Source organism: Phormidium tenue FACHB-1050, assembly GCF_014696925.1.
In the GTDB taxonomy this organism is placed as follows: domain Bacteria; phylum Cyanobacteriota; class Cyanobacteriia; order Pseudanabaenales; family Pseudanabaenaceae; genus Pseudanabaena.
Window position 1 is genome coordinate 1 of the sequence record NZ_JACJQY010000006.1, and the last position, 115,343, is coordinate 115,343.

General features: G+C 41.9%; 100 protein-coding genes, 2 pseudogenes and 1 riboswitch (1 of these 103 running past the window's edge). Of the genes and pseudogenes, 34 read left to right on the plus strand and 68 right to left on the minus strand.

The features are described 5' to 3' along the window. Window positions 1-582: 582 nt before the first annotated feature. The 3 genes from H6G05_RS05550 to H6G05_RS05560 are packed head-to-tail and all read left to right on the plus strand — an operon-like array spanning window position 583 to window position 2,595. Complete coding sequence (locus H6G05_RS05550) at window positions 583-1,176, plus strand: hypothetical protein (protein WP_190577044.1); 594 nt, start codon at window positions 583-585, stop codon at window positions 1,174-1,176. Between the two features lie 11 nt (window positions 1,177-1,187). Next, on the plus strand, window positions 1,188-1,907 hold the full coding sequence (locus tag H6G05_RS05555) for a P-loop NTPase family protein (protein WP_190577046.1): 720 nt from the start codon (window positions 1,188-1,190) through the stop codon (window positions 1,905-1,907). A gap of 1 nt (window position 1,908) precedes the next feature. Further along, on the plus strand, window positions 1,909-2,595 hold the full coding sequence (locus H6G05_RS05560; RefSeq protein WP_190577048.1) for a DUF6753 family protein: 687 nt from the start codon (window positions 1,909-1,911) through the stop codon (window positions 2,593-2,595). Window positions 2,596-2,932: 337 nt separating this feature from the next. Here H6G05_RS05560 and H6G05_RS05565 read toward each other — a convergent pair whose 3' ends face one another. Beyond that, a complete protein-coding gene (locus H6G05_RS05565; RefSeq protein ID WP_190577050.1) occupies window positions 2,933-4,069 on the minus strand; it encodes a helix-turn-helix domain-containing protein in 1,137 nt (378 codons plus the stop codon). A 215-nt stretch (window positions 4,070-4,284) separates the two neighbouring features. Between H6G05_RS05565 and H6G05_RS05570 the strand changes: the two genes are divergently transcribed. From H6G05_RS05570 to H6G05_RS05580, 3 genes are all read left to right on the plus strand, one after another. After that, on the plus strand, window positions 4,285-5,529 hold the full coding sequence (locus H6G05_RS05570) for a LysM peptidoglycan-binding domain-containing M23 family metallopeptidase (RefSeq protein ID WP_190577052.1): 1,245 nt from the start codon (window positions 4,285-4,287) through the stop codon (window positions 5,527-5,529). Window positions 5,530-5,577: 48 nt separating this feature from the next. Beyond that, window positions 5,578-8,718 (plus strand): plasmid replication protein, CyRepA1 family, encoded by a 3,141-nt coding sequence (locus H6G05_RS05575; RefSeq protein ID WP_190577054.1) that lies wholly within the window; start codon window positions 5,578-5,580, stop codon window positions 8,716-8,718. Window positions 8,719-8,839: 121 nt separating this feature from the next. Continuing rightward, window positions 8,840-9,496 carry a hypothetical protein gene (locus H6G05_RS05580; protein WP_190577056.1) on the plus strand — a complete coding sequence of 219 codons (657 nt, stop codon included), beginning with the start codon at window positions 8,840-8,842 and terminating at the stop codon, window positions 9,494-9,496. Between the two features lie 72 nt (window positions 9,497-9,568). On the opposite strand, the gene H6G05_RS05585 is transcribed toward H6G05_RS05580, so the two are convergent. The 10 genes from H6G05_RS05585 to H6G05_RS05630 all read right to left on the minus strand — a co-directional run bounded on the left by H6G05_RS05585 (window position 9,569) and on the right by H6G05_RS05630 (window position 15,112). Then, a complete protein-coding gene (locus H6G05_RS05585; RefSeq protein WP_190577058.1) occupies window positions 9,569-10,408 on the minus strand; it encodes a ThiF family adenylyltransferase in 840 nt (279 codons plus the stop codon). Continuing rightward, window positions 10,408-11,154, minus strand: a complete 747-nt coding sequence (locus H6G05_RS05590) for a Mov34/MPN/PAD-1 family protein (RefSeq protein WP_190577060.1) — start codon at window positions 11,152-11,154, stop codon at window positions 10,408-10,410. The genes H6G05_RS05585 and H6G05_RS05590 overlap by 1 nt, the downstream gene beginning before the upstream one ends. Next, entirely contained in the window at window positions 11,106-11,813 is a 708-nt protein-coding gene (locus H6G05_RS05595; RefSeq protein ID WP_190577062.1) for a hypothetical protein, read from the minus strand. The genes H6G05_RS05590 and H6G05_RS05595 overlap by 49 nt, the downstream gene beginning before the upstream one ends. 10 nt (window positions 11,814-11,823) lie before the next feature. Then, window positions 11,824-12,576 carry a hypothetical protein gene (locus H6G05_RS05600; RefSeq protein WP_190577064.1) on the minus strand — a complete coding sequence of 251 codons (753 nt, stop codon included), beginning with the start codon at window positions 12,574-12,576 and terminating at the stop codon, window positions 11,824-11,826. A 1-nt stretch (window position 12,577) separates the two neighbouring features. Continuing rightward, window positions 12,578-12,829, minus strand: a complete 252-nt coding sequence (locus H6G05_RS05605; protein ID WP_094535766.1) for a hypothetical protein — start codon at window positions 12,827-12,829, stop codon at window positions 12,578-12,580. Beyond that, a complete protein-coding gene (locus H6G05_RS05610; RefSeq protein WP_094535767.1) occupies window positions 12,826-13,038 on the minus strand; it encodes a hypothetical protein in 213 nt (70 codons plus the stop codon). Before H6G05_RS05610 ends, H6G05_RS05605 begins: the two co-directional genes overlap by 4 nt. Next, complete coding sequence (locus tag H6G05_RS05615; RefSeq protein WP_190577066.1) at window positions 13,035-13,355, minus strand: hypothetical protein; 321 nt, start codon at window positions 13,353-13,355, stop codon at window positions 13,035-13,037. The genes H6G05_RS05610 and H6G05_RS05615 overlap by 4 nt, the downstream gene beginning before the upstream one ends. A 129-nt stretch (window positions 13,356-13,484) precedes the next feature. Next, on the minus strand, window positions 13,485-13,922 hold the full coding sequence (locus H6G05_RS05620) for a hypothetical protein (protein ID WP_190577068.1): 438 nt from the start codon (window positions 13,920-13,922) through the stop codon (window positions 13,485-13,487). A gap of 110 nt (window positions 13,923-14,032) precedes the next feature. Beyond that, a complete protein-coding gene (locus H6G05_RS05625; protein ID WP_190577070.1) occupies window positions 14,033-14,500 on the minus strand; it encodes a single-stranded DNA-binding protein in 468 nt (155 codons plus the stop codon). A gap of 255 nt (window positions 14,501-14,755) precedes the next feature. Beyond that, on the minus strand, window positions 14,756-15,112 hold the full coding sequence (locus tag H6G05_RS05630) for a hypothetical protein (protein WP_190577073.1): 357 nt from the start codon (window positions 15,110-15,112) through the stop codon (window positions 14,756-14,758). 159 nt (window positions 15,113-15,271) lie between these two features. On the opposite strand from H6G05_RS05630, the gene H6G05_RS05635 reads away from it, so the two are divergent. Next, the gene (locus H6G05_RS05635) at window positions 15,272-18,208 is read left to right on the plus strand and encodes an NACHT domain-containing protein (RefSeq protein WP_190577075.1); all 2,937 of its coding nucleotides are present in this window, start codon (window positions 15,272-15,274) and stop codon (window positions 18,206-18,208) included. A 313-nt stretch (window positions 18,209-18,521) separates the two neighbouring features. Here H6G05_RS05635 and H6G05_RS05640 read toward each other — a convergent pair whose 3' ends face one another. The 8 genes from H6G05_RS05640 to H6G05_RS05675 all read right to left on the minus strand — a co-directional run bounded on the left by H6G05_RS05640 (window position 18,522) and on the right by H6G05_RS05675 (window position 25,122). Beyond that, entirely contained in the window at window positions 18,522-19,694 is a 1,173-nt protein-coding gene (locus H6G05_RS05640) for an AAA family ATPase (RefSeq protein WP_190577077.1), read from the minus strand. A 126-nt stretch (window positions 19,695-19,820) separates the two neighbouring features. Next, window positions 19,821-21,278, minus strand: coding sequence for a vWA domain-containing protein (locus H6G05_RS05645; RefSeq protein WP_190577079.1), 1,458 nt, complete (start codon window positions 21,276-21,278; stop codon window positions 19,821-19,823). A gap of 63 nt (window positions 21,279-21,341) precedes the next feature. Beyond that, a complete protein-coding gene (locus tag H6G05_RS05650; RefSeq protein ID WP_190577081.1) occupies window positions 21,342-22,559 on the minus strand; it encodes an AAA family ATPase in 1,218 nt (405 codons plus the stop codon). Window positions 22,560-22,627: 68 nt separating this feature from the next. Beyond that, window positions 22,628-23,665, minus strand: coding sequence for a DUF6744 family protein (locus H6G05_RS05655; RefSeq protein WP_190577083.1), 1,038 nt, complete (start codon window positions 23,663-23,665; stop codon window positions 22,628-22,630). 127 nt (window positions 23,666-23,792) lie between these two features. Beyond that, window positions 23,793-24,053 carry a hypothetical protein gene (locus tag H6G05_RS05660; protein WP_190577085.1) on the minus strand — a complete coding sequence of 87 codons (261 nt, stop codon included), beginning with the start codon at window positions 24,051-24,053 and terminating at the stop codon, window positions 23,793-23,795. Then, the gene (locus tag H6G05_RS05665) at window positions 24,037-24,351 is read right to left on the minus strand and encodes a hypothetical protein (RefSeq protein WP_190577087.1); all 315 of its coding nucleotides are present in this window, start codon (window positions 24,349-24,351) and stop codon (window positions 24,037-24,039) included. Before H6G05_RS05665 ends, H6G05_RS05660 begins: the two co-directional genes overlap by 17 nt. Window positions 24,352-24,410: 59 nt before the next feature. After that, window positions 24,411-24,578, minus strand: a complete 168-nt coding sequence (locus H6G05_RS05670; RefSeq protein ID WP_190577088.1) for a hypothetical protein — start codon at window positions 24,576-24,578, stop codon at window positions 24,411-24,413. A 73-nt stretch (window positions 24,579-24,651) separates the two neighbouring features. Continuing rightward, window positions 24,652-25,122: a hypothetical protein gene (locus H6G05_RS05675; protein ID WP_190577090.1), complete on the minus strand. Its 471-nt coding sequence runs from the start codon at window positions 25,120-25,122 to the stop codon at window positions 24,652-24,654. 299 nt (window positions 25,123-25,421) lie between these two features. Between H6G05_RS05675 and H6G05_RS05680 the strand changes: the two genes are divergently transcribed. Then, complete coding sequence (locus H6G05_RS05680; protein WP_190577092.1) at window positions 25,422-29,204, plus strand: hypothetical protein; 3,783 nt, start codon at window positions 25,422-25,424, stop codon at window positions 29,202-29,204. A gap of 154 nt (window positions 29,205-29,358) precedes the next feature. Here the strand turns inward: H6G05_RS05680 and H6G05_RS05685 are convergent, their stop codons facing one another. Then, window positions 29,359-33,618, minus strand: a complete 4,260-nt coding sequence (locus tag H6G05_RS05685; protein WP_190577094.1) for a DEAD/DEAH box helicase family protein — start codon at window positions 33,616-33,618, stop codon at window positions 29,359-29,361. 89 nt (window positions 33,619-33,707) lie between these two features. Next, window positions 33,708-34,691: an Eco57I restriction-modification methylase domain-containing protein gene (locus tag H6G05_RS05690; RefSeq protein ID WP_242025277.1), complete on the minus strand. Its 984-nt coding sequence runs from the start codon at window positions 34,689-34,691 to the stop codon at window positions 33,708-33,710. Between the two features lie 132 nt (window positions 34,692-34,823). Between H6G05_RS05690 and H6G05_RS05695 the strand changes: the two genes are divergently transcribed. Further along, window positions 34,824-35,720: a class I SAM-dependent methyltransferase gene (locus H6G05_RS05695; RefSeq protein ID WP_190577096.1), complete on the plus strand. Its 897-nt coding sequence runs from the start codon at window positions 34,824-34,826 to the stop codon at window positions 35,718-35,720. A gap of 101 nt (window positions 35,721-35,821) precedes the next feature. Here H6G05_RS05695 and H6G05_RS05700 read toward each other — a convergent pair whose 3' ends face one another. The 6 genes from H6G05_RS05700 to H6G05_RS05725 all read right to left on the minus strand — a co-directional run bounded on the left by H6G05_RS05700 (window position 35,822) and on the right by H6G05_RS05725 (window position 44,620). Further along, window positions 35,822-38,185 carry a hypothetical protein gene (locus tag H6G05_RS05700; protein WP_190577098.1) on the minus strand — a complete coding sequence of 788 codons (2,364 nt, stop codon included), beginning with the start codon at window positions 38,183-38,185 and terminating at the stop codon, window positions 35,822-35,824. A gap of 81 nt (window positions 38,186-38,266) precedes the next feature. Continuing rightward, window positions 38,267-38,707 (minus strand): hypothetical protein, encoded by a 441-nt coding sequence (locus tag H6G05_RS05705; protein ID WP_190577100.1) that lies wholly within the window; start codon window positions 38,705-38,707, stop codon window positions 38,267-38,269. 130 nt (window positions 38,708-38,837) lie between these two features. Further along, window positions 38,838-39,254: a Rho termination factor N-terminal domain-containing protein gene (locus H6G05_RS05710; RefSeq protein ID WP_190577102.1), complete on the minus strand. Its 417-nt coding sequence runs from the start codon at window positions 39,252-39,254 to the stop codon at window positions 38,838-38,840. A 106-nt stretch (window positions 39,255-39,360) separates the two neighbouring features. After that, entirely contained in the window at window positions 39,361-39,813 is a 453-nt protein-coding gene (locus H6G05_RS05715) for a hypothetical protein (protein ID WP_190577104.1), read from the minus strand. Window positions 39,814-39,908: 95 nt separating this feature from the next. Further along, window positions 39,909-44,390, minus strand: a complete 4,482-nt coding sequence (locus H6G05_RS25260; RefSeq protein WP_242025279.1) for a hypothetical protein — start codon at window positions 44,388-44,390, stop codon at window positions 39,909-39,911. Window positions 44,391-44,404: 14 nt separating this feature from the next. Beyond that, entirely contained in the window at window positions 44,405-44,620 is a 216-nt protein-coding gene (locus tag H6G05_RS05725; protein WP_190577106.1) for a hypothetical protein, read from the minus strand. Window positions 44,621-44,848: 228 nt separating this feature from the next. On the opposite strand from H6G05_RS05725, the gene H6G05_RS05730 reads away from it, so the two are divergent. Both H6G05_RS05730 and H6G05_RS05735 read left to right on the plus strand, forming a co-directional pair. Next, a complete protein-coding gene (locus tag H6G05_RS05730) occupies window positions 44,849-45,607 on the plus strand; it encodes an HAD family hydrolase (protein WP_190577108.1) in 759 nt (252 codons plus the stop codon). A gap of 791 nt (window positions 45,608-46,398) precedes the next feature. Next, the gene (locus tag H6G05_RS05735) at window positions 46,399-48,162 is read left to right on the plus strand and encodes a hypothetical protein (protein ID WP_190577110.1); all 1,764 of its coding nucleotides are present in this window, start codon (window positions 46,399-46,401) and stop codon (window positions 48,160-48,162) included. A 966-nt stretch (window positions 48,163-49,128) separates the two neighbouring features. Here H6G05_RS05735 and H6G05_RS05740 read toward each other — a convergent pair. The 13 genes and pseudogenes from H6G05_RS05740 to H6G05_RS05800 all read right to left on the minus strand — a co-directional run bounded on the left by H6G05_RS05740 (window position 49,129) and on the right by H6G05_RS05800 (window position 67,115). After that, on the minus strand, window positions 49,129-49,413 hold the full coding sequence (locus H6G05_RS05740) for a ParA family protein (protein ID WP_190577112.1): 285 nt from the start codon (window positions 49,411-49,413) through the stop codon (window positions 49,129-49,131). 737 nt (window positions 49,414-50,150) lie between these two features. Then, window positions 50,151-50,969: pseudogene (locus H6G05_RS05745) on the minus strand (IS982 family transposase); the annotation flags it as partial. 502 nt (window positions 50,970-51,471) lie between these two features. Then, on the minus strand, window positions 51,472-51,849 hold the full coding sequence (locus H6G05_RS05750; protein ID WP_190577116.1) for a hypothetical protein: 378 nt from the start codon (window positions 51,847-51,849) through the stop codon (window positions 51,472-51,474). Further along, window positions 51,840-52,601, minus strand: coding sequence for a ParA family protein (locus H6G05_RS05755; protein WP_199310352.1), 762 nt, complete (start codon window positions 52,599-52,601; stop codon window positions 51,840-51,842). The genes H6G05_RS05750 and H6G05_RS05755 overlap by 10 nt, the downstream gene beginning before the upstream one ends. Before the next feature lie 139 nt (window positions 52,602-52,740). Beyond that, window positions 52,741-53,907, minus strand: coding sequence for a cysteine desulfurase family protein (locus H6G05_RS05760; protein WP_190577118.1), 1,167 nt, complete (start codon window positions 53,905-53,907; stop codon window positions 52,741-52,743). A gap of 363 nt (window positions 53,908-54,270) precedes the next feature. Beyond that, a complete protein-coding gene (locus H6G05_RS05765; RefSeq protein WP_126390966.1) occupies window positions 54,271-55,152 on the minus strand; it encodes a serine/threonine protein kinase in 882 nt (293 codons plus the stop codon). Then, window positions 55,145-56,515: a DUF262 domain-containing protein gene (locus H6G05_RS05770; protein ID WP_190577120.1), complete on the minus strand. Its 1,371-nt coding sequence runs from the start codon at window positions 56,513-56,515 to the stop codon at window positions 55,145-55,147. The genes H6G05_RS05765 and H6G05_RS05770 overlap by 8 nt, the downstream gene beginning before the upstream one ends. A gap of 70 nt (window positions 56,516-56,585) precedes the next feature. Next, a complete protein-coding gene (locus H6G05_RS05775) occupies window positions 56,586-61,946 on the minus strand; it encodes an FtsK/SpoIIIE domain-containing protein (RefSeq protein ID WP_190577122.1) in 5,361 nt (1,786 codons plus the stop codon). Next, window positions 61,946-63,499 (minus strand): hypothetical protein, encoded by a 1,554-nt coding sequence (locus H6G05_RS05780; protein ID WP_126390976.1) that lies wholly within the window; start codon window positions 63,497-63,499, stop codon window positions 61,946-61,948. Before H6G05_RS05780 ends, H6G05_RS05775 begins: the two co-directional genes overlap by 1 nt. After that, window positions 63,499-65,331 (minus strand): hypothetical protein, encoded by a 1,833-nt coding sequence (locus H6G05_RS05785; protein ID WP_055073595.1) that lies wholly within the window; start codon window positions 65,329-65,331, stop codon window positions 63,499-63,501. Before H6G05_RS05785 ends, H6G05_RS05780 begins: the two co-directional genes overlap by 1 nt. A 62-nt stretch (window positions 65,332-65,393) precedes the next feature. Beyond that, window positions 65,394-65,999 (minus strand): Uma2 family endonuclease, encoded by a 606-nt coding sequence (locus H6G05_RS05790; protein ID WP_055073594.1) that lies wholly within the window; start codon window positions 65,997-65,999, stop codon window positions 65,394-65,396. A gap of 25 nt (window positions 66,000-66,024) precedes the next feature. Next, window positions 66,025-66,813 carry a phosphoadenosine phosphosulfate reductase family protein gene (locus H6G05_RS05795; RefSeq protein WP_055073593.1) on the minus strand — a complete coding sequence of 263 codons (789 nt, stop codon included), beginning with the start codon at window positions 66,811-66,813 and terminating at the stop codon, window positions 66,025-66,027. A gap of 2 nt (window positions 66,814-66,815) precedes the next feature. Further along, complete coding sequence (locus H6G05_RS05800) at window positions 66,816-67,115, minus strand: hypothetical protein (protein WP_190577124.1); 300 nt, start codon at window positions 67,113-67,115, stop codon at window positions 66,816-66,818. Window positions 67,116-67,250: 135 nt separating this feature from the next. Between H6G05_RS05800 and H6G05_RS05805 the strand changes: the two genes are divergently transcribed. Both H6G05_RS05805 and H6G05_RS05810 read left to right on the plus strand, forming a co-directional pair. Further along, on the plus strand, window positions 67,251-67,496 hold the full coding sequence (locus H6G05_RS05805) for a ribbon-helix-helix domain-containing protein (protein ID WP_055073591.1): 246 nt from the start codon (window positions 67,251-67,253) through the stop codon (window positions 67,494-67,496). Then, on the plus strand, window positions 67,475-67,846 hold the full coding sequence (locus H6G05_RS05810) for a type II toxin-antitoxin system PemK/MazF family toxin (protein ID WP_126390984.1): 372 nt from the start codon (window positions 67,475-67,477) through the stop codon (window positions 67,844-67,846). Before H6G05_RS05805 ends, H6G05_RS05810 begins: the two co-directional genes overlap by 22 nt. Here the strand turns inward: H6G05_RS05810 and H6G05_RS05815 are convergent. The 3 genes from H6G05_RS05815 to H6G05_RS05825 are packed head-to-tail and all read right to left on the minus strand — an operon-like array spanning window position 67,841 to window position 72,858. Next, window positions 67,841-71,359, minus strand: a complete 3,519-nt coding sequence (locus H6G05_RS05815; RefSeq protein ID WP_190577126.1) for a hypothetical protein — start codon at window positions 71,357-71,359, stop codon at window positions 67,841-67,843. The two genes, H6G05_RS05810 and H6G05_RS05815, sit on opposite strands and share 6 nt — an antisense overlap. Further along, window positions 71,360-72,271: a DUF4007 family protein gene (locus H6G05_RS05820; RefSeq protein ID WP_190577128.1), complete on the minus strand. Its 912-nt coding sequence runs from the start codon at window positions 72,269-72,271 to the stop codon at window positions 71,360-71,362. A gap of 2 nt (window positions 72,272-72,273) precedes the next feature. Next, window positions 72,274-72,858 carry a hypothetical protein gene (locus H6G05_RS05825; RefSeq protein WP_190577130.1) on the minus strand — a complete coding sequence of 195 codons (585 nt, stop codon included), beginning with the start codon at window positions 72,856-72,858 and terminating at the stop codon, window positions 72,274-72,276. 29 nt (window positions 72,859-72,887) lie between these two features. Here H6G05_RS05825 and H6G05_RS05830 point away from each other — a divergent pair, with 29 nt between their 5' ends. After that, window positions 72,888-74,981 (plus strand): DNA phosphorothioation-associated putative methyltransferase, encoded by a 2,094-nt coding sequence (locus H6G05_RS05830; protein WP_190577132.1) that lies wholly within the window; start codon window positions 72,888-72,890, stop codon window positions 74,979-74,981. On the opposite strand, the gene H6G05_RS05835 is transcribed toward H6G05_RS05830, so the two are convergent. Genes H6G05_RS05835 through H6G05_RS05845 form a run of 3 tightly spaced genes read right to left on the minus strand, consistent with a single transcriptional unit; the run spans window position 74,974 to window position 76,449 of the window. Beyond that, window positions 74,974-75,636, minus strand: a complete 663-nt coding sequence (locus H6G05_RS05835; protein WP_190577134.1) for a hypothetical protein — start codon at window positions 75,634-75,636, stop codon at window positions 74,974-74,976. The genes H6G05_RS05830 and H6G05_RS05835 overlap by 8 nt on opposite strands. A gap of 14 nt (window positions 75,637-75,650) precedes the next feature. Continuing rightward, window positions 75,651-76,220 (minus strand): hypothetical protein, encoded by a 570-nt coding sequence (locus H6G05_RS05840; RefSeq protein ID WP_242025282.1) that lies wholly within the window; start codon window positions 76,218-76,220, stop codon window positions 75,651-75,653. Further along, on the minus strand, window positions 76,135-76,449 hold the full coding sequence (locus H6G05_RS05845) for a hypothetical protein (RefSeq protein ID WP_190577136.1): 315 nt from the start codon (window positions 76,447-76,449) through the stop codon (window positions 76,135-76,137). Before H6G05_RS05845 ends, H6G05_RS05840 begins: the two co-directional genes overlap by 86 nt. 438 nt (window positions 76,450-76,887) lie before the next feature. Here H6G05_RS05845 and H6G05_RS05850 point away from each other — a divergent pair. Next, window positions 76,888-77,137, plus strand: a pseudogene (locus H6G05_RS05850) (IS1 family transposase); the annotation flags it as partial. Between the two features lie 115 nt (window positions 77,138-77,252). Here H6G05_RS05850 and H6G05_RS05855 read toward each other — a convergent pair. Further along, window positions 77,253-77,870 (minus strand): LysE family translocator, encoded by a 618-nt coding sequence (locus H6G05_RS05855; protein ID WP_190577138.1) that lies wholly within the window; start codon window positions 77,868-77,870, stop codon window positions 77,253-77,255. Window positions 77,871-77,891: 21 nt separating this feature from the next. After that, window positions 77,892-78,185 (minus strand): DUF1993 family protein, encoded by a 294-nt coding sequence (locus tag H6G05_RS05860; protein WP_322096330.1) that lies wholly within the window; start codon window positions 78,183-78,185, stop codon window positions 77,892-77,894. A 205-nt stretch (window positions 78,186-78,390) separates the two neighbouring features. Here H6G05_RS05860 and H6G05_RS05865 point away from each other — a divergent pair, with 205 nt between their 5' ends. Together H6G05_RS05865 and H6G05_RS05870 are read left to right on the plus strand one after the other, a co-directional pair. Continuing rightward, entirely contained in the window at window positions 78,391-79,746 is a 1,356-nt protein-coding gene (locus H6G05_RS05865; RefSeq protein ID WP_190577140.1) for an ArsB/NhaD family transporter, read from the plus strand. 132 nt (window positions 79,747-79,878) lie between these two features. Then, entirely contained in the window at window positions 79,879-80,313 is a 435-nt protein-coding gene (locus H6G05_RS05870) for a hypothetical protein (RefSeq protein WP_190577142.1), read from the plus strand. A 257-nt stretch (window positions 80,314-80,570) separates the two neighbouring features. On the opposite strand, the gene H6G05_RS05875 is transcribed toward H6G05_RS05870, so the two are convergent. The 5 genes from H6G05_RS05875 to H6G05_RS05895 all read right to left on the minus strand — a co-directional run bounded on the left by H6G05_RS05875 (window position 80,571) and on the right by H6G05_RS05895 (window position 85,177). Then, the gene (locus H6G05_RS05875; protein ID WP_190577144.1) at window positions 80,571-80,945 is read right to left on the minus strand and encodes a YidH family protein; all 375 of its coding nucleotides are present in this window, start codon (window positions 80,943-80,945) and stop codon (window positions 80,571-80,573) included. Between the two features lie 2 nt (window positions 80,946-80,947). Continuing rightward, window positions 80,948-81,130, minus strand: coding sequence for a hypothetical protein (locus H6G05_RS05880; protein WP_190577146.1), 183 nt, complete (start codon window positions 81,128-81,130; stop codon window positions 80,948-80,950). An 807-nt stretch (window positions 81,131-81,937) separates the two neighbouring features. Beyond that, a complete protein-coding gene (locus H6G05_RS05885) occupies window positions 81,938-82,858 on the minus strand; it encodes an FTR1 family iron permease (protein WP_190577148.1) in 921 nt (306 codons plus the stop codon). Window positions 82,859-82,921: 63 nt separating this feature from the next. Further along, a complete protein-coding gene (locus H6G05_RS05890; protein WP_199310354.1) occupies window positions 82,922-84,004 on the minus strand; it encodes a helix-hairpin-helix domain-containing protein in 1,083 nt (360 codons plus the stop codon). A 177-nt stretch (window positions 84,005-84,181) separates the two neighbouring features. Continuing rightward, a complete protein-coding gene (locus H6G05_RS05895) occupies window positions 84,182-85,177 on the minus strand; it encodes a multicopper oxidase domain-containing protein (protein WP_190577150.1) in 996 nt (331 codons plus the stop codon). A 148-nt stretch (window positions 85,178-85,325) separates the two neighbouring features. On the opposite strand from H6G05_RS05895, the gene H6G05_RS25795 reads away from it, so the two are divergent. From H6G05_RS25795 to H6G05_RS05920, 4 genes are all read left to right on the plus strand, one after another. Continuing rightward, complete coding sequence (locus H6G05_RS25795; RefSeq protein WP_190577152.1) at window positions 85,326-85,682, plus strand: hypothetical protein; 357 nt, start codon at window positions 85,326-85,328, stop codon at window positions 85,680-85,682. Between the two features lie 216 nt (window positions 85,683-85,898). Further along, the gene (locus tag H6G05_RS05910) at window positions 85,899-86,219 is read left to right on the plus strand and encodes a tyrosine-type recombinase/integrase (protein WP_190577156.1); all 321 of its coding nucleotides are present in this window, start codon (window positions 85,899-85,901) and stop codon (window positions 86,217-86,219) included. A gap of 90 nt (window positions 86,220-86,309) precedes the next feature. Then, entirely contained in the window at window positions 86,310-86,993 is a 684-nt protein-coding gene (locus H6G05_RS05915; RefSeq protein ID WP_190577158.1) for a response regulator transcription factor, read from the plus strand. Window positions 86,994-87,046: 53 nt separating this feature from the next. Then, a complete protein-coding gene (locus H6G05_RS05920) occupies window positions 87,047-88,237 on the plus strand; it encodes a HAMP domain-containing sensor histidine kinase (RefSeq protein WP_242025286.1) in 1,191 nt (396 codons plus the stop codon). Here H6G05_RS05920 and H6G05_RS05925 read toward each other — a convergent pair. The 3 genes from H6G05_RS05925 to H6G05_RS05935 all read right to left on the minus strand — a co-directional run bounded on the left by H6G05_RS05925 (window position 88,184) and on the right by H6G05_RS05935 (window position 90,851). Beyond that, complete coding sequence (locus tag H6G05_RS05925) at window positions 88,184-88,957, minus strand: COG4705 family protein (RefSeq protein WP_242025287.1); 774 nt, start codon at window positions 88,955-88,957, stop codon at window positions 88,184-88,186. The genes H6G05_RS05920 and H6G05_RS05925 overlap by 54 nt on opposite strands. 92 nt (window positions 88,958-89,049) lie before the next feature. After that, the gene (locus tag H6G05_RS05930) at window positions 89,050-90,228 is read right to left on the minus strand and encodes an MFS transporter (RefSeq protein WP_190577161.1); all 1,179 of its coding nucleotides are present in this window, start codon (window positions 90,226-90,228) and stop codon (window positions 89,050-89,052) included. Window positions 90,229-90,359: 131 nt separating this feature from the next. Then, a complete protein-coding gene (locus H6G05_RS05935; RefSeq protein WP_190577162.1) occupies window positions 90,360-90,851 on the minus strand; it encodes a PepSY domain-containing protein in 492 nt (163 codons plus the stop codon). Between the two features lie 254 nt (window positions 90,852-91,105). Between H6G05_RS05935 and H6G05_RS05940 the strand changes: the two genes are divergently transcribed. The 11 genes from H6G05_RS05940 to H6G05_RS05990 all read left to right on the plus strand — a co-directional run bounded on the left by H6G05_RS05940 (window position 91,106) and on the right by H6G05_RS05990 (window position 99,928). Then, a complete protein-coding gene (locus H6G05_RS05940; protein WP_190577163.1) occupies window positions 91,106-91,864 on the plus strand; it encodes a COG4705 family protein in 759 nt (252 codons plus the stop codon). Between the two features lie 75 nt (window positions 91,865-91,939). Continuing rightward, on the plus strand, window positions 91,940-92,821 hold the full coding sequence (locus H6G05_RS05945) for an undecaprenyl-diphosphate phosphatase (protein WP_190577164.1): 882 nt from the start codon (window positions 91,940-91,942) through the stop codon (window positions 92,819-92,821). 143 nt (window positions 92,822-92,964) lie between these two features. Next, window positions 92,965-93,156 (plus strand): hypothetical protein, encoded by a 192-nt coding sequence (locus tag H6G05_RS05950; RefSeq protein WP_190577165.1) that lies wholly within the window; start codon window positions 92,965-92,967, stop codon window positions 93,154-93,156. A gap of 122 nt (window positions 93,157-93,278) precedes the next feature. Then, the gene (locus H6G05_RS05955) at window positions 93,279-93,968 is read left to right on the plus strand and encodes a phosphatase PAP2 family protein (protein WP_190577166.1); all 690 of its coding nucleotides are present in this window, start codon (window positions 93,279-93,281) and stop codon (window positions 93,966-93,968) included. Between the two features lie 251 nt (window positions 93,969-94,219). Continuing rightward, on the plus strand, window positions 94,220-94,828 hold the full coding sequence (locus tag H6G05_RS05960; RefSeq protein WP_190577167.1) for a TIGR02466 family protein: 609 nt from the start codon (window positions 94,220-94,222) through the stop codon (window positions 94,826-94,828). A gap of 59 nt (window positions 94,829-94,887) precedes the next feature. Continuing rightward, window positions 94,888-95,577 (plus strand): two-component system response regulator RppA, encoded by a 690-nt coding sequence (rppA, locus tag H6G05_RS05965; protein WP_190577169.1) that lies wholly within the window; start codon window positions 94,888-94,890, stop codon window positions 95,575-95,577. Then, the gene (rppB, locus tag H6G05_RS05970) at window positions 95,574-96,920 is read left to right on the plus strand and encodes a two-component system sensor histidine kinase RppB (protein WP_190577171.1); all 1,347 of its coding nucleotides are present in this window, start codon (window positions 95,574-95,576) and stop codon (window positions 96,918-96,920) included. The genes rppA (H6G05_RS05965) and rppB (H6G05_RS05970) overlap by 4 nt, the downstream gene beginning before the upstream one ends. 75 nt (window positions 96,921-96,995) lie before the next feature. Continuing rightward, window positions 96,996-97,478, plus strand: a complete 483-nt coding sequence (locus H6G05_RS05975) for a hypothetical protein (protein ID WP_190577173.1) — start codon at window positions 96,996-96,998, stop codon at window positions 97,476-97,478. A 13-nt stretch (window positions 97,479-97,491) separates the two neighbouring features. Continuing rightward, entirely contained in the window at window positions 97,492-97,665 is a 174-nt protein-coding gene (locus H6G05_RS05980; protein WP_190577175.1) for a hypothetical protein, read from the plus strand. 43 nt (window positions 97,666-97,708) lie between these two features. Next, window positions 97,709-98,191 carry a hypothetical protein gene (locus H6G05_RS05985; RefSeq protein ID WP_190577177.1) on the plus strand — a complete coding sequence of 161 codons (483 nt, stop codon included), beginning with the start codon at window positions 97,709-97,711 and terminating at the stop codon, window positions 98,189-98,191. 171 nt (window positions 98,192-98,362) lie between these two features. Beyond that, window positions 98,363-99,928, plus strand: coding sequence for an efflux RND transporter periplasmic adaptor subunit (locus H6G05_RS05990; RefSeq protein ID WP_190577179.1), 1,566 nt, complete (start codon window positions 98,363-98,365; stop codon window positions 99,926-99,928). 120 nt (window positions 99,929-100,048) lie between these two features. On the opposite strand, the gene H6G05_RS05995 is transcribed toward H6G05_RS05990, so the two are convergent. From H6G05_RS05995 to H6G05_RS06025, 7 genes are all read right to left on the minus strand, one after another. Beyond that, window positions 100,049-101,359 carry an Nramp family divalent metal transporter gene (locus H6G05_RS05995; RefSeq protein WP_190577181.1) on the minus strand — a complete coding sequence of 437 codons (1,311 nt, stop codon included), beginning with the start codon at window positions 101,357-101,359 and terminating at the stop codon, window positions 100,049-100,051. Window positions 101,360-101,446: 87 nt separating this feature from the next. Next, on the minus strand, window positions 101,447-101,776 hold the full coding sequence (locus H6G05_RS06000) for a YnfA family protein (RefSeq protein WP_190577183.1): 330 nt from the start codon (window positions 101,774-101,776) through the stop codon (window positions 101,447-101,449). A gap of 61 nt (window positions 101,777-101,837) precedes the next feature. Next, window positions 101,838-102,467 carry a class I SAM-dependent methyltransferase gene (locus tag H6G05_RS06005; protein ID WP_190577185.1) on the minus strand — a complete coding sequence of 210 codons (630 nt, stop codon included), beginning with the start codon at window positions 102,465-102,467 and terminating at the stop codon, window positions 101,838-101,840. An 11-nt stretch (window positions 102,468-102,478) separates the two neighbouring features. Continuing rightward, window positions 102,479-103,873 (minus strand): MFS transporter, encoded by a 1,395-nt coding sequence (locus tag H6G05_RS06010; protein WP_190577187.1) that lies wholly within the window; start codon window positions 103,871-103,873, stop codon window positions 102,479-102,481. A 38-nt stretch (window positions 103,874-103,911) separates the two neighbouring features. After that, complete coding sequence (locus tag H6G05_RS06015) at window positions 103,912-104,652, minus strand: glycoside hydrolase family 24 protein (protein WP_190577189.1); 741 nt, start codon at window positions 104,650-104,652, stop codon at window positions 103,912-103,914. Between the two features lie 111 nt (window positions 104,653-104,763). Beyond that, window positions 104,764-107,922 carry an efflux RND transporter permease subunit gene (locus H6G05_RS06020; protein WP_190577191.1) on the minus strand — a complete coding sequence of 1,053 codons (3,159 nt, stop codon included), beginning with the start codon at window positions 107,920-107,922 and terminating at the stop codon, window positions 104,764-104,766. Window positions 107,923-107,927: 5 nt separating this feature from the next. Next, window positions 107,928-108,620, minus strand: a complete 693-nt coding sequence (locus H6G05_RS06025) for an efflux RND transporter periplasmic adaptor subunit (protein ID WP_190577193.1) — start codon at window positions 108,618-108,620, stop codon at window positions 107,928-107,930. Window positions 108,621-108,746: 126 nt separating this feature from the next. Between H6G05_RS06025 and rppA (H6G05_RS06030) the strand changes: the two genes are divergently transcribed. Continuing rightward, window positions 108,747-109,442, plus strand: coding sequence for a two-component system response regulator RppA (gene rppA, locus H6G05_RS06030; RefSeq protein ID WP_190577194.1), 696 nt, complete (start codon window positions 108,747-108,749; stop codon window positions 109,440-109,442). Continuing rightward, a complete protein-coding gene (gene rppB / locus H6G05_RS06035) occupies window positions 109,439-110,878 on the plus strand; it encodes a two-component system sensor histidine kinase RppB (RefSeq protein WP_190577196.1) in 1,440 nt (479 codons plus the stop codon). The genes rppA (H6G05_RS06030) and rppB (H6G05_RS06035) overlap by 4 nt, the downstream gene beginning before the upstream one ends. Here rppB (H6G05_RS06035) and H6G05_RS06040 read toward each other — a convergent pair. From H6G05_RS06040 to lgt, 5 genes are all read right to left on the minus strand, one after another. Then, window positions 110,805-111,980, minus strand: coding sequence for a ZIP family metal transporter (locus H6G05_RS06040; RefSeq protein WP_190577198.1), 1,176 nt, complete (start codon window positions 111,978-111,980; stop codon window positions 110,805-110,807). The genes rppB (H6G05_RS06035) and H6G05_RS06040 overlap by 74 nt on opposite strands. Beyond that, window positions 111,977-113,074, minus strand: coding sequence for a multicopper oxidase domain-containing protein (locus H6G05_RS06045; RefSeq protein ID WP_190577200.1), 1,098 nt, complete (start codon window positions 113,072-113,074; stop codon window positions 111,977-111,979). Before H6G05_RS06045 ends, H6G05_RS06040 begins: the two co-directional genes overlap by 4 nt. 227 nt (window positions 113,075-113,301) lie before the next feature. After that, window positions 113,302-114,486 carry a hypothetical protein gene (locus H6G05_RS06050; RefSeq protein ID WP_190577202.1) on the minus strand — a complete coding sequence of 395 codons (1,185 nt, stop codon included), beginning with the start codon at window positions 114,484-114,486 and terminating at the stop codon, window positions 113,302-113,304. A gap of 34 nt (window positions 114,487-114,520) precedes the next feature. After that, a complete protein-coding gene (locus H6G05_RS06055; RefSeq protein WP_190577204.1) occupies window positions 114,521-114,709 on the minus strand; it encodes a CbtB domain-containing protein in 189 nt (62 codons plus the stop codon). Between the two features lie 25 nt (window positions 114,710-114,734). Continuing rightward, window positions 114,735-114,880, minus strand: a riboswitch (cobalamin riboswitch). A 143-nt stretch (window positions 114,881-115,023) separates the two neighbouring features. Next, window positions 115,024-115,343: the end of a prolipoprotein diacylglyceryl transferase gene (lgt, locus tag H6G05_RS06060; protein WP_190577205.1), read on the minus strand. It continues 535 nt past the right edge of the window; 320 of the gene's 855 nt are visible here — the last part of the coding sequence; its start codon lies off the right edge, out of view; its stop codon occupies window positions 115,024-115,026.

Below are 115,343 nucleotides of genomic sequence, written 5' to 3' on the forward strand. Positions count from 1 at the left end.
TTCCAAAGGGGGTACTCCCCTTTGGCAAGCGTAATGTTGCCGTCGAACAAAAATCAAGCGATAGCGCGATTTCTTGTCCGACGAGCAACATAGCTTGCGAGCTGTTTTAGACATACCTCAAAGCACGGAAAATCGTTGCAGATCCGCATCGATCCGCACGATTTTGGGACAACATTGGGACGATTTTGGAACAATAAAAGGTACGGTTATGGGAAACAAATTACACATGATTGTCACTCAACTGGTATAGATTTGCAACTCAAAATATAATACTTAAGACATATAAATCACTTTCTAAGTATAAAAAGTATCCAAGATAAGAATTGACTTGATACTATTTTGGTAAGCGGAATTCTTAGATTTCAGACATTGATAGGAATCACGCGGTTGTTAACAAATTGTAAAAATCTCATCAAGCAAAGCAAACTAATATTCTTTCGCAATGGTTATGATTGAAAAAAGCAATAAACTGGGAGGTGATCGAACCAGTATAAAAATTAATCTGGGTCAAAGATTTCTATGTTAGGGAAGTTTTTGGCAACAGTTTAGGGAAATAAGTCCACCCAAACAGCATTTAAATCAATGATTGAAGTTCCCTCCCGCTCATCGTTAGCGGACTTAGATACGGATAAATTGGTAGCTTTATCAGAGCGATGGGTCAATGAACCCCAGAAGAAAACCAACCCCAAAACCAAACTCGATATCATCCGAACCTTGGAAAGTGGGATTAGATCTTTAATCGCTTTGGGATATACCTTTGAAGAAGTCAGCAACAAACTGACAAACGAACTACACATTGCTATCTCTGGTGAGACAGTACGAAAGTATTTACAGAAGATCGATGTGGAAAATAAAAAGGCGGCAGCAAAAGCCAAACGTGATGCGACTAAAGCCGCAAAAGCCTTGGGTGCTCCTGCGCTGTCAATTTTGCCGTCAGAACCCGCAAAGTTTTCGGATGATTATCCTAGTTCACCGCCTATTAATCAGAATGTTATCGGCTTGACCAAAGACATTCAACCTACAACTACCAGAATAAATTCAGACTTAAAACAGACTAATCAGGCTGAGTCTAGCAAGCCCAAAAGTATCGTCCCCAAGTCTGTCCCTGTAGACGATGACGACGATGATGACTACTTAGCACAACAGAAAATCTTGAAACACTACAATCGTTACTAGGAGGTAACCTTATGGCAATTATTAACCTGATCGATGGTGAAAAAGGTGGGGTGGGCAAAAGTTGGGTTGCTCGTACCATGCTCCAATACCTTAAGGATCGTGCCATCCCGTTAGCTGGCATTGAAGCGGATCGTAGCAATCCCACTGTCCTCAACATTTACAAGGACAGCAAGGCGGCTTTTTTCTCCGAAAATGAAAAAATGGCAGATGTCCCTGATTCTATTTTTGACTATGCGCTCAAGAAAACTGTCGTGGTCAATTTACCCGCTCAAGCTCATCGCGCGGTATCGCAATGGATTAACACCAAAGGTTTACTAGACTTGGGCAAAGAGCATGGCGTGTCTTTCATCAAGTGGTTCGTCAGTGATGGTGAAAGTGACTCAATCGAGCTATTCATTGAGTCTCTGGAACATTACCAAGGCTACATCACCCATGTGTTTATCAAAAACTGGGGTCGCTGTGATGAATGGGGCTATTTCCATGAGCATGAAGCAATCCAGAAGGCGATCGCCGAATATGGTGTAGCCGTGATTGATTTTCCAAAATTGGGAGATGGTAGGCGCATTGAAATCAATGCTAAACGCCTAACTTTTGATGAGGCTTCTAACTACTCCGAATTTGGCATCATTGGCAGGAATCAAATCAAAACCTTCCTCAGAGATGCTTACAAAGCCTTTGAGTCCACCAATCTCTTGCCTCAAAACGTCCAGAAAAAAGAAGCAAAATCCTAGTATGAATAGCGATCCTCAACCCAAAACCTATCTAGATATTGCCATCCATGACTACGATCCGACTGTCAAAGCCAAAATTTACGAGATTGTGGCTAAGTCTGGCATTCCCCAGAACGATCCTTACATTGCGATTTTTCTGTCCAATGCTCAAGTGGCGGCTACGGTTGCTACTGCGCCCAACCTGCTCCAAAGTGCCTTAGCCAAAGGCTTTGATGTTGGTATCCAAAAGTTTCGCGACTTTCTAGCAACTCTGCGTGAGACTGCGGTTAAGGAGCAGGAGGTGGCAATTAGTCAGGCGATCGCGAATATCATCAAAAACAAACAGCATCAGGAATCCCAAGGTTATTGGCGGGCGATTAGCTTACCCTTCATTGGTTTCTGTGCGGGGATGTTGATGATTGGCTTAGCTGCGGGTCTGATTTCGGGATTGGCGATCGCCAAGGTTGTATCTCCTCAACCTAGTCTCAATCCCCAGACTACAAAGGATTTGGACTGGTTAGCTAGTGATGATGGCAAACTTGCCAAGAATCTCGTGGAATGGAATCGGGACATTTTGAAGACCTGTCTGCAAGACCAGCAAAACCTTAAGGATGCTTTGATTATTCTCAATGGTAAGTACGTTACTAAAGGTTTGTGCGCTCTCTGGGTTTTGCCTGAAAGCCAGAGAGTATATGAAGATCGGCGTTGATTTTGTTGCGCCGATCATTAATCGAAAAAACACTATATCCAATGAATTGGTTATAGTGTTTTTTTACCAACTAAAGAGCCTCTCTAAAAATAGCTTTATTCTCAATAATGCAAGGTTGAAACCCTTGATTTATCGTTACTATTGTCAATAATATAGAGATACCCTAAATGTTAGTGACCTCTCTGGGTATGGTGCTGAAACCCAGAGGGTATATGAAGATCAGCGTTGATTTTGGTTACGCATATCATTAATCGAAAAAAACACTATATTCAATAATCTGATTAATATGTTTTTGTAAACAAGTAACATTTACAGCAAAAGCTATTCATAATGCAGATTACTTAACCTTTGTATTTGAAATTAGCAGATCTAATGCTTTTCCAGTTGCTTCCATATTTTCGGCTGGGATGATGGCTTGCTGCTTATTTTTTTTGGGTTTCGGCTGCCTTGGTTTCATCTGGTTGCGATCGCTGTTCTCAATCCTGCCTCGCTTCCTGATTTCATATCCATGTCTAATTAACACGGCTCTAACCGTGGAATCGCTCAGTCCAAAGACTGCGCCCACTTCGTCTAGGCTCATTGGTTTGCTATATAGCTCCCAATATTTCTGGGCGATCGCTTGTTCTTCTTTGAAAGCGGCGGCTTTTGCTCTGCGTGCTACTTCGGAAATGTCGATTCCTGCTTGGACAATGACCCGTTCTATGGTTTTACCTGACAGGTCAAATAGCTTACCCACTTCCTCAAAGTCTAACCCGCCTTCATTTATCAGTTGCCAATATTCTTTGGCACGGTTGTAGTTCTTAAGGCGCTTGAGCTTTTGGTTATCTTCACGTCTCTGCCTGATTCGCATCAAGATCTGACGACGCTCTTTTTGTTTGGGTGTTAGTTTTGGTGTGGGTAAGCCTGCGATGCCTCCCAGCTTGTGTTTTAGCTTAAAGGTGGGACGATTTTTGGAGTCTACGCTTTGCCTAATTGGGTAGCCATTGCGCTTTAGTTCTCGCAGGATAATTGGATGGGATACTCCAAATAGTTCTGCGGTTTCTCTTAGGGTTAAGTGGTGATCGTTATAGGCTTTGTGATACTGGGCGGCGCGATTGGCTGAGGTGACTAAATCGATCCCTCGGCGGATGGGAATGCCATGCTTTTCTAGGACTTGGTTGAGGGTCTTAGCTGAGATATTGAGCTTCTGGACTACGGCTGTCCTTGTCACTCCTGTTTGGTATAGGGCGATCGCCTGTTCTTCTTTTGACATCCTTGTATGGCTCATGCGCGCATGTTTGGGTCTAAATTCACTAAACCCTGACGCGACCATCGCGTTATATACCGTCGAAACCGATACCTGATAGTGTTTTGCTATGTCTCGAATTGGGTAGTTTGATTCTTTGTACAGCCTAATATACTCAGATACATCGGGCATAACTCTAGGAGTCTTCACCTTTGGACTTTTCTTCTTGTCTGCTTTTTGCTTTTTCATTGACTAGCCCTCAATATTCAAGTGCGTTTTGTGATGTTTGACGATATCTATATGTCGAAAATATATATAAAAGGGTAGAATTTGGTAAAAGTATTCCCAAAAATAATTTTTTCTACTATGCTTTACTAAATTAATTTTGTCAGAAATAACAATAGATGCAAATTTAGACAGGATCTATCGGCGCTATTATGATCTCACATTTTATAAAAACATTTGTGCAAAACACAACATTTTTAGACTGTGTTTTTAGATCTGTAGGAATTACTGGAATTCTTACTGGATATGGTTTTGGTGCATTATCTCCTGTAAAAGCTGAGACAATTTCCAATCTGTTAGCAACATCGGATATTAGTCTGAAAGTCTCTCCAAATGTTGGTGCTAAATTACACCAAGTCCAAACAGGAGATACTCTGTATAGCCTAACTCAGATGTATCAGGTTGATGCGGCGGCGATCGCTACTTCTAATGGTCTCAGTGCTGGGACTGCGTTGACGATAGGCACTCAACTTGTCATTCCTCCTGTTGATAGCATTATCTACAAAGTCCATCCTAACGACACTCTCAGTCAGGTGGCAAGCTTATATCAAGTACCACAGGATGAGATCGCCAAGGCTTCAGGGCTGCTGACTCCAGATGATCTCAGCATTGAGCAACCTCTGGTCATCCCTGGAGATGTCAAAAGTCTACTCACGCACCGAGAAGAAAAAACCATACAGGATCTCACTCTCAAGCGAGATCTCCTCCGTCAAAGGCTTCAACAGATTGATAGCTCTCTTCCTGCTCTAAACAGCGCAAATACTGTGCCACCAATCCTGACTGCTAAAAGTTGGTCATCGAGATTTCATTTTCAAGCAGATAATATCCCTGCCGAGCTAGCGATACTCCCTCAATCAGAGGCTCGTATGACTACAGTAGAACTGTTTCAATTGACTAGAGATGTGGAAAACCTTGATAGTTGGCTCAATCGTCATAAACAGGTAGCTGCCTCGAGCAAGTTTCAGGAAGCACCAGTCAATCCACCAGCTAGAGCTTCTTTAAGCATACCTACTCCTCCTGACAATTCATCTTCTCCTGATAATTCACCGATGATGATTTGGCCCACTGAAGGAACGATTTCTTCTGGTTTCGGCTGGCGTTGGGGTAGAGTCCATAAAGGTATTGATATTGCCGCGCCTGTTGGTACTCCTGTCTGGGCAGTTGCCTCTGGTGTGGTTGAGTTTGCGGGTTGGGATGATAGTGGCTATGGCAATATGATCGATATCCGTCATCACGACGGTTTCCTTACTCGTTATGCTCATCTCAGCGATATCTATGCTCAACAAGGATCTGTAGTCAATCAGTCCCAAGTGATTGGTGCTGTCGGTACTACAGGTAACAGTACGGGTCCTCATCTACATTTTGAAATTATCCCCCTATCGGGTGTTGCGGTCGATCCGATTTCTTATCTCGCAAAACGTTAAACTGAGCATTTTTTAACAAAACTATAGTTATTTTACTTAATATTAAAGATGAAATCAACAACTTTAGATCTACATTCTTTCTCTGATTTAGTTTACCGTGAATGGATTGATGGCAGTGCGATCTCGCCCGAACTTTTTACTGCTAATGTAGAAATTATAGCAGATGAAATTATTGAAAGTGGTGGTGAAGTCAACTACCCCATTCATGAGGCTCTGAATTGGAATCCTGCTAAGTGGCGTACTGTCTGGCAATCTGGGAAACAACAACGTCCCGAGCTATTTGGAGCGCTCATTCATTCTTGGAATCCCATTCTCGGCAAGTCTGAAGTATTCCAAGTCAAGCTTAGCAATCCTCTGATCGATCAGAAAAAGGGTAAACCCCGTAAGTATGAGAATCCTGCTAAACGCGGTCAGGTCGGTGGGTTTGCTTTAGTTCCTAATTCAATTTGGCAAAAGGTCGCCGATCGCTATGGTCTGGAGGTTGATTTCTCGGCTTTACCTGATTCTGTTAATTTTTGGTCTTGGGTAGCTGCCCATCCTGAAATTCCTATTTTCATCTGTGAGGGTATGAAAAAGGCTTGCTGCTTATTATCTCAGGGTTATGTGGCGATCGCTTTAAGTGGGATTACGATGGGGCGGATACAGGGGGCAGATGGCAAGTTGGCTCTGCAACCCTATCTAGCTAAGTTTGCTATTCCTAAGCGTCAGGTCTGTTTCTGCTTTGATGCTGAAACTAAGGAAAAAACTAAGCATGATGTTTTTCTTGCTACGGTCAAGACGGGCAAGCTATTTGCAGATGCTGATTGTCTCGTTAAGGTACTTGAGCTGCCTTTGCTAGAAGGTACTGATAAAACTGGGGTTGATGATTTCATTGTTGAGCGCGGTATTGATGCTTTTCATCAGGTTTACTTAGCTGCTATCTCCCTCAATACCTACACTTGGGAACATCAACAAGATTGCCAACTTACATTCAAGCCGTTTAAGAGTTTATCTATGAACGTGATGTTTCAATTGGATCGATATGAAATCCCCGATTACATTCCTAAAACTGGGATTGTGGCGCTGCAATCGGCTAAAGGGACTGGCAAGACTAAGGCAATTGCAGCGATCGTTGCGGGCACAGATAAGTTGGCTTTGCTCGGTCATCGTGTCAGTTTGGTTCGCAATCTATGTAAGGTAATGAATGCAGATTTCAAAGGCGATCTCGATATGGCTGATGGACAGTTTATTACGGATTCTGCTTATTCTGCTCGTGTTGGAGCCTGCGTCGATAGCTTACTTGCTTTCGATCCCCGTCAATTTGTTGATTGCGATCTCGTCATTGATGAGGTAGAGCAAGTACTCAGACATTTGATTTCAGGTTCAACCTGTAATAAGGATGGCAAACGCTCGGCTCTGCTTGCTCGTTTACATATTTTGGTAAAAGTCGCCAGACGGGTAATTGTTGCCGATGCCGATCTCTCCGATATTAGCTTGAACTATCTCCAAGCTTTGCGTGGTGATGGTTCTGATGTCTTTTTGATTAAGAATGAGTACCAAACTGAAGGCTATCCTGCAAGGTTCATTGTTGCAAATAACGATGTGCCGATTATTCAGGAGTTGCTGGCGGATGTCACTAAGGGTCATCGTGTTTTTGTGGCTACAGATAGCAAGTCTAGTAGTAAGGCGATCGCTAAGCTGGTTGAGAAAATTAGGGCGATTCGTCCCAAGATAAGAGTTTTGCTTTTCAATTCTGATACCAGTGGCGGTCGCCATGAAACGGATTTTATGAGCAATATTAATAAGCGGGTGTTCAACTACGATGTGATTATTGCCACGCCTTCGATGAGTACGGGTGTTTCCATTGAGGTCAAGCGCTTTCATAAGGTCTATGGGTTGTTCTATGGTACGGTCACAGATGCGGATGCGAGTCAAGCTTTGTCGCGGGTTAGGGATAATGTTCCCCGCACTGTTTGGTGTGCCGAACGTGGGATTAATTTCTGCAAAATAGACCGTTCTTCTTCTCCGATTCATCTCAAAAATACGCTCAGGAATCGCTGGGATCGCGAGGTTAGTCTTATTCGTGCGGGCTTAGGGGATTCGTTACTACCTATCGTGGATCATGCTTCTCTAGACAATCCTCACATTGACCTTTGGGCAAGTGTTGAGGCGAGAACCAATGCGGCGATGTGGGCTTTGCGAGACTATTTGCTCGAACGCCTTGTGTTTGAGGGCAATCAGGTTACGGTCGTGATGATCGGTAATGATGATTCTGGCAAGTCGATCAAGGAGGCTCTAGCTCAGACGAGGCAAGAGCGTTACCAAGCTGTCTCTAGGGCAAAAATCCTATCTCCCTCTGAACAAAAAAAGTTAATCTCAAATGAGTCTCAGTCGTATCAAGATTTATTGGATCTAGAAAAAACTGCGATCGCCAAGTTTTATTGTCTCGATCAAGTTTCTCCTGAATTGGTGGAATACGATCGCGATGGGCAACGCCGATCGGAGATTCTTAAATTGGAAGCTTTGTTTCAATCGGATCTTGTCATTGAATCCGATGTTCGTGCGTTTACTCGTCAAGCGAAGTTTGGCATGGGTATTTTCCTGCCAGATCAGCCTTGTCATGAATTGGGGCGCTATATCAGATCGGGTTTAGGTTTGAAGGAGTTACTCAATCCTGATGTTCAATACACTGATGCAGATCTGGAGGATTTAGGTAGTCTTTGTCGGCAGTTTGCTACGGATATCAAAAGGTACTTGGGCTTCAATGTCCCCCAAGATGCTACCAATATTTGGATTTTTCGGATTCTCTGCAATCAGCTTGGTGTCAAAATCTGTTCTAAGCGCATTCATGGCGATCAGGGAATGATTAATGTTTGTTGGCTTGATGCTGATGCTTGGCATCAGTTGCAGGCGATTCTCGAAAGACGCTCGGCATCTCGGCAACAGGTGGCGGTTACTCAACCCGTTTCTTGCGATCGCCCCCCCCTTATAACAAATGATTGTGAGGGGGCGATCGCAAGAAACGGCAAGTTTGCGATTTGGACTAGGCTGATTGCTACAGTCACTTATCTACGCCATTTACTCACATCGGATATTTCCCCTTATCACCCTCTGTACAAGCTCAAAAAACAGCTATCAGTCTTGTTTTTCAACTTCCAAGTCATATTCAATTCAAAATTATTCTTGACTTGCTCTCAGGTCATCCCGTAATTTCAGAATTATCGAGTAACCCAGATGTTTTCACGGAAAGCTATCATATAAAAATCAGTCATTTTAGGGAGATATATCATCTCTAAGGTTTGAGGTGGGGCAATCCTTGTTTAGAAATTTTATGACGGAGTCCTATATGGGTACATTGACCGATATTTTCGTTGCTCAAAAAGAGCAACGATTTGATTTTCTGCGTGAAAACTTTCCGCGAATTTTTTATAAGTATTATCACGATCGGTTTGCCATTAAGCAAAGGCAACTCAAACCTTTTACTACTTTTCTTGACTCTCATCTTTCTAAACCTATCGATATCAATGTCACGGCTCGGTTTCTCAAGCAACATCGTGCTGATGCTCAAGCTTTCGTCGCTACGGCTATTAACGAAGTCGTTAAGTTTAACAATGTTCAACTTCTAGGTGGGGTTGCACCTCATTCAGCTAATCTTGTACGGGATTTATTCGCTGATGAGGATTCTTTAATCGTTAGTATCAGTCAGGATATTGTGATCGAAATTATTGATTTTCTCTGTTTAGATCCTCACTATCCCATCCTTTGTGATATTTGCTTCCCCTGCACTAGTCAAGTGATTGTGGCGGCTCGTAAAAAACGAATTCCTGTATCAGTAAGAGTTATCAGACCTCCTCTAAGTTTCAAATCCAACCGCCATCGTATCATTGCTTGCGAGAACTGGGATGTAATTGTGCAATATGCTAGTGCTGATGTTGTTCTGAAGCTATGCAGTATTCCTTGGTTAGATGAAATTCCTTGTTTCGACTAGATTGGCTCGATCAGGAAAGAGATAAGCAGTCCGCGCTGCTCTTTTTTATCGGATTAGCTCGGACTGCTTGTTTTATTGTTGAGGCTTAGCTTTCATGTATTGTTTTGGCTTGCCAATCAATGCTGCTACTTCCTCAGGGGTGTTGAATCTAGACCATGCATTGCCATGTTTGCAATTTACATAGGTAGCAAAACGGGTCAGGGTTCCGCTTAGTAAGCGTAGGAGCATGTCCAATGCTTCATCGGCTATGCGGTGATTGATCGACATCGACTGAGCATTGGCGATCGCTGATTCTTCACAGGATAGTACTTGCTGCATTGACTCTTGCTTCACCAGTAAATCTGGATGTTGTAGGACTGGTGATGGCAGAGCCGTACAAAATGTGGGGACATGAAAGGCTCCTTTCATACTTTCCACTGTATCTTTAGAGCCGAGGAGTACTTGCCCAGATTCGTAGTGATTGCCACAGTCTAACCAGAATGTTGTTTTTCCATTTTCTAAAACTTTGGCTATTTCTGCTCTGGCTTCGGGATTGTCCACGGCTCCAATACAAATTGTCAGGTGTTTCCATCGCGATGTTGCCATGTCTGCTCTAAAGGATGAGGTAATAGCACTAATTTCGATGCCCCATTGCAGTCCATATCTGGCGGCGAGAACAGATGCTTTGGGTAAGCTGAGGTCACTGGGAATAAAGTTTTGGCGCGGAATATTGGTTGCTTCTACTAGATCTGGATCGATGAAAGTAACTGATACCTTTTTCCCGACCTGTTTTTGTAAATAGGCGATGCGTGGCAAGTTCACGGCTAACCATCCGCCTGTGCCGCCACAGCCGATGAGAATTAGGTCTAGTTCTTCATAGGCTGGTAGCAGAATTGGAACGGCTTCGGTAAAGGGTAATGATAGGTTTGACATTACCAATCCTCCACTAAGCAATCTGTTAGTTGTGCTGGTAACTCTAAGATTCCTGTGGTTGGGGTTTCGTAGAAATGTCCGTACATCCCTACTCGCATCCTAATCTGTGGGTTGGAGAAGATTTCGCCTAGTACTCCATAGATCCGAAATCCTGTCTCATCTCGATTATCTGTGTCTGAGAAATAGGCTCTCATGCCATGATGGGAATGGATTTCGATGATGGCTTTGCTGTAACTGCTGTTCGCACTATTGTCCAAGGGCTTGCAGGATGTGGCTGTTTGTTCTTGATCTGGAATTGCGAGCTGCCAATTTCCATTTTCAAAATATAGGTGAAATACGATCTCTACGGGGTGATTGTTGGCATCGCAAGCAATGCGTGAGGCTTCGAGCATTTGCTCTACCAGAAATAGGGGAACTGCTGGATAGGTCATCTGCACGGATGCGGATATTGCTCTTAGTCCTTTAGCTTTGTAATAAGATACTGGCGCGATCGCTTCTAATCCTTGTCTCTTGGCTCTCACAAATGTGCCGTTGCTGCCATAGACATACTCATACATTGAGGTTGCGGCGATTTCGGGTAGGCTTTGACTGGTGGCGATGATGTGCTGAATTAATGGGGGATTGTTGTAGGCGATCGTTGTCGGTGGTGATGCGGGATTTATTGTGGCTACGTGCTTTTGGACATGTTCTAGTAATTTCATCGGTTGATTACCATATTGATTGCTACCTGCACAGAACTGCCACATTGGACGAGATCGTTGATGGGGTAGTGGTTGCTGTTCTGCAATTGGATCAGTTTTTCGCGGATGTCTTCTGGATGGGTAGTGGATTTGCCGTTCATGAGATGATTGTTGAACGGTGCTGTCACGAACATCTCCCATGCTTTCGCTAGTCGCTCGATCCCTTCTGTATAGTTGCTTAAGTTATTCTCAGTTCCCATACAGATCCTGCCATCTCCATAGATGTTTGGTAATGGCACATGGTAAATGGGTGCTTCGGCGGCAAAGGTTTTTCGCTTGGTTGCCCAGATATAGCAAGTGTCACCACATAGCATAAACACTATTCCCATCATGGGAATGGTTAGGGAGATTGGCTCTCCACTGCTATCTATGTTGGTGAAAGTGAATGTCGATTTTGCGGGTGGTATAAACTGTACATACCATTGTCCTTGACGGCAGATTCCCATGCGTTTTACTCCGTTGGGTATCCAGCCTGTGTCGATGCGTTCGTGCTGAAAGGCGGCTCTTACTGTGTCGGGGGATAGAAACTTATAGGTTTCTCGCTCTCCCTGTCGATATTGAAAGCAGTAATGTCCTCCTTTCAAAAACAGGAGTTTTGCCTCTGCTTCGATTAATGGATAACCATCGGGCTTTAGGGCATCTTGGAGTAGATCTAGGGTTAGCATTTATTCTTCCTCATGCCACAAGATAGTGGTTGTGTATTTCTGGATTCGTCTCTTTGCATCTGTTCCAAAGCCTGACCACCTTGATACAATTTGCCGAGTCTTTATCTAACCATTCGATAAATTCTCGATACTTTTGCATAATTGTTTGCGCTTCTGTATAAGCTTCTCTCAGCGTATCTATTACTTCTACTGTCCAATGAGCATCTACAATGTCATTTTCATAGGAGATGTCCAGCCATAGATTGCCTGTGGACTGGGTTAGCATATCTATGGCTGTAGGTAACAGGGCGATCATTCCTCTTACCTTTTGGGCTTCCTGACTTAATTTGGGGTAATTGATATAACTCGCGACAGGGGGCAAGTCCTGTTCCAGTTCTCCCTCAATGTCATTCCATGTATCACCATCTAATCCATGAATTAGGCTCATCAAGAATTTCTCGGTTGCACCTAATTCTTCAAAGTTATCGTAATACCATGAAGTGCCAAGTGGCTCTACGGGTATATAGGAGATACGTTCTGATTCTGCTAGCAATAATGGCAATGGGAAGAATTGCTCACCTAATAAGGTCAGAAATTCCAACTCTTTCTCACTATAGGTTTCAAGGCTAGTAACTTTAACACTAGCCTTGGATTGCTGATATTCATCAGGGTAGTAATACTGATACAGTTGCAGCATTGTCGCCCTTTGCTGGATTGCTTCGAGGTACTCCACGGCTTTATCGGCGGTGCGTGCTGCTAGCCACTCGAATTTAGTTTTGTCCATCTCAGAATCCTCGGATTGTCATCGGTGCGGCGATTGGGCTAGCTCTTTTCAGGTTGTCTAATGTCCTCTGGATAGACAGACTTTGTGTTTGCGATTGGGTGGTTACTTCGCTAAAGTCTTCTATCCCGATTGCGCTTAGCTCAATTAATTGAGACCCTTGCTGTTGGTACTGTTCAATCTCCCAAAGTATTTCTAGCAAGGGGTTGATTTCTTCGGGTACTTTCATCAAACTGGCGATCGCTGTCTCGCTCATACTGTGCCTTTTGTGCCTGCGAGTTTGCAGACATCCACGAGGACATCGCCGTTGGCTTGCACGGTTCTTTCAATTTTCGAGTTCTTGATTCCTTCAAAATATAGGCTGAGAGTTGCCCTAATTTGTTCATCACTACTCCCGATTTCAGGTGGTACGGGAATTGTCTGTCCTTCAATCTTGATGTTATAGTTCATTGCTGTTTCGCTCATAGTAAGGTCATCTGTTCTGGTTTTGAGGATACTAAAGATCTCTTGGTGATGGCGATCGGTTCTGGCTTTTCTTCTTCAACTGTTGCGATCGGCTCTTGACTTGCTAACTCGCTGGCAGCATAGGCTTGAACGATCTCTGCTAGTGGTAATGGAATTGGTATTAGTTCAGTTAGTCTTATAGTCCGAATCAATGGCATTCCCTGCTCTCGGCAAATGGAGATGATCACCATTCTCTCGGTTGTCGAGTCTGCTTCTGGCAATATTTCAATGCACAGCTTTAGTCTGTCTTTATCTAGATCGGTTACTGGATTGGGCATGGCTTTTTTGCTAATGGAATTATGGCTATCTTCGTTAGCACTGGCGCTAGCCGCTTTTAATAAGCATTAATTGAATTAAACTAACAGCAAAATCCTCATAGTTGAGGATTTTGCTGTTAGTTTACTCGATCAGGCGGCAAGTTTTCTGTACCTTGGCTTCGCGTTAGACTTGATGCCAACTGGAATTGGGATGCGGGCTGGGAATACTCGTAGATGTTCTTGTGCAAATACTCGAAACTTGGCGGTGTGATATCTACCGCTATTGCTTACAGTCAGGTACACTCGCTCGTCTAGAATTGCTTCAATTGTTGCTTCGGGCAATTCTGGGCGGGGATATAGTGGGAAGATATCCGCATGTTCTTGCAAGAATAATTCCACCATCTCAGCAAAGTGTTGTTTAGTCTGTTCCTTGTCAAAACTAGTAATCAATTTTGTCCCAAGCCATTGGACAAATACTTTCTGCTCAATGCTGATCGAATATTTCTTGGCTTGAGCTACCCATTCATTTCCTTGATTGGTGGTTCGATTTGATAGCAAGCATTGATAGCCTTTGTGAGTGTAAATCATTGTTACTTTCTCTTTTTCTTAGCTGGGCAAGAGCCTTGAGCGATAGCGACTAAAAAAAGCAGAGAGCAATATTGATAGATATCTATCAATATTGCTCTCTGCTTTTTCAACTAGAAGTCATCATCGTAAATGGGCGATTCTTCATACTCTTCGTCTTCGGCAGACTTTCTCACAACATCAATGAAGTTCAGAGATTGGGCATGAATTACTGTCCGCGCATGATGCTTCTTGTCTTTCTTGGACTTGTATTCTTCAGGCTGCGTCAGAACTCCCGTAACTTCGACAAAGCGTCCAGATTCTGCTCGCTCTTCGGCATATTCCGCAGTTCCATTCCAGCAAACTACTTTTACCCAAAGCGGTTCTTGGTCGATCCAATTACCATCTTTGTCGCGGCGAGGCTTAGGTTGTACGGCGAGGCTGAAGTCTAGTACATCTTTGCCGCTGGTTTTGGTTTGACGCAATTCAGATACATTACCGACATAACCAGAGAGGACTACGAGATTAGTTGAATTACACATGAGTTTTTCCTTCCATTTAGGAATCAGGTCATGGACTTCTACGCGATAGCGTATCTTCAAAAAATCTTGGTACTCAACAGGTAAAGATAGGCTGGACTAGCCATTTTTCTATCTTGAAAGCAATTTATCGAACAGTACATAGTAGTTTCTACCGAATTCAATCACCTTTTCGAGGTTCATTAAATGGGTAGGACTGCGGACTATTTGTGAAAGCTGTTCATTCTGTTATAGACGCAGGAGATGGTATTAGTCAGGTAATGGAGGATGAGGCAAAAATCTGAGTTAATCACATTTTAACAAAGCATTGACGAATACTTAGATTCTTACGCGGCGCTTGGTGGTAAAGTTCCAATATGTAGTAAGAATTTGATAGCTATTTAGGGTTTGAAAGCAGATGACTTGTAAGCCTCTAAGCGAATTGGTAAACTTAGCATAGGGGCTATGTTTGAGTAGGCGATCGCTAAGTGTATAAACCGTTGCACCATGATGATCAAAGCGCTTTTGACCATAGGCGATCGCTATTTGCATCATTTCGTTACTAATGGCGCGTTGCTGTTGTCGGCGTTGGAGGTGATTAAGGTCTTTTGCTTTGCAGATGGGGATGAAGTTAACTTTTGATGTTAGGCGATCATCATTGGCGGCGATTTGTTGGATTTGTTTGTGGGTGTTCATTGTTGTAATGAGGTGATTTGAACACTTGCAGATTAGCTAGAATATTTGGTTCATACCAGTGCAAAAAAGGTCAGTAGTTAGTGACCTTTTCTGACCTTTTAAAATCTTGTTGGGTTGCGTAAGCTTGGGCTTGTAACTGGTATGGTAATTAACAAGCTAATGACTAACACAAATCAGGCTATGGGCATCAAAGTATCTTCTGAGATTGTTCAACAGGTTATGCTACGGATGGCTGAATTGGAATGTCCCAACGATCCATATAAAACTGGATGGACATATGAGGATCTGGCTGGTGTTTCCAATCTAGGAGTTAAGACTGTTCAAAGGTTTTTAGGTGGTAAGCCAGTCAATCGCAATACGCTGATTAAACTTATGAAAGCTGTGGGTCTAAAGCCTGAAAATGAGATTGACAATCCTTCAACTGAGACAGAGAGTGATTTTATAGATTGGCTGTCGATTTGTGGGGATGTGTTGGATAAACAACGAGATGCTAAGGAATTGAGAAGACAGGCGACAGGACTGGGGGCAGAAAATAATGTTTATATGCCGCTTGATCTTATTGAAACTGTAGAAAAGAAGGATGATCAATCTGTTGAGGGCGATGACAAACAGGCTAATGGAAAAACAGAAAATATAATTTATCCTCATGCTCAGTTTTTGGAAGATCTTCTTAATTGGCAGCGTGAGAACAAACATATTGCGATCGCTGGGGAAGCAGGTGCTGGGAAAACAACTTTTTTGGTGACAATTGCTGAAAAATTAAAAGATAGCCAACATTTACCAATTTTTATTGGTTTGGCAGATTTACAGGGGCGATCGCTCAAAACTTACATCAATGATGTTTGGTTGCCCCACGCGCTGAATGAGCGAGAAGCCACTGAAGAACAAAAAGAGTCTCTATTTCAACAATTCCAAGCTGGAAAGATTTGGTTACTATTAGATGCTTTAGACGAAATGCAAGCCAAGTCATCGGCAGAGGCTTTAGATAGAATTAATCGAGAGATCAAGGAAGTTATCGGACAATCGCGAGTAGTGATGACTTGTCGATTGAATGTTTGGGAAGCTCATATCAATAGGTTGCCAAATTTCGACACGTTCAAAATGGGAGATCTATCGTCTGAGCAGGTGGACTCATTTATTAATCAATGGTTTAGCTTTGCTGAATGTCCAGAAAGTGCATCCATCTTACAGGAAAAGCTAAATGAACCTAATCGCGATCGCATTAGGTATATGGTCACGCATCCTTTACGGTTGGCTTTGTTATGTCAGGCTTTTTATCGCAATCCTAATAGAGATCTACCAGAGACTAAGGCAGGACTGTATGAGCTATTCGTTCGTTATTTTTATGAATGGAAGCCTAATAGTGTTGATGTGGATCTCAGAACTCAAGATTCTTTACGAGAAGATTTACATCAGGCTTTAGGTAAATTGTCGATCGCGGCTATTGATAGTGATGCAGGTTTTCGCCTATCGCGCAGTTTTGCAGTTAAGGCAATGGGCAGTAGCGATCTATTCAATCTTGCTTGTAATGTGGGCTGGCTAAGTTTGATTGATCGCCATGCTCTAATTGATCGCCATGCTCTAGATGAAGAAGTTTATTCTTTCTTTCATGCCACTTTTCAAGAATATTTTGCAGCTTTAGCGATCAACAAACACAGCTTTTTTCTCGAAAACAAACCTAATAATGTGATTTCTGGCTGTTATCAAATTTTTGAATCAAAATGGTTAGAGATTGCATTGTTTTGGATTGGAATAGATTCTAAAGAGAGTAAAGAGAAGGACAAGTTAATTGATGAATTGGCTGAATTTGAAGAAAACAATTACTGTTTTGTTCAGTTTGGAAAATATTTTTATGGCTATCAGTCTATAGCTTTAGCAGCAAGATTAATGGCAGAGTACATAGATTGTTCTGAGGAGAATATAAATAATGTCATGTGGCAATTGTGTCAGTATGCATTTGGATGCTTTGACAGTGAAACTCAAAATTGGATAAGATTCTTATACCCTATTCAAGAATATGCGAAACGAGCTTTAATATACTCCAATCATACAAGAGTCAAAGATGAGTTAGATTACATCAAGAAGCTATTATTAAAAGCTGTAGAAATAGAAGATTATGATGATATTCAATCGTTTCTTGAATATAATTTATCCTGTTGTGGCATAGTTCCATCTACTGGATGTATAAAATTTTCACTCGATAGTATCGATGAAGATGAAATAGTTGAAATTTTGGGATATGTAATTAATGAAATTGAGCAACTACTTGGTCAAATTGATTGCGTGGATGTTTACACAAGATATATATCTAACCCAACTGAGTCTAATCATCAAATAGATAAAGTTATCGAATCACTAATTAAAATTGATTTTGCGAATCCTAAAGAAATTATCATACTTATTGATTCAATTAGAGATGATGAGATTAGAGATAGCAGCCCATTTTATCAATGGTTTCACATCAATCCTTATTTGATAAATTACTGTATACCGAAAACAACTAAACCATCATTAGTTGAAGCAATAGTTGGCGAAGTTTCTAAATGGATTTGGAATCAAACCGAAGATAGATCTACTGAAGCTGATTGTCTTGCGTATCATTTTCTATGGCGATGCTCAGAATTGATGAATTATAAAGATTTTTACGAGTCATGGCATCGTGAAGCATTTACGGAGATATTTGATTTAAGTTATTTAGAAAATCAGTTTATAGACCGTGATGCAGTTCAAAAAGAGATTGATCGCACTACCAAACACCCTGAAATACGCTGTGTAGTCGTCGATGTCAGAGATATCGAACAAGAAAGCGATCTTAATATCATCGCCGAAGAAATCGCCATCAAAATCTTTGACTCGTTAGGGCGCGAGATTCCAGAAATTAACCGAGTCTCCAACCTAAAGCGCGAACTAATTAACCTCAGGCGCGTTCTTGGTGTCGAGAAATTTGCGATCGCCCTTTATGGCAAAAGTGCTAATGAGGCGATCAATCAACTCTGCCAAAGCCTAACAGAGTCAATCCCAATACGCCCATTCACAGGAGGACAAACCACCCAAGAACTCATCGCTAAAATCAATGCTTGGCTATCTGAAATGTAAGACAGGCGAAATAAACTGAATACATCAACAATTGCCCTACTTATTTAAGACAGAAGAACAATAAATAGACGATTTTGCATTAATCGTTAAATATCTCAGTGTTGTAAATCGCTTGATTTGCAGTATCTGATAATGGTTAGCTAAAATCCCCTGTACAGTGAGAGTGAGGATAAATAGCTAAGGATAAATAAAACTTTGTCTAGTCTATTTTTACAATGCCTAAACTCTTTCCTTTATAGCAATAAGCAACAAAACCAATGATTGTAAGGTAATCATCGGTTTTGTTGCTTATTGGGAGCTAAACTGGTTCTTGCTAGAATTCCAGTTGGTTAGCGATGTCTTTAGCGATCTCGGCGTATTGTCCTGGATGCCGCGATGTCGATATATCAATTAGGTTTTGGGCTAGTTCGGCGGGGTATCCTTTAAGACCTAGCCATTCTCGCATCAGTGCTTCGCACACTGCTTTGATTTGCTCAGCGGTCATATTTTCACTGTTGAATTTGGGTTTCAATCCGCTTTCATCGGCTCCATATAGGTCAATGCTGGTTTCAATCACTTTGCTGATATGTTGCTGGGTGATTGCCAATAATGCTTTGAAGGCGGCTTTGGCTGGGTTGTCGGGTTTGCTGTGATGGGTTTGGGTATTGGTAGTTGGCTTGGTTTCAATGACTGTAGCGATATGACCGTTGGTACTAGCCATCTGGGGGATATGACCGTTGCTGCTGACGACTGCGGCTAGTTCGGACTGTTTTTGTGGCTCCTGTACGACAGGATTTACAGGTACATTGATGATCGGGATAAAGGCATTTCTGTTAACTGGGGTTTCATCACTCAGCCATGTTTGAATCATTTCGGCAAATTTCTTGCCTGGTTTTGGGAAAATACCGTTACTAATTTCGGGACATCTACTCTTGGAGATTGTCAGGGTATTCTGGTCATCTAGTAAGCCACAGATGTCCATTTCAAATTCGCTGCCTTCCTTTTGGATAGGTGCTGTACCAATCTTGCGGACACCAGTAATTTTCTGCTTACCGCCAACTTCAGTCGTGCTGTAGTCGTACTCAATCTTTGACCGCATCGTGACAATGATGTGGCAACTCGAACTGATGATTTTGTCCCATAGTTGGCGTTCGATCGGGCGGATTCTTGCCCAGTTCCTCACGTCACTGCCCACTGCGTCTAGTTCGGCGTACCATGCGTGGGATAGGGAGTCGATGATTAGGTAATCAAATCCTGATTCTTCGGCGCTTTCAATGGCGTTGTAATATTGGCTGGGTCCAAATTTGGTTAGTTCAAGAACTTTAAAGTTGAACAGGTTGGCATATTTACGGCTTGAACCATATTCGGTGTCGATCAGTCCAATTTTCTTGCCCAATATTGATGCTAGTTGTAGGGCGGTGTAGGTTTTGCCGCAGCCTGGGGGACCGTACAGTGCCATGCGGAGTTTGATGTTTTCTTTGGTTGCTTGCTGAAATGAGTAGGTCATAGATATTTCTCCTTTTGAGTAAGTGGGTTTGGTAAATACTTGGAATTTTTCCTTGCGAGCCTCGCTAGAGGAAAAGCCAGAAAAGGCGGCGCGATGCGCCGCCTTTTCTGGCTACAAATGTTTTTTTTAGATGCTGTATAGACAGTCGGACACTTCACTGTCGTCTGTGAGATCTTCTATTTCCACATAGCGATCGCATAGTTTGCTGATCGTACTTTCATTGTTGTGGAGGTTTCCACTGGTAATCAAGATGCCGTAGCAACTAAATTCATACTTTTTCCTGTCTGCTTGCCATTGCTCCATAAAATTAGATGATGGAATGTCTAGTCCGTCGGTGATTAATACCACGTCTGCTTTTTTGGTTTGTTCGTGTTGTTGGATCGATGCTAATGCTCCCGTGAGGGCGGCTGTAAAACAAGTACTGCCGCCGTTGTAGAACTTTTCGATGCAGTCAATCACGCTATTGGTATCGGGGATTTCTCCCGAGAAGTCGTCGATCCGCTCCACTATGTCTGTAAAGTGTAAGATGCGACAATGGCGCTTTTGACTGACGGCGATACTCAATAGGGCGAGGGTGATCGCTTTGCTCCAGATTTCTGCTTGCCCTGCCATTGACCCACTTGAATCTAGACAAATGATGATTGGTCCTCTGGCTAGTGGTTCGCGGCTGATTAGTTCTCGTTGTAATAGCGATCGCTCGATATAGCCTTGGGCGAATATGGGAAATAGTGCGGGTTGGGTAAGCTTTACTAGTTCGCAGGGCAGTAGGCGCGTTAGGTCGTTGCCTGTGGTTACACCGATGATTTCGGTGCGTCCTTCTTTGACTTTGCTACGTTGCATTTTGGCGGCGATCGCGATTTTCTTGCCTGCGAGTTCAGCGATCGCTTGCAGTTTTGGCGATGCTTGAAGGCGCTGGGCGAGATGGATTTTATCGGCGATTTTGAGTTGGGTTTCTTGGCTGTAATCGCTACCTCCGCTAAAGGCTTCTATGCTTTCGGCGATCGCTTGCATTTCTGCTTCGGCTTTGGCTATGCCAATTAGCAGTGCGGTTTCGATTTCGGCATTGCTAATGGAATCAGCATAAGCTTCACTTGCTAGTCGCGCTTCTAGTCCTTTTTGTTTTAACTGTTGAATTTTTAGCATCAGCCCAGCATTGGGTGTTTGTCCTTGCAATGCTTCAAAAATACCCCGAAGCTGATTTCTGATTACTTCTGGGTCTTCTAGTGGTTCGGTTGGTTCGGGCAGCATTTCGACAATCGCGATACATAGGGCGGTTGTGCCAATACCTGCAAGAAATTCATCTCCATTCAGGCGGTTGCTAAATTGCTGAAATACTTCTAGTTCGCTCATCTGTTGATGGATGGCGATCCAGATTTTGTTTTCAGGTTTGATGGCGCTGTCTTCGAGTCGATTGGGTTGGCGATCGTACAGGCGATGATAGGTTTCGCTGACAAAGGTTTCAAAGTTGTAGACTTTGCTTTCGCCTTCTTCGATGACTTCACTTAGTCTTGATGATTTCTCTTTAAAGTCATTGACACATAACTCTGTCCATTTCGGGATCACATACACTAAGGGTTCTTGCATTTTGATTCTCTATTAAGTTGAGAAAGATGAGAGAGCAGGTAATCTGCTCTCTGTTGGTTGTTTCTATGCGCCGTACATGATTTCGCTGACTTTCGCTAGTAATGGTTTCTTCTTGGCTTCGATTTCGGCGATCGCTTGTTGTGCTTTCTTTGCCCTGTTTGGGTGCTGAGCAATCAAGTTTTGCAGTCTGTCGATCATGTTTCGCATATCGGACAATACTCCAGAGCCTTCAGTTGCCCAATCGTCTTGCTGTTTCTTGGTGCCATAAACTGGACAGTTGCCCAAGTCTGATAGCTTTTCGGTGATGGCGGCGAGGATTTCTTGGGCTTGGATATTCACGGGGTTGCCAACTTTGGCGACGATTTTTCTGATCAACGCTTGTTCTCTAGGATGATTCCAGATCACATGGTTAAGAATTTCAAAGCTGTCTTCGCTGACTTCGGGTTCTTCTTGTAAATAAGCATAGGCTTTGAGGATGGTGACAATCTGCACGTATTTTCTGGTACTGACGATGAAGTTCTCTTTCTTCAGTTCCCGTTGCAAATCGATTAGAGAGTCGATCACTGGGGCATGAAATGGTACGTTTTTCACAGCAGTTTGGATTTGCTCTAGTTCGGCTAGGTTCAACATGGTGGTGATCTGCGGTGCGGCAATGTTGCCTGTCTTGCGGAGTAGCAATGTTCTCAGGTCTTCATCGCCTAGATAATCGACCATGTATCGCAAGCTCAGCCGATCCCAGAATGCTCCATCTTCTTCTCCATCTAGGAGTTCGTTGGAGCAGCCAATCATGGTGATTAATGGTGACTGGAGTTTGGTTTTACCGTTTAGGAATTCCCGTTCGTTCATCAGTCCTAATGCGGAGTTGCGGACAATGCTATTGGCTTTGCCAATTTCGTCCATTAGGGCTAGGTGGGCTTCGGGTAACATGGCTTCAGTGTCGCGCACGAATTTGCCTTTTTGCAGTTCGGCGAGGTCAGGTGCTCCCAATACTTCTTCAGCAACAGTAGTTTTGGTCATCAGGTAATGAAAGAAGGTGGTTCCTGTGATTGCATCAGAGACTGCTTTCGCGAGTTCGGTTTTGCCTGTTCCTGGTTTGCCTCCTAAGAAAACATGCATTTTTGATAGCAGTCCTACCAAGATCAGGTCGATCGCTTCGCTGCGGTCTAGGTATACAGTTTTCAATTGCTCTCGCAGTTGCTGCAATTTCTCCGATGGAGAGTTATTAGTTACGGTCAATGCTGTGATATGTCCATTTGTCTGGGCGATTTCGGTTGTCATCATTGTTGAGTTCCTCTTAATCTTTGATATTGAATGGGGAGTAGCGCGTTGGCTACTCCCACGATCCTTCGCTAGAAGCCGAGGTCAAATAGGTTGTCTGGGCTTTCTTCTGTTGTTTCTGCTAGGTTGATTTCTTCTAGTTCAGAAATAATTTCTTCTGCTTGGTTGGGCTGCTCTTCTGAACTTTCAACTGCTGTGGTCGCGATTTCGTCCAGTACGTTCAGGCAACGTTGGCGCAGTTGGGCAAGTTTATCGGTCAGTGCATCGGAGCGAAATTGCAATAGCTCGGATAGCATTTTGGTTTTGTCTTCTACTTCCCGATATACTTTGAGTTGATTTTTCAGGGTGCTGCCTTTTGTCTCTGATACTTTTTGAGGATCTAGCAGTTCGTCTAGGTAACTGGACATCGATTGCACTTCTTTTTCTAAGGATTGCCTCGCGATGATGTCCATGTCGCCTATGCCTGCGATCGGCATCCAGCGGATGTTGTTTTCTTTGTGAATCAGGGGTAGTAGTTCGCGGAAGGCGGTTAGTTCTAATCGATAACTACGAGCAACAAAGTATGTTCCGCCTCGTTCTCGAAATGGCACTCCTGCTTTTTTGACAAACTCCGTTAGCATGGCACGGATTTCTTTGCTGGTGATTTCTTGGCTCCATCTGTACCATTTGTCGAAGGTAGTTCTGGCGATGTCAATCAGCGATTCATTTTCTTGGCTCCAATCTTCTCGATTCCAATTGGTGGTTTCGTTGCTTTTATCGAAGCTATAAGATGCGAGTTGGTAATAGCGCAGCTTTTTGTCTTTCTCGTTCTTGTTCTCTAGGACAAATCCATAGACTAGTACGCCGTTATTAGAGATTTGACGGATTAATAGATTGTGGTTGCTCAGCTGGGTCTGGGCTTTTGTTCTCGCATTTTTGAATGCACTTAGTTTGTTGGGGCTTTCGGGGAGGTAGCTGAAGTCGAGGTTAACTTGCTCGGCGGCTCGTTTCAACGTGGCTTCGCTTAGTCTGGTCTCGGCATTGATTGACCATGCGATTAGGTCGCCTAAGTATTCGGCTCCTTTGTCGATCAATGCTTGCTGGGTCGCGATCATCGCTGCTGTGTTCATGGCGTTTATCCTCTAATTTAGATTCTGATGAGCGATCGCCTTTTGCAGTTTGCTAGGCGATTGTTTGGTAGTAGTGAATTCGGTAGCGGTTGTTTTGGGGCTTGGGATGACTCTATTTGACCTTTGTTTACTTGATTCCCGTCCCTAGTTTTCTGGTTGGTTCGGTACTCACATGGGCTGCTTCTAGCAGTTTCTTGATCTCTTGTGTATAGGGAGAATCTTTAAACAGGTTTTCGTTGAGATCTACCGTTCCGTCACTGCGAATTGTCAATGATGGGTCAAATTTGGCGTGAGTTGGTCGATCGTGATGGCATTTGAATTCTGCTCGAATATCTCCTACAAATAGGTAAGAGCCTTCTTTGCTCCGAGAGCTAATAATCTTTTTCAATTCCCAATGATATTTGCTGCAAATCTTCAGCATGGTTTTGATTTGATGGATGTTGCCTTTGATGTTTTTCATTCAAGCTTTGCTCCTTGATAATTGGCTTCACATTTTTTGCTATTTCACAATCGCGTAATAGTATCTGCAAATGATTTTTAGCTATTTGTAGGTCGATAGAGGTCTTCTTCTTTCCGATATTCTTGTCGAGTTTGGATTGTAGAGAAGCGATTAGCTTTTTTGTTTTTTGGATTTCTGATTCAATCTTTGCGAGATTAAAAGATTCACCAAATTGATTTGTTGTCATATTTTTGAACCTCACAAATAGCAAATAGCTTTTGGCTAATCGCTAACAGCTATTTGCTTCTAAGCACTGATACTCTTCTGCTTCTTTCGCCAATATTTGCGCTGGCGACGGGTTTGGATATGGACGATTTTTGGATGCTTTTCTTCTACGTGATGCTGTTCTGGATGGATAGCGATCGCTAGTAGCAATATTCCGCACAGGATGCTTTTGTATCTTTTTGCAGTCATATTTGACTCCATAACAAATTAGCCTCCCGATCTACATCGGGAGGCTTTTGAAGGTTGAATATTGGAGTTGGGGTTAGTTGGGTTTGTCTACGGCAAACTCGGCTTGTAGTCTAGCTTTATTAGCTTCATAGGCTTGTTTCGCAGTCAAGAATGGATGAGCGATTACATAGGAACTAAATCCGCCATCGGTGCGGATAAAGCAGACTACTACCTGATTGTCTGGCTTATATTCCCTAATCTGTCTCTTCTCATCCTTTTGAAATGGGTTTGGCTGTCCTGATTCGGTGGCGATGCGATCTGCTGTAGCTTGGCTCAGGTAGCAACCATAGCTTTCGGAGTTCAGCCATTTTTGATAGGGACTGAGACCGATTTGCGATTCTTTCGATTTACTGACATCGATGACGATCGCTCCTCTGCCTTCGTTCTCATAGCCGTGCCATGCTACTGCTAGCAGTAGCTCTAGATTCACGCGAATAAATTCTACATGGCTCTGCCTTGATTCACTTCCAGTTGGTAAATCCGACAGATTGTATTTCAAGCTCATTGGTTCAATCCTTTTCCTCAAATTAATTTTCAATAAAACTCCTGCTAAGGAATTTTGACAAGCTTTACAAGCTATAGGGCTTAAATTCAGGCTGAAAGAAAGACAAAATAAAACAGAAAAGATTGTTTGTCTAACACAATTAAAGTTTAGAGTAAAACTCAATTTTCGGTGAAGTTGCATCAAAAGGTCTTAAGGCAAAGATCCGCATAAGTTTTCTTCTTAAACCATGTCTCTAAAAGAACTACAGGTATTGATGTGGACAAGGTATAATATTAAAAATATTATTCAATATATATTTTATGTGGACTGTTAATGCGCGAGATATTATTTCATTAAGAACGCCTGGAGGTGATCGTTTCACCGAGTTTGTTGATGCTTTAATTAGAACTGAAGCATTTACGGGGGGGATATCTCAAACATTAATATCAACTAACTTACGGACAAATATTGGCGATCAAGGAGTGGATACCGAAGTTAAGCAAGCCATGTCATCTACATTTATAGACTCTCCGTCAACTCCAACTTGTTGGCAATATAAAGCTATGGGATATGCCGATGTAAGTGACACTGACTTGCGTAACGAGATCCGAAAAATCAGCACTAAGCGTAAAGATATTGCCTATGTCCATCAACTACTTCAGGCAGGCTACCGCTACTATTTCTGTATCTGTGATGATATGCCAGCAACGAAAAGGAAGGATTGGCAAGATATCCTTCAGGAAGAAATTAGCCTGATTAATAATTCTGCCCCTTTACCAGTTGTGCTTACAGCATCACATTTAGCAGTGTGGGCTAATAGTTTTCCAGCCATTATTATTAAATTTTTTAGACCTAATCTAGGTAATTTCTTGCATCTTAAATCTTGGGGGCAGAGTATCACAAGTGTAACTTCTAGATATTCAGAAGTACTGGCATGGAATCCTATAAAGCGGAGAATATTGGAACATGTATTTTTTGACAAGCGGTGTAGAAGCGTTAATATTTCAATTCAAGGTGAAGCAGGTGTTGGCAAAACTAGATTTGTCTATGAAGCATTGCTAGACATTTCAGTGTTAGGGAACCTAGTTGTTTACACAACGGATATTTCAGCAAAAGAAATTGCACGTAATTTAGTAAATAGTGATTCTCTTAGGGCTATCTTAGTAGCTGATGAGTGTTTGCCAAAAACAAGAATGGAACTAATTGATATTCTTCGAGGATACACTGATAGAGTTAGGATGATTTCCATTGACAATTCAGGAGAACGTCCTTCAACTGGGGCAGAAGAGCCTTGGCTGCAAAGAATTCCCGAAGATATTGTCGAAGAAATTCTTGAGCGAAATTTCCCTTCTGTTTTGCCCGATAGACTTCGTGCATATGTAGAGTTATCGAAAGGTTTTGTTCGATTAGCTGCTGATTTATGCAATCGAGACAATGAAATCGCTACTGGAAGAGGTTTTCAGCCTATATTGCCAAACATAAAAGACTATCTTAAAGAGCGATTAAATGATGAAGAGAGCCGTATTATAAATGCAATCTCTCTATTGCGTAAAGTGGGCTTTCGTGAAGATGTAAAGCAGGAATTAGATTGTCTATGCCAGATTGTTGGTATCGAAAGAATCAAGGTGACTGGAGTAGCCAATAGACTCAAAGATACACCAGGTTTCATTAGCTTCGCTGGACGATATCTTTATATAACTCCAGAAATTATTGCCAAAGCAGCTTTTGAAAATGCTTGGCGTTACTGGATTGAACCCGATCCATCTAGTTTTCTAGAAAAAATACCCGATCAAATATTAGAGTCTTTTCTTCAAAGAGTTTCTATGAGCGCTTCTGAGGAGGTTAGAAGAGTCGTTGGCGAATTTTTTCGGGGTTGGGCTTCAAAACTTAAACCGTCTGACTTAAGTGATATTGATACAGTCAATCGGTTTGTTATTTTGTCAGAGGCAAATCCAGAAAAGTATTTGCTAAAATTAGCTGATTTGATGTCTACTGCCTCAGTGGAAGATTTGCTACAAATTCAAGGCAGCTATTCTGGAACAAGGCGTTCTCTCGTTTGGTTAGCAGAGAAAATGTCAAGATTTGATGAGTTTTTTAATTTGTCAGAGACAATTCTTTGGAATCTAGCATTAGCTGAAACTGAACATAACTTAGCTAATAACTCTAGTAACGTTTGGAAAAATCTTTTCTGTATTTTTTTCTCAGGTACACCAATCTCTTTTGCAAAAAGACTAGAGGTTTTGCGTAAAAAACTTTTCGAGACTAAAGGTGATTTAGCTCTAGAACTTATTCATGATGCTATAAATAAATCCTTCTCGATGGAAGGACATCGCATCGTAGGGAACTTATTAATAGCTGGCCGCATCCCTCCTGAAGAGTGGCAGCCTGCAACAGAAGACGAAATTAGAGCATGTACGAAACTAACTTTAGATCTGTTGATTGAGAGTTCTAAGAGTGATGATATCCGCTTGCGTAATGGAGCTATGAACATAGCGATTGCTAATATTCGCACTATAATTTTAAATGGTCACATAGAGAGGGCTAAGGAGGTTTTTTCAGCAGGTCAAATCCCTCAAGACTTTCTAGTACTACTCAAGAGTCAACTTGAAGATCTTCTACATTATACGTTTGACTATGGTGCTAGCAAGATAGTCCATATTGATTTTGCGAGAAAAGAAGAAGTAAATCAATCTGATAATATTAATTTGGATACTAGTTCTACTCTTCCACAAGAAATTCAGAAATGGCTTTCCTTGATTGTCCCGCAAGATTTACATGGTCAGATCATTGATATTATAGGGAAGACTTCTTGGCATCACTCCTTTCAAAATAATCAAGAGGTTTGGCGTGAGAGAGTCTTAGATATTGCAAAAAAACTTTGCGAAGATACTGAACTTCTTAAACCTGAGATTAATTGGCTTTGCTCACCTCAAGCTCGTGGCGCTTGGGATCTAGGTATTGCTATGGGTGAATATGACACACAAGCAAACTGCCTTAATATTCTTTTGGATGAGCTAGAAAAAGTAGGTAAAGCAAGCAGTTTGGTTAGTCAGTATATTGTTAGTCTGATGATAAATCATCCTGAATATATATCAACTATAAATAATAAGATTGACGCTCTTGAGGTTCTTCATCCTAAACTAGCCTATGATTTATTTACTGCGGGCGGCGAACTTACGCATTCTCTTGATAGAGCCTTGAGACTTGTAGATCAAGGCAAATTATCATCTGAGTTACTTGGGGTGTTTGCTCGTGGCACATGGCAAAACCCTCTAAAGATCGAACAGTTTCAGGAAGTGCTTCAGAGACTGGAAAAAGCACTGGATGCTAATAACAGAGTTATTGCCAAAATTGCTATGGATTTTGTAGATACTCGATTATCTAACTTTAATAATGTGTCTCAGCAAAATGTGTTGGAAGATCAAGAAATCCAAAATACAATTTGGAATATTCTCGATAGTGTTACTAAAAATGCTCTTGCAGAAACTTACACATGGAAAAAAATCTTACTCTACATGAGTCGTATTGATACTGATAGAGTAATTAAGATTGCATGTCTTGCTTTAGTTGTAGAAAAATTGACTTTAAAAGATGAGGCTCAATCAGTCCTAATTGAGATATCAAACTCTTTCCCTGAACTAGTAGTGATGAGAGTTGGTGAAACAATCCTTGACGAAAACTATAGATGGAATTTTGCGGTTGAGAAATATCGCTATCTAATTCGTTCTTTACCTCTTGAAGCTATGAAGAATTGGCTTCGTTCTGTAGGAGTGCCTGGGGCAAGACAAATTGCAAGACAACTTGAGCTTCCTTACATTGATCAAAATGGAGAGTTAGTTTTGCCAGAACTTACCGAGTTTGTTTTGTCAGAATTTGATAATGATGAAGAGACATTTCAAAAATTTTGTATTGGAGGGCATAATATGCAAGTATATGTAGGAGATATGGTCGATCACAATCACAGGGAAATTGAAATTGCTCGTGAATTTCTTACACATCCACTTCGCAGAGTAAGAGAGTGGGCAGAATATGAGATCTCATCTCGTGAACAAAGCGCTGCTTATTGGCAGAATATCGAAGAAGAGAGGATGATTACTCAATAGATATTTCGGAAAGATCAAACATGATAAGCGTCTCAAAGTCTTTAGTGATAAATACTTTAGATATCTAACACTTTAGAGTTTAAATATTTGCCAATCATTTTAGTTTTTTTTACTAAAGTAGCTCCCCAAAACATCTATTAAGCATTTAACAGTTTTAGAACAACCAAAGTTGTTCTATCTGTTCGTTTACATTCTTATGCGGAATCACAAGTTGTTTACCTCCTCCTTCTAGAATTGTGAATTCAGACAATGGTCTGAATTCACAATTCGATTCTGGAACCGCCAAAAACTGATCGCCATTCACAGGCAGATCGAAATCGCCCAAAAGCTGCGCGAGTTCTTCAAGCCAGTTATCAGCGTCACCTGATACCCAATCCTCAAAATGTCTCTGCCTCAATACTTCCACGATCGCTGCTGATGGTGGCTCTAGTGGAGCGGCACTGGAGTCTCTTTCCCAGAAGATTTCTCTAGATTCTTCCAACTCTTCTCCTTCTGCACAGTTGTCAGCTATGCTATCGTCTACAGGAGATTCATGGGCGATCGCATCAAACATCTCCTTCAGGAATCCTAACCGATTTGATTTCTGCTCGTATTCCTGAGCTTGCTCAAAGGTTTGACTGACTCGATTCTGGAGAATTGGCAGTTCTTGTCTGTCTCTTTCCAGATTTTCTTGGGCTGTGGTTAGCTTGGCGGCGATCGCATTTCTCACCACATGCAACAGTGAACTAAAGGGTTGCTGGCACTCTGCATTAAATTCATAGCCAGAACTAACGCTCATGCCAATATACCCATTAACCTCTGAGCCAAATCTGCTCAGAAATACGTTCAGCCCTGCAAATTGTCCGATTTGGATTTGGGACAATCGGTAGCTTTCTTTGAGCCTTTGCACTTGTTCGGTAATGTGATGATCGATTAGCACGGCTTTGTCTAGCATCACGCCGCGATCGCTGATGAATTGTTTCAGGTTTGCTTGGGCGACTATGGCTAGGTCTGATTGAATGCGCTGAATGCTGGTGGGATGGTTGGTATTTACCATGTCAGTGAGGTACTGAATCTTGGATTTGTCCCTAAATTGCATATCGTTATAGGCTTGCAATTGCATTCCTAGTCCTTGCAATTCGGCTTCGAGGGTGGCGCGTTCCATGATTAATGGATCTCCCGAAGCGATCGCTTTCATTTGGGCAGCATTAAGAACAGTCTCATCAATGTCTTCGATGGTGCGATGAGTGCGATCGCCCGACATCACCTGCGAAATCATCCGTTGCTTGTTCTCAATCGCTTGCCATAGAAACGAGTCAAATCCTGCTTGGTTATTTCTACCTTCAGTGACATAACGGAAGATGAAGACATCGCTCCATTCGTTACCCTGACGCACTCCTCTGCCTTCGCGTTGCTCGAGATCCGATGGTCGCCACGGACAATCGATATGGTGCAAGGCAATCAGTTTGCTTTGCATGTTCACACCTGTTCCCAATTTTGATGTCGAGCCAAAGACAATCCTAATTTTGCCTTCGTTGATGGCTTCAAACAGTTTGGCTTTCCTAGTATCCGTGTCGTAATCATGGATAAAGGCAATCTGGTCAGCGGGTATGCCCAGCATCACTAAGGTGTCGCGGATATAGCAATAGCTATTCCACCTGTCTTTTTTGGGTGCATTGCGATCGCAAAAGATTGCTTGAGTGCCTTTGGCGATCGCGGTGATTGTCCAAATTTGCCACACATTCCAAGCACAGGCTAAGAGTTTGTTGTTAATCCATTCGCTTGCTTGAGGCGATACCAATTTGGTATGCATACAAGCTTTGGCTCCATCGCCTGTAATTTTTAACATGTTGTCAATTTCAGGTTTGACTTTACGTTTTGCGACAGCCTCAGCGCGATCGCAGAGTTTGTCCATATAGACGATTTGCTCTGGTGATGGTTTGCAGGACATCACATGGTAATGGGGTTTCGGGGTCTTGACTTCGGCAAGGGCTGCGGTCTGGATATCGGTGACTTGACACCACATCGCCATCAGTTCGGGCATGTTAACGAATTCGCGGAGGCGGGTTTTCGATTTCAGTTTGCCTGTGGGACTGATTTCTAAGGCGGTGCTGGTTTCACAGAATCTTGAGCAGAAGCTGTCGAAGTGAGTTAGTCCTTGCTGTTGCAGCAGGTCTAGTTGCAGATAGCGCATCCACACGTCCATTTCCGCCATGGTGTTGCTCAATGGTGTGCCTGTGGCAAAGATGACTCTTTTACCATTGGTGAGTAGGTATCGCACTTTCATGAAGGAGTCATGGGCGCGTTGGCTATAACCTGTGGGAATACCTGCAACATTGTGCTGGGTGGTCAGAATTTGCAGTCGTTTGATTTGCTGTACTTCATCTAGGAAAAGCGCATCAATACCCAGTTGCTCGAAGTAAATCACGCGGTCTTTGCGATCGCTAGTTTCGATTTCTTGGATTCGCAAGGAGATTTTCTTTCGCATGGCTTCTAAGTTGCGGAAGACTTGTTTGGATTCTTCTTTGTTGGTGGCTTCACAGATGGAGATAATTGCGGACATTTGCTCTTCGAGAAACATCAGTTCGGTTGATTCGCTAATTTGCAGGTTGAAGAATTGTTCATAGGTGAGAATGATTGCATCGTAGTTATGGGTGGCAATTTGGCTCAGTAGGACACGACGGCGATCTTTGGCAAAGTCTTGAGCATTCGGCACGAGAATTTTGGCTTCGGGATACAGTCGTCGAAATTCTTTGCTATATCCTGGCAGGATTGATTTCATGGTTACATGCATGACTTTGTGAGCCATGCCTTTGCGTTTTAGTTCCATGCCTGCGGCGATCATCGTGGCGGTTTTGCCATATCCCACCCGATGGGCGGCAAATGATGCTCTTTGTCGTTCGACTCGACGCACAAAGTTGCGCTGGTGGCTCCGCATCTCGAAGTCGGGAGCCATATTTGGGAATGTTAGGTGCGAGCCGTCATACACGGTATCGCGGTAGAGGTTGTGGTATTGGTTGTAGTACAGACAGAGTTGCTCAGCGCGATCGCCATCACTCCAAATCCATGCTTTGAAAGCGGTTTGGATTTTGTCTTGCATTGTCCGCGAAGCGGTGGTGGCTTCCACATTCAGAATGCTGATGACATTGCCATGCTTGTCTTGGATATGGTCATAGATCTTGGGGTCTTTTTGGTTGAGCGCGTGTTCTATCAATTCAAGGGCAGTGTGGTTAGGGGTTCCCCATTCGGTTTTGTTTTGGGGTGAGGTTGTCAGTTTGCTGTCGCCTTTGATTACCCAAATGTTGACTGGGTCGGGATGGAATTTGACGGTGCTGGTTCCTGCATGGCTAAGCAGTTGTTCGCTGAATTCTTTGATGACATCTTCGGGGAGCCATGTCGTTCCGAGTTTGACGCGGATCGTGTTGTGCAATAGTAGGTTTAGCTCGTTGGTGGTCATGCCATTGACGTTGATGCCGAGTTTGACGGCGCAGCGTACTTTGATGTCTACGTCTGGGGTTTCGGGTAAACAAGGCACTGGTTGGTTGCTGCTGATCGTTTGATAGTACTTGTCGATGTTCAGCCAGTTGGGGACTCCGCTTTCTTGCCATGCGATGATTTTGTTGAATCGGTTGACGACGTTGCCACTGATGAATTCTTCTCTGGTTATCCATTCGGCATTAGTGGTTTCATTCACTGTTGTGGGTGGGATTGTGCCGTTGTAGAAGATGTCGCCTTCTAATTCAGTGATGACATGGCTAATGCTTTTGTCGATCAGATTGGCGATCCAGTCCAGGTCGATATAGCTTTTGGCATCTAGGCATTGGGCTAGAGCATCTTTGGCGTTATCGGCACGATATCTTGGGGTTGCTCTGACTGTCCTTTGATGGAAGATGGGGGCTTTGGCGGGGCTTTTGCCTTTGCCTCGGTCAATCTCTAATGCTCTCAATCGATAGTAGTTGGGGTCTTCTTGGAAGATGCTGAGGTTCTCTTTGCTGGTGAAATGTCCGAATCTAATTGCGAACTCATCATATTTTTGATTGAGAATTTGGCGCAGTTTGGCTAGTTCTTTTTCGTCTTCGTACTGCTGCATTCTCAGCACTAGGTCGAGGATCTTGGCGACAGACATAGCGGCACGAATGCGTTGTTGTTGTTTTGCGACTAGTTCTAGCTGATAGTCGGTGCGACGATAGATTTGTCCTTCATGTTCGCAGAATGCATTGGGTAGAACTTTTTGTAACTGTGGTGGAATCTGGATTATTTTGGTTTCAGTTACTGCTGGTTCATAGAATTTAGCGATCGCTTTCCCAATCTTGCTTATCTCTGCTCTCAAGTCAAAGTTTGCTGGGGCAGTTACGCCTAAATGCTCTCCGCCGTATAGTTTTGAGACAGTTAGTTCGCCGAGAATATTGCGGAATTTGAATGGGGTTATAGACATGGGTTTGTTCTCAATTAAAAAAGCGAGTCAATCCTTAATAGGATTGACTCGCTCGGTAGTTTTGGTGTGGTTACTCTCTAGCTCAGCCGCTAGGCTGACTCTACAAACCATTGGTTAATCATGATTGGCTCTTGATTAACTGTGTGTTTGCCTGATGGTGCTGTCTTTACCCAATCAGGATATTTATAATTTCTTTGATTCGTGGCTCTCTGTTCTGTTTCTGTGAGTTTGCGGAAAATAAGGATATCGGCAACTACTTCGGTGTTGGCAAATCTCTTAAAAGCGATGTCTGGCAATCTAATGGCAGTCACTAGCTCTAATTTACTCGCTAGATATTTCCGAAAACTGGTATTGGCTGCATCAAGGGTGAAACAACTGGTAATCATGGCTATCAACCCATTTTCCCTCACTAAATCTGTACATTTGGCTAGAAAGTAATTATGGATGCTTAGGTTCAGGTGGGCGTAGCGCGGATCGTAGAGTTTGTAATTGCCAAAGGGAACATTGCCGATCGCTAGGTCAAAACTGTTGTCACTTAGGCTCACTGTCTCAAATCCCTGTGCGTAAATCAGGGCTTCTGGATATAGCAATCTCGCGATTTGGGCAAAGATTGGGTCTATTTCTATGCTGACCCATTGCGATCGCTCTCGCATCAACGTGGGCTGACATCCCATAAATGCTAGGGTGTTGCACGCTGGTTCGATGATCGCTCCTCCTGTAAAGCCGATATCGCTGAGAATATCCCACATGGCGCGGATTACTTCAAAGCTGGTTTGGTAGGCGGTTGCCGTTGCGGATTTGGCGGCTTGGATTTCGGCTTGGGTCAATAGTTGGCTCAGTTTTTCATGACATCGATACTGCCATGTGTTGCCTTGATGATTCGTTTTCACCCAGATATCGGTGAGTGTTCCCCATCCTGACGCTTTGGCGAGTTCTACCAGTTGTTCTGCTGTTGCTGATGATATTGATTTACTTAGGGCGATCGCCTCGACGGTTGCTTCGGCTTTTACTCGCAGGGGGCTATCAAAATGCTGCTCAATTTCTGGCGTAATCTCAAATATTGGTTGGTACATTTTTGGCTTTTTCACTAGTTTTTGTTCTTGCGAACAAGCGCTAGCCAAAAATACATTAGTCATAATTCATTGTTGTTCTCACAGATGGTAAGCTGACCCCATAAGATCGTTACTAACCGCCAAGTGGATTTTATGACTAATTTGCCCAATTCGTTCCAAGAAGATATTCTCGCAAATCCTAATCATAAAAGTTGGGCAGAAGTAACTAAAGATTATGTTGGAAAAGGCATAGATTCCAAGCGAACTTGGTATAGTTCGGTGGCTGATGCTTATAATCGGGTGAGACCCCGATATGCTCTTGAACTTATTTCTCGCGTTATTGAACTGACACGATTGCCCCCCAAATCAAATATTCTTGAGATTGGTTGCGGACCTGCGATCGCTACAGTTTCTTTTGCTGAATTAGGATTCTCTTTGCTCAGTCTAGAGCCAAATTTAGAAGCATTCCAACTAGCTAGACAAAACTGTGCGGCATATCCGCAAGTGAAAATTGTTAATACTTTCTTTGAGGAATGGGAAATAGCAAAGAATGAATTTGATGCAGTATTAGCAGCGACATCTTGGCATTGGATCGATCCTGCGATCTCTTACTTCAAGTCCTTTGAAGCTCTAAAGGCGGATGGATATTTGGTTTTGTTATGGAATACACCTCCTCAACTAGATTATACAACTTACCAAATTGTTGATAGAGTTTATCAGACCCTTGCCCCTTCTGTTCCTATCTATGCTAGATATGAAGATCAGCTTACACATCAAGATCATTTCCAGAAGTTTAGCCAAGATATTCTAAGCTCAGGATATTTTGAAGATTTATCTTATGAATCTATGGTTAACGAAGTTCAATACAGCCTTGATGACTATCTCTTGCTATTGAGTACCTTATCGCCATATATTGCGCTGGAAGAGACTACTAGAAATAATCTATTTACAAATTTGAGAGAAGTGCTATATCGGATGCTTCATCAAGATGATCGTGATTACCTGACGCTCTATTACATATCAGCTTTTCACGTTGCCCGAAAGGTATAATCCATCGCTCATGACGCATTACCTTGCTCTTCTGATTAGACGACTTTACGTAAAGATAAAAGCAATACATCCTTGACCTATAGCCTAAGGATGTATTGCTTTTATGCAGCGACCAGTTCACAAACTATGGTCTTTTGATGTGTTTTCAGCGAAGCTGTGTATTCTCCAACTAATACTTTGGCGGAGTCTTTGGCGACTAGTCCCAGTAGGTATGGCTTTTTCCTGCTTTTACGGATGACTTCTATTTGATATCTGCCATCTGCTTGGCGTTGTGATACAAGGATGGGAATACAGGCGTGTTCTCCATTTCCTGTCCATTTGGTTGAGGCAAGTTCTCCATACTGTGCGCCTACTATTTGTAAGCGCATCAGTTGATTGTCATGGAGGCGATCGCAGATTTCGGGCAGGAACATATTGAAGACAACGCTTGCCGTGCCATGATCGCCGTTGTGACTGGCTTGCCACATGGCGGCGGCACAGGTTTGCGCTGTCTGCTCGCTTTTGTTGCGTAGTTTCTCGCCTAGTCCTTTTGCCCACTGCACTGCTGCTCTCAAGATTTTCTTGCGGGATTCCCGATCGCTTGATAGTTTCATCGCTTCCCTAATCTTGCTGGTATATTCATCACGACGGGCGATCGCTCTTTTGTAGAGGGTTTCACTCGGTTTGATAAATAGTTCGCGGAATTCGAGTAGGGTACGTTCGTGTAAATCTACGGGTTGCCAGATCTCATTTACAGATTGAATCAATAAAGAAATTGCGTCGTTATATTCACCATTTACTTCCATTGGTCTAGCAGGCATTTTGCATCTTTGTTTAGCGTCGTAGTAGCTGCCATAGACTCCTTGACGCTTGCGGTCAATTAGCCAATCTAGTTTTGGTAGGCTTTTGCCCACTTCATCGAGAAAGGCTTGGTCGTGGCTAAGATCGGATTTGAGCCGATCTACAGCGACTTGGACTTCTTGGGCTAAGCCCGCAATGTACTGATGGTTGCCTGTTGCCCATGCGGTGGCTAGGTAATAGGTAATCAGTCCAATTTGGTTTTCAGTAGATCTGAGAGCGACTTCGGCTAATGTGCCTTGCACTGGCACTTTGTCGGGTTTGTAGGTGGTGGGCTTGATGTGGTGTTGACGGATTTCTTTGGCGATTTCTGGTAGTTTCTGAACTGATTTCACGCAGAAAGTATCACCATCAAAGTCCATGCCGCAATAGTCACGGGCGATATCTGGGTTGACATACATGGTTCCCTGTTGGTTGAGTCCTTTGATGTGTTTGTTTGTCCAAATCTGTAAGTCATTGCGATCGCGGATGGGATAGCGGAAGCCGACATATTCGCCTTCGGGCATTTCAGGGATGCACATTTCTAGTTCTCCTAGTTCGGGATAGGGCTGCGCCATGAAGCTAGAGAAGTTAATACCGCCACTGGTGGCTAGGGTTAACCACCTTCTTCTTACTAAGTCTTCAATCTTTCGTACTACATAGGGATGTTCTAGCAGTTGTCCGTGAATGTCGTGTTTGAGGATCTCCGCGAGGATTTTGCCGTCGGCTTCTTCTTCGCGTTCTTCTTCAGGTTCATCTGTTTTCACCCACTGTTCGGTTTGGATCAGTTGGCAGAGTTGTTGAATGTTTGATTGGGCGGCGACGAGGGTTTCGGCTTTGAGTTTAGTAGTTGGCAAGACATCTTGGGCGATCGCTTGTTGACTAAACCATTGCCAGACGGTGTAGGAGGTCTTGACTCTACGTTTTTGGGCAAAGTTAACGATTCCAAGTTTCAGATTGGCGAGTTTGTGGATACCTAGTTTGGGCTTGTGTCCTTTGAAACATGATAGAGGCAGGATTAAGTCAATTCCTGCGGGACAGTTTAGGCTGAGTTGTAAGGTTCCTTTGGCAACCCATTGATGGGCAATTCCTGCTCGAAACTGGAAAGGGGTGTTGGCTGGGATCACAAAGTCTTGGCTTTGGCGCAGTTGGTTGAGAAATTCATGGCTGATTTTACCGTGACAGTCATCAGTGCGATGCTCTTTGTCTTGGACGATCAGGATGTTTACTCGTTCGATGCTATAGATTTTCAGGCATTCGGTCATGAGGATGGAGCCGTAGTTGATTTGTCCCATAGAGTTGGGGAAATAGGTGGCAAAGGGGTTGAGTCCTTGACTGAAGAAGAAGTCTCCATGTTTTCTCGCTCCCGATGCTCCTGCTAGTTGGTATTTGCCTAGTCCTTTCGTTAGGGCGGCGATCGCTTGTTTCTTTAGGGGTGCAATGCTTTTAGCGGCGGTGCTGCGCTTGCTGGCGGATTTGCTGGTTTTGGCGATGGTTTCGGCTTTGGCGATCTTTTGTAAGTAGCTGGAAATGTTGCCAATGCTGAGGTTAATGTCTGGATGCAGGACTTCAAGGAGGGTGTCCCGAAATTGGATCTCGTTATCGACGATCTCTCCTGTGGCGAGGTTGGTCTTGGCGATCGTTAGCATTTATTTTTGTTCTCAAAGTAATTTAGCGACTAGATCCAACGATTTGGATCTAGTCGCTTTTGGTTATTAGGTGTTGATGGACTAGGCTGCTTTCTTGTTCAGGTCTTGGCGATACACGACAAATCCATTCTTTTGCAGTTCGTCAATGGTGGTGGGCTTTGATGGCAGAAAGTTGATCTTGCCTTCTTTGGTTGCCAGAATCTTGCAGCCATAATGATTCTGCAAGCGTTGAATCACTTTCTCAATTGGCAGGTTGATATTCGCCAAAGCCCATCCCTTCTTTGCTTGATACAGCCACATCTTGTCTGTGCTAACTTGTGGTTTACGAGCTTTGGGTCTGCGGCTGGTTTCAACTACTGCATTGCTGGCTGCTACTGTCTTTTCCAGTTCCTTGACTGGGATTTGCGCGTTGATATGGACAATCAAGGCTCTGGTGGTTACATGCAGTTCTGCTTGACTCAGCTTATCAATGATTTTATCGGCAAGTTCTTCAGGGGTATCGAATCTTAGTTGACGAGCCATGTTTTTAGTCTCCTGATTTTAATTTTTGGTTGACAATCGCTCACGGACTTTACGCGCTAGCGTTCTTCTTGCTTGTCAATGTAGATTTCTTTTTGATAGATATCTACATTGACAAGATTGCTATTTGAAACTAGGCGGTTAGGTAGAAGAGCAATTCTTTCTTCTTCAGTTTTCGCCAGTTAGGGATTCTGCGTTCTTTGGCTAGGGGTCTTAGTTCTTGAACAGTCATTTTCGTGAGTGGCTTGGTAGCGACTTCGGCAATGATTTCAGTCTTTACTTCCTTTACCGTAGCTTTCAGTTTTGGTGCTGCTTTTGCTGATGGCAAAGATACTGTTGTATCTGGAAGTAATGGGTTCGTAGCTGTTAGATGCCTGACTGTGACTTCAGGTGTTTCTATCTGAGAAGTTAGCAGTGATTGAGCCGTGGGTTCAGCCCCTAGAAATGATAGTAGGGCATAGGTTAGTGCGGTCAATAATCCCAGTAATGCAATCAGACTCACAGTCACAAGAGCTTCGACTGCAATCTTGAAAATTGATGGTGGCTTCATAGTTTTTCCTAATAATTTGTTGATTTTCTTCAATACTTGTGTGGGACTTGGTAAGTCAGATCTCTGTCAATTCACTCGAATTTAAGCGAGATAGCTAGACTGATGTTTAGTTCAATTCTCTTGCTGCATTTTTTTTAGAGAAGATCTGGGGATAGTCTTCGGACAGGGTTTCCAAATGACTTGTCGCAACTTCGCGGCAATGTTGCGGATCTGTGGTGTATTCGTTCATGGCGGCTTTGACGAAATACTCGGCATAGGTCAACATTTCCAAGATGCTCGGATCTACTTTTGAGATTTGGTCTGGATGTTGAGCGAGGTATTCTCCTAATTCCTGGACACTTTCTTGTACTGCATCTAGGAGTAAATCCTTGGTTTGGATTGTCCGCTTTGTGCCATCTCTGAAGGTCAGGAGTTTTGTGCCATTGCCAAAATCTGTTACTTTGGCTTGCATCGATTTGGCAAGATCTATTTGCTGTTTTGTGGTCTTCAGACATCTGGCTCTCGAACGATATACCTGCACCTGTGTCTTGCCTGTCATCGCGCCTATTGCTATTTTCACGGTAGTTATTCCTACTACGTCATTGGTCGCGGACTTTAAGCGTAAGCGCTCTTACTGTTTCTACATAAACAATGAATCTGGGCATAATATCTGTGTTATCGGGACTCCTGATATTCCTTTTGACTCTCTGCGATTAACTGAAGAGCGCGATCGCAATTTTTGGCATCTCTCACGGTTACTTGGCTGTGCACGATCTCTAATCCCTGCTGTACCAGAAGTGGCGAATACTGGAATTTACCTTGGTTCAAGACTTTGGCATCCAATGTCAATGTATCGGTGTCCTGTTCCCATGTGGCTCGATATTTACCTTCGTTGCCCTTACGCTCAAATACAAGTTTGCCATCTTGTGATTCTACATAGTCGCTTTTGATTGCCAAGATTTCCCGCCATTGCGAGGCGACGTGCTGGCTTAATGTGTGATGATCCTTGTGCATTGCTTGCTGTGCTTTTTCGGTGATGCTCTCGCCTGCTATCAGCTCTTGAATTCGGTCTATATATTTCTCACTCTTGCCCAAATATTCTGCTATTCGGCTCCATTCCATTAGTTGCTGAATATCGGCAACGATGGTGTTATCAGCTTTGATAGGCTCTGTCGGAAATGGCATGATTTTTCCATTTACATAGTCTCCCAGTGGCTGAAAGTGCATTCCCCATGTGTTGCTATGTCCTTGAAATGTGTTCAGTTCCTTGGCGCTATGTTTTTCCATCTGCGACCATTGTTGTTGATAGGCTGCATCATTCAGCATTTCTGGGGTGATTTTGTACTGTTTACCCACCTGAAAAGCGACTTTCTGCTCTCCTGCGATCGCGATCGCTATGTCGCCTTCTTTAAATCCATAGGCGGCATAGGGTTCATATCTCCGCGTCGTGTGACATCTGCCATGTCCACGCATGGCTTCAATACAGGTGTTGACTGGCAAGGGATTGACTTCTCCATGCATCTTGAGGGGATAAACCATCTTGACGGGTTTTCCTGTGATTTTTACTGGCTGTTCTGAATCAAAATGACTACGCACTGATTCCCCCAGTTGTGATTCTATCTTTTCGAGGGGATTTGCATGAGTGCTGCTTTTCTGCATCTCCATGAGGCTTTCAGATTGAGTATTAGTTTCAGTCTGGACTGTAGTAGTGGGTGTAGTAAGTGCTTCTCGATCTCGCTCTGGATCGTACTTTACCCCCATAGCGGCGAGATTCTTCCAAGACATTTCAATTAAACTTGCTTTGATTGCCTGACCTTCGTAGAGATAGGTAATCCCATTAATCCTTCCTCCTGTCTGCACTTGCGCTTTTAGTCCCACGTTCTCATCAGCAAGCCTTTCCACAAATTCAGTCATGGTCGGTTGGTTTGCCGAGGCTTTGGCGATCGCCTCTTTTAATTGCGGCGCAATGACATCGAGGTTAACGGCTTCTTTGATTCGCTCTGATGATAGTCCGTGCCATATTTCAGGCAGTTTGAACGTACTTCTATCGATCTCTAAGTCTGCGTCTTTCTTACTGGCGGAAATATGGATATTTGCGATGAACTGACTACCAATGGGCATATAGGCTGCGTCATTGTGGACAACGCCCATATTTTGCCATTGGTCGCCTGTCTGTACTTGAATTACTCTCTTGTCATAGATGGGACTTTGGGGATTGGTTTCGATTGTCATCCTGCAATTTAGGGCTTCATGGGGTTGCCATTGTTTATCTTTGAGTTCGTTAGTTTCATACTGCAAGCCAATTATTTTGATTTTTGCTACCTGTAGTTCTTGCAGTCGCTTGGCTACAACTTCCGTAAACATCTTGCCTGCGATCGCGCGGTTGTTGTTATGCCAGAGAGCGGCGGCACGTCGCTCTCGTTCGGTTTCTGGAATTGCATCGCGTTGGGTTTCTAGATATTTCTCAGCGGCGGCAAATTTGTCGTCAACATCATTTTTGGAGATTCCCAGTTGGAATTCTAGTTTCAGGTTGCCGAAGATTTTGTCCTTTTCGATGGTTTTACCATAGGCGGCGATGGTGGCTGGGGAGATTAATCCCACGTCGATTTTATCGCGATCGATTAGGGCAACGGCTTTGTAGGGATATTGTTTTTCGGTCTTCCAGTCCTTATTCTTTGCCATCTGGATATCGACGGTTTCTCCTTTCCTTGTCATCTCCCAAATTGGCGACTCGCCATCAGGGTCGGTGCTTATCACGCTGACGATTTCGATTTTGTTGCCTTTTGCCGAGGTTGCGGTGAGGGCGATGCCTTCTTCATGCTCTAGACGACTACGACTGGCGGCGGCTTCGGAGATAAGCTTGTTGTAGTGCGTGGCGATCCCCTTTGCCCATTCGCTATCTGCGGTGGTATGGCTGTCTTTGGGGAAGATATGGTCAAAGCGATTGTAGTTGCGATCGCCAATCAAACTATGTTCTTTGTAGATCTGGTTGGCTTGTTCCACCATCCAGCCTACGGGGTCTTGAGTATTGGTGTTGATGCCTTCAGCACTGATATAGGCATAGCTATTGTCTTTGTCTTTAATCCACTCCACCTGTTTGTATTTGGCGACTTTTTGACAGAATTGAAATTCATCTTCATTGACTTTTCTGGCACTTTTGGGAGTATCGACAGCGCGTTGTAAGTTCACGGCTGCGAGGCTTTCTAGATTCCACAACAGTCTCTCGGTTTTGGCTAAACCTTGGGCTACAGCATCTGCTTTTTCTGGTTCGGGTAGATTGGGGATGGTACTGGCGATTTGACTAATCTCGGTAATTTGGTCGCGCCATGCGTCATTGAGAATGCGAAAGGGTTTCTTAGGATCTTTGTCTTCGGCAAGTAGCTTTTGGAAGTGTTTGCCTATGTCCTGCAAGTATTCGCTGCTTTCAGATTCTGGGATATATTGGGTTTCCCATCGCAAGGCTTCTAGCCTCATGCCTAGATTCGCGACTCTTCCTGTGGGGTTATCGGCAGCATTCACCGCAGCACTGGCTAGGGTGGCAAATCCATTGGCAGCATCGCGGGGAATCTTCTTTTCCTTTTCGACTTGAATTGGTTTATTCTCTGGCAGATTCTTGTCAATGATTTCTTGGATGAGGGTCGGATACTGCTCAATGATTTTCTGGGAACTGGCTTGTTGTTCGGGTGTTAGTTGACTGGGAATGATCCCCACGCGATCGCCGTCAAAGTCGATCACCAGTCGTTTTGCGTCGTTGGGGTTGATGTAGCAGACTCCTTTCTGCCGATAGGCTTCGGGATCTAGTTCACGCAGAACTGTGAGGTTATTTGTGAATACGTCAAAGTTGGCAGCATTGGCGACGGGACTGCGATAGATGGCAACTTCGGCCCCATCGGGTAGTCCTGTAAAACTGACTTCGCCTTCTTGCAGTTGGTTGTGGGGTTGAGCGATGCCACTAGGGACGTAAACGCCGCCTGTGGCTACTTCTTGCCATTCGCTTTGTAGGAATTCTCGCAAGCGTTTGGCGATGTCTTCCATTTCTAAGATCTGGCAATGACCGCCTTCAATTAGATCAGTTTTGAGGATGTCATACAGCCAATCTTGGTATTCTTCGTTAGGTGAGGCTACTGTCTCTCGGTCAATTTCATTGGCTGTTGTGTTTTCTTGTTGGCTTAATCCCAGTTCCAGAGCCAGTTCTGGCTCTATAATTTGTGTAATGTTAGCGCGATCTAATTCCGCCTCTTGTCTCTGCTGTTGGCGCTTTTCATGGCGTTCGATATACAGTTGGGCTACCTTGCGCGGATCGGATTGGGCTTCGGCGAGTCGTTCGGCTTTGATTTTCAGCTTTGGTAGTACATCTGCTTGCACTCCTTCGGGGAAGAAAACGAGAGCTTGAGTTCCTAGTTTTTGTTCGGTGAATCTGGCATCTTCTTTTCTTGACCAGAATAGGCTGACTTCGTGGAGGCCTGTGCTGGTGGTTTTGTTGTCGCCTTTGATGCTCGATTTGGCGATAATTCCATCGACTGCTAGGGCTTGGCAGAACAAGCTAGCTCGACATGTGCCTTTGATCATACCCTGCCATTCAGGTACGGCGGCTCGATATTGAAATGGACGGTTTAGTTCGGCTTGCAGTTGGGTTGCTAGGTCTGGAGAGATCAGGCTATAGCAGTCGCCGAGTTTGCTGGCAATGAGTCCCATCGCTTTGTCGCTGATGGTGATGCCATTGCTCAGGGTAATAGTTTGCTTTCCCCAGTCGGCTTGGTAGGTTCCTGTATCTAGATTTTTATTCAGGGTTTCATCATCGATGACGAGGATTCTGGCTTGCTCTTTGAATATTGAGGTCTTGGCTTCGGAGACGGGCAAACTGCCATAGGCGACGGCATCGCTATGATTGGTGAAGATTTCTTGGCTTACTTTTTCGGCGATGGCGCGATCGCCAAAATAAGCAGTTCTCCCATTAGCAAGAATTAGATACAGCCCTTGCTCTTGCAGTCGCTCTATGTCTCGCTCAGTGATGCCGTCGTACATCTTGCCAACGGCAAGTTTACTTGGCTCAACAATGTCTTTCCCGATCTTCAGTTCGAGGTAGCTATGCTCAATAGTTTTCGGAGGCAAGGGTAACTCTTGCCCTGTCTTCAGGTCAATCTGTCTAAATTCCATATTGTCATTTCTCGCTAGAATTCAAAGTCAATTTCTGCTTCTTTATTTGGTTTAGTTTCTTGTGTTTTCGGTTTTACTTTTGCCTTTTTTGGCTTTGGTTCTGCATCTTCGTCATACAGGGAATACTGTGATTCATAGCGGGCTATGTCATCGAAGCTGGCTAGTCCTTCGCTTAGTAGTTCATCGTAGGTATAGCCTGCGTCAATCTTGGACTGGATACTGTTTCTCATTGGTTCCTCTTTAAGTGCTTAGGATTGAATACAACAGATTTGGAAAATCGATAATCTAGAGATTACATTCTATCAATTTTTCTGGATTGATGATTGAGAATATTGTTTGTACAGATTCTAGAATTGTCAATACTTCGTTGATGGTAGTTTTGTCTTCACCAGCGAATCGCTAGATTTTCCAATAGTCTCTCGTTAGCTGTATTCTGGTTTTAGTTTCATTTCTTCTGTATGACCCTGCTCAATCTCAATCAAGCTGATTTGTCCGACATCCGTTTAATTGCTTCCGATGTTGATGGTACTCTTACACACAATGGAAAATTCTCTTCCGATTTCATCTCGACCCTTCTCAATTTACAATCGGCAGGAATTAAAGTCCTATTGGTGACTGGTCGCTCAGCGGGTTGGGTCAGTGCTTTGGTAAATTATTTACCTGTTGCAGGGGCGATCGCGGAAAATGGTGGTTTGTTTTTACAGCCAAATGGTCATCAAAATTTGCTCTCTTCGATTCCTAACCTATCTAGACATCGCATTCTACTGGAAAATGCTTTCCATCACATTAAGCAGAAATTTCCTCATCTTCAGACTTCCACTGATAATCAATTCCGTATTACTGATTGGACTTTTGATGTCAATGATTTATCGACTGATGATATTCAAGTAATCTCTTCACAATGTCAGCAAATGGGTTGGAGTTTCACGTACAGCAATGTCCAATGTCATATCAAACCACCGCACCAAGATAAAGCAACTGGCTTAGAGATAGTACTCAAAAATCATTTTCCTGAACTCAATTCACAGAAAGTGCTAACTGTTGGCGATAGCCCTAATGACGAGGCTATGTTTAATCCTGTAAAATTTCCCATCTCGGTCGGCGTTGCAAATGTGCTTCACTATCAAGACAAGATCCTGCATTTACCCCAATACGTTACCCATGCTTCTGAGTTTGCTGGTTTTTCTGAGTTAGCAAAATTATTACTACAAAAGTAAAAGCGGCGCATCGCACCGTCTCTTATTTTTTGTGAAGAACTTACGGTTTAGCGATCGCCTGTCATCAATAACAATTGCACCAGTTGCAGTGCTTCTTAGATTGCTATGGCTACACATTATTCATGATGATGCATCAATGTCTTTGTTAGCTCAGCCTCTAACGGTAGTGAAATTCTTAACTTATCTTAAACACTATGAAGTCATTGCAATCAGTAAAGTGGTAAAAACCAGAATGGCATGGATACTGAAAGTACTCCTTGTTCAAAAATATTACCGCAGATGACATTATGGCAATCCTGACTCGGGATCGACCCCAACTACAATAAAATTCTGAAATTTAATGCAACAGATTTTCTGCGATCGCTGTATGCTTAGTGTGTATTATTAATGTGACGCTTTTTATCTATAGGAGATTACTAAACTAGTTTTTCCCTTCAACACCAAAAAAGCCAGTGATTCCAGCCACTAGCTCTTTGATGACCCGAAGGTTTTTAAATTGAATATCCGGAAATGGACAGATGTTGCTTTGACGAGGCAATTTTGTTCAGCGCTTCACTATATCTTAACGCAAGATATAAGTTTAGCAACAGTTTTTTATGCGAATTTTTAAAATTCAGCAAAAAACTATAATTGAAGCGTTGAAATAAACAAAAAAAATCTGCTCATTTCCTGATTGAAGCCCCTACAACCCTTACAATCAGGACAATCTAGATGACATTAAATTTGCGAGACTTGTCACAGCAGATCGAGAAAGCGATCGCCCGTGACAAGCAAACAGGAGGTCAACAAGCATGACCTCGCAAAAAGATCATATTTGCAATATTTCTGATCCAAAATTTACGACCAAAGGCATAGAACCCAAATCACTAACCACAACAGAATTAGCAGCGCAAACCTTTACCAGCTTTTTCCCATATTCGTGGAACTTTATCTATGCCAAAAATGTAGATAGGACGAGCAAACCCGAATGGAAAACCGAAACGCACTATCCCATCACAGGAAGGCGACTATACGACTATTGGACCGACCCAGAAACCCTAATCGGCGTAAGATTCGGCAACCAAACCGAATATGCCCTCATCGACATCGACAAAGGCAGCCCCTACCACCCCAACACCAACCACGAGAAATTTAAAACCGTACTCCAAGCCCTAGAAGAAATAGGATTGGTCAGACCGCTAATCGTGCAGAGTTCGCATAGCGAAGGACTGCATATCTACTACCCCCTCTGGCAAGAAGTACCCAGCTTCGGCATCGCCTGCGCGATCAAATCCAGCCTGCAAAAAAACAACTGCGAAATCGCCGCAGGAGTAATCGAAAGCTTCCCCAACACCAAAAAATACGACTCAGAATACAACGGACATCGACTACCACTGCAAACAGGCAGTTACCAACTCAACAACGATCTCCAGATCGTTGGACGGGATTTAAATCAATTTGTCGAAACATGGCTGACCGTACAAGAGCATCAAGACATCGACCTACTAAAACAGGCGATCGCCGAAGCCAAAGCCAACTATCAACCACCCAAAGACAACCGCAAAACGATCCAATGGCGAGAAGACCTAGAAAAACAAATCGAAGCAGGATGGACAGGACAGGGACAATCTAACCAACTGTTATATCTAATGGGCAAATATGCCCGCGTCTTCCTAGGCTGTGAAGAAGACGAAGCGATCGCCGAATACATCACCAAAACAGCAAAAGCCGCCGTAGGATTTATTAAATTTTGCGGAGACATCAAAAGACTAGAACAAAAAGCCAAAGACATCGCCAAATGGTGTATGAAGCATCATTTCCCCTGGGGAAGTAAAAAGGAAGAACAAACAAACGAGGAAAGTGAAGATATAGAAAACAAAAAAGCTCAGAAACATGCAGAAAGGCTCGAGCGCATCCGAACAACCGCAAACGAACTAAATAAAACAGGAGAAATGCCAGAAACCATCCGAGGCATGGCACAAGCGATCGCCAAAGCCGCCAAAGTATCAGTCGAAACCCTATACGAAAACAAACAGCTATGGCATCCAGAGTTTACCGAATCGCGTAACAGTCCAAATATAAACAATTCCGCCCCATCCCCCATAGCGATCGCCCCCCCGAACGAACAAGCTGAAACCCAGACAGAAAGGACTGTTACAGAAAAAGCCCTATATAAAGCGTTAGCGTGCTCTGAAACGCCCCTGCGAGGGCAAGAATTGCCAAAATTTGCCAATGTTGATTTTCAGGTCGCAACGGACTTGCCAAAGTCGCCGCCAAAAACTAGCGATCTGATGTGGATCGAGACACATGGCAGGCTAAGTCAGCCGAAAGCTGAAAATTCTAAGGTCGCAATCTCTCAAAATCCATCTACCCGTACAGCCAATGCTGACTGTTTGCGCCCCTATGAACCACCAAAATCTGAGACTATCTCGGCTATTGGAAGCAGGATTGGCTATCTGAAAGCCTTACTAGAAACGCCTATTTTGCGTAGGAGTAAATCTGCATCGGAAATTGCTAGCTTGCAAGCCGAACTGGAAAGGCTAGAGCGCGATCGGCAGACAAACTCTACTCCCTAATGGGTGTAGATACAGGAATCGTGGTGCGGTGCGGTTTTGAGAAACTATCCCGTAATCGGGTGAGTGCTCTCTGGATGGTGACAAGATTTATTTCTTATAGGATTTTGCTCTCGGTGATATTCCCATACTTTGATTAAGTCTGGTGATATCACTTCTGAGGCGATGTAACCAAACTATGGCTAACGTTTCCTAGTGGACTATTTTAGATAAAACAGTCCACTAGGCGATCTGTCAAAAAGTTGTCAAGACTGACTTTACCAAGTTTTCTATTGCATTAATTTAGATGAAACAGTCCACTAGTCTGTCTTTACCAATATCCCAACAAACCTTTGCTCTCTATAGCTACCTCCTGTTAAGGTGCAGAAATAGCGAACGTAGATAATCCATGATCATCATTGCTCAGAATAATTTGAGTACAGCTTGAGTCCGTACTTATTGCACAATTTCTTTTCATCTTTATTTTAGATCTTCTTAAGCAAATTATCAAGATTCCAGTGAGAAATCTTATTTCAAGAATCTTGATTAATGATTCTTGAAATAAGATTTCTAGTTGTACATATCTAGTAATGACTATCTGCTGAAGCTAATTTTCTCTGCTTGCCTAAAAAAGTAAGATTTGCTTGCAGTCTAAAGCTTGATTCAAGATTCGAGATTCAAGATAGTTGAAGATAGTTCTTCCTTCGACTGGATTTCCTCCCAGTTGATCGGCATTGGTCGAAATAATTCGACCAATGCCGATCAACTGGGTAGCTATATCGTGATCGACGTATTTGCGTCTTTTTTATCGTTATGAAATGGACGTTTCATAACCCATCCCACATTAGCTGACCAGTGCCCAATGCTTGAACCCATACTTCCTTAGCAATCTTCTGCCCGTGCTTTCATTTACCTTGTTTCAGCAAATTATCAAGCCAGTCAATTAATTCAAGTGACAGTCTGAGATTAATTTTTCTTTTTTACCATCAATCAAGAATCATCATTCTTGATTGATGGTTCTTGATTCTTGATTAAAGATTCTTCTTCGGGTTCGGTCTTACTAAAGATACCTTGAGCTAGACGGTTGTTGCCTAATATCGATCTCTTTAGTGCCATTAATTCCCTATACGCTTTTGCTCCTATTCCGTTGGAATCGTATTCAAAAATAGAAATTCCATGACTGGGAGCCTCACGCAATTTCACCGTTTCAGGAATCACGGCTTTAAACATGCGATCGCCAGAGTGATTATGTAAGGAGTGCTGCGCCCAGTGCAATTTTCTCCGCTCATTCGTGTGTCATGCTTTGACAAATTATTAAACTAGTTGTTTAGTCTTTTTTCAAGAATCTTGATTGATGATTGAATATTCTTGATATATTTCCTGTATGAGCTTATTAAAGATATTGTGAGGCTAGCTACTAATTATTTTGGGTTACTAAAATGTTGGCTAATCTTGCATTATGTAAGACTTTCGATATCTAAAAGTAGAATTGTTACTGTCAAGAATATTTAAACTTGAATCAAGATTCAAGTTTGAATATTCTTGAATATAGGATTTCAATGGATTTAAGCTTTTAATACGCGATGTGCAACAAAGAATTAAGAATCAACCAAGTCTTCAAACTGTAAAGGATGAAGAGAATGTCGGTTGAGCCAAAAACAAATAGTATGAGCAAGGGATACGACAACGATTCCTTCATTTAAGGGACATAAGTCCGCAATCTCATCTCTGGCATGACTTTGATAATCATCCGTTAAAAGTCTGTACCACGAAACTCAACCCATAAGACGAGTTTGGTACTGTGATTTTGTAGATGAGTTTTTTGGCACAAAAAAGTAGCTCAGAACTACCTAAAATCAAACTCAGAGGCACATAAGGAGTTGTACCAAAAAAACGTACGTTTTTTTACTATCGTTAAAACCAGATTGGCTTGAAATAAGCCATCGACCAGACTGTTTGAGATGTAAATCTACCCTTATGTCCCTTAAATGAAGGAATCGTTGTCGTACCCCAGCAAGGATTTTCCGATTAAGGCGACTAGAAAGGTGCCAAATGTCCCTAGCCCAAACCTTAGCAAGGTGAAAACGTCCAACTAACTGACCAATGACAGTTTCAATCAATCGACGCACCTTGACAATCAAGCGTACCCACCAACGAGGACGAGAATCATGCATATTTGAGCGCAGAGCCGTTTGTAAATCAATGGCAAATGTCTGTAAATCTTGCTTGAGGGGTTGACTGAGATACCCTTTGTCCCCAATCAGAACCCCCTGAATGTTTGAGACAAGATCCCAGAGAGTTTCACGTTCATCGCCATTAGCAGGAGTAAGAGCAAACTGCGTAATTACACCGCTACCACTAACGAGAACATGACCATGAAAGCCATAGTAATGCATGTTCTTAGATGCACAGTAGCCATAGTTAGCAATATCTTCAAAGCAGCGACAACGGGATGCACGACAGAGATAACACAGAGGTATTGGTACTCCATCAATTAGATGTACGTCATCATCTAAAGCACCTAACTGTTCAGCTAGTTTTTGTTGCAGCATCGCTTTGTACTGCCACAGATTGGCGGCTTGTCGGACAAAGGTAGTGCGACTTTTTAAGGCGGGAAACCAATCCCTCCAATGCTTACGAAAATATTTCCAGATCCCTACGTCAGTCTCAATACCTTGATACTCAGCCACGATTTCCATCGTTAACACTTCACTGTCACTTAAAGCTGGCTCAAACCCCTTCGCTCTGACCCGATGCTCTACCGTTATTTCTTTGAGTAGTTCATCAATTTTGCAAAAGACGGCAATGATAAAATATTCTATAGAAAACATGATGCTCACCGCTAATGGCGTTAGTCCTATTTTCTAACACTCTCGGCTGTGAGTTTTTTTTCTATTTCTTAGTTGCACATCACGTTTTTAATACTCAAAATAATTTGATTGCAACTTCAGTCCGACCTTATTGCATAAATTATTTTCAATCTTTAAGTTGTTCCTTTTTGAGCAAATTTTCAAGCTAGAACTAACAATCTTGTTTCAAGAATCTTGATTAATTATTCTTGAAATAAGATTTCTAGTTGTCTAAATCTAGGAATGGCTAATCCTTTACCACTCAAAAAGTAAACACACGATTAGTCCCCAGAACAATCTTTTCCAAGGTGAGTTCCCGCCTATGTAAGTGCCTAATTTTGCTCTGAGGAGGGAGTATAGCTGAAGCGAATTGTCTCTGCTTGCTTAAAAAGTAAGATTTGCTCGAAGTAAATCGTAAGCGATCAATATAATAATTGAATTGTCTTGTGAGTGCAAAGAACCTGCAACACAATTACAAAAGAAACTATTGATTATCTTGAAGCTTGATTCTTGATTCAAGTTTCAATAGGGTTGAACGTAGTTCTTCTTCAGTCTGGATTTCCTCCCAGTTGATGGGCATTGCCCGAAATAATTCGAGCGCAGCTTGAACCCATACTTCCTTAGCAATCTTCTGCCCGTGCTTTCGTTTACCTTGTTTCAGCAAATTATCAAGCCAGTCATTTAATTCGAGTGACAGTCTGAGATTAATTTTTTCTTTTTCACCATCAATCAAGAATGATGATTCTTGATTGATGGTTATTGATTCTTGATTCTTGATTAAAGATTCTTCTTCAGGTTCGGTCTTACTAAAGATACCTTGCGCTAGTGGATTGTTGCCTAATGCCGATCTCTTTACTGCCATTTCATTACCTCATCAACTAATTCCCTATATGCTTTTGCTCCTGTCCCGTTGGCATCGTATTCAAAAATAGATAGCCCATGACTTGGAGCCTCACGCAATTTCACCGTTTCAGGAATCACAGCTTTAAACATGCGATCGCCAAAATGATTATGTAAGGATTGCTGAACTTCTTTGCTCAAGTTGTTGCGTCCATCGAACCGAGTCGCAAGAGCGCCAGCAATCTGTATTGGATGTTCTAGAGAGTCTCGTATTAATGAAAGAGCGCGTTCGATTCCCTTGATGCCAAGTAAACCCAGGTAGCTCATGTCTACGGGAATAATTACACCTTCGGCAGCCATGAGTGCATTGATTGTAAATACGCCAATGTTTGGCGGACAGTCAATCAAGATAAAGTCATATTGCGCTTCGACTGACGCGATCGCTTTCCTCAGTAACAACTCTCTACCTGGCAGTCCCGAAATTGGGATCTCTTCTTCGGCAAGGAGAATATTGGATGGAGCTACATCGACACCCGAATTAGTTTTAACAATAATTTCTGACAACTTAGCGTGACGCTGAAGAACATCTTTTAACTGTTTTTGCAGGTGCCATATTTCAATGCCTAATGCTGCTCCAGCATTTCCCTGCGAGTCAATGTCTATAATCAAAACTCGTTTTTGGTGAAATTTAACTAGTCCTACGGCTAGGTTATAGGCAGTTGTAGATTTGCCTACTCCACCTTTCATATTGAAGACAGATAGCTTGATAGCCATTATTGATCTTGATGAAAGTTCAAAAGCAATAATATAGAATCTTTAATCAATAGTCAAGACTCTTGAAAAATATAATCAAGAATCTTGAATTAAGCCTTTCAAGATTCTTGAATTTTTGCTTTTCCTATCTGTGAGCAGCTTAACCCAAAATAATTTGTTGAGTTTTATGCACTGCTGCAATCAAGATATTTGCCGCACGATCAATTTCTACATCGGTTGTGAATTTGCCAATGCTAATTCGTAAGGCTCCTTCAATGAGGTTTGTGGGTAGGTTAATGGCTTGCAAAACATGAGAAGCAGCCTCAACTCCTGATGCACAAGCCGAGCCTGTCGCGATCGCTAGTTGATCGTGAATTCTAGCAATGATTGCTTTATTGGGAATATTGGGTATAGAAATATGCAAGTTTCCCGCCAATCGGTTGAGGCGATCGCCATTGATCACAAGTTCAGGAATACTCTCTAGTAATAAATATTGGAGGCGATCGCGTTTAGCCGCAATTACTTGTTCGTCTTCCGACATTTCTTGCTGGCGCAAGCGGCAAGCTTCACCTAGCCCAGCAATTCCTGCGACGTTGAGCGTTCCTGCTCTGATCCCTTTTTGTTGTCCACCTCCATAGATAAGTGGTTCTAGCTGATAGCCTTTACGCAAAATTAAGGCTCCAATGCCTTTAGGAGCATACATTTTATGTCCTGATAGTGTCAGATAGGTAATGCCCCAGTCTCGAAAGTTAAAGGGGATTTTGCCAACAGCTTGGGTGGCATCGCAAAGAAAGGGAATGTCATATTGTTGCGTGATCGCGCCGATTTCTTGCAGAGGGTAAATCGTGCCAATCTCGTTATTGGCTGCCATCACACAAATTAAATCTATTCCTTGAGAGCAAGTTGTTTCTAAATTTTCAAGGTCTAGTTTGCCTTGGCGATCGACTTTTAAAAAGATTATCTCGGCAAGTCCCTTTTTAGTTAAGGCATCACAAGTATCAAGAACAGCTTTATGTTCTATGGGTAATACAGCAATTTTGAGCTTATGGGAGCTAGGTGATTTTTGAGGTAATCCTCGTAGAACCAGATTAATACTTTCGGTCGCGCCAGATGTAAAAATTACTTCTCTAGGTACGGCTCCGACTAAATCGGCGATTTGTTTGGTGGCTTGTTTGACTGCGTGATCGGCTTTATCGCCGTAGATGTGATCTGTGCTGCTAGCATTGCCGAATGCAGTAGTCATGTAGTGTAGTACGACATCTGCTACACGGCGATCGCATGGAGTAGTGGAATGATAATCAAGGTAAATTGGGTAATTCAGCTTCATTAGTATTTAGGGCTTGCTGAATAAGTCTACAAAGTGAATCTAGATGCCACACAGCTCTAACAATAGTGGTTTTGGAGGTTGGGTTCAAAATTTACCCCACGATTTTTGCCAAAATACATGGGTTTTGAGCCTCCAAATGCCATACTCTTGCACTTGGTTGGCTCAAAAAAACTTAAGACCCTTATTTGTCTTGGATTCTAGCTTTATTCAGCAATCCCTATTTATATCCAAAATACCTACTTTGCAGAACTTTTAAGATTCGCAAGGTCTAGATTATAATTTAATCTATTTATTATTGTAGTTTAGTCAGTTTCTTTTTGTGTTGTTATAGAACTTTATTCAACTCTTGAAAATATTAAAAGCCTACGCAAATTTTATATCTTCCAAACTTTTAAGAAATTCAGCGGTAGAACTTGGGCGACGAGATGAATTATGTTGCAGGGTTTCTAAGAGAAGTTTACCTAATGAAGGTGGACCAGACCAATCATCAATTGTTAGAATGCCAATAGGTGGACGGTGGGTCACAACAAACCAAAAAACTGATGCAAGTTGAAAAAGATCAGAGCAGCAGTTAATTTCATCTGCTAGTCCCATTGCTTTAGAGACCGCTTCAGGTGACATCCAATATCTAGGGCCTACAGCCTCATCAGCGCGAGTTAAATGTTTTTCCTCTCCCTCTAACTGAGCACACAAACCAAAATCAGAAATCTGCCAGATATCTCCGCTGATTAGGATATTGTCAGGTTTGATGTCGCGATGTATTGCTCTAGCTTCTGAGTGTAGTTGTTCAAGCGCCCTAGTAAGACCGACAAACTGACCATAATAATCTTCAAAACGTATTTGGGAGAGATTATTTGTAAGAAATTCTCGCAAATTAGAGTCGGCTTTACGCATGACAACAAAAGGTTGAATACACTTTTGTTGATTATTTAGGTTTCTGAGATTAGAACTAGAGTGCTTACGGATAACGCTCATATTACCGTGAGTAATGTAGGTAATAATATGTGGATGACTCAAGCAACTGATTACTTTAATTTCTCTTTGGAATCTTTGAGATCTAGGGTATTTGGGATTTATAAGAATTTTTAAAGCAAATATTTCTCCAGTAGCAGCATTTTCACATTCAAAAACAATACCATTCCCCCCTTTCCCTAACTGCTCAGAAATTGTATATGTGCAATCATTTTCCCCTAGGATATTCTCTGGCAAAGCATATACTTCTCTGTTGAATTCAAATTCAATCATAATCCAGCTCCATAGATATCTGATTAGGGTTATCTGATGATTGATGAAGTGGATCTACAATTAGCCAGCCATCAAGCTTAGCTTCTTCATCTTTAAGTTTGATGGCTTCCAAAATTTCTCTTTGAATGTACTGAGCATTTGACATTTGGAGAACATTACTTTTACCAGTCCATGCTAAGATAGAGTTCTCTGGAGTTGGAGAGAACTCTACACCCGAAAATGGGCAAGTTTCATTAGAAGGAGGACAAAGTTGCCCACCCCAAATAATGTCATATAGAATGCTAGAAAATATCTTCTCAGAGGATTTGGAAAGTTTTTGTAGATAGGTGCCACAGATAATATTTTCTAATAAGTCAATTCTCCATCGGCGACTTGAAGCTGAGTTAGCATCTGAGACACAGCGAATCGCATACTCTCGTAAAGTCACAACATCCGAAGATGGGGCAATATGATAGTCAAGAATGGATAAATCAGTGCGAAGTGGTTTTAAATCTTTGCCAGTAATGCTTCCACCTTGACGGTGAAGATTGTAGATTGCTCCGAACAATGAATAAAAGTCAGATTTTTGCCGAAACCTTGTATGACCAATAGCAGCAAGTTTTCCATGAAGTCCATCACCATCAAAGATTATTTGACAATCATTAATTACTTGATTAAATCGTTGGATTACCTCCTCACTATCAGGCTTTGCCCAGTTCATATATTCTTCATAGACCGCATCTAACTGCTCTTTTTTATCTAAAGGACTTTCTCGAATCATTAATGCGAGTAGTTCAGATACAAACTCAACATCAGCCATGCGTCTTCGATTTGCGGGTGTAAAAACTTTAAACTCATCAAGAGTATCTGATAGTGCAAGATCTTCTGAAATCTTGAGAAAATCGCCTGGGAAGTCAGCACGTCTCAGCTCTTGCTTATTAAGCTGCTTCATGTATTTGTTAATGCGCCAATAGATTTGTCTTACTTCATCATCAGTTGCGGATGTGATTTCATTCATATCTAGTCGGTAATTTACAAACAGATCTCTATCTCTTTGCTCTAGATCCTCAAATCGCCTTCCACGAAAGCGCTCTTCACAAGGGGGAGATGTAAGAGCAAAAACACCATGTTTAAAGTCAAGAATTGCTCTAAGTCTTTGCTGACCATCAATGACTTCTCGGAAAGTAGCATTATCTCTTACCATTCTGCGGGCATAGAATTTTGGGATTGGTATGTTTTTGAGAATAGAGTCTATGAGCATAACTCTTGCCGCCTGACTCCATACCTCACGTCTCTGAAAATCTGGTCGCAACTCAAGACGGTTTAAGTTTGTCCAGTCAAAGATATCTCCGATTGATACGTTAGTACTATCCCAAGAAGTCATTTCATTAATCACCTTAATATTTTGACAAGAATTAAAAATTCAATTGATTCAATAGTTTATAGAAAACACATTAGGTCAAGTTGGCTAATGATCTCACTATATCTACTAATATAGGAAATTCTTCATCGCTCAAAAATGGAACTTGAGCGTAGATAAGTTCGGGCTCGCTAGAAAGACGGGCTACTAGATGCCCTCGACCTAGCAAATATTCTGCTCCTTTGCGTCCAAGTGCAATTTCAGATGTACCTTCATCAGCGACTTTCAGAATAAGTCGGTTGTCAAGATTTGAGCGTAATTGCATCGGGAACACACTGTTATCAGGACGTTGAGCAGCAAAAATTAGGTGAATGCCAGCGGCTCTAGCTTTTACTCCTAAGCGTTGTACAGCAGCAGAGATAGCATTTTTATATTCTTCAACCAGCATCCAATCAGCGAACTCATCGTGAACGAGAAAGATAAAAGGCAGTTTCTTTTCTACTTTCAGGTTATATGCTGACAAGCTGTTAACCTTTTGATCTCGGAATTGCTTGTAGCGGCGATCCATTTCTTCAACAATCTGATCGAAAATAGCGATCGCTCGTTCTTGCTCGATGATAATACCTTCAGGAAAATGAGGTAGGTCTTCAAAGGGGAAGTAGTCAGCACCTGATTTAGTGTCAATTAGGTAGATGTTGACGAGATCGGGTGAGTTTGTGGCTGCAATATCTAGGAGCAAGTTTCTTAGCAGCACTGATTTACCGCTTCCTGTTGCGCCAGCAATAAGCGTATGAGGTGCGTGCTGCTGAAGATTTTCAAAGTTACTGCCTAAGTTTAGGTACAACAGTTCGCCATCAAGTTCTTTAACTGCGATCACAAAACTCAAGTTAACTCTTGCGATTGAGCGGTTGAGCTTACGTCGCGCTAAGACTTCCCCGAGATAGATGGTCTGACGTTGGGGACGAGCGATTGCAACTTGAATTTCTCCAGGTTGAGCTGTGAGATTAATGATTTGTAGCCCATGAGTAGTTAAGATAGGCGATCGCTTCTTCTCAATGTCTATAATTCCTAGGTTGTCAGTACCTTTAAGGCGCACAATTGCAGCATTAGGGGTAAGTCTTTGTCCCAAGACTTTTGCCTGTAAATTGTAGCCCATTAGAGCTGTTTTAAGCTTAGTGGCAGTATCAATCAACCATTGCTCAGCTACAGCATCGCTATGACTCGTTTGTGCCTGTTGCCACCATGCTACAAGTGCGGGACTAGCCCAGTTAGATTCATCTTTCGTAGTAGCAGACACAGATGTATGACTTCCAGTAGTAACATTTACCGTCGGTTCATTCTGAGATGGCGATGATGGAATCGCCTTATCGCCTACATCTTTTTTAATCTCTGGAGTAGGAATATCTTTTTCATGTTGAGCTATCTCAACACTTGTAATTTTATCGGGCATTGCACTAGTAGATTCGATGTCTAGCACCCAAGTCACTCGATTAGCAGGGAACAATGGTTGAGAAACTAACCAAGGCTTATCGTCGCCAATCAACTCACGCACTGTAAACAGAGATTGTTTAGACTCATGGGCAAGTACCAGTTTTCTCACAGACTCGCGATCGTAGGTTTCCTGAAAACAGCGATCGACCTTTTGAATGAAAATCCTTTCGCTTTCAATATTGCTATCATTCATGCCTGAAACAAAAACGTGAGAATAACCAGACAAGTCGATACGAATTGTTCCTGTACGTAAGCCTTCGCGCCACTGTTCGATGGGCAGCATCGTATTAGCACTAAATTCTATACCTTCTAGCATGAGATCGCTGAGACGAGATAGCCACAGATCGCGATCGAGACGACCTGGGCTAATAAAAAGAGCATCAGCAATACGATAGACTGTATCGCGAAGCTGATTCTGGGAAGTCTTACGAGCATCGGCTACCCCTGAAATATCAACATACTTGGCTTCAGCAATGACGATCTTCAGCACGGGCTGACCATCGATATACTGGGGTGAAATTGCCATAATGTCTGCAATTTGTCCTTCTTTTTGTCCCAGCCATGAAGCGTAATCATCAAGAAAATACCAACCGATAGGATATTTCTTGCCAATTTCTTCTGTGACGATCGCTTTGCTCAATACAACTCCCATCAATTCACTTGCAAATATGCCACACTTAGCAGCCCGTAATACTATGTCGCCAGAGAGAGTATTTGCCTCATCAATAAAGCTTTGCACGAGCTTATCAATTCGATTACTCTCAATGCCAAGGTTGAGCGCTTCTAACCGCTTACGGACTAAAACCTCTAATAGATTTAGCGAAGCAGAAGAAGAGACAAGGAAATTACGCTCGTCGGTGCGATGCTGTTGATAACGAATCACCTTGACCCCTTGATTGACCAATTGTCGTCGTTCGAGTAAGTCATCGTAATTTACGACCCATTCACCCAATCGATGAGTTTCGTCAAAAATTGTTCTTGTTTGTTCGTCTTGAAAAGATATCTGACGCGCAGGCAGGAAATGTTGATTATCTTGCAAGTCCTTACCTTCGATAATACTGTAGACAGCATCAAGGTAAGCCTGCCCAACATCAAATTGTTTAGGGCATGTAAGGTAGACGGTGGAACGCATTTCATCAGACGGAGCAGGTCGTTTACGAGACCATCGGGCAGGGAAATAGGTCAGCATGTTTGGCGAAGTTTCATCAAATGGAGTAGGTTGCCAAATAACTCGTGCTTGTCGCGAGATGGCATCCTGTAAGAAAACGATGTCAGCAAATTTCCCGTCTTGGGGATTAGCCGGTGGAATATTTTTGGGCATGACACTAATTCGCAGCCGTGCCATAAAATCCTGAGATACTTCACTAGCAATGAAAGCATCAGGATCGACATCAGAACTTTCGATCATTTGCTCATAAAGCTGTGCGAGTTTAGTTGGATCGCGGTGGCGCAAAATAACTTGACAGCGAACTTCTTCGCCTTCTTCTTGCAAAGCATCGCCGAGCTTATTGACGATTGCTAGTGGCAGCTTTACAGAATCAGTTTGATAGAGTACAACACTCAAGTTAGCCTTTTCATGAGGAAGGAGTTCAACATAGCGATTTATCAACCTTAATAACTTTTCCGCAGCATCAGTTGGATCTTCATGTGTACTACGGTCTGTTTCGTCTTTGATGGGAGGTTCCATAAGGCTATAATCATTGACTGTATCGGAGACCGCAAGGATTTTTGGCTCTCGACCTTGATAGCCTACACTTACTTCTGGAGCATGGGGATGGAGTAGGTCATTCCGTAAATCGGCAAAGAATAGACGAGAGTCTCCAAAATTGACCTCAGATTCTGAAAGGATATGCCTAAGCAATCCTGCGAGTTGGCGAGTTTTAACAGCAATAGCAGCCAGTCTTAGTGGCTGCCAAGGTGCAACGATCGCCGCAGGCTTTCCTCGATCTTTTCGCATCCCACCAACACGTACGCAACCTAAATGTAGAATCGTCTGATAGAGTTCCAAGCGATTACTATCACCTTTGGCATGGATTAGCAAAAGTGTGAGTAATTTACCATACGCTTCGCATTGGTGTATAAGAGTCGGGCTAGCAATTCCTTCACCCGTGGGTTCGACGAGAGTAGCGATCGCTTGTTTGTAGATTGCTTTGAACTGCTCCCAAGCTTCCAGTATTTCCTGTACTGCTTCTTGGGGAAGTTTTCCTTCCTTAGCTGATTTTTTAAGCTTGTCGGTAAGTTTATCTAGTTCGCTCTTGCGCTCATACTTCCCAATTAATGAACCGCGATCTCTGTTGTATCCAGGTGATAACGTCCCCACATCTGAAAGAGAAATGCCTTGAAGCTTGCCTTTCTTACTAACGAGTTCGCGCTGCACCTGTGAGATTTGGAATGGAGAGTTCTCGTGTAAGCGCAGCAGGTCGCTGTAAAGCTCCATCCCGATTGCATTGGGGTTCCCTTTCCAGATTAGTTGTGTCTTAGCAATAAGGTTTCGATCTTTATCCCGCATTTCTACATAAAACTTAATTTCTATTGCCGATCTAGCAATAGAAGTATTCTCTTTGTACTTGCTTTTCTGTTTCTTTTTCTCACTTTCAAGAAGTCCATCGTATTTGAACAACCAGTGAGTATCCCATTCAATATATGGACTTGTAAGTTTCTCAATACCACGATAGCGAGTACAAAAATACTGTCCGATATTAGCATTTAACTCCAACCAACCGCTTTTTCGAGAACTTTTTTGAGTCGAAATTGATAAGGATTTAATACTTTCATCTGAGTCAGCTTGATCGAAGAGCCGCTCGAAAGCCTGTAACAATCCAATCAAGAAATCATTACATTCAATGGGTTGTCCGTAGACAAACTTATCCCATTTAGCCTTTAGCTTACGATTATCTTCAAGGCGAGGACGATGTGCTTCGTAAAATTCTCGATCATCGTCTAATGCTTCTTTCTTATTGCGTTTCTTGAGGGCGTTAAGATACTGTACCTCTAAGTCAGTTAAAACATCAGGAAATTCATCGCTGAAGAAGTCAATCGTTAGTGAGGCAAGATCAGTTTTTTGGGTTTGCAAACCAGAAAAAAGACTGCTAATGCTGTTGGTTTCCCACTCAAACTTTGCTAGTGCTTCAGATTCGGTATTCCAACCTGCCGAACTGTTTATGAAAGCTGAAATTGCAGGATGGGCAATTTCGGGAATATCTTCTTTGACTTTCTCAAAAGCATCTCGCAATTCCTGTTCTTCAATTGGTTTGCGGTTTGGTCGCTGCTTTTCCAATAGGCATTCTCGTTTTGATTTAAGTTCCTGAAAGGCTTTTTCCCACCGTTGAAGTTTACCTAACTGCGTTTCTGGAATTGCACCAAAGTAACCAGAGTCACATGGCAAGTGTAGTGCAGGTAAAGCTCTACCCAAGGCATCAAGGATAGGTAGACCTTCTGCTTGAATGTACGATCTTGTCTCAACCACATATTCAGCAAATTGTTCTAGACTTCGCGAAATAACCTTCTGTAAGCCCTCGATCGCCTTACGCCAGTAATTGAGGTGGTTTTCAGAGATCGGCAAATCTCTAGCTGCACAGTCTATCCAGAGGTCAATTTGGCTTTTTAGTTCTTGCGCCCCCAAAGAAGTGATATCGCCAAGAGACTGAGCTTGATCGTCATCGCTTGTATTGGCGAGTAGAAGTGCAGAAAGTTCACAGGGAGAGTGACGCAGATGTACAGTCCTCTCATCTGTCAGAAACGCTTCAGGAAGTCCGTAATCTCCAACAAGTGATCGCGGCACTTGAATTTTGACAAGGCACACAAGCTGAGTATCTTGCCGAATTGCATGGCAAACCGCTGCTACCTGTTGGGCAGTGAGGCGATCGAGCATATAGCGAGCGACACCTTCTGATGCCTCATCTATATTGATAGATCGCTTGAGAAATCCTGCTGCAACTTGTCCAATTAGATCGATTGCCTTCATTAAGAAACCTCCGCCGCAAATGGGTTCTGAACATAAGCACAAGCATCTGATAGGCGCTTGAGCAAACCAATACTAGCTAGACGACGCTCCAACCTCAGCGCATTTGCCGTAAAATCTTCGCGATCGGCTTCACCTGAGTCGATGAAACTCTGTGCCTGCTTTTCACCAATGACAAAACCATATGTTTCATAAAGCTTTGCCAGAAACTCCTGAAATTCCATACGACGAGGTACACAAGTAAGTACAAGCGTTTTTAAAAGAGCATCTGTAGGTGCATACCTTGTACGTCTACTACTCCGTCTTGAGGAAAGTCCAATTTCTTTTGACCATGTGCCATGAAATTTGGCGAGGTGTTGTTTATGTCTTGAAACAGCCTCATCTCGAAGATTGAGTAATAGTTCATCGGGAGAATTTGCTGAGGTTTTTGTCCAAACAAAGCGTTTTTCTAAAAGCTCTTTTGCCCCTTCAAGGGGGTTAAACGATTCAAGACACTGTTGCCATTCTTCGAGTTTAGTTGTACCAAGAATGTATTCCTCGATTGCTTGCTTGGGCAGGCTGTTATTCTTTTCATACTCATTTGCCGCCATATCTCGAATGCTTGTTTTTTTCGGTGCAACGATTTCAAGGACAAAGAGCGGCTTTTGGACATCTTGAAGTACAGATTTTGCACGCTTTAACAAATAGATAATAAGGTGCAAGCCTGTAATCGTGACAATGTGGGGTAATGCATCGTAGTCAGGTAAGTTGCAACGTAAAATGCTGAGCCAATCATCTGCTAAGGATTCATATTCTGGCAGGAAGGCATAAGGCAAAAAGGGAGGACTACTACTCAATCGTTTGTCTTCACGATCTTGATCGGGTTGAAGAGCAAGAACGAGTTGATTCCACTTCGATCCTTTATAGCTAGTAGCATATTCACTGCTAATAATACCCATTTTTTGCAAATAGGAGTGGATTTCTGCTCCCCTGCCGCTACGACATAGCATTAAATACGCTAGTTCTCCTGTTCTGCCAAAAAATCGTCGGTCATTAGTTTTATTCGAGCCACTGATTCGTAAATCTTCGTAAAGACAATCAGGTCCATATGGGAAGACAAACTTTGAACTCCACCGTTTGTTACTATCTCCTTCAATGGCACTTGCTTGAAAAAACTTTACAATCTCAGCAAAGGTATCGAATGAAGGAAAACGACTCTTTAAGTAACTGAAATCGACAGAGTCAATACCACCCACGCTCTTCGACATTTCCTCTATCCAAGCCTCCCATCGCTCCACATCGTCAAAAAACTCTGAAGTTATTGCTTCAATATGAGGATTATTAAATAAAATATTGCGAAGATGAAGGCGAAAATATATTGAGTATTGAAGTTTATTTTTTTCCTCTTCAATAAAGGCTTTGCCACTTACCGATTCTGATTGAACAATACATAACATTTCCAAAATGCAAAGCCAAGGGGTCTGCTCGTCATATAGTCGATGCCCCCAGATCGATTCATCAACCCACATGTTGAGTTGAGACTTTTCGATATGTGGGCGTGGTAGTGACTCTAACATTAGACATTCACCTCAAAGGTACGAGGACTTGCTATACCATCATTATTAACTTTCAAAAGACGAAGACTCATAGACTCTTCTACATCTTCTACATTCTCAGCTTTTTTTCTAATTGCCAGATGCTTGAGTACCTGTGTCTTAAAAGCAAGAACATCTTCATAACACTCTTGAGAAAAACTGCTAGGTAGAGCACCTTCTGCTACCCTACTAAGATACTCATATCGAGTTACCGTTAGATTAAAACTTACAGGTTCAATATCTTGTGAGAGGCGAACAACTAAAAAAGGGATTACTCTATTGACATTGAGTTCCACAGAGACACTTTCACCTCGATCTTTCGCCACAGATATAGATTTCTCATACACCCGACTAATCTTTGCTTGAGAGTAACTCCCAGAAGTTGCAAGAATTAAATCGTCTTCATTGTTAACAAGTAGACCCGTAAAAATACGGTTAAGACCCCGCACTAGGCGGGTAACAATAAATTTAGGAAGCTTCTTTCCCTGTTTCAGAACTTTACAGACATCATTTAAATACTCGCCTGCATACTGGAAGACTGTGAGGTTCCATAGTTTTAAGTCAATGGGATAGTTATTAGGTAGCATGAAGAATAACCTTTGTCTCTGAGTTTGTAGAGCTTTTAGGAAATCATCCTCTCGATTACCCGTTCCGCGACCTTCTAAATATGTACTTTGTTGTATCTGGTAACTAAGACTTGCGCCATAGTAAGAATCAGAACTCACTAGTGTATTGTAGTGTGAACGCAGATCGGGATCATCAGCTCCAAAAATCAAAATATTGTCGATCTGGTTACTTGTTTCAGTACCGATACTAAAACTGCGTAAGACCTTAAAGACTTCTGTAGTTTCGCGTTTGCGATCGCCCAAATTCTCTCCAAAAATGTTGCGATAGAGGCTGGCAAGCGGCGCTTTCCTTTTTTCGCAAATAGAGGGAATTTCTTTGCAAGATAGCAGCTTTTCCCTAGCCTCAGGATGACCGAGTAGCGCATTTGCCACTAATAAGAGCAACTGACGCACAGGCAAGTGCATTTCATTGAGTTCGCTCAATTCTAATAAGTTAGTAAGACGTTCTCGGGTAGTTCTATTAGTCGCTGTTCCTTCAAGGCGAGATTTATTTTGCCAAATTGGACAATCAAGCTGATAGGTGCAGCGATCGCAAGCCCATCCTGAATGTTTCAACACAGCATCAAGGATACGGGGAAAAATTTCTGCTGCCTTCTGACGACTGAGATTATAGAGCTTTATGTTATAGCCTTCTTCCTCTTGTCTATCTTCTACAAGCAAATTTTCGATGACTTGACCTATCTTTTTAACATCTTTGTTGTCTTTGATTCTTGACCAGGCTTCTACCAATTGCCCATCATTAGCAGCTATCAAGTAAATTTTTTCCCTGATTTCACTAGTAATTGCTAAAGCCATTTGAGGTAAATATTCATTTTGCTGTTCGGGAGTTAAACTACTAAGATCTTTGATAATCACTAATTCATAGCTAGCACAAATCAACGTATATACTTTTTCATTACGATCCCACTCTTCAGATGAACCACCTAATGTTTCCCAAATCTCTCTACATTGGTAGGTTTTGCCATCTCCAGCAGTTCCAGTTAAAATGATCGACTTTGGATTTTCGGATTGAAAATTTTTTAGAATATCAGAAAGGTAGGCTGTTTCAAAAATAGGCGGCTGAATTTTTTTACGCTTTAATGCTCTTTGAATTGACTCATCATACATATTGTCGTTACGGGGAATTGGCCCGTAGTTTCTTAAGAAACTGATCCATTCTGAAGATGGATAAATTGTTGATCTAGCCATAAAATCAAGACCTCAAAGTGTGCATTTTTTGAAAAATATTATGCTGTACTCCTAGTACAGGTTTAGATTGGAAAAAAAGATGTGGGCGTTAGCTCAAGTTCTGGGAAAGTTGGTGAAATGATACGATCGCTATCAAAGAACTCAGTTATGTCATACCAACCATCGGAATTAATTAAGACAGTGACTTTTGCCTCTAGCGGATCGATGATCCAATATTCAGGAATATCACGGGCTGCATATTCAGTACGTTTGGCTCGGTAGTCAATGTTTTTTGTGGAAGGGCTGATTACTTCGATGACAAGTAATGGTGCGGATAGATCAAAATCAATCACAGCTTCACGCTCCTGCAAAGCTTGCCAATCATTTCTCTGCATCACCACCACATCAGGAATCCTGACTGTATCTAGTCCGATGCCACGAGGACAACGTACACCTATTTGTCCTTGTCGAACAATCCACGGTTGAGCAGTACGATTTATCTCGGCATTAATTGCTTGATATGTACGATCAATTGTTTCCCCATGCAAACCAGTTCCTAACGACATTGCTACAAGCTCTCCGTCAACTAATTCATATTTCGTGTCAGACCCGTCAAAGTAAGTCAGGTAGTCAGTAAAGGTGATTCTGGGCTTAGCGTTTTTGGTGGTTTTGGCGATCGCGATGGTCATAAAACTGTCCTCTCAAGAGATTTAGTTACAAATGGCAAGCTAAACAAGGCATTTCGTCATCTTCATCGTCTAGTACTGATTCTAATACTTCGGCAAGGCTAAGTTGTGGGGATATTTTCTTTTCTTTAGTTAAAGCTTTTTCGTGTTCAGCAATGATTTCATTTTTACGAGCAATAAGTTCTAATAATGTTTCTCCTTGTGTCCATGTATACGTTCTTCCATCTTTGTGATCTCTTTCATAAGCGACAGCTTGAGCAAATTCTTCAGGATGTTTTTCAGCGAGTTTTACCCATTCATATTTACGCTGAAAAAAACAAAAAGAACAGCCTGATCGACTTCGCCATTCATAGTAACTAGGTAATCCAATTCCACTTTCATCAAGAATCTGAAGAATATCAGCCTTGATTAAGCTTCTTTCTTTAAATGGATAGATCGGATAAATATTTGGTTGTGCAGATACATAACCTTCACGATTTTCATCTGCTCTTATACCAATATAACTAATAGCTTTGTCGTCCCCTACAAATTTTTCTAGAGGTTCTATTTTAAGCTTGCGGGTACACCATCTAACTCTTGGCGATGGTAGAACACCGTTAAATACTTCCAACCAATGATCAAAATCTCTTTCAGCATTTAGATACTCGATTTTGATTCCCAATCGTGCCTTGATCCTTTCTAAATACTCGTATGTTTCAGGAAGTTCTTTGCCTGTATCACAAAAGAAATACTCCATTTGTGGGACTTCTTTGTGCATCAAAATTGCTAATGCTGTACTATCTTTCCCTCCTGATAAGCCTAAAATATGTCTAGTCATAATTAGTTGTTTTCTAAATCTTCCAAGTCGAATAGGTAATCATATAAAGATGCTTCAAAATCAATCATCTGTAGATTTGATTCTGTATTATTTGAATTATTTTGTTCTAATAGAGTCCATTTATTGCCATCTTTATAGAAGTATTTATTAGGAGATGAATGATCTTTTGTTTTGCTGCTATGTCTCCACAGAGCGTTATACACCATTCCTTGGGTATCATTTGTATTAAAATGATAGAGATTTCTCTCTAGGATCAATTGACAAATCTCTTGGGAAGTCATTGGGCGATTTGTCTCACCCATTACCTCTAAAATTGCCTGAGCTATAGTTTTTTATTTTATTTTTTTATCGTTACCCCCAGATATATCACTCATAAATCAGAAAAAACTTTTAGACACTAATAGTATGATACATATAGTTAGTGAGTATTGGTAATTATGTATCAACGAATTAATATTACGCTGCCTAATGAAACCTTACAGTTACTCGATCGCATAGCCCCAAAAGGCGATCGTAGTCATTTTATTGATCAAGCAGTAAAGTACTACATTAATGCCGAAGCAAAAGAAAATCTTAGGGAAAAGCTCAAACAAGGTGCAGTCCGATGGGCCGAAAGAGATCTAGGCATTACCCAAGACTGGTTTAATATTGATGAGGAATCATGGCAAAACGCCAACAGGTAATATTTCCCAAGAGAGGTGAAATTTACCTAGTAAACTTTGACCTCATAGTTGGCTCAGAAATTCAAAAAACTCGTCCAGCACTTGTTCTCCAAAATAATATTTCTAATCAACATAGTCCGATTACTATTGTTGCTGCCCTCTCATCTCAATTTGATGCTGAGATATATCCCATAGAAGTTTTAATCACGCCACCTGAAGGGGGACTGAGCCATCCATCAGTAGTTTTACTCAATCAAATCCGATCTATTGATAGACAACGCCTAGTTAAGCGACTAGGGGCTGTCTCCGATCAGCTAATGGACTGCGTAAACAATGCAATTCTAATTAGCTTAGGCTTAATCGATCTATGAGCTTTTTGGGGATCTCTTTTGACTTGATACCTTTGTAGAAATTAGATTGACATCTTCTAGTTGTTGCTCTCCCAAGACTTTCTCAGCCAATTTGGCAATTAAAGCTTGTTGTAAACGATCGTTACCTTGCACGAGCGCTCCATTCAAGATTTTTTCTACTAGTGGTTCGAGGCGATCGCTATCTTCGCGATCGAGCCAAACCAAGCGATGAACCTCCTGACCATCAGGACGAGCGATCGTGATTCTACGAGCATCAAATCCTTTGTTTTTTGAGGCGACCATCCCTTTTTGCAAGGCTTCAAGATTAATAAAGCGACGTGCTAAATCGCTAAGCTTTGGTTCAAAACTAGTCATGTCTGCATCAGTCCAAGATTCCGCAGGCTTGTCCACCACAATCATCAGCAAAGACTCCAACCATCGTTGATCGTCCGCAGTTTCATCGGCAGCCGCCAAAACAAATCGGCGCAATGTCCTTTCCAAACAAGATTCAACCAAATAACTCGCCCTAACCTGCAAGTCTTCCCGCAACTTTTCACTACTTCGCCGTACTCCAAAAGCCTCATGCAAAAGGCTTTGACAATCGGCAAGTAAGCGATCGTAAGTAGTTTGAACTTCATGTAAAACCTGAACTAACTTACTTTTAAACTGTTTTGCAGTTGTACCGTCATCAGCCTGACCCGCAATGATCGCCGCTAGTCCACAAGCAACAGGCAAAGATTGGAATAGGAGTAAATCGGGTTCTTGAGCCTTTTGGAGGGTTTGGACAACTGCTTGTGCTTCAGTGCTCATGCGCGTCGTTTTTGTGGTGTAAGTAGGCAGCTTCTTTACAAATTGGAACAATGGCTTGACTACTGATAGCATCGTGACATTGCGAACGTTTGATGGGATCTTTTTCTCGCTCGATTTGGCACTAGACGATCGCAATACATTTTCTAACTCACGGAAGACCTGCGATCTCAAGCCCGCTATTTCAAAATGCTTCACCGCAAAGCGCTGCGGATGCTTCACCAACAATTCAAAATGTTCGCTTCCCAATACTGGGATAAAAGTTCCATCTTTATAGACGCTGACATCATCAACGTGATCTAACAACACCGCTGTCAACAAAATCGGAATCACACCGCGCTTCACCCCATAGGGCGGCGCATCTAAGATTGCATAAAGCTGATCGACAGTTCGCGGCTTTTCCAAAGATTCTAGGCAGAAATTTTCGACTGCTTCCCAAACTGATTTCATCAAGGGATAATTTGGTGGATGAAATCCCAAAAGCCCATCTTCTTTTCGATGAATTCCCGTTGTCTGTAATACCGAGGTGTAAATACTTACTTCGGGACCATTTCCACTTAGTCCTAATCCTTCACGATCGCCATGATCTAACATCGCTTGAATTAGCGTCCGTAAAGCTCTGACCATCTGCGAACTGAGTTCACGGCGGTTAATCAACTCATTCCAGAGAGTCATGCCCTTGTGATAAACGCGATCGCAAACTTCTGACAGCTTAGAATTAAAGTCAATTGCTCGACTAATCACAACGCGATCGCCTTGTATCCAACAGACATTTTGATGCTGTCCGACTGCAAAAGCCTGACTTAAAGCCTCATCTAATAGTCTTTCTGCTTGCACCATGCGATGACGAATTTCCAAAGCAGCCACTTTATCCCGCTCTATTTCAGGATACTTAGCACGGATTTGCTGAAGTGCTGTATATTCTAAAGCCGATATTTCTAAAAGTTTGAGATTAGTAGAATTAACCACAATCAAAGGTTTTTTATCCGCAGTCTCGACTGGTACGGACTGTGGCGGCTCTGCACCTACCCAATAACCAATTAATCCATCAAAACTATGATTTGAGCAACACAATTCATTCCAATTAACATCGTTATCTAGATAGATTCTCTCAAAATAGCGAGTTGTGCCTGTTGTATAGCTATGGCGTTGAGCAACTACAGGCTTAAGCTTAGATACATCAGCTAATATTTTGGCTAAAGGCGATCTCTCATTCTCAATGTAAGTAGTAATCGCACTTTCTACATCAAAATCTGAGCCTTCCCAAATTCTTAACTCATCAATTTTCTTTCGATGATGCAAAATCCCTTTTTGATTGAGAAATTCATCAATTAAACGGCTAATTGATGTTCGTGATGTGCGATCGTTAGGGTGATCACACATTGCCCACATTACCAAGTCTCGTGATGCTCTTAGTCCGCCTGTGGAGGTGACTAGATTGAGGATACCCACTGTCTTGAGCAATTTCAAACTCTCTGGATCAGAATTCCTAGCATCACTCACTAAAGTCTGAATTTCCACCCATTTTTGTAATTGTGGACGGCTCGCTAATCCTATCCCTGCTGCTTCTATAAAATAATCGTAGACACGATCTAACTTTAAAGTGGGAATACAATCTTTATCTAGACAAAACTCATCTAGATGACTCCTTAATGCGTATGGTTCGGAGCTAGTTAGGAATGTAAATAATGAGCGATCATTCTGGGCGTATCGAGTGCAAAGAATTGGTAACACCAAAGCCGTTATCGGATGTAGTGGATACGCTGCCGCCAATAGTTCAGGCGAAATATCATCAACTTGCGATCGCAAAGTTTCGCACCATTCTTCTGCTTGACTATCTATAAGCGCGTCATATTTTTTAGTATTAGATTTATCCCCAGAACGGGAGATCGCCTGTCCAATCAACCTCGTCATTTGTCGTGCTGATTCAGTGAAAGGAATATCTTGAAACCTCCCTTGAATCTTTGCCCATTCATTACGTTGTAATGAAGCTAATCTATCACCATAGTCAGCAAAGGACTGATGTAATAAACCAATTAGATAAAACTTCTGTCCATTAGTTTGTTTTAATTCTGCTAATTGCTGCAAAAGATAAAGATCTGCCTCATTTGGATGTAGAGATGCGTATTCTAAGTTCTTGCCCAACTCATCGACAATTAACAGCACATCAGTTTTGGCTGTCGCAATTACTTCTCGCACTAGCTGTAATGCAGTTTTACTATCGACTTTATGACCAGCCCTAACTTCCACAGCGAGATCTACAAGCTGAGTTGCGATCTCAGGCTTACTCTTCTTCTTCCAAAAATGACTTGCGCCATAATCCAAAGCTCGGATAATTGTATGTGCTAGAGGTTCTCTTTGCGCCGTAGCGATCGCCCTAAAGCAACCCTTTTCAGGCAAATTATGATTTAATTTTTGAAATTCCGCTTCTGTGATTGCTTTTTGAGTGATCGCTAAAGCATCTTGCTTAACTACCGTTTCGCCAGCACATAGACAAGCCAAAAAATGGGCAAACGCTGATTTCCCCGTACCATATACCCCTGTTAGTGTAATCGCTTGAGTTTGCTCAGATTCAGGCACATCTACCAAAATTTGTTTGAGCGCATATAAAGAGCGATCGGTTAAGACATAACCATTTACTGAATTAGGGTTATCAAGATCTCGCTCTAGATTTATCGATCTCGCATAGCGGCGATTTAAATGAAAATATTCTGACAGCTTAAGCATTTAATGTTTGTAGTATTTATTCAAGATTGTTTGACTGACTTTGGTTGGCGCTTGGGTGAATGCCATCTGAATTGAGCCTGCACTTTCCGATAATGCGATCGCATTACACCACCTTGCTACTTGCTCGATCGCATCACAAAGCGCACTCTCAGACAGTTTAAACACCATCCCTGGACTGCCTTCATCAAATAACAATCGTGATAAGGAGATTGTTCTTTGACCACTACTAAGAGACTCAGCAAAATCTAGACAAGTCGCAACGACAATTTCGGCATGGAGACTTGGTTTCGCCCCAATCCGAAATGCGTAATGTAATGAGTCACCTGCCCTTTGAATCAAGCCTAACTCTGCGAAAGGACAATCCAAATTGTCTTCGTTCAGACTAATAACATCGCCCTGTTTAACGTACATTCTCAATAAACAAGTCACATCTTTTTTTAGTGAGGCTTCAACAGTTCGATTTCCCAAAGCATCTCGATACTTTACCAATGCTAATTTCAAATCCTCAGACGTAAATTCAGCTTGACGTAAAGCATTAAAGGCAGCATACCAAGCCGTGGCTCTACATGGTTGCTTTAACAAATGCCAATGTAACAACCACAACGAAGCAGGATCTTCTAAAAAAGGATCATAACCATCATCATCCAGTAACATCCTCCCAAATTGTGATGGTTGACAATCGCGATCGTCCTCAATCAACTTAAACGCCCCACACCAATAGCGAATTGCCTTCGCCATGTTTTTGCCTACCCCTAGCTGAATGTGAGCATCTTCTTCTAGGAAAATCCCCGAATTTTCGTTGACTGCCTGAAATCCTTTTTTCAACCAGCTATACCGAGGATAAAACGTTTCATGCCGGGCAAAAATTAATTCCGTGCCGCTAGAAGTATTGCTGTTGATAGTCTGAACCATATTTACTCTTTAGTTTGCTTTGCCAGTTTAACCCAACTCTCAATACCCTTTTGGGTTGGAACACCGCGATCATTAAATGCCCGAATATCTCGCTTATGCTGAAACCCATAGCTAATATGCAGCGATCGCTCTAAGCCATAAAAGTATAGCGAATCAAAGGGCAATCGGTTCGCCAAAATCCAATCTACAATTATATTACTGGTAATGTTTGTGATTTTAAAATCGCAGGCTGCTCCTAAACGGGAACAGTAGTAATTGCCTTTTTTATTAATTTCATGAGCCATGTGTTGATCGATTTCTGGAGCAACACGTCCGTTTTTTTGCCCTGTTACAGGATCTTTCTTCGATAACCACTTTTTTAAGTCAGGGGAGCAAAATCCATAGGTCAAGCAAAATTTATCCTTCCCAAAATAGTCAATGACTGGATCAATAATCCATTGATGTAAATTTTTCAGAGCTAATATGGTTTCTTCGATATTGGTTTGTGGATAGGGATTAATTTTGTCATAATATCTGCGATATGTCTGTGTACAAGTACAAAAATCTTTTAGTGTTAGATATTTGCCAAGGGAGTATTCTGGATACATACTATATGTTGGATTAGTTTGCTCCCACAATGATTATAGGTTGTGATCACACTCAAATAATTAACCTGTGTCAACAAAGTAATATTGGCAAAAAGTTACCCAACGCGTTTTATGTCCATTTCTCGGTGATCGACTCTTTATCTCCACAATTACAAGAATGCGATCGTCAAGCCAGATTATTACTCTCCAAATCTACTCAATTCACCATCATCAAATTCAACTACGAACAACCGAAAATCTCCTACCTGTTCTATCCAGACTTTGATACTGACCCACATCCTGCATTGCATCAAAGTATTCAAGTTGACCTCCAAACCCAAACTACTCAACAGCGCGATTATCATCAATCTCCCAATCCGCCAATCCTGCATCGCAAAGAAACCTTTGTAAATCAAGACTATTCGCTTTATCAGATATTCGCTCAACTAACCAAACAAGAAGAAGCGATCGGCTTATTTAATGAGACCCACACCATCGGCACTCGTAAAGGATGGGGGCAGCGTTTACAGGAATACAATGTTGAACTGAAAGATCATCAAGTCATTTTGCTCCCCTCGTCCTCTGGGAGAGAGGCTGGGGTTGAAGGTCTAAAAGAAGATATCAAAATTGATCGACATAAAGCAGCAATTCATCGCCCCGATCTATCTAAACCCGTTCGACTTGCCCTAGAAGCAGGACTATTTACAGAAAACTCAACCTTCTTTGATTATGGCTGTGGTCATGGTGAAGATATCAAAAGAATTAGCGATCGCGGCTTTACCAGTAATGGTTGGGACCCATACTATCGACCACAATGTGATCGTGTCAGCGCCGAAATCGTCAACCTCGGCTATATCATCAACGTCATCGAATCACAGAACGAAAGACGAGAAGCCCTTATCAAAGCATGGGAATTAACGCAAAAAGTTTTAATTGTCTCGGCACAAGTTTTAATCGGTGATGTGGGCAAAGGACAAATCGCCTACAGTGATGGTGTGGTGAGTAGCCGTAACACTTTCCAGAAGTATTACGAACAAGAAGAACTCAAACTCTATATCGATCAAGTGTTAGGCGTAGATTCTGTGCCTGTCGCTCTCGGCATTTATTTTGTATTTCGTGACGACATGCAAGCGCAAAGCTTCAGAGCATCACGTTTTCGTTCGAGAGCCACCACACCCAGACTCCGCCTTGTCTCCAAACGTTTTGAAGACTATCGCGAATTACTTACTCCCCTCATGGATTTCTTCACAGAGCGAGGCAGACTACCCGTCGGCGAAGAACTGTCAAACTTTGAGCCGTTGCTGACAGAATTTGGAACAGTGCGCCGCGCCTTTAACTTGATTGTCAGTGCCACAAATCAAGATGAATGGGATGCGATCGCCGATAAGCGTCGCCAAGATATTTTGGTATTCCTAGCCCTCAGCAATTTTGATAATCCCTACAAACGACTCAAATTAAGCCAACTTTCAACACAATACCAAACCGATATCAAATCTCTATTTGGCTCTTATCAAGGCGCAAGTACTACTGCTGACCTGATGTTATTTAATTTAGGTAGGGAAGGATTTATCGCTACCTGTTGTCGAAACAGCAGAATTGGCAGACTAGATAATCAAGCCCTCTATGTTCACATTTCGGCTTTAGAACATCTTGATACTATGCTTAGACTCTATGAAGGGTGTGCCAGTCGCACCATTGGTAGAATGGATGGAGCCACGCTGATCAAATTCCATCTTCATAAACCGAAAATCAGCTATCTTTTTTATCCCGACTTTGATCAAGATCCCCACCCAAAAATGCAAGCCTCAATGCAAATTGACCTGAGAGATTTACAGGTTCGTTATCGTGACTATCACAACTCCGATAATCCCCCCGTACTTCATTGCAAAGATGCTTATATCCTTCCCGACTACCTACAGTATGAAAAATTTGCCAAATTAACTAAACAAGAAGAAAGTTGGGGATTGCTAGAAAACATGAAAGATATTTCACATTGGCAAGGCTGGCAACAAAAATTAAAAGAATACTGTGCAGAACTTCAAGGGCATCGTCTTGTCTGGAGCAAAGACGCTGACCCAGAGACGATTAAGTGCGTGAAAGCACAACGCAAATCCAAGAAATTAGAAGAAATACATTCTAGCTAATCCAAATCTCCCTTGAATCATAAAAGCGTCCTCGTTGCTCAAGTTTAAAATCACCCAAAAGTAAACCTAGCCAAGTTTCAACGATTGGCAATTTCAAAGCCTTTTGCAAATCTATCAAACGCATAGGAGAAGAATTATTGGTAATACAATGCGAGATCGCCTCAATCCAACTCGATACATCCTCAGCATGGGCAGTACTAATCGCCCGTTCAAACTTTTCCTCCAAACTAAGCAAACTTTCCTGTTCTAAAGCTTGAATCAAGACCTCCTTATCAATTTCGCCAACAATCGAATTACCAGTTTTTGCTTGTTCGGAAATCTTCCTAGGTAAACTCTGCAAAGGCTCAATAAACTGTTCAAAATCGACCACCATAGACTGACGCACATAACGCTCAAAAGCATCATCAGCCATGATCGGCTCACCCTTTACCGCACGAGAATGTAACTCCTCAAATAAAAAATTAGAGCGATCGCAAAACAAATCTGCAATCTGACAAACTGCATCCCCTGCTATTCGTAACTGAGATCGCGTATCAAGATCAACCAGAGTCAAATCCAAAAGCTTAAACACCATTGGCAAATTCGCATCTTCAGGAGTCTGTCTTGCGGTCGAAATGACATCCCATAAATCCAACTCAAGCTGTTTAAGTTTCATGGTCACACTGAAAATTAATTGGAATGACAAGGACAGGGGCGCAAAGGACAAAGCCAAGGATCAAGACGTTCTTGGCTAGCAAATTTCTTAATCTCATAACTTGACTCCAGCAAAACCAATACTTTCTGCACATAAGTATGTACTTGTGTCGCAACCATTCCCGCACAATGAATCGGTGAAATCGCTGCGAACTTTTCTTGTCCTTGCCAAACTTGAACAGCGATCGCATGAATTGGTGTATCAGTTCCCGACTGCCGATAAACCACTAACACCGCCCAAAAAATTGAGGCGAACTCATCAGCATTCACAACTAAATTTGTTTCGGAATCACCACGTTGACGATAGCGAATCAAATTACGGCGATCGCGATGACGGGCATAGGATCGGCGACTATAGCAAACCGCAGGGTTCCAACAGCGATCGCCCAAATCACCATGAAGTTCTTGAGCCTGAGCCGCTGAAAGCATCGCACACTTTTTACACTTTTCGGGAATACCTTTAGCCATCAGCATTCTTTTGGCAACAATTACCCAAACAATTACGCGAACTGCGAATACAGCCAGACTCAGCAAATCTGTGGCCATGTTTCTCCACCGTTGGTTTAGCCAACCAAAACAGAGGAATACCCGTTAACTTCCAAGTTAAGCGACCAAAGGAATGTAAAACATCCCAAGCCTCATCTTGCGAAGGTTCCGCATAGAACTCGTACAATTCAGAACGAAACGCATCCCATAGAGATCGTGTAGTTTGTGGATGACATTGATCGTAAGCCTGCATACCTTGCTTGTAAGCCGCTATTAGATTGCTACGCATTGGTAAAACTTTGTAAACGATACTAGTAAACCTAACACAATTGACTAAATTGTCTCAGAATAGTCTTAGAACAAATAATCATCAATTATTTGCCATTAAATTTAAGTGAATAAGTATTTATACTTAGTTTTGTTGACGTAGTCTCAAGGTTTCAGGGCTTTGCTTAGCGCGTTGTTATATATTGAAGGGGTATCTGCTTTGTTAGTTAGCTGTCGTCATGCAAAAATGGTTTAATACCGCTGGTCCTTGTAAGGCTGACATTCACTACATGCTGTCATCCACTGAGCGTTTGCCTGAAATAAAGCAACTAATTCGGGTATGACAACCAAGGCTGCAAAAAGTAAATCTCTGAAAACATTACTATATCTACATCTTAAGCTTATCGTGGTACAGTTTTACACGAATCGTTGCCATACCTGATTATGGGCAATCGTTGGTGCATGGCAATGTTATTTCTATGTCACTGATGGTTGGACTGTGTATCCTAGTTTTATCCCTGATGAAGATTCAGATTATTAGCAAGACTTACATGACGCGAGTTGAGGGAGAAAACTCGCGGTTACGACACTACTTGGCAAGATTGCACCGTAAAACCTTCTGTTATTCCAAGTCATTGGATATGCTGCGTTATTCTGTGCGATTGCTGATTCACTATCTTCATGACCCTTCTATTCTTTCTTCTCTCTAATTCATCCCTTTGTCTGCAACGCTGGATTTGCTGAAGGCGATCGCTATTTTCTGAATTATCTTTTGACAAAATCCAATTGGTGAAGTAATTTTGGATTTTCTTGTGCAGTCGTTTGTTAGGCTTTCACAATAACATATGCTCCAGCACCTATCAATAAGCCACCAGCGATTTTTCTGGTTCCTAAATGAACTCTCTGAGAATTCCATCGAGATAAAATCTTCTTTGCTGCATATGCATAAGTTAACTTCACTCCCCCCACTGTAACAATCGTTATGGAGACGATGATTATGACATCAAAGATGGAGAGTAAACGCAAGTCAAAAAGCGTTGGGAAAAGGCTCGCATAGAAAAAGATCGCCTTAATATCTCCAAAAGTGAGAAGAAGCCCTGATACAAAGCTAGTGAAAATAGCTGATGGTCTATCATCGTGCAAACTTTGCAGCATATTTGCTTTAGAGAATAGCAAACTGAACCCTATCCAGATAAGATATGCACCTGCCATGAAACGAACAATGAAGAAAAGACTACCCATCGTTTCTGCAAGGCTACTCATACCGAAAATCGACAAGGCAACTAATATCAGATCTCCGAGGACGATCCCTGCTGCAACTGCTGCACCATTGCGGAACCCAAAGGTCGCCGATCTGGATACTACAAGCGCAACGCTTGCACTCGGCATGGCTGCTAAGGTCAGCATGATTGAGAAAAACATTAATGTGGATAAAAGATTCATATGTTTGACTAAACAGTCAGATTAAGAGCTTTGATGCTTCAGAGAAGGTACTAAATGCATCATAAAGTCGCGCTTACCTATTGGTAATCCTGCCATACGCAGGATATTGTACGCCGTTGTTATATGGAAATAGAAGTTAGGCATCAGAAAATCATCTACATAGGAAAGACCAGATAATTCTGCGTATAGCCCTTGCCCAAGATCGAGCCGATTGATTTCTGACAGCTTAGAATCGGCAACATTGATACTCGCCAACAACTCCTTAGTCGATGAAATAAGACCACGTATCCTGTAGCTATGCCAGATACAGGCAATCCGAAACTAACATCAACATAATCCATTCTGACTTCAACTAGGTCGCCTACTAGCATCACACATATTCAGGAAAATCACATCTTTCCTTGCTTTTTTGCATTTGTTAAGCTAGAGTTCCTTCTTATCAAAGTGTGTAATCTCAATTACATTGCTCTCAAGGCTAAGTTCTACTTCAATTCAATAACAATAATCAAAATTATTACTCATGGACAATTGGCAAGCTATTTTTACAGGAGTGACCTTTGTAGTGGTAATTATTCTAATTGTTACTGAGAGAGTCCATTTAACGATCGCTGCTTTTTTGGGAGCGCTATTACTAGTCGCTGCTAGAATCCTGAGCTTAGAAGAGGCAACAAGGTATATCAGTAAAAGTTATGCCACTATCAGTTTGCTATTTGGCGTAATGGTTATGGTGCGAGCATTTGAGCCGACAAAAGTATTTGATTACTTAGCTGTGCAGATCGTGCTGATTTCTAAAGGTAAAGGTAGTCGGCTACTACTAGCGATCGTGGGGATTACGTCGCTTGTATGTGCAGTACTGCCGAATGCCACAACCGTAATGCTCTTGGCTCCGATGATTCCACCTTTGGCAAAAATTATAGGCGTAAATTTTGTGCCATTAATAATTTTAATGGTAATGGTATCGAATAGTGCGGGACTCTTAACACTAGTGGGTGATCCTGCAACATTTATTGTCGGCAATGGTATCAATCTTAGTTTTGCTGACTACCTTACCCGATTAAGTTTTGGCGGATTTATCTCTATTGCAATCATTGTATGTACTTTGCCATTTTTGTTTGGCACAATCTGGCGAAAGAATATAGAAGTTAGCGATCAGATTGAGATACCTGTGATCAATCATCCTAGGACGTTAATTATCGGCGGCGTAATTTCTGTATTTGTTTTAGTCCTATTCGTGATTGGCGAATCCTTGCCAACACCAGTCTCCCCTGGGGCAGTTGCCCTAATGGGTGCAGGTTTATCGCTATTTCTTTCTCACCATAACGGTATTGATCCCATTAACAAGGTTTTAAAAGATGTCGATTGGAGTACGTTGCTGTTTTTTATGTCAACTTTCGTTTTGATTGGAGGATTACAAAAAACAGGTTTAATTTCTCAGGCTTCTAATTTATTGGCATCAGCCTTAGGAACAAATATTGCGCTAGGAACGATAGTTGTTTTGATAGCTATGGCTGTGATTTCTAGTGTTATTCCAAATATTCCCCTTGTGGTAGCAATGGTTCCGATGATGAAGGAATATCTTGTAAATGTCGATCTAGCGCCACCCTTGATTCTGATTCCAGGCTTTGACAGACAACTTCCCGCTGAGGTTTTACCGCTTTTCTACGCCATGATGTTTGGGGCAACTTTAGGTGGTAATGCAACTATTGTAGGAGCCTCTGCAAATATCGTTGGTGCAGGGATTTCTGAAATTCATGGCAAACCAATTTCTTTTAGTAAATTCGCTAAATATGGTATCCCTATTGCGTCTTTACAAATTTTGGGAGCCTTGATTTTTATTAGTCTTAGATTTTTAGTCTTCCAAAATAGTAGTAACTAGAAGGTTCGTTATGAATGCTTCTAACAAGGTGAAATGGGAGATCTAAGTTGTTTAATCTAACCCAAGTTACGACCTAAGGGATAAAGCAAAAAAACTGCTACAAAAGTCAAAAGACAAGTAGCAGTCATAAAAATGAATGATGAAATTATAGCGATTTATTGCCTATGTTATGACATCCTCAAAGCAATGAATCATCGGGGTGATGAACAACAGCAGATGAGTGATGGCGAAGTTATGACAACAGCGATAGTTGCAATGCTGTACTACTGCGGCAACTTTGAGAAAGCGAGAAAAGCCATGTCAGAGCCAAAGTATATTCCGAAGATGCTCAGTCGTAGTCGTTTCAATCGCAGATTACATAGAACTGAAGCAATGCTGTTGACAGTATTTGAAACGTTGGGACAGGTATGGAAACAGCTAAACATTGCATCTATTTACAGTATTGATAGCTTCCTGTTTGTGACAATCTCCGTATCCCAAAGTCAAAGCTCTATGATTTCGATGATGTATACCGAGGATATCAAGTCAGTAAGAAACGATATTTTTACCGTATCAAGATTCATTTGATGATTACGGGAGACAGGAAAACCCGTAGAGTTTTTTCTAACTTCGGGTTCATTTGCTAATATTGGGGCTTTGAGAGTCTTCTATTTTGCTTTATCTGAAGGTAGCACTGTCTATGCAGATAAAGCTTACAACGACTATGAGATTGAAGACTGGCTGCTAGAGGCGAAAAACATTAAACTTTTGGCTATGCGTAAGCAAAATTCTAAAAGACCTGAAGCTGTTTATCTCCAATTCCTTCTTAATATTGTCATATCTGTCTACAGCATGAATGCCAAGCTTAGAATTCCTAAAACTATTACCACCACTGTGGTTATCCAAATCATTAAGCGATTAGGTCGATAGTCACCACGTTCAATCTGCCAGTAACTGTGATCGTGGCTCCACAATGCAGATGCAATTACCACAATGCCAAATACAACCAATGCTATGCCAAGATTTTCAGAGTTAACAAAGAAATGTCGGCGGGGTATTTTCGGAGTGACTGTAATCTCTAATTGCCTAACCAAAATACCAAATCGGGCGATCGCAAATCCAAATCCAATTAGGGAAATAGAAGTGCGTAGCCAAGCTAGAAAAGTTCGTTCGTTGGCTTGATGTTCGCGCTGACGGTCAATTTTAGGCGGTCTGGACATTTTTAGTTGAACCTTAATCTTAAGTCTTGCTGAAAAGCCCTTTCCAAAATCGCTTTGACCTCTTCAATTGGTTCTGAAAATAGCACAATCACTCGTACTGCACCATACATATCCACATCAATAAGTTGATCCAGTAATAAATGCGCTTGGCGATCAACCGTATCATTAACTTTCACTGCTCTCATTTAGATGATCTCTACTGTAATTTAGATGTAGTTAGAAATAAAACTATAGCAAGTTGGGGTCTAGCGAGGTACACCTAATCTCATTGAAACTTATACTAAAATAGGATTTAAGCTACTCGCTTGTAACTCATTAGTGTAGGAACTGCTATATACCAGTCTAAATATATCCAAATCACCCGATTCTATTGCCTCTGACAGATTTCTAATTTTAGTATTTAGATTTTATCTGAGTTTCATCCTCACTCTCACCTCTAGGGCATCTCATTTCTAGTTCTCATTTCTTTTTTTTTCTCTCCCTTCTAGTCTATCCTTACCGCTAGATTACTACCATTTTACTTTCATTTCTTTCCACGTAACATCAGATAGTTTATCCAAACTCTATTAGTTTTGCTGTTTTAGGAATGTGACTGTGATAATAATGCAGGTTTTACTCACGCTAAAGTTACGCAAGGAAATCATAGTAACTGCTCTTAGTGGTGCAGAAAACTTTTTGAGGTCTTATTTGAGATTTTATTTAGGTAAAATAGCCTCTTGAAACAGCCTATTTACAAGGCTTTGAATAAAGGCTATTAAAATTTGTCTTAGGTTAAGACTACGACATAATGCGGGTTTCCAGACTTTTCTGCACCACTAAGGTAACTGCTTTAAAGGTTGTCAGCTAAAGCCTTGCACTGAAAGTGTAAGGCTATGAACTAGCGTGTTGGGACAATAAATCATGTAAAACTTAATCTTTCAAAAACCAATTAAATAAATCATGCGATGGAGAGCACATTTTGCGCTTCATCTATTTTTATAAGAAATGCTGATTTATTTGGAGGTAAGCCTGTTACCTAGACTTCGGTAATAAATTGTCCCAACGATCACAAAAAATAAGATGTAAGCGATCGCCTGAACTAAATAGAGTTTGTCGGTATAGCCAAACAGAGAACTTAGGATTACCCCAGGAAATTTCTCGGCAGGTAAAACTTTGCTGCTATTCCAGACCATTCCGCCAAGAATACAAGAGTGTTCTCTGGCAAAATGCTCGTAATAAAAACAAATTGCTTCAGACTTGCGATCGCTTTGAGAGAGAATCCGTAAGGCAGTATCAAAATGTCCGAGCGCAGAAATTACTAAGCCTGAGACAATTGATAAGAGCATGAAGCCCATAATTTTGAAGAAGGCGCGGATATTAATCTGAATACCAAATTTGAATAATGCGATCGCGATCAATGTTGCGGCGGCTATTCCACTTACGGCTCCTATGGCTGGCATAAATCCTTCTTGAAATTTTGCCGAAATAAATAAAACGATCTCAAAGCCTTCACGCAAAATTGCAAATAAAATCAGTCCGAAAATTCCTAACCCAGCTTTTTTGCCTTTGTCTAATACATTTGCTAAAGAGCCTTCGATTTCCCCTTTCATCGCCCGACTTTGTTTGGTCATCCAGAGCAACATCCATGTCAACATGGCGATCGCGGCAACACTAAAAATACCTTCCAGCAATGGCTCAAGAATCGGCGATAGCGAAGGGTTGCTAGTACCAACGCTCTGCATAAACCAATTAAATAGGATGCCAACTATGGCACTAATCAAAATCCCCGCTCCAATTCCCGCAAATACCCATCGATTAAGATGCGATCGCTTAGCTCGTTTGATATATGCCATAACAATGCCGACCACTAAGGCGGCTTCAACACCTTCACGTAAAGTAATTACAAAAGTTGGAAGAGTTAAACTGAAGTCCATAGGATTTTAGATTGTATTTAATAGAACGAAGAAGCGATGTGCAACGCACATCGCTTTGAATTTTTACGATTTTGTATAAACTTTGGCGGCAGCTTGTTCATTTCCTTTAATTAGAGCGGACATATCCGCAACGGAAAGAACAGGCTTCTCAGGGGCGATCGCACTAGGATAAGCGGATTTGAGTTTGTCTAAACTTGCTGTGAATTGTTTATGAGCATCAGGATGATCTTTTTGCATCATTGCCGAGATGCCTTTATACAATTGCTCAACATAGAGAGTAAACCCGCGTGAGTCCTGATATTCAATGATTTCTTTGATCTTATCATTAGAGATCGCTGCCATATACTCAGTACCTGCGGTATCAAGAATCGTATTAATCACTTGCAGCGCAAGCTTAGGTGATTGACGTTGAGTTTCTGGAATCGCCGCGATCGAGTTATCAATATTAGCCATTGCTTCTTGATACTTAGTGGTTAGACTGGGATCATTAGGCTTGGATTTAACCAATTGTTGTAAATCCATTAACGACTGCTTAAATTCTTTAACATTACGCTCTTTAATTTGGTCTTCCACATCAGCATAAATTTCTTCTACTGGATGTTGAATGTGCGGAAGAGCTTGTTCTGGTTTTTGAAGATCAAGTAATTCTTTTGCCACAATCATGTGACCTTTCATCAAGCCCAACTTAGTCAAATAATCAACATCCTTCGCTTCCCCTGTCAGTACCACAGTTTCTATCCCAACCATGTCTTTGATTTGTTCAAACTGGGGTGCGGTAACAACTTTCTTAGATACCAAGTCTTCAGTTTTTGTATATGGACGAGCTGCTTGAATCTTATTAGACAAACCTGCAATTCCTAACTTTGCTTCAATCTTATCTAGCTCTGACAAAATCGCTTCGTTGATATTGATTTTTACTTTGCTATGACTTCCCATTACATCTTTCTGAGACTCGTTTTTAGATTCAATCTTAGATACACTTGTCGCATTGTTGACAGGTTGATTTGGACTTGTGGTAGGAGGTGTATTATTGCAAGCTGAAATGGCGATCGCCCCAACTAAAGAGAGTGCAAATAGCTTTATAAATGCTTTGGTCTTAATTAATGCTTTAAATAATTTTTTTACGAAAAATATGATGGAAGACATAGAGGTGACTAAAAATAACTAAAAAACAACTAAAAAACAACTACTTAATGCAATTAATATGCAATAAGTTACTTAAGTTTATTAGAACATAAACTTGCAAATAACTGTCAATAAAATATTTAATATGTCTCAAAGAGTAATGATGGCGCGAAGCTCTGCCTTCTTTACTCTTTGGTTTTAGGCAACTACATCAAATAAACCCATACAACCTGCTTCAGCGATCGCATCTTGGTGCGGATGAAACATATATTTGCCAGTGAACCCATACTTCAACTCCAAAATATGACGCTCGGCAGTCCCCATTGTGATCACATCGGTTTCTTCAGTCGGCGTCATGCTTCGCCCAGTGCGGTAAACCTGAAACATATTCGCATGGACATGAAAGGTGGCTACAGGGTCAAACTCAATCATATTAAGGACATATAAACGTAATAGCTGATTTTGTTGCACTGCGATCGGTTGCTGCATATAAAAATGAGGTAGTCCATTAAAGGCATACATTTCATTGCGCCCATCACCATTAGTGTCATATCCCGCCATGATTAGAACGATCTCATCAGCAGGAGGTCGCGGTGTTGGTGGATCGACAATAAACATTCCATATAAACCTTTACCAATATGACGTGTTACTGGTTCGATATGGCAATGATACAGATGCACTCCATAAGGCTTTGCGTCAAATTCATAAATAGTCGCCGCCCCATTGCGAATTGGTTTGATACCATCCATTTCTGAGGGATGTTCACCATGAAAATGCAATGAGTGAGAATGTCCAGCTTGATTAGAAAAAGCAATCCGCACGCGATCGCCTTCGGTAGCTCTCAGCGTTGGACCTGGTACGCGATCGTTAACATTCCAAGTAATAAAATCAGTCGCCGCATCTAACTTCACGGTCTTCGTTTTCGCGGTAAGTTCAAACTCACGCACTGTGCGCCCATTTTCTTGGGAGACTTTGCCATAATCAAATTCTCGTAAAGCCGCGATCGGATTCAGTCCACTAGTCTTAATCCTCTCCTGTGATGCATCACTGAGTTTCATCGGCGGAACAACAATCTTTTTATCTGACTTATCTTGAGACTCCGAGAGTCTTATAGGACTACAAGCGATCGCGCCCCCAAGTATCCCCATTCCACCAAGTCCCAACTCTAATATTTTTCTGCGCTGCCGATCCATTAACTCTAGCTACTTGCGAATACTTCCTATTTATCTTAACCAATCTTACAAGATTTATGATTTCAAAATACGGTCTGAAGTAAGTAGTCGATAGACCTGTTGGGAAATAAAGGATAAGATATAGAAGTGTAGCAAAAGCGAAATATAGATGATAAATATAGAACGTATCCTCAAGGCACTGGTTCCGCCTGACAGGGTTATTCGGCTAAAACTCTTGTCAAGCAAGAGTTTTAGCCATTTTAAGGTCAAATCGTCAAAATTCAGAGATCAAAAGGGTTTCAGAGCTTTTCCCCATAGTGCGGAACCAGTGCCGCGACAACATAGTGAGCTATTATTCAGGAGCGCTAACTATCCAAAAGTTTTACCACATCTAGTGATGATGGCATTTCTGTATCGGTTGGTTAATGGTAGTACTTTGGAAAGAGAATATGCAATTGGTTCGGGAAGAATGGATATTTGCTTGCGCTATGGCAAGACAACTTTAGGGATGGAGTTGAAAGTATGAAGTGACAGAAGACCCGATCCAATTAAGGAAGGATTGCCTCAGCTAGATAAATATTTATCAGTGTTGAGTTTTGATACAGGATAGTTGGTGATCTTTGATCGCTGTTTTGGGCTGTCTCCGTTAAGCGATCGCACTACGACTGAGAATGTCACCAGCCTCGCAGGGCGAGAGATTATCGTCATTCGGGGCTAAACAACTAATTCAAGTGATGCTGCTATGTCGATTCCAGAGCCAACTTTAGTTAAAAGTCCTTTGTTTGTGTCTTGCTCTAATCGTAGTCAGGGTAAGAGGTTGACTTGTTGGGGAATTTGGCATGTGATGGATGATTTGGCTGAGAAGACGGGGATTGATTTGCATTCGCATCTGGGCAGGCATACGTTTGCAACGAATCTGATTGTGAAGTATGAGTTAGATCCATCTTTGGCGATGGAGTTGAATCGGCATCGTGATGTCAGAAGTTTTAGACGCTATACTAATCGCAAGAACAAGATTGCAGCGAAACGTGCCTTCCTAAAAGCATCCGAAAAATTTGATTAAAAGGGAGAGATTTACTGAAGTTTGTGCAATACAACAGTAGATATGTCACGATTTTATTCGATTAGTTTAATTTTGACGAATTGACTTACTATGAAAATTTTACTAGTAGAAGATGATGATCGCATTGCTCGACCTTTAATTGAAGATCTACGAGCGCAAAAGCACAGCATCGACTATGCTCAAGATGGTTTAGAAGGTTGGGAGTGGGCGCAATTAATCGTCTATGACTTAATTCTATTGGATGTGATGTTGCCGAAGCTGGACGGAGTGAGTCTTTGTCGGCGATTGCGCTCTAATGGCTGTAAATCACAAATATTGATGCTTACGGCTCGTGACAGCATTTCTGATAAGGTTGTAGGCTTAGATGCTGGGGCTGACGACTATTTAGTTAAGCCATTCGATCTAGAAGAACTATCAGCTCGTATGCGAGCATTGGCACGTCGTACTCCCGATCTAAAGCCCGAAATTTTCCACTACGGAGCATTAAGTCTTGATTCTGGTAGTCAAATTGTTAGTTATAGCGGACAGCCTCTCTCGCTCACATCAAAAGAGTTCATGATTTTAGACTATTTGTTGCGAAATCCGACGCAAGTATTTACGCGAACTGCTCTAATGGATCGGATATGGGAATTTGACAAGCAGTCAGGTGAAGATACGATTAGAACGCATATTACTAATTTGCGACGCAAATTGAGAGCGGCTGGGAGTTCAGACTCATTTATTGAAACAGTTTATGGGGTTGGGTATCGACTTGCGTCTGTAGATCGGGACTAGTTATGTTTACAAAAATTCGTTACCGGTTACTGTTGTCTTTTCTGCTCGTATTGATGGCAATATTAACTTCGCTTGGTGTAATTGTGCGATTTCTGTTTGTACATAGCTTAAGTCAACAGGCGACTGAAAAACTCACTACGTTAGGACATGGAGCTTCTAGTAGTCTGGAGTCAGAGAATGGTCAAATTAAATTTAAAAGTGACTTTCCTCAGCAAGCTCTTTTATCCAAAGATCAAGCATTAGAATGGTTTGATATTCAAGGAAAGCCGATTTCTCATCAGGGACAATTAATTATAAGTCTTCCATTTGCTGGTGTAAATACAGTACAAATCCAATCAGGGAATCCTCGTGTGCAATCAGTAACTTTGCCTGTGGTTAGCAATGATGATGGAATGCTGATCGGATATGTGCGTGCTAGTCAGTCGTTAGTGGAATTTGATGAGTCTGTGCGACATCTAGACTGGGGGATGTCAGGTGGTGCGTTTGTGGCTCTTTTATTAAGTGGTATTGGAGGACTCTGGCTGACTCGACAATTTATGCAGCCCATTGAGCGCAATTTTGAGCTTTTAAAGCAGTTTACTGCCGATGCATCCCATGAGTTACGCAGTCCGTTGATGGTTATTTCCAGTAATGCTCAGGTGGCGTTGCGATACCCAGAGGGCATCCGTATAGGAGACATCGCAAAGTTTGAGGCGATCGCGGATGCAACTAAACAAATGACTCGTTTAACAGAAGATTTATTACTGTTGGCGAGAACTGACAATTTACTTAAAGAGCATTATCAGGAAGTGAATTTAAGCGAGTTACTAGCCGAACTTATCCAATTTTATAGCCCTCAAGCTGAAGCAAAATCAATTGAATTACAATTTTTAGCAAATAAGCCGATTTATACTTTTGGCGATCGCGCCCAGTTGCGAAGATTGTTTACTAATTTGATAGCAAACGCTATTCAGTACACATTAGCGGACGGTAGGATTGAACTAGATTGTCAAATAACTGGACAGCGAGTACTAACTTCAGTGCATGATAATGGAATTGGAATTGCGCCAGATCAGGTTGATAAAGTTTTTGAGCGCTTTTGGCGATCGGAATGCTCACGAACTTATCATGCGGGTAGCTTTGGATTGGGATTAACGATCGCCCAAGCGATCGCTAATCAGCATGGCGGTGAAATTTTTGTCACCAGCAAACTAGGAGTTGGTAGTTGCTTTACCGTTTCTCTGCCGCTTTTGGTTAAGGGTTAATAAAGTCACAAAAGTCACAATTACAACCAGAAAAATTATGCTGGTTATAGTAGTACCTAAACCAAAGCCCCCATTTGCAGTAGGTTGGGATAACAGATCGCCGATGGATGCGCCGAGGGGACGAGTCAAGATATAAGCTAACCAAAAGGCTAAGATTCCATTCATGCGAAAGTATTGATAACTTATGGTGATAATAGCGATCGCAGTGCCAAATATTAGTGCTGCTTGGGTATAACCTAGCTTCAAAGTCTCAGCAAGAAGATCTCCTGTTGCTGTACCCAAGGCAAATGTAAATAAAATAGCTGCCCAGTAGAAGAGCTCTCGTTTAGCTGTATTGATAGAATGCATGGCTAAAGTCTTTTCGGTGAAATACCAGAAACCAAAAATCACGGATAGTACGACACTAAATGAGATCGTAGTTGTCACCAAACTAATACTAAAGATATCTATCAAACTATCTGTAATTAATGTACCAGTCACGCTCATAAAAACGACTACAATCCAATAGCTCACGGGTATATAGCGTTTAAGTCTAAACTGATTCAAAAGTAACATTAGTAATATGCCGCTCATAATATAGGATGTATTGACTAAGCCAAGTTTCATCTCCATATTCAAATAATCAGCCGCAGTTTCACCTACCGTAGTTGCCAAAATCTTAATAATCCAGAAAGCAACTGTAACCTCTGGAACTCTGTTTAACACTTTTTGCATAATCATAGTATTTTTTCTGGTTGATTTTTAAAATTGCCTAAGTATTGAGTTTTAATTAGGAATAAATAGAGTAATTTCTTATTCACCCCAAGTGAAATTTAAATTGCAAACCTTTTACTTGCCCAGAGTAATAGAAACGTTGCTATTAGAGAGCAACTAGAAGAGAAACCAAAGGCACTTGTAGCGCCAAATCTCTCATAGAGCCAACCAAAGATAATCGAAGCTGGTAACAGCATTAAACCACTCACTAAATTAAACCAACCATAGGCTGTTCCCAACAAGGATGTAGGAGCTAGATCGGCGACCAGTGCTTTTTCTACACCTTCAGTAGCTGCTAGAAATATTCCATAAAATGCGAACAATCCAAAAATTACTATGGGAGTAGATGAACTTAATAGTCCTAAGCAAATGTAAAATAAGCCATAAGATAACCATCCCATCGTAATTAGGCGAATACGACCAAATCGATCAGATAGTGCTGAAAGTGGTGTGGAAAATAAGGCGGCAATTGCCGAAATAGTCGCCCAAGCCAAAGGTACTTGCACTTCTGATAAACCTAACTCTTTGGCTCTAAGAAGCAAAAACATATTAGATGAGTTGCCAAGAGTGAAGATTGCCACAGCTAAAAGATAGCGTTTAAAGTTAACTGGTAGTTCCTTAAAGTTCCAACTAAATCTTCTATTTCCTGATTGAACTACTGTTGCCTGAGGCTCTTGAATCAGTAGAGACATTCCGAAACAGAGTGTGGCAGGAATAATCGAAATCAGAAATAGGTCTTTAATTTTGTAACCAAATCCTAGAAGTAAAGCGGCTAAGATTGGACCGATTACAGCTCCCGCATTATCCATGCCACGATGCAGACCAAAAGCTAAACCACGGTTTTCTGGAGAAACACTTGCCGCTAACATGGCATCTCTAGGAGAACTTCGTAAACCTTTGCCCACACGGTCAATCATGCGAATAAACAAGACTCCCACCCAATTGTTAGCAATTAAGACCAATGGGCGGCTAAACCCAGCTAAGCTGTAGCCGAGAATTATCCAAGGCTTGGCAGAATTAGTGAGATCCATGATTATTCCAGACAACAGCTTTAGAAAGCTACTGGTGGCTTCAGCAATACCCTCAATGATCCCTAAAGATTTTGGACCAACCATAAATACTGATGCCAAATACACAGGAATCAGTGGATAGAGCATATCGCTGGCGGTATCGTTTAAAAGACTGATTAATCCGATCAGCCACACATTAGGAGGCAGTCGTCGTAACGTAGTGAGCAAAATTAAATTCCTAGATGATTCACTAAATCATGATAAGAGTTTCTAACTTATTAACGTTAGGCAGAAACGTTAATAAGTTATTCTCATATTCAACAATCTAGACTGGATTTGTGAAGTGTCAACCTAACTTGCTATTTAGCCATATCATCATTGGTTTCGCCATCACCATCGCCCATCCCAGTTTCGGAAACTTGAATGCTACTGCGAATGTGATTACTTTCACTTCCCTCATTGTTCAGACTGTCGGTATACAGAACACGACCGTTACCAGCATCGACTTTAACTTCCTGCTGAGCGATCGCAACAGAATAAACAAGACTGCCATCCTCATTTTCCAACTTCACAGAAGTTGCCTTGCCAGCGACAGTAGCTTCTGCGGCTTGTTGTGCTTGCTGAGGTGTGATTTTTGCCAAAGCGCGAAGTTTGGCTGACTGATTTGCATCGATTAGATCGTCTCTCGATTCACCAGTCTCGCGAGTTTCAGACATTTCGCGTTCGGCAACTTCTATAGCTGCTGGTTTGGTGGCTTGCATGGGGATAGCACGAGCAGCTTTTGCCAAACCACCAATACCGACTAGTCCGACTAGAGTCGCAACTAGAATTGCCTTTGTCGAAGTTTTCATCACAAGTAACCTTGATTTATTGGTTTACGTTTCAAACTATAGAGATAAATAATCAAGAAGTTTGAAAGTTCGTATTCAAAACGCAAAAAGGAAATGTCTTGGTTGGAATAGTGATTGCTAAGCTATGAAATGAAATCAATAAATATGGGACTCTTTCTAAGTTCTTGATTATTTATCTCTATAGTTTGTCTCATCACACAATATGAAGTTCAATTTGATGAGTGATTGTTCCAGATGAGACGAAATATGAAAAGATGAATAGGAAACAGAAAGATATTCTCAGTAAGGTTCCAGAAGTAATTTTGATCTTTTGGGTTATAAAAATCCTCGCTACAACCCTTGGCGAGACTGGAGGAGATTTTGTCTCAATGTCAATGAACCTTGGCTATCTCGTCAGTACGGTCATCTTTACAGCCATATTTATCGTTGCGGTAATCGCTCAGGTTTTTGCAAAAAAATTCCATCCTATCCTTTACTGGGTAACGATTATTGCAACAACAACAGTGGGAACGACATTAGCGGATTTCGTGGATCGTTCCCTTGGTATCGGTTATGCGGGTGGGACGACAATATTGCTTATCTTGCTCTTTAGCTCGTTATTTATTTGGTATCGCACGCTTGGTTCGATCGCTGTTGATACTGTAAGTACGCCTAGATCTGAAATGTTCTATTGGGTCACAATCATGTTTTCTCAAACCTTGGGTACTGCGCTTGGTGATTGGACAGCCGATACCGCAGGGCTTGGGTATAGTGGTGGAGCTATATTGTTTGGGTCAATGTTGGTTGCGATCGCGATCATGTATTACCGAACAAATATATCGCGAACCATGTTGTTTTGGGCAGGATTCATCCTTACCAGACCCCTTGGCGCGGTTGTCGGCGACTTTCTAGACAAACCTATAAGCAAAGGTGGTTTGGAGTTAAGCCGCTCCACAGCGTCAGTCACGCTTCTCGTGTTAATTGTGGCGTGTATCTTTATCTTTCCGCAGAAACCAGCAAAACAAAGACATTGAGTTCTGAATGAATGTGATTCGGTTAATGTTGACACCTAATGCTTTTCTACTTATTAAATACTCTCTTTAAAAATTATGTTATTGACTGCGATCGCTTCTTCTGAGACTGTAGACCTTGGATTCGTGCAATTAGGTTATCTTAAAGTAATTTTCTTGGGAATTGTGCAGGGAATTACCGAACTATTACCCATTAGTAGCACTGCTCACCTCCGCATTGTCCCCAGTTTACTCGGATGGCAAGACCCTGGTTCCGTATTTTCCGCAGCTATGCAGCTTGCTAGTTTAGGTGCAGTTTTAGCTTATTTTTGGCAAGATATTAAAAGCTTAGTTGGTAGTTCGATCCGCGCGATCGCACATCAAGATTATCAATCTAAATCTTTCCGCTTAACTTTAGGACTATTGATTGGTACTATTCCCATTGGTATCGCAGGACTATTACTAAAAAAGACCCTAAATGCCCCTAATTCTCCTTTGCGTAGTCTTATAGTTATTGGCTGTGCATCTATTTTTATGGCTTTATTACTAGCGATCGCTGAGTTGCGAGGTAAAAGAGAAAGGAATTTTGAGAAACTTACATTTTTAGATGGACTATGGGTAGGAATTGCTCAAGCCTTTGCCTTAATCCCTGGAGTATCTCGTTCTGGTTCTACCTTAACGGCAGGATTATTTTTGAATATGGAAAGAGAAACTGCGGCTCGATTCTCATTTCTGTTAGGACTACCTGCAATTATTCTGGCAGGAGCAGTAGAGTTACACGCTTTAAGCAAAGCTGGATTAGACCTAAATGGCTGGTTAATTCTTGGGGCAGGTTTAACCTCTGCTAGCATATCCGCATTTCTGGCTATTTTTGGACTGCTCCGATACTTAGAGAAGCGAAGTACTTGGTTCTTTGTTTGGTATCGCCTAGTAATGGGATTATTTTTATTGATTGGTTCAGTAATGGGCTTTCTTCGCTGAAATGTATATGAAAACCATGAGATATTCAATGTCTTGCAGTCTATCGGAGAATCAGGATTTCTTGTAAAAAGATTTTATTAAAACAGGTGAATTTAACTATGTGCAGTCGAGACAGTTTAGTGCGTAAAAATATTTCAGTCCACATGAAAACATCTAATACTGAAATTGATCAATTAGCAGAGACTCTAGAAGGCTATTGCTATAGGAACCAAGTTCGTGAATATGGCTTATATCAATCGTTTTTCTTTGAGAAGGAAGCAAATGCCAAGCAATTTTTTATTAATGTCTTTCGATTCCCTGAAGTCATCAGCGTTGGTTATGATAAATCCCTATAAAAAATCTCCAGATTTATACATAAGAGAAACGGAATTTACAGCATTTTCCTGAATTATGGATTTTGGGAAATATTACTTTCCAGTCATTTTTACTTATCAAATAATCAGTCTAAATATTTTCTATGCAGCAATTAGTTAAGGTATGGATTAATCGCTTAAATTCTTGGAGCAGTTTTCGCGGTTCTAGTATTGGTCTAGTTAGTTTTGTTGGTTGTCTTGCACTATTAATGGTCTTGGGGTGGCTGTGTCAAGAGGTCTGGGAAAAAGAAGCTTTTAATTTTGACACTAATATTTTACTTTGGATTCATCAATCAGCAACCCCAATTTTAGATTCAATAATGCTCAATATTACAGGTTTAGCAGATCCACCAATGGTGGCTGCAATCTTCTTTGGTACTACATTCTGGCTTTGGAGAAAGCGAAAATATTCACAAATAAAAGTATTTGCGATCGCCTGTATAGGAGGGCTAGCTCTTAATGTGGGGTTGAAACTCTTTTTTGCTAAACCACGACCTCAACTATGGCATCAACTAATTGTAGAGACATCTTCTAGTTTCCCAAGTGGTCATGCTCTTGGAGCAATGGTTGTATATGGATTTTTAGCATATCTATTAGCAACGGAATTCCCTCGATCTTCTCGATTAATTTATGCTGTAATGACTGGATTAATTTTATTGATTGGCTTAAGCCGTCTATATTTGGGAGTTCACTGGTTGACAGATGTGATTGCAGGTTATTTGGTCGGATTTTTGTGGGTGATTACTTGTATCTCGATCCTGAAATGTAATTTATCATCTCATGATGAAAATTAATTTTGCTTATTGCATTGGATTAATTGCCAGCCAATGTTTGGCTTACTGCTGTAATTAGTTTTTTGACAGATATTGTTAGCTTTATGCTTGAGCCACAACTTTATATATGTGAAACTGCATAATATTGAATTTCATCCTGATTTCATTTTCTTGATCTAGAATACAATCATTAATTTAAGACCCATATTAGAAAAGCTATCAATCACACGCAAGGTATATAAATACGAATGAATGTGAGACTTGTATAAACAATGACAACGCAGAGAGATGACTGGTTTCCTACTCCGATTTGGCACTTTGATATTCCAAATTATGAGCAGTTAAACAAAAAATTACTTCAAGCAATTTATGTTGAAAAGCAAAAAGACAATCAAGGTGTCAGTTGGTCAAATGGAATAGGATGGCATAGCAAAGACTATTTACATCAACGTCCAGAATTTCAAGATATTGCCCAAATCATCGTAAATAATGCACTAGAGTCTGGAGAAGAAATTGGCTTTGACCTGAAAAGGTTCACAATGATCCTTGGGAATTGTTGGGCAGTTGTAAATCCAAAGTTTGCCTTTAATTTTGTACACAATCACCCTAACTCAGTACTTAGTGGAGTCTATTATGTGAAAGCTGCCGAAAACTGCGGCGGTATTTTCTTTAAAGATTCTCGTGATGTTGCTCATATGTTTATGCCAGCACTTACCGAACTGACTCCTTGGACGCTCCAAAAAATTACTTATAAAGCAACAGAAGGTAAGATGATAATTTTTCCAAGTTGGTTAAATCATGGTGTAGAACCAAATCTCAGCGATGAAGAGCGTGTTTGCATTAGCTTTAATATCAGTATGACTTATTTGACATCAGTATAAATTTAGGGTTTTAGGATGGTTAGAACGAAGATCTACTCATTCTAAAAATTAAAAATCATATGAGAATTTTGCTAGTTGAAGATGAAGAGGATCTTGGTAAGGCTCTACAACGGAGCTTGAAGCAAGAAAAATATGTTGTTGATTGGGTACAGGATGGTACGGAAGCATGGAGATATCTTTCAAGTCCTGAAGTAGATTATGTGTTAGCAATTGTAGATTGGATGTTGCCAAGTTTATCAGGGCTGGAAATATGTAAGCGCTTGAGAGCGCAGGGTAATTCACTGCCAGTTTTAATGTTGACCGCGAAAGATCAGATGGAAGATCGCGTGATGGGTTTGGATTCAGGGGCGGATGATTACCTCGTTAAGCCGTTTGGTATGGTTGAACTGATGGCGCGGCTGAGAGCATTGCTACGGAGACCCACTCAAGTTCAGCCGCAAATCTTACAGGTAGGAAATTTGATTCTTGATTATGGGAAGTCAACAATTGCGATCGCCAATCAGAGTGCGATCGCTGAAGCAATCATGCTTACAACTAAAGAATTTCAATTATTAGAATACTTTATGCAGCATCCTAATCAGATTCTTACCCGTGACCAGATTATGAATCGGCTATGGGAATTTCAATCCGAACCTGCTAGTAATGTCGTAGCAGCACAGATTCGTCTATTAAGAAAGAAATTAGCAGAATATAGTTGTGATATCGGGATTGAGACAATCTATGGTTGGGGATATCGATTGAATTCATGAATCACAATAAAATCTTTTTTGGGGCGCGTTTACATCTTGCAGGTTGGTATGCAGGAGTGATGGGAATCATTTTGACTCTATCAGGAATCGGGATTTATCAGGTGATGGCTCATGCCCATTGGCAAGCAGTCGATCGCGAGTTAGAGTCCGTAGCGGGGACATTGCATGATAGTTTAGAACCTTTACTAATAGAAATTGATCGCATTTCTCCCAGCGTCCAGCAAATCCTCCCTAATCTTTGTGTAATTGCTGAAAAATGCGATCGCGAATCGGCTACGCAGCATATTCTAGGAGCAATCCAACAAGAAAGTTTCTATGTATTATTCCTTACTCGTTCTGGAACCTTGATTGCCACAGTCGGAAAACCACCCATTGGAATTGTCCCTCGGACTGAACAAAATACTTGGCAAACAATTGAGGATCGAGAGGGAAATCGCTATCATCAAATCTCCCTTTTACTTAAAAATAATCGTGGGAAATCATGGGGATATCTACAAGTAGGGCGATCGCTGGCTGACTATGACCATCATCTCGAACAATCAAAACTGATATTGATCGTGAGTTTACCGATCGCTTTTTTGATTGTTAGTATCGCCAGTTGGTGTTTAGCAGGTATGGCAATGCGACCTGTATATGCCTCTTATAGTCAAATCCAGCAATTTACGGCTGATGCTGCCCATGAACTGCGGACTCCGCTTGCAGCAATTCGAGCTACAGTTGAATCTACTCTTAGTAGTGATGCAATTTCCGAACTAGAGTCAAGAGATGTTCTCCAAACTATCAATCGCCAAGCGGTGCGGCTTTCAGAACTGGTTCAAGATTTACTTCTGCTTTCGCGGATGGACTTACAACTAATTACTTTACAAAAGCAGGCTTGTTGTTTAAATGAAATTGTTAGTGATTTAGTTGAAGAAGTCTCGGCACTTGCCATCCAGTCAAATATTGATCTAAAACTGAAAATTCCTAATGAATCTGCAATTTATGTCAATGGTAACGAAGATCAACTCTATCGACTAATTCTCAATATTCTGATCAATGCGATTCATTACACGCCTGAGCATGGCAAAGTTGAAGTATCTCTTGAGCAAATCGAACACCATGCGATCATCCAAATTCAGGATAATGGAATTGGTATAAGTTCCACTGATTTGCCCAATATTTTTGATCGCTTCTATCGTGTAAGTAACGATCGCTCGCGCAAAAAAGGCGGATCGGGACTAGGACTGGCGATCGCAGTTGCGATCGCCAAATCTCATGATGGTGATATTCAAGCTAAGAGTGAGCTTACCCAAGGTAGTACATTTACGATCAGGCTTCCTTTGATAGAGAAGTTTATAAAATAGATTTTGTATTTCATTCCCATTTCATTCTGCTCTGTCATAGTTGAAATGTAAGCATTTGAATTTAAAGAGTCAATCATGAAAAAATTAACGTTTTTTGGCACACTATTAGCCGCAACATTTGCATCTGTGTCCGCGACTTTGGCTACTCCTTCATTGCCTAATCTATCTGCACCACATATTGATGCATCTGAAGCGATGCCTAATAATGTAAGTGCCTCAAGACCCACCTATCTCTTTAAAGTTCATGTCCAAGGACATACCCTTTCGAGTGTGACCATTGACCTGCCTGAAGGGATTACGGTTGGTGGAACTATTGATGTAGTCGATCAACTTAATCGTTCATTAGGAGCAACGATTACTTCACAAGGTAATAAATCTGTAATCTCCTTTGCCCAGCCAATTGCTGTTGGCACAACTCTAAAATTTTCCATGCGTGACATGAATATTGATAGAAATAAAACAAACTTTACTCATCTAATTCCTGTGTCTGGGAAATTCGCAAATCTAGATGCAAATATTCCTCTTGGACTTGTTCGCATTCAAACCTATTCAAACTAATGGATTGATTTTTTTGAGAAAAGCTAAATTGGTTTTGGATTTGGTGATCAAAGCAGCGATCGCTAAATCCCATGACATCTCTATTCAAATCAAGAGTGAGTTGGGACAAGGTAGTACATTCACAATTAAAATTCTTTCTGTTTTTTGTTGGAATATTTCATCATCATTTCATAACAATCCGTCATAGTTGAAATGTAAGCATTTAAACATTCAATTTAATAGAGTCAATCATGAAAAAATTAATGTTTCTCGGCACACTATTAGCAGCAACATTTGCATCTGTGTCCGCCACTTTTGCTACTCCTTCATTACCTAATCTATCTGCACCGCATATTGATACATCTGCGGCGATACCTAATAATAGAGGTGCATCACGATCCACTTATTTCTTCCAAGTTCATGTACAAGGACATACACTTTCAAGTGTGACTATTGACTTACCTGAAGAGGTTAAGGTTGGTGGGACTATTAGTGTAGTCGATCAACTCAATCGTTCTGTAGAAGCAACCGTCACGCCGCAGGGTAATAAAGCAACCGTCTCTTTTGCTCAGCCAATTGCCATTGGTACAACTCTAAACTTTTATATGCGTGACATTTCAATTGCTTGGAACAAAAAAGACTTGATCCATCAAATCCCTGTTTCTGCAAAATTCGCAAATTTAGATGCAGATATTCCACTTGGACTTGTTCGCATTCAAACCTACGGTAAGTAACAGATTATCTCACGCCAGATTGTGAGGTAAAGCGACAATAGCTTTGCTGTTGTCGCTTTACCTTTGGCAAAATTGAAATATTAAGATTTCATACCTATTTCATTTTGTTGTGAGATGCTTGGTACAAAAGCAACTGCAATAAATTTTGAGTGTAAAAATTAGATTAAGCAAATGAGCATATCCCCAAAACTTCGCACTCCCATTGTTAAAGTACTTCTTAGTTTGATTTTGCTATCTAATCCTGCGATCGCATTGGCTCATGCTGGACATGGAGATGAATTTAAGGGAAATAACACAACTCAGATTACGGGAATAACTGTAGAGGATGAAGTTGCTAAATCTCTGGGAATTAAAGTCGAAACTGTAAAGCAACAGCCCCTAAAATTTGGTATTCAAACCACAGGGCAGATTGAGACTTTACCGAACCAACAAGTAAAAGTGACCACTCCGATCAAAGGAACAATTGTTAATTTGCTAGTAGAGCCGGGGGCTTTAGTTCGGGCAGGTCAACCTGTTGCAATTCTATCTAGTCCAGAACTAGCAGATTTACGAGTTAGTGCGCTGGAGAAAAAAGCAGATGCAAGTGGAAATGTGCTAACTTCTGAATCAAATTTACGTTTAGCTAGACAAAATCTCGAACGTCAGAAGCTACTTGTTGAATCAGATATCCGTCAGGCTCAGACTGAGTTAAATTTAGATAAGGAACGTTATGAGCGCGACAAAGAATTATTAGAGAAAGGTGCGATCGCCAGACGACAGTTACAAGAATCGGAAGCAAAATTGGTTGCTGCAAGAGCCTCTCTAGCCAAGGCAGAAAGCCGCTTACCTTTGCTAGAAGCCCAAGCACAATTAGAAAGAGCAGAGGCTGATGTACAAGTATCTTCGATTAGAGTAGATCTAAGTACAGCAGCTTATTCAGCTCGATTAAATCAGCTAGAGGCAAGTGCAAACTCTAATGGCACTATTACGATCGCTGCACCAATTGATGGAGTTGTCAGCGATCGCGAAGCGACAATTGGCGAGTCCGTTGATGCAGCAGGAAAGCCATTGATGACCATCGTTAATGATGAAAGGGTTCTCGCCAGTGCGAATATTTACGAAAAAGACATAAGTAAAATCCGTATTGGTCAACCCGTTCAGGTGAAAATCGCAGGACAGCCCTCGACTACAGTTTTTCAAGGTAAGGTGACAGTGATTGGTACTACTGTAGAAGGACAAAGCCGTATTGTTCCAGTGAAAGCTGAGATTGGCAATGTGAAGGGACAGTTAAAGGCAGGGATGTTTACCAATATCGAAATCCTCACAGATAGTGTTTCTGTCCCAACCTTAGCGATTCCTGCTGCGTCAGTAGTAGAAGCAAATGGGAAGCAGTTAGTATTTGTCCAAAATGGCAAGTCTTATCAGCCCGTTGATGTGACTTTGGGAAGAACTTCGGGTGAGTTAGTGGAAATTAAAAGCGGATTGTTTGAAGGCGATCGTATTGTCACTCAACGTGCTAGTCAACTATATGCTCAATCTCTACGTGGTGACAGTAAACCTAAAGATGAGAAAGTTGATGCTGTAGTATCTGCACCTAATTCTGCAAATGGACAGATTGCTTGGTGGGCAATTATCTTAGCAGGAGGTATTGGCGGCGGTGGGATTGTTGCGGCTTCGTTTTGGCTAGGAAGGCGATCAGGTACAAAAATGGTGATTTTGCGTGAGCCTTTAAGTACAAGCGATCGCATTGATAGATAAGCTCCTGTTGTTAAATATTGAGTTAGAGATTTGATTATGAGTTTAGTTATTGCTTTTTGACTCAAACAAGCTTGAATAATCACGAAGTTCTAACGAATAAGTGTTGAATCTAATCAAGTTTTAAGATATCCACGTCAAAAATGTTTGGATCAGTAGCCAAATATTAAGCCCAATGATGATAGCGGAAACTAGCCATGCTAAACCTTTTAACCATTTAGGATTAGCAAATTCACCCATTAAGGAGTGATCGCTAGTAAACATTACCAAAGGAATCACTGCAAAGGGCAGTTGCAAACTCAAAGTTACTTGACTGAGAACAATTAGGTTACTGGTGCTATGCTCACCAAAGAATATAATCGCAATTAGGGCAGGAATCACTGCCAGAAGTCTTGTTGCCAATCGGCGTAACCAAGGAGGCAAATGCAAATCTAGGAAACCTTCCATAACAATCTGTCCTGCTAAGGTAGCGGTCAAAGTAGAACTTTGTCCAGAAGCAAGCAGAGCTAAACCAAAAATAGCACTAGCAGCACTGACACCCAGTAGTGGTGAGAGCAATTGGTAAGCTTCTTGAATTTCAGCAACTTTCTGATAGCCTGAAAAATGGAATGTGGCAGCAGCGACGATTAAAATTGCGGAGTTGATAAACAAAGCAAAAGAGAGAGCCACAGTGGAATCAATCGTGCCAAATTTGATTGCTTCCCATTTCTTTTTAGGAGTTTCTTCCCAAGCACGGGTTTGCACAATTGCTGAATGCAGATAGAGGTTGTGTGGCATAACAGTTGCACCTAAAATGCCGATTGCAATGTAAAGCATTTCAGGATTCTGTAAAATTTCTAATTTCGGCACATATCCCCATAGAATACCGCCTACATCTGGTTTGGCAAATAGAATCTCGGTGGCAAAGCAAACCCCAATTGTAGCTATCAGCATGATTACTAAAGCTTCGACATAACGAAATCCTTTATGTTGCAGCATTAACAGAACGATTACATCCAAGGCGGTGATACATACTCCCCACACCAAAGGTAAACCAAATAGCAATTGAATAGCGATCGCACTTCCTAGTAACTCTGCTAAATCACAGGCAGCGATCGCAATCTCACACAGTACCCATAGACAGAAATTAACTCTAGGACTAAAGCGATCTCGGCACAACTGGGCTAAATCTCGCCCAGTAGCTACACCCAAACGCACACATAAAGATTGCAACAAGATTGCCATTAAGTTTGAGATCAGAATGACACTTAAGAGGGCATAGCCAAACTTAGAACCACCCGCAAGATCGGTTGCCCAATTGCCTGGGTCCATGTATCCCACCGAAACTAAATATCCCGGTCCTGCATAAGCAAGCATCTTGCGCCAGAAATTACCAATCTTGGGAACAGCAATTGTACGATGGACTTCAGACAAGCTAGGTTTACGAATAGTCATAGAAATATTACTAAGATATTTTCATAATCGTTTCATAATCCCATGAATACATCCAGAATTGCTATAGATAAATTTACTATTGCGCCACTATTTTCTAGGGGCATACATGATTACCAAAACTCCTAGAAGTGCAATCCAGCCGCCTAGCATATCAAACTTATCTGGCACAACTTTATCCACTTGCCATCCCCAAAGTAAGGATAGAACGATGAATATACCTCCATAGGCAGCATAGACGCGCCCAAAGTTTGATGGTTGTAGAGTTGGGATTACACCATAAATGACCAGTAGCAAAATGCCCAAAGCTCCTAACCAAATGCTTTTACCTTCTTTTAGCCATAGCCAAATTGAGTAGCCGCCGCCAATTTCACATAGCCCAGCGATCAAAAAATAGAATAGCGATTGTAAGAATGACATTAAACCTATCCGAATATGCTGTTTAGTCTATTGCGAAAATCCACCTCTAACTTCTGGACTTCTAACTGCGGAAACCTATAGCAACCATAATCCCCCAGAAAGCTCCTAGTTTCTGTTTCTTTTCCTGTATGACATCAAATCCTGCCTTAGTCATAAGATCGCGTAATTCCTTTTGGCTATAACAGTCTTTGTGAGAAGGATCGAATATTTTCAGAAATAAATCCAACGCCTGACAGATCCAATAATCTCGACACCAATCCATAATGATTAGCTTTCCTTGAGGTTTAAGAATGCGGCGTATTTCTTCTAAGGTATCTAGAGGATGATCGAAGTAATGAAAGGCACTGACTGTAACTACCATGTCAAATTTGTGATCTGGGAATGGCAAGGCGATCGCACTAGCTTTGACAAATTCTAGGTTAGGCAGTTTTAACCGTGCCACATCTAACATTTTTTCAGAAATATCAACACCGACAATTTTTAAATCAGGATGTACATTAAGGAGCATTCGTTCTAGTTCTCCAGTCCCGCAAGCGAGATCTAAAACATGCTCATTGCCTGAAATTTGTCTTGATCCTTGTAAATAGTCGATCAGGAAATTAAGTGTATCGCTAACGTATCTTCTCCATCGGCGATCATAAATCTCGGCAAATTGATCATATTGATTTTTAACTGTTGATTCGATTGACATGAATAAAACTCCTAATGACTATGTAAGTGATGAATATCAGTGTAGTGAGCATGACGATGGTTTATTGGTAGATGCTCATGAGTATGTGTATGTGGTTCAGTTAGTAATACACCTTCAGGGTGATCATGTTGATGATGTGGATCGTGAGTATGTTCGTGTTCATGCCAGAGGTATTCATGCTGATGTTCATGAGTTTTAGGAGCTAGCAAGATCTGAACTACTGCGAGAAGAGTAAACCCAATCAAGCTTCCGTAAAGAAACGAAGTATTACTTTGACTTCCCAACCAACCTGCAATTGGATAGGAAACTGCCCACCATAGATGGCTCCAAGCAAAATGTGCGCCATAAACCCGCCCCTGAAGGTTAGATGGAATCTGATCAGCGATGAGAGTCTGGGTAGGTAAATTTACGAAAACTTGACCCATCCCAGCGATCGCCCAAAGAAATATCAATGGCACTAAACCGACATAATTCGCGGGTAAAATTGCCAACGTAATCAAAACTGCGCCAAACAGAACTACAATTGTGCGCTCCCATTGCTTATTAGTCGCTCCTACCATTACCGCCGCTATAGTTGCGCCAATGCCAAAAGCAGCCATTACCCAGCCATATTCTAAACTGCTTAGTTTGAGAGTTCCTTTTATGTAGCCTACGGTATTTACTAAAATCTGCGCTCCTGCGATTGATGCTACAAATTGGAGCATCAGAGCATAGCGAATAAAAGCATTAGCAAATAAACGTGTGGTTCCTTCTTTAACATCACCAATAATTGTAACGATCGTTCCTTTTGTCGATTTTTCTGAGTTCTCATTTCGCTCTACTCTCAGTTGATTTGGAAGTGTGAAAATCAGAATTGCGGCGAGAAAGAAAGAAATTGCATCCAGAAAAAATATCTGTCTTGCACCAATCCATGCCGATACACTGCCAGCAATGCCAGGGCCTAAAACGCCTAATAATTGATAAGTAGCAGCAGAAAGGGCGATCGCTTGAGCATATTCACGGTTACCTGTGACTAAAGGAATCGTAGCTTGATAGGTAGGCGTAAAGAAGGCATTGAATATATTTAGGGCAAAGACTAGAACATAAATCTGCCAAACTGCATTCACAAAGGGCATAGTTCCCACAATTACCATTCGTGCGATATGAGTTATGACGAGAATTAGTTTGCGATCTAGGCGATCGGCGATCGCACCTGCAATGGGAGAGAGGATTACAAAAGCTGTTACACGCAAGGTCAAAGCTACAGAAAGCACTACAGCACTATCTTTTCCTGCTAGTTCAAAAGCTAGTAAAGCCAATCCTAACCACGTTAGAGCATCACCAAATAAGCTGATAGTCTGAGCAGTATAGAGTCTGGCAAAAGTTGAGTTATTGAGGCATCGTAATGATGAGGGAACCTGTGACATTTTGGTTGGGCTGAGATAGGTATCGATAGTTTTTAGGTTTAGAAAGACTCAATTTTGTTAATCATTTGAGATCCACTCATTTTACTTGTAGAGGCAAGTTCTTCAGCTAGAAATTTACGATAAAGCTTGGGTAAAAATGGTGTCATCAAATTATCTTCAAGCCCACTGCCTAGACTAGTCCAAACATCAGACAACTCACCCAAAGCATCTTCAACCCGATCTTTTTTGAGCAAAGTTAAAATATCCACATTCCATTGATGATGATCTTTGAGCCATCGATAGACAACGATATCTTGGTACTCAGGCTCAAAGCTATAGGTTATGCCATTTGGGGTTTCAGATGGATTGGGATGATATTTAGAAGCTTTTTCCATCCAAGTAGAGGTAAGAAATTGATACCTCCCAGAGGCGGTGGAGCATTTTCCTTTATTTACGTCAGTTTTAATCGGAATGCATTGATTAGGATGTTGACTTAAATCGTGAACATGATCTCCACCATATAAAAGCGCATAGGAGTTCTTACCACTGGACTCGCTTGCAGAAATAGTTCTCATCAAAGCTCGAATATAGGGATCGCCATTAGACATAGCTAGTGGTGGCACATCTTCAGATACTTTCAGATAGTTAACGTGTCTTATGACGTTCTGGGCATTTTGGAGAAACCAGAGTAAGGCAAATAGGCTCAGAATTGAAGCGATATCCCAAATCTTTTGCTTTCTACTGTATACCTTATCTTCGCCTTCCTTATTGTGTTTTTGTTTTGAACGATAAAAGAACATAGAGATAATTTTTAAACAGTCGCAATAGAATCTTAAAATCAAAAAATTTTGACTTTAAGAACTAAATTAAGGCGAATTTGTTCCTTATTCTAATTCTTAAAGTCTTTATGGCTATGATTTAACTAATACTTGTGGGTTCTCATTCACCTCAAATTGCTTCTCAAGGATGGCAGATTTTTGTTTGGGAACTAACCACTTACCAAACTTGGCGTAGATAGCAGGAATTACCAATAGGGTCAAAATCGTAGAGGTAATCAAGCCACCTAAAACCACGATCGCTAGAGGTTGTAAGATTTCATTCCCAGCGCTACTAGAAATTGCCAAGGGCAGCATTCCTAACGCAGAAGTGAGTGCAGTCATCAAAATGGCATTAACTCGTTCCATAGAACCTTTAAAAATTACATCTTTAAGAGGCATTCCTTGAGCAAATTTATTGTTGTAGTTATCAACTAGCAACAAGCCATTACGCACAGCAACTCCAAACAGGGTAATGAAACCGATGAGGGAGGCAATGGAAATGACACCACCAGTAAGCGCAACGGAAATAATCCCACCGACTAAAGCTAGAGGTAAGTTGATCATGATCGCGATCGCCGCAGGGATAGAATTCACTGAGAAGAACATCAACACCGCGATCGCGATCGCGGCAAGAATACTGAACACTAACAGGTTATTAGTAGCTCGCTCCTCTGATTCAAACTGTCCGCCATATTGGATAAAGTAACCGTTGGGCAGTTTTACTTTTTGCTGAATCTGAGCTTGAATGTCTTTGACAACGCTATTGAGATCGCGACCAGCAACGTTGGTAGAAACCACGATTAGCCGTGAAACATCTTCACGATTGATCACATTTGCACCCATACCGTAACCAATCTGAGCAATCTCACCGAGGGATATCTGTTGTCCTGTCGGAGCAATCAGAGGGATCGCACGCATATCATCGAGGCTATTACGAGACGATTCTTGTAATAGAACTACAGTATCAACTAGCTGCTGATTTTCTGATAGTTGCGAAACAACACGACCATTCAGTGCAGTTTCGACAACATTGGATACCTGTTCCATACTGAATCCATAGGTTGCTGCCGCCGTGCGATTGTATTCGATTTGAACTTGACGAATTGGTAATTGCGGTTCTAGTTGTAAATCCACAAGCCCAGCAATAGGCTCGATCGCATCACGTACTTGTTCACCAATAGTTCGGAGTTGCGCTAGGTCAGAGCCATAGATTTTGACCGCGATCGCACTTCTGACCCCTGATAGCACTTCATCCATACGATGCGAAATAAATCCGCCAATATTCGGAGCCACCCCTGGTAATTTGTTGAAGGCTTCCCGCAATTGCTTGATGCTTTCTTCCCGATTTTTCAGGGCGGCATCGCTTAATTCCACATCTACGTGCGCCATGCTTACGCCTGCACCATCTGCGTCACCAGGGGCGCGTCCTGACCTCACTTGCACCCACTCATATAATGGATTGCCTTTGAGCGAGTTATATAGTGCCATCCCTGCGCGATTGGTCATATCTAGGGATACTCCAGGGAAAAGTACCATCGAGTTAACCATAGACTTTTCTCGAAATTCGGGCAGAAAAACTCGTCCGAGGGAGGGAACAATCACGCTCGTTGCAACTAGGGCGGCAAGGGCGAAACCGAGAATAATCATCGGCGATCGCATCGACAAACTTAGGAATGGACGATACAAGCGTTCTGCCCACCGTGAAACAAAAGTACCTTCTTGTGGCAAGGTTTGGTCTGCCAATAGGATTGCACAAAGGGCAGGTGAAACCGTCATTGCAACTAGAGTCGAAGCCGCAATTGACAGTAGATATGCTAATCCCATCGGCGCAAAAATGCGACCTTCCACACCCGTCAAACTAAAAATCGGGGCAAATACAACCACGATAATCACAGTGGAAAAAATCACCGCGAGACGAACTTCTACAGAAGTGTCATACACCACCTGAAAAGGATGTTTAGGATTACCCTGTGCTTGATTGGTTCTTAGTCCGCGATAACAGTTTTCCATGTCCACGATCGAGTCATCGACAACCGAACCGATCGCTACGACTAAACCACCTAAGGTCATTGTGTTAATGCCTAAGCCAAAGGCTTTCATCAGCATCAACCCGATCAAAAGTGATAAAGGAATCGCAGTTAGAGTAATTACAGCAGTGCGCCAGTTCATCAAAAACAGCAGCATGATCACCGATACAATCACGATGCCTTCTAGTAGTGAACCACTGACATTCTTAATCGCTGTATCGATAAAGTTAGCTTGGCGGAAGGTGCGAGCGACTTGCACATCGGCAGGGAATGTCGTTTGCAAAGACTGCATTACTGCTTCTACGCCCTTGGTGACAGTGGGCGTATCCACATCAGGCTGCTTGTTAATCATCAGCACCACCGCAGGTTTACCGTTAAAGCTGCCATCGCCACGCTTTAAGGCTGTTCCCGTTTTTATTTCGGCGACATCTCTCAGCAGAATTGGTTTGCCATTATCAACCTTGACTACTGATTGCTGTAAGTCTTGAATTGATTTGACTTTGCCAATACCGCGTACAAGTAGTTCCTGACCACCACCAATCTGGAAGCCAGCAGGTGCGTTAGAATTTGCGCCTTTAGCTGCATCAGTAACTTCAGTCAGAGAAACATTCAGCGATCGCAATTTGGCAGGATTGACTAGCACCTGATTCTGACGTTCATCACCACCATAAATTGTCACCTGAGTCACCCCTGGGACTGACAAAATCTGGTTTCTCAGATTCCCCTCAACTAACTGGCGCAGATCCATTAGCGAAGTTCTGCCCTGACCATTCACCGTAAAGGCATATTGCAAAATAGTTCCTAGTGGCGAAACTAAAGGTGAAATTTCTGGCGGATGTACCCCTTCAGGAAGTTGATTTGTCACCTGCTGAAGTCGCTCTGTAACCGATTGTCTTGCTCGGTAAATATCCGCATTTTGATCAAATACCACATTCACCATCGACAGCCCCACCTTAGATGACGATCGCACAATCGTTACCCCTGGCAAGCCATTAACCGCACTTTCAATCGGGATTGTAATTTGTGACTCCACTTCATCGGGCGCAAGCCCAGAAGCTTCAGTGTGAATATCGACTTGAGGTGGTGCAAATTCAGGAAATACATCCAGAGGCATCTGCGTCACAGTAAAGACTCCCCACAAGGTGATTAAAATCGCACAAACGACAATCAGCCATCGCTGCACGATTGAGCCTTTAAGAATCTGGTTCAAAATTGAGTTAGACATCGAGCTTAAACGTCTCCTTGATCTTTGGAACGAGAGTTAAGCTTTAGTTTTTTGCGGCTGCTTTGACGATTTTTGAGTAGAAAAATTCCACCACCGAGCAATGCCAATGCACTACCGCCAACAACTACACCACCAACTAGCAAGTTGCTTTCTTGCGACAATACACCTTGATCGCTGTGAGCAATTCCTTTAACGTGGGCTTGATTATGTTCTGCTGTACTTTGGGGAGTGGCGATCGCGGTTGCAACTGCATTAGGACTAGCTACTGTACTGGGACTAGCTACTGGATCGGCTTTCTGAGTCTTGCGAGATTGGGCATAGAGAGACAAACTACCCTGAGTCACCAGTTTTTCGCCTACTGATAGACCATCAATAACTTCAATATTTTCCCCCTGAGTCTTACCAGTCTTGACTTCCACTGGCTCATAGAAGTTTTGGTACTGCACAAATACAAGCTGTTTACCATCGGCTTCAACCAGAGATGTTACTGGAACCATCACCCCTGCGGCACTTTTTGCAGTTTGAGCGATCGGTGTAACAATAATCCCAAACTGTTGATCGGTTTCGGAATTTATCTGCACGCGCTGAATCTTGCCTTTAGACTGAAATTCATCTCCATGTCCGACATGGGCAAATACAGGGCTGGCGACGGCTAAAATTGCTGCTAGAGCAGCACTAACTAATGGCAATTTTTTCATAGGATATCCTCACAATGGCAAAGGGCTTAATAAATTCTTAAGTAGCTTGCCAGAGGTGCGATGAAATCGAGGTGAAATGCTAATTGTTTCGCTACAATCAAGCTCGTGATTAATTTACTTAGATCCATGCGAATTTTGCTTGTAGAAGATGAAATAGACTTAGGAACAGCGATTAAGCAGGTTTTAATTTGCGAAAAATATGTAGTGGATTGGGTAACTGATGGCGCTCAGGCTTGGTACTATCTCGAAAATCAATGGACAGACTATTCTGTGGCAATTTTTGATTTGCTCCTGCCCAAACTATCAGGACTAGAACTATGCCAAAAACTGCGATCGCACCAAAATCCATTGCCCGTACTCATGCTCACAGCCCTAGGACAGCCCGAAAATCGGATCGCAGGGCTAGATGCAGGAGCTGATGACTATTTGGTTAAACCCTTTGTGATGGAAGAACTTTTGGCAAGGTTACGCGCATTGCAGAGGCGATCTCCAAATTTGCAACCACAAATTCTCACCATCGGCAAATTTTCTCTGGATTATGCCAATAACTCACTATTAGTGACGGAATCTGATCAAGTATCACAGGTTATTCCCTTAACAACAAAAGAGTTTCAGATTCTCACTTACCTCATGCAAAATGCTGATCGCATTATTTCAGGCAGCAAAATTCGCAATCAACTTTGGGATCTCAATGAAGAGCCAATCAGCAATGTAGTCGCAGCGCAAATGCGTTTATTACGTCGTAAATTATCAAGCTATGGCTGTGAATGTCCAATTGAAACGATTCCCAGTCAAGGCTATCGGTTTAACACGCAGCCATGAACACCCATCTATTATTTCGCCGTAGCCGTACTCGTCTTGCACTTTGGTATGCAGGAGTGATGGCAGTAATTTTGAGTTTGTCGGGATTCAGTATGTATCGCTTTCTGATTCAATCCAATTGGGAAGCGATGGAACGGGAAATGGAATCGATCGCAGGGACTTTGCACGATAGTTTAGAACCTATGTTACCTGCTTCCGAAGAACCAACTTCTATTTTACGACGAATTTTGCCAGAACTCTGTTTAGTAGACCAGCCTTGTAATGTCAGTCCTACTCTAATTCAACGGCATACAACAGGAATTAGTGATCGCAGTACATACTACATTCGGCTCTTCAATTATCAAGGTAAACTTCTCGCCTTTTCACCCAGTCAAATACTTAAAGAATTACCTTCAAGTTTATCTGATCATCCTTGGCAAACTTTTCAAAGTGCTAATGGAGTCCGTTATCATCAGTTCACGATTATTCTCCATAGCGATGATGCCAAGAGTCATCAGAGCCAGCAACATAAAGTCAAAACTTCTTGGGGCTATTTGCAAATTGGGCGCACCTTAGAACCTTTTGATGCGGAAGTAAAGCGAATCAAAATAATTTTGGCGATTGGATTGCCGATCGCTTTGATTTTAATCGCGATTTCTAGTTGGTGGCTATCCAAATTAGCAATGCAACCGATTTACAAATCCTATCAACAACAGCAACAGTTCACCGCCAATGCTGCCCATGAATTGCGATCGCCCCTCGCCAGTCTCCTTGCTACTGTCGAAGCAATCTTACGAGTACCACAAGCTAATCTCGAAGATACGCAAACTATGCTCTACAAAGTAGAAAAGCAGGGAAGGCGCTTGAGTAATTTAATTGCTGACCTCCTCCTTTTGTCTAGTCTTGAGCAAAATTCATCTCCAAAAAAATTTCAACCCTGCTGTTTGAATGATTTAGTCAGCGACTTGACCGAAGAAATGTCAGAACTTGCCACTGCATCGGATATTCACTTAACTAGTCAAGTTCCTTCTATAGAAATCTATGTACTTGGCAATGAATCACAACTTTATCGACTGGTATCAAATCTGATTGCTAATGCCATTCAGTACAGTCTTGCTCAAGGATCTGTGCATATCAGTTTAGAAGTCCAAGACCACAATGCTGTTATCGCAGTAAAAGATACAGGGATTGGCATTCCTAAGGCTGAGCAACATCGAATTTTTGATCGCTTCTATCGAGTTGATGGTGATCGCTCTCGCAAAACGGGGGGGACGGGTTTAGGCTTGGCGATCGCACAGGCGATCGTGCATCATCACCAAGGTCATCTCACTGTCAAAAGCGAGCAGGAACAAGGCAGTTTATTCATGATTCACTTACCCTGCCTTAAGCACTCACCAGCAGCGCTGTTCCATACATCACGGCTAGACCCAGACCAAATCCCGCCAAACTCGATTTAGACAACCACGAACCGCCCTGCTTTTGGGCAGTGCGAGTTAGATATGACCCAACCTCGACAATTACTTGTAACACGGCTCCTGCGCCAATACTCAAAAACAGCACGGCAAAAATCGGCATAAACGCGAATGCTCCGATCCAAGTGCCGATCACCGCAGGTAACCCCGCTAAAGCAACTAAACCAATCAGGGTTCTGAGTTTTGGGCGGAGGTCAATGAGCGGAGCCGCAATGCCAATTCCTTCAGTAATGTTGTGCAGCGTAAAACCTATGACAAGCAGAGATCCTAAAGCCGCTTCTCCAACCGCAAAAGCAGCCCCGATCGCCAATCCTTCTCCTAAATTGTGAATACCAATGCCTAAAGCCATGTATGTCGATAACTTAGTTCCTTCTGGAGCTTTACCAGATCGTCTACCAATCATAAAGACTGTTAAGAAGCTAGCCGCAGTAATCAACCAAACCAGTGTACCGCCTGAAAAAACTGTCGCAACTTTCGCTGCTTTCTCGATTGCTTCTAGAAGGGTATCCACAAACAAGAAACCTAGCATACCGAGAGTCAGCGCCAATAGAAATTTCATGCCCTGACCACTCAGCGCTTTTAAAGCTGGGTAGAACATCATTCCCAACCCAACAGGGACAATACCGACATACAACCCTAATAAGGCAAAGCTCAACAAGCGATTACCCGAAACTGTGGGAGTTTGCACAGCGACTTCAATTTTATGTTCAAACGCCACGCCCGTATTCGTCAACAAACTAATATGATGAGATTCTCCCTCGACCCATTGATAAGGCAGTCGAATCCAAGCACTCGAAAGCCGAGGTAACTCACCTGCTGGATCTTGCGTAAATTGCCAATATGCTCCATCGATTTGCACTTGAGCAATTTGCATGGGTTGTGAACCATCGGCACGAACCGAAAGAGAAATGCCTGTCTCATCTAAAATTGTCTGTTCTACGGTGAGTTTTTCTACGGGTGGTGCAGCACTCTTCAACAGTGCTAGTGGATTTGTCGTTAGAAAAATGCCAATTAATGCAGTAATCAAAACTAGGGGAAGAATCACCCAAAGCCAAGTATTTTGTTTGTGCAGTTTTTGCTCATTCATGCCATTACCTCAAAAGCAGCCATCCAACCTAATTCGAGAAATTCAGACTGATGGGCATGGAACATATAGTTTCCAGCCTCAAAGTCTTTAAAAGAAAACTCTAAAATGCCGCGCTGGGCTTGGATCATCGATACGGTATCGATTATGCGATGGGTCGGGGTGAGCGTTGTGCCGTGATCGTAGAAATCAAAGAAATTAGCGTGGAGATGAAAAGAATTGAGCGGGTCAAATTCAACTACATTGATCAGATAAATCCGAATTGGGCGATCGCGTTCAACCCGAATCGGACGCTTCATAAACTCGAAGGGAATCGTATTAATCGCATAGACTTCATTCTTCTCGTCAAAATTAGTGTCAAAAGCATTCATCACCATGACAAACTCCTGCCACTTAGCATTTTCAGGTGTCCCTAGTTGACGAGATTTCGCCACCGAGTGCTGTTCAAGATGCTTTTGAGGATCGGGGTCAACAATAAATGCTCCATACATTCCTTTATGCATATGGCGTTTAAATGGAACCGAGTGGCAGTGATATAAATGACAACCAAATGGTTTTGCCTCAAACTCATAGGTGACTTCCATCTCAGGAAATGCTTCGAGTGTCCCCGCAATTCCATCTTGACGCGCTGAATGAATGCCGTGAAAGTGAATTGTGTGTGGATGAGATCCAGAATTCTTAAAGTTGATCCGTACGCGATCGCCCTCTGTGACTCGGATTGTTGGTCCAGGTACTCGCCCGTTGTATGTCCAAGCTGGATACTTTATGCCAGGGGCAATTTCAATTTCTTTTTCTTTTACAACAATGTTGTATTCCCGCAGTGTTTGACCATTAGACAAGCGCGAGACTTTCCCTCCATCCCAATCGGTTAACATTTTGCGCGGATCAAATCCATTTTTAGTCGAATCTACGTCTCCGACCATCATGTTGCCGCCATGCACCATGCCTGACTGGGACATATCCATCCCTTTCTGATTGCCCTTTGATAGGTCGGGGGATTGAGCAAAAGCATTGGCAGGGAATAACTTACCGAAAAGAGTTCCAGCCCCTAGTAAGCCTGCTCCAAGGAGCGATCGCCGAATTGAATTGGGTTCCATAAAAAATACTACGGTTAAGCAGCCTTAAGCCATAAACAGTTTTCATAATCGTTTCATTATTTATGATATCACAGCCATAAATAGTTTTCATAATCGTTTCATTATCAGTGTTAGTACAAAATCAAACCCCAAAAGGGAATGGCGGCGCGAAGCGCCGCCATTCCCTTTTGGGGTTTACGTTATGAGATTTGACTTTAGCCAATACTGAGTAGTCATTACGATCTGATTTAGATTGATTCTGACTTCTGCTGTGACCATAATCCTCCAATCAACCCCAATGCCAAAATAGCAGTGAAGTAAAATAATCCGATAAATCGAACTAGCATCGGCGGGGCAATCCCTTCTACATCAATTTCTTGAATCACTTGGAATGATTGGAATTGACGGTTGCTAGTTGGACTAGGCGATACTTTAACTTCAACTTTGTGAGGTGCACCATCAAAAAATTGCTCTTGCCATGTCAGTAAACCCTTAGAATCAGCAACACCTTGATAGCCAAAAGCTACCCAGTTATTTTCTAGTTGTGTGGACTTAATCGCAACAATGACATCACTGACAGGCTGATTAGTTTTGCTGTCAGTGATTTTTGCTTGAAAAGCTGCCATTTGTCCAACTGTAGTGGATTTATCTCCAGTTAGCTCCAGTCTTAGTCCTTGAGACTCGATTAAACCAGAATTATTAGCAGTAGATGTCTCTGACTCCATGCCTGACTGTGCTTTGACTAATTCGGCATTGATATTAAAGAACAACAGGGCGGCGATCGCTAAAACAGTCACACCACTGAGAAGTAATCGAACTGGTTGCGGGGCAATTTCTCCAGCTTGAATCTTAGTCTTTTTCCCACCACCGATAATCCAACCACCACCAAACCCGATCGCTAACAATACTGCAATAAGAACAGGAAAGTAGCGAAACTTCAAGGGATTTTCAGGAACTGTGAGATTTAAGGTCTGCTCAATTGGGGTAAACGCATCAGCTACAGTTGGATTGACATTGATCTTCAACTGATACTCACCGCGAATTGGAAAAACCTGTTGCACCAAAAACTCACCTGTAGGAGCATCTCCAACAATGTCTAACAGTTTTGTCCCCTCGACAATTGGAAAGTCTGTGGTAAACCAAGGTGTTGGTGCAGGAGTGAGGATTTGTAGATGAAACTGTGCATTCTGTAATGACTTACCTGCGGCATCTCGCGCCTGTAATTTTAACTGGACAGGTGAATCATATTGCCCAGAGCCTAAGTATTTTGTGGCTTCTGCTTCTAATGGAGTCACTTGCGCGATCGGCGGCGCGGTCACTAATTGCACAGAGGGTTGGGATGATTGAGAAACCCCAATGAATGCGGTACTTGCGATAATGATGAAGCAGGTGAAGCCCATCAAAAATGTTGATAATTTAAACTTTGATAACACGATTAAAACCTCCTGTAAGTGCTGAACTCGAACATTAATGACAACTCACTCCAAGTGTGTGATGTCGAAGCGAATGAACGGAGTCATGCACCGCAGGATAAGTTGTAAAGTAAACCGACCAGATTATTAGCGCCCACAATACAACATATAAAGCTGCTTGTACTTGCACTGACATAACGAACTGCTCAGTCCGCCACCATATTGTTTGAACGGAATTTTTCATTTTGTACCTCGCAAATGAAATAAGAGTTTGAGATTGCTCATTAGCGGGTATTCTGACTAAAAAAGCTGATTACTTTTATTACAGTTGCGGGACAGCGTTGGATTTGCACCAAACTTTCCCCGTCTCTTCTAGTGACTGTTATTCACTAGAACTGATAAGCATTTCAAACTATACCAGCATGAGTAATGAGTATTTTGTGGAAGGAAAAAACTTAATGCTGCGTCTAAGGTATATCTAAAGTTGCGATCGCTCTAAAAATAGCCTCATAAATCAAATGCTTTTTAGAGCGATCGCTATGCAAGAGTCAGTATTTTTTATATTTGACTATCTTTTTGAGAAACTTTTTTGGAAACTGTGTCGGGAAACCGTCGCCGCAATCCGTATAGCCAAACTAAACCCGCAATACCTAATGCGATCGCCACAAGACTGATAATTTGAGCAGTACGCAGTGATCCAACCATTAGGCTATCTGTCCGCAACCCTTCAATCCAAAAGCGCCCTAGACTATAGGCGATCGCATAAGTCATGGTTAACGTCCCAGTTCTGATTTTGGGAAATCTGAAGAATAGAAACATCAGGATCGCAAACACACCCATATTCCAGACTGATTCATATAGAAATGTGGGATGGAAGT

Coding starts and splice junctions, on each gene's coding strand:
- H6G05_RS05825 (WP_190577130.1), bottom strand. CDS start 72,858: ATGTATCCAGAATACTCCCTTGGCAAATATCTAACACTAAAAGATTTT.
- H6G05_RS06015 (WP_190577189.1), bottom strand. CDS start 104,652: ATGTTCTTTTATCGTTCAAAACAAAAACACAATAAGGAAGGCGAAGAT.
- H6G05_RS05910 (WP_190577156.1), top strand. CDS start 85,899: ATGTCGATTCCAGAGCCAACTTTAGTTAAAAGTCCTTTGTTTGTGTCT.
- H6G05_RS05925 (WP_242025287.1), bottom strand. CDS start 88,957: ATGATTATGCAAAAAGTGTTAAACAGAGTTCCAGAGGTTACAGTTGCT.
- H6G05_RS06045 (WP_190577200.1), bottom strand. CDS start 113,074: ATGGAACCCAATTCAATTCGGCGATCGCTCCTTGGAGCAGGCTTACTA.
- H6G05_RS06020 (WP_190577191.1), bottom strand. CDS start 107,922: ATGTCTAACTCAATTTTGAACCAGATTCTTAAAGGCTCAATCGTGCAG.
- H6G05_RS05790 (WP_055073594.1), bottom strand. CDS start 65,999: ATGACCATCGCGATCGCCAAAACCACCAAAAACGCTAAGCCCAGAATC.
- H6G05_RS05650 (WP_190577081.1), bottom strand. CDS start 22,559: ATGATGACAACCGAAATCGCCCAGACAAATGGACATATCACAGCATTG.
- rppA (WP_190577194.1), top strand. CDS start 108,747: ATGCGAATTTTGCTTGTAGAAGATGAAATAGACTTAGGAACAGCGATT.
- H6G05_RS05725 (WP_190577106.1), bottom strand. CDS start 44,620: ATGAGAAACAGTATCCAGTCCAAGATTGACGCAGGCTATACCTACGAT.
- H6G05_RS05610 (WP_094535767.1), bottom strand. CDS start 13,038: ATGAGCGAAACAGCAATGAACTATAACATCAAGATTGAAGGACAGACA.
- H6G05_RS05815 (WP_190577126.1), bottom strand. CDS start 71,359: ATGCTTAAGCTGTCAGAATATTTTCATTTAAATCGCCGCTATGCGAGA.
- H6G05_RS05705 (WP_190577100.1), bottom strand. CDS start 38,707: ATGGCTCGTCAACTAAGATTCGATACCCCTGAAGAACTTGCCGATAAA.
- rppA (WP_190577169.1), top strand. CDS start 94,888: ATGAGAATTTTGCTAGTTGAAGATGAAGAGGATCTTGGTAAGGCTCTA.
- H6G05_RS05555 (WP_190577046.1), top strand. CDS start 1,188: ATGGCAATTATTAACCTGATCGATGGTGAAAAAGGTGGGGTGGGCAAA.
- H6G05_RS05820 (WP_190577128.1), bottom strand. CDS start 72,271: ATGGTTCAGACTATCAACAGCAATACTTCTAGCGGCACGGAATTAATT.
- H6G05_RS05880 (WP_190577146.1), bottom strand. CDS start 81,130: ATGAGAGCAGTGAAAGTTAATGATACGGTTGATCGCCAAGCGCATTTA.
- H6G05_RS25795 (WP_190577152.1), top strand. CDS start 85,326: ATGATAAATATAGAACGTATCCTCAAGGCACTGGTTCCGCCTGACAGG.
- H6G05_RS05855 (WP_190577138.1), bottom strand. CDS start 77,870: ATGAATCTTTTATCCACATTAATGTTTTTCTCAATCATGCTGACCTTA.
- H6G05_RS05805 (WP_055073591.1), top strand. CDS start 67,251: ATGTATCAACGAATTAATATTACGCTGCCTAATGAAACCTTACAGTTA.
- H6G05_RS05600 (WP_190577064.1), bottom strand. CDS start 12,576: ATGGACAAAACTAAATTCGAGTGGCTAGCAGCACGCACCGCCGATAAA.
- H6G05_RS06010 (WP_190577187.1), bottom strand. CDS start 103,873: ATGTCACAGGTTCCCTCATCATTACGATGCCTCAATAACTCAACTTTT.
- H6G05_RS05920 (WP_242025286.1), top strand. CDS start 87,047: ATGGCAATATTAACTTCGCTTGGTGTAATTGTGCGATTTCTGTTTGTA.
- H6G05_RS05810 (WP_126390984.1), top strand. CDS start 67,475: ATGGCAAAACGCCAACAGGTAATATTTCCCAAGAGAGGTGAAATTTAC.
- H6G05_RS05785 (WP_055073595.1), bottom strand. CDS start 65,331: ATGGCTAGATCAACAATTTATCCATCTTCAGAATGGATCAGTTTCTTA.
- H6G05_RS05885 (WP_190577148.1), bottom strand. CDS start 82,858: ATGGACTTCAGTTTAACTCTTCCAACTTTTGTAATTACTTTACGTGAA.
- H6G05_RS05685 (WP_190577094.1), bottom strand. CDS start 33,618: ATGTCTATAACCCCATTCAAATTCCGCAATATTCTCGGCGAACTAACT.
- H6G05_RS05935 (WP_190577162.1), bottom strand. CDS start 90,851: ATGAAAACTTCGACAAAGGCAATTCTAGTTGCGACTCTAGTCGGACTA.
- H6G05_RS05585 (WP_190577058.1), bottom strand. CDS start 10,408: ATGTCAAACCTATCATTACCCTTTACCGAAGCCGTTCCAATTCTGCTA.
- H6G05_RS05690 (WP_242025277.1), bottom strand. CDS start 34,691: ATGTACCAACCAATATTTGAGATTACGCCAGAAATTGAGCAGCATTTT.
- H6G05_RS05575 (WP_190577054.1), top strand. CDS start 5,578: ATGAAATCAACAACTTTAGATCTACATTCTTTCTCTGATTTAGTTTAC.
- H6G05_RS06025 (WP_190577193.1), bottom strand. CDS start 108,620: ATGAAAAAATTGCCATTAGTTAGTGCTGCTCTAGCAGCAATTTTAGCC.
- H6G05_RS05580 (WP_190577056.1), top strand. CDS start 8,840: ATGACGGAGTCCTATATGGGTACATTGACCGATATTTTCGTTGCTCAA.
- H6G05_RS05770 (WP_190577120.1), bottom strand. CDS start 56,515: ATGACTTCTTGGGATAGTACTAACGTATCAATCGGAGATATCTTTGAC.
- H6G05_RS05735 (WP_190577110.1), top strand. CDS start 46,399: ATGACCTCGCAAAAAGATCATATTTGCAATATTTCTGATCCAAAATTT.
- H6G05_RS05655 (WP_190577083.1), bottom strand. CDS start 23,665: ATGAACACAGCAGCGATGATCGCGACCCAGCAAGCATTGATCGACAAA.
- H6G05_RS06005 (WP_190577185.1), bottom strand. CDS start 102,467: ATGTCAATCGAATCAACAGTTAAAAATCAATATGATCAATTTGCCGAG.
- H6G05_RS05985 (WP_190577177.1), top strand. CDS start 97,709: ATGAAAAAATTAATGTTTCTCGGCACACTATTAGCAGCAACATTTGCA.
- H6G05_RS25260 (WP_242025279.1), bottom strand. CDS start 44,390: ATGGAATTTAGACAGATTGACCTGAAGACAGGGCAAGAGTTACCCTTG.
- H6G05_RS05760 (WP_190577118.1), bottom strand. CDS start 53,907: ATGAAGCTGAATTACCCAATTTACCTTGATTATCATTCCACTACTCCA.
- H6G05_RS05750 (WP_190577116.1), bottom strand. CDS start 51,849: ATGGCAGTAAAGAGATCGGCATTAGGCAACAATCCACTAGCGCAAGGT.
- H6G05_RS05870 (WP_190577142.1), top strand. CDS start 79,879: ATGAATGATGAAATTATAGCGATTTATTGCCTATGTTATGACATCCTC.
- H6G05_RS05845 (WP_190577136.1), bottom strand. CDS start 76,449: ATGCGTAGCAATCTAATAGCGGCTTACAAGCAAGGTATGCAGGCTTAC.
- H6G05_RS05615 (WP_190577066.1), bottom strand. CDS start 13,355: ATGCCCAATCCAGTAACCGATCTAGATAAAGACAGACTAAAGCTGTGC.
- H6G05_RS05710 (WP_190577102.1), bottom strand. CDS start 39,254: ATGAAGCCACCATCAATTTTCAAGATTGCAGTCGAAGCTCTTGTGACT.
- H6G05_RS05915 (WP_190577158.1), top strand. CDS start 86,310: ATGAAAATTTTACTAGTAGAAGATGATGATCGCATTGCTCGACCTTTA.
- H6G05_RS05680 (WP_190577092.1), top strand. CDS start 25,422: ATGTGGACTGTTAATGCGCGAGATATTATTTCATTAAGAACGCCTGGA.
- H6G05_RS05620 (WP_190577068.1), bottom strand. CDS start 13,922: ATGATTTACACTCACAAAGGCTATCAATGCTTGCTATCAAATCGAACC.
- H6G05_RS05560 (WP_190577048.1), top strand. CDS start 1,909: ATGAATAGCGATCCTCAACCCAAAACCTATCTAGATATTGCCATCCAT.
- H6G05_RS05795 (WP_055073593.1), bottom strand. CDS start 66,813: ATGACTAGACATATTTTAGGCTTATCAGGAGGGAAAGATAGTACAGCA.
- H6G05_RS06000 (WP_190577183.1), bottom strand. CDS start 101,776: ATGTCATTCTTACAATCGCTATTCTATTTTTTGATCGCTGGGCTATGT.
- H6G05_RS05780 (WP_126390976.1), bottom strand. CDS start 63,499: ATGTTAGAGTCACTACCACGCCCACATATCGAAAAGTCTCAACTCAAC.
- H6G05_RS05670 (WP_190577088.1), bottom strand. CDS start 24,578: ATGACTGCAAAAAGATACAAAAGCATCCTGTGCGGAATATTGCTACTA.
- H6G05_RS05630 (WP_190577073.1), bottom strand. CDS start 15,112: ATGAACACCCACAAACAAATCCAACAAATCGCCGCCAATGATGATCGC.
- H6G05_RS05590 (WP_190577060.1), bottom strand. CDS start 11,154: ATGTGGCAGTTCTGTGCAGGTAGCAATCAATATGGTAATCAACCGATG.
- H6G05_RS05730 (WP_190577108.1), top strand. CDS start 44,849: ATGACCCTGCTCAATCTCAATCAAGCTGATTTGTCCGACATCCGTTTA.
- H6G05_RS05635 (WP_190577075.1), top strand. CDS start 15,272: ATGACTAACACAAATCAGGCTATGGGCATCAAAGTATCTTCTGAGATT.
- H6G05_RS05695 (WP_190577096.1), top strand. CDS start 34,824: ATGACTAATTTGCCCAATTCGTTCCAAGAAGATATTCTCGCAAATCCT.
- H6G05_RS05955 (WP_190577166.1), top strand. CDS start 93,279: ATGCAGCAATTAGTTAAGGTATGGATTAATCGCTTAAATTCTTGGAGC.
- H6G05_RS05840 (WP_242025282.1), bottom strand. CDS start 76,220: ATGGCCACAGATTTGCTGAGTCTGGCTGTATTCGCAGTTCGCGTAATT.
- H6G05_RS05835 (WP_190577134.1), bottom strand. CDS start 75,636: ATGAAACTTAAACAGCTTGAGTTGGATTTATGGGATGTCATTTCGACC.
- rppB (WP_190577171.1), top strand. CDS start 95,574: ATGAATCACAATAAAATCTTTTTTGGGGCGCGTTTACATCTTGCAGGT.
- H6G05_RS05675 (WP_190577090.1), bottom strand. CDS start 25,122: ATGAGCTTGAAATACAATCTGTCGGATTTACCAACTGGAAGTGAATCA.
- H6G05_RS06055 (WP_190577204.1), bottom strand. CDS start 114,709: ATGAAAAATTCCGTTCAAACAATATGGTGGCGGACTGAGCAGTTCGTT.
- H6G05_RS05665 (WP_190577087.1), bottom strand. CDS start 24,351: ATGACAACAAATCAATTTGGTGAATCTTTTAATCTCGCAAAGATTGAA.
- H6G05_RS05565 (WP_190577050.1), bottom strand. CDS start 4,069: ATGAAAAAGCAAAAAGCAGACAAGAAGAAAAGTCCAAAGGTGAAGACT.
- H6G05_RS05550 (WP_190577044.1), top strand. CDS start 583: ATGATTGAAGTTCCCTCCCGCTCATCGTTAGCGGACTTAGATACGGAT.
- H6G05_RS05995 (WP_190577181.1), bottom strand. CDS start 101,359: ATGACTATTCGTAAACCTAGCTTGTCTGAAGTCCATCGTACAATTGCT.
- H6G05_RS05945 (WP_190577164.1), top strand. CDS start 91,940: ATGTTATTGACTGCGATCGCTTCTTCTGAGACTGTAGACCTTGGATTC.
- H6G05_RS05895 (WP_190577150.1), bottom strand. CDS start 85,177: ATGGATCGGCAGCGCAGAAAAATATTAGAGTTGGGACTTGGTGGAATG.
- H6G05_RS06040 (WP_190577198.1), bottom strand. CDS start 111,980: ATGAATGAGCAAAAACTGCACAAACAAAATACTTGGCTTTGGGTGATT.
- H6G05_RS05765 (WP_126390966.1), bottom strand. CDS start 55,152: ATGATTGAATTTGAATTCAACAGAGAAGTATATGCTTTGCCAGAGAAT.
- H6G05_RS05940 (WP_190577163.1), top strand. CDS start 91,106: ATGAATAGGAAACAGAAAGATATTCTCAGTAAGGTTCCAGAAGTAATT.
- H6G05_RS05950 (WP_190577165.1), top strand. CDS start 92,965: ATGAAAACATCTAATACTGAAATTGATCAATTAGCAGAGACTCTAGAA.
- H6G05_RS05960 (WP_190577167.1), top strand. CDS start 94,220: ATGACAACGCAGAGAGATGACTGGTTTCCTACTCCGATTTGGCACTTT.
- H6G05_RS05755 (WP_199310352.1), bottom strand. CDS start 52,601: ATGGCTATCAAGCTATCTGTCTTCAATATGAAAGGTGGAGTAGGCAAA.
- H6G05_RS05700 (WP_190577098.1), bottom strand. CDS start 38,185: ATGCTAACGATCGCCAAGACCAACCTCGCCACAGGAGAGATCGTCGAT.
- H6G05_RS05865 (WP_190577140.1), top strand. CDS start 78,391: ATGGACAATTGGCAAGCTATTTTTACAGGAGTGACCTTTGTAGTGGTA.
- H6G05_RS05875 (WP_190577144.1), bottom strand. CDS start 80,945: ATGTCCAGACCGCCTAAAATTGACCGTCAGCGCGAACATCAAGCCAAC.
- H6G05_RS05890 (WP_199310354.1), bottom strand. CDS start 84,004: ATGTCTTCCATCATATTTTTCGTAAAAAAATTATTTAAAGCATTAATT.
- H6G05_RS05645 (WP_190577079.1), bottom strand. CDS start 21,278: ATGCAAGAACCCTTAGTGTATGTGATCCCGAAATGGACAGAGTTATGT.
- H6G05_RS05975 (WP_190577173.1), top strand. CDS start 96,996: ATGAAAAAATTAACGTTTTTTGGCACACTATTAGCCGCAACATTTGCA.
- rppB (WP_190577196.1), top strand. CDS start 109,439: ATGAACACCCATCTATTATTTCGCCGTAGCCGTACTCGTCTTGCACTT.
- H6G05_RS05775 (WP_190577122.1), bottom strand. CDS start 61,946: ATGAAGGCAATCGATCTAATTGGACAAGTTGCAGCAGGATTTCTCAAG.
- H6G05_RS05605 (WP_094535766.1), bottom strand. CDS start 12,829: ATGAGCGAGACAGCGATCGCCAGTTTGATGAAAGTACCCGAAGAAATC.
- H6G05_RS05830 (WP_190577132.1), top strand. CDS start 72,888: ATGATTATAGGTTGTGATCACACTCAAATAATTAACCTGTGTCAACAA.
- H6G05_RS05800 (WP_190577124.1), bottom strand. CDS start 67,115: ATGGGTGAGACAAATCGCCCAATGACTTCCCAAGAGATTTGTCAATTG.
- H6G05_RS05595 (WP_190577062.1), bottom strand. CDS start 11,813: ATGCTAACCCTAGATCTACTCCAAGATGCCCTAAAGCCCGATGGTTAT.
- H6G05_RS05990 (WP_190577179.1), top strand. CDS start 98,363: ATGAGCATATCCCCAAAACTTCGCACTCCCATTGTTAAAGTACTTCTT.
- H6G05_RS05640 (WP_190577077.1), bottom strand. CDS start 19,694: ATGACCTACTCATTTCAGCAAGCAACCAAAGAAAACATCAAACTCCGC.